General features: G+C 63.2%; 100 protein-coding genes (1 of these 100 cut by a window edge). 47 read left to right on the top strand and 53 right to left on the bottom strand.

Annotation, left to right across the window (positions count from 1 at the left end):
- Positions 1–403, bottom strand: the 5' portion of a protein-coding gene (locus tag ACFE8X_RS07095) for a hypothetical protein (protein WP_375450754.1). 140 nt of this gene lie to the left of the window's left edge; only the first 403 of its 543 coding nucleotides appear in the window; the start codon lies at positions 401–403; its stop codon lies off the left edge, out of view.
- Between the two features lie 324 nt (positions 404–727).
- Between ACFE8X_RS07095 and rsfS the strand changes: the two genes are divergently transcribed.
- The 7 genes from rsfS to ACFE8X_RS07130 all read left to right on the top strand — a co-directional run bounded on the left by rsfS (position 728) and on the right by ACFE8X_RS07130 (position 7037).
- Entirely contained in the window at positions 728–1123 is a 396-nt protein-coding gene (gene rsfS / locus ACFE8X_RS07100; RefSeq protein ID WP_375450755.1) for a ribosome silencing factor, read from the top strand.
- A gap of 33 nt (positions 1124–1156) precedes the next feature.
- A complete protein-coding gene (gene rlmH / locus ACFE8X_RS07105) occupies positions 1157–1639 on the top strand; it encodes a 23S rRNA (pseudouridine(1915)-N(3))-methyltransferase RlmH (protein WP_375450756.1) in 483 nt (160 codons plus the stop codon).
- A gap of 104 nt (positions 1640–1743) precedes the next feature.
- On the top strand, positions 1744–3150 hold the full coding sequence (locus ACFE8X_RS07110; RefSeq protein ID WP_375450757.1) for a murein hydrolase activator EnvC family protein: 1407 nt from the start codon (positions 1744–1746) through the stop codon (positions 3148–3150).
- A 16-nt stretch (positions 3151–3166) separates the two neighbouring features.
- Complete coding sequence (locus ACFE8X_RS07115; protein WP_375450758.1) at positions 3167–4606, top strand: S41 family peptidase; 1440 nt, start codon at positions 3167–3169, stop codon at positions 4604–4606.
- Positions 4607–4695: 89 nt separating this feature from the next.
- Positions 4696–5799 (top strand): divergent polysaccharide deacetylase family protein, encoded by a 1104-nt coding sequence (locus ACFE8X_RS07120; protein WP_375450759.1) that lies wholly within the window; start codon positions 4696–4698, stop codon positions 5797–5799.
- A gap of 11 nt (positions 5800–5810) precedes the next feature.
- Positions 5811–6344: an RNA pyrophosphohydrolase gene (locus tag ACFE8X_RS07125; protein ID WP_375450760.1), complete on the top strand. Its 534-nt coding sequence runs from the start codon at positions 5811–5813 to the stop codon at positions 6342–6344.
- A gap of 6 nt (positions 6345–6350) precedes the next feature.
- Complete coding sequence (locus ACFE8X_RS07130; RefSeq protein WP_375450850.1) at positions 6351–7037, top strand: aspartate/glutamate racemase family protein; 687 nt, start codon at positions 6351–6353, stop codon at positions 7035–7037.
- A 40-nt stretch (positions 7038–7077) separates the two neighbouring features.
- Here ACFE8X_RS07130 and ACFE8X_RS07135 read toward each other — a convergent pair whose 3' ends face one another.
- The 10 genes from ACFE8X_RS07135 to ACFE8X_RS07180 all read right to left on the bottom strand — a co-directional run bounded on the left by ACFE8X_RS07135 (position 7078) and on the right by ACFE8X_RS07180 (position 19392).
- Positions 7078–8985, bottom strand: coding sequence for a methyl-accepting chemotaxis protein (locus tag ACFE8X_RS07135; protein WP_375450761.1), 1908 nt, complete (start codon positions 8983–8985; stop codon positions 7078–7080).
- Between the two features lie 105 nt (positions 8986–9090).
- Positions 9091–11262, bottom strand: a complete 2172-nt coding sequence (locus tag ACFE8X_RS07140) for a methyl-accepting chemotaxis protein (protein ID WP_375450762.1) — start codon at positions 11260–11262, stop codon at positions 9091–9093.
- A gap of 214 nt (positions 11263–11476) precedes the next feature.
- The gene (locus tag ACFE8X_RS07145; RefSeq protein ID WP_375450763.1) at positions 11477–11902 is read right to left on the bottom strand and encodes a F0F1 ATP synthase subunit epsilon; all 426 of its coding nucleotides are present in this window, start codon (positions 11900–11902) and stop codon (positions 11477–11479) included.
- Positions 11903–11974: 72 nt separating this feature from the next.
- On the bottom strand, positions 11975–13414 hold the full coding sequence (gene atpD, locus ACFE8X_RS07150) for a F0F1 ATP synthase subunit beta (protein ID WP_375450764.1): 1440 nt from the start codon (positions 13412–13414) through the stop codon (positions 11975–11977).
- 20 nt (positions 13415–13434) lie between these two features.
- Positions 13435–14322 carry a F0F1 ATP synthase subunit gamma gene (locus tag ACFE8X_RS07155; RefSeq protein ID WP_375450765.1) on the bottom strand — a complete coding sequence of 296 codons (888 nt, stop codon included), beginning with the start codon at positions 14320–14322 and terminating at the stop codon, positions 13435–13437.
- Positions 14323–14343: 21 nt separating this feature from the next.
- A complete protein-coding gene (atpA, locus tag ACFE8X_RS07160) occupies positions 14344–15879 on the bottom strand; it encodes a F0F1 ATP synthase subunit alpha (RefSeq protein WP_375450766.1) in 1536 nt (511 codons plus the stop codon).
- Positions 15879–16421: a F0F1 ATP synthase subunit delta gene (locus tag ACFE8X_RS07165; RefSeq protein ID WP_375450767.1), complete on the bottom strand. Its 543-nt coding sequence runs from the start codon at positions 16419–16421 to the stop codon at positions 15879–15881. The genes atpA and ACFE8X_RS07165 overlap by 1 nt, the downstream gene beginning before the upstream one ends.
- Positions 16422–16643: 222 nt before the next feature.
- Entirely contained in the window at positions 16644–16919 is a 276-nt protein-coding gene (locus ACFE8X_RS07170; RefSeq protein ID WP_375450768.1) for a BrnA antitoxin family protein, read from the bottom strand.
- A complete protein-coding gene (locus ACFE8X_RS07175; RefSeq protein WP_375450769.1) occupies positions 16906–17193 on the bottom strand; it encodes a BrnT family toxin in 288 nt (95 codons plus the stop codon). Before ACFE8X_RS07175 ends, ACFE8X_RS07170 begins: the two co-directional genes overlap by 14 nt.
- A 30-nt stretch (positions 17194–17223) precedes the next feature.
- A complete protein-coding gene (locus tag ACFE8X_RS07180; protein ID WP_375450770.1) occupies positions 17224–19392 on the bottom strand; it encodes a primosomal protein N' in 2169 nt (722 codons plus the stop codon).
- Between the two features lie 116 nt (positions 19393–19508).
- Here ACFE8X_RS07180 and ACFE8X_RS07185 point away from each other — a divergent pair, with 116 nt between their 5' ends.
- The 3 genes from ACFE8X_RS07185 to ACFE8X_RS07195 all read left to right on the top strand — a co-directional run bounded on the left by ACFE8X_RS07185 (position 19509) and on the right by ACFE8X_RS07195 (position 22781).
- Complete coding sequence (locus ACFE8X_RS07185) at positions 19509–20438, top strand: tyrosine recombinase XerC (protein WP_375450771.1); 930 nt, start codon at positions 19509–19511, stop codon at positions 20436–20438.
- Positions 20439–20644: 206 nt separating this feature from the next.
- The gene (locus ACFE8X_RS07190) at positions 20645–21586 is read left to right on the top strand and encodes a DMT family transporter (RefSeq protein ID WP_375450772.1); all 942 of its coding nucleotides are present in this window, start codon (positions 20645–20647) and stop codon (positions 21584–21586) included.
- Between the two features lie 85 nt (positions 21587–21671).
- Positions 21672–22781 (top strand): hypothetical protein, encoded by a 1110-nt coding sequence (locus tag ACFE8X_RS07195; protein ID WP_375450773.1) that lies wholly within the window; start codon positions 21672–21674, stop codon positions 22779–22781.
- A 72-nt stretch (positions 22782–22853) separates the two neighbouring features.
- On the opposite strand, the gene ACFE8X_RS07200 is transcribed toward ACFE8X_RS07195, so the two are convergent.
- From ACFE8X_RS07200 to sdhC, 7 genes are all read right to left on the bottom strand, one after another.
- Positions 22854–23159: a BrnA antitoxin family protein gene (locus ACFE8X_RS07200; protein WP_375450774.1), complete on the bottom strand. Its 306-nt coding sequence runs from the start codon at positions 23157–23159 to the stop codon at positions 22854–22856.
- Positions 23156–23404 (bottom strand): BrnT family toxin, encoded by a 249-nt coding sequence (locus tag ACFE8X_RS07205; RefSeq protein ID WP_375450851.1) that lies wholly within the window; start codon positions 23402–23404, stop codon positions 23156–23158. Before ACFE8X_RS07205 ends, ACFE8X_RS07200 begins: the two co-directional genes overlap by 4 nt.
- A 220-nt stretch (positions 23405–23624) precedes the next feature.
- Positions 23625–24407, bottom strand: a complete 783-nt coding sequence (locus ACFE8X_RS07210) for a succinate dehydrogenase iron-sulfur subunit (RefSeq protein WP_375450775.1) — start codon at positions 24405–24407, stop codon at positions 23625–23627.
- Between the two features lie 23 nt (positions 24408–24430).
- Positions 24431–24784: a hypothetical protein gene (locus ACFE8X_RS07215; RefSeq protein WP_375450776.1), complete on the bottom strand. Its 354-nt coding sequence runs from the start codon at positions 24782–24784 to the stop codon at positions 24431–24433.
- Positions 24784–26598: a succinate dehydrogenase flavoprotein subunit gene (sdhA, locus tag ACFE8X_RS07220; protein WP_375450777.1), complete on the bottom strand. Its 1815-nt coding sequence runs from the start codon at positions 26596–26598 to the stop codon at positions 24784–24786. The genes ACFE8X_RS07215 and sdhA overlap by 1 nt, the downstream gene beginning before the upstream one ends.
- A 4-nt stretch (positions 26599–26602) precedes the next feature.
- Positions 26603–26995, bottom strand: coding sequence for a succinate dehydrogenase, hydrophobic membrane anchor protein (sdhD, locus tag ACFE8X_RS07225; RefSeq protein ID WP_375450778.1), 393 nt, complete (start codon positions 26993–26995; stop codon positions 26603–26605).
- Complete coding sequence (sdhC, locus tag ACFE8X_RS07230; RefSeq protein ID WP_375450779.1) at positions 26995–27381, bottom strand: succinate dehydrogenase, cytochrome b556 subunit; 387 nt, start codon at positions 27379–27381, stop codon at positions 26995–26997. Before sdhC ends, sdhD begins: the two co-directional genes overlap by 1 nt.
- A gap of 204 nt (positions 27382–27585) precedes the next feature.
- Here sdhC and ACFE8X_RS07235 point away from each other — a divergent pair, with 204 nt between their 5' ends.
- Positions 27586–28155: an NUDIX domain-containing protein gene (locus ACFE8X_RS07235; RefSeq protein WP_375450780.1), complete on the top strand. Its 570-nt coding sequence runs from the start codon at positions 27586–27588 to the stop codon at positions 28153–28155.
- Between the two features lie 3 nt (positions 28156–28158).
- Here ACFE8X_RS07235 and ACFE8X_RS07240 read toward each other — a convergent pair whose 3' ends face one another.
- The gene (locus ACFE8X_RS07240; RefSeq protein ID WP_375450781.1) at positions 28159–28365 is read right to left on the bottom strand and encodes a DUF1737 domain-containing protein; all 207 of its coding nucleotides are present in this window, start codon (positions 28363–28365) and stop codon (positions 28159–28161) included.
- A 73-nt stretch (positions 28366–28438) separates the two neighbouring features.
- Between ACFE8X_RS07240 and ACFE8X_RS07245 the strand changes: the two genes are divergently transcribed.
- Positions 28439–29080: a carbonic anhydrase gene (locus ACFE8X_RS07245; RefSeq protein ID WP_375450782.1), complete on the top strand. Its 642-nt coding sequence runs from the start codon at positions 28439–28441 to the stop codon at positions 29078–29080.
- Between the two features lie 247 nt (positions 29081–29327).
- Positions 29328–29660 carry a hypothetical protein gene (locus ACFE8X_RS07250; RefSeq protein ID WP_375450783.1) on the top strand — a complete coding sequence of 111 codons (333 nt, stop codon included), beginning with the start codon at positions 29328–29330 and terminating at the stop codon, positions 29658–29660.
- Between the two features lie 37 nt (positions 29661–29697).
- Here the strand turns inward: ACFE8X_RS07250 and ACFE8X_RS07255 are convergent, their stop codons facing one another.
- Both ACFE8X_RS07255 and ACFE8X_RS07260 read right to left on the bottom strand, forming a co-directional pair.
- The gene (locus ACFE8X_RS07255; RefSeq protein WP_375450784.1) at positions 29698–30582 is read right to left on the bottom strand and encodes an EamA family transporter; all 885 of its coding nucleotides are present in this window, start codon (positions 30580–30582) and stop codon (positions 29698–29700) included.
- 306 nt (positions 30583–30888) lie between these two features.
- Positions 30889–31929 (bottom strand): aspartate-semialdehyde dehydrogenase, encoded by a 1041-nt coding sequence (locus tag ACFE8X_RS07260; RefSeq protein ID WP_375450785.1) that lies wholly within the window; start codon positions 31927–31929, stop codon positions 30889–30891.
- A gap of 468 nt (positions 31930–32397) precedes the next feature.
- Here ACFE8X_RS07260 and ACFE8X_RS07265 point away from each other — a divergent pair, with 468 nt between their 5' ends.
- Positions 32398–33588, top strand: a complete 1191-nt coding sequence (locus ACFE8X_RS07265; RefSeq protein WP_375450786.1) for an NAD(P)/FAD-dependent oxidoreductase — start codon at positions 32398–32400, stop codon at positions 33586–33588.
- A gap of 22 nt (positions 33589–33610) precedes the next feature.
- Here ACFE8X_RS07265 and ACFE8X_RS07270 read toward each other — a convergent pair whose 3' ends face one another.
- Positions 33611–34180 carry an acyloxyacyl hydrolase gene (locus tag ACFE8X_RS07270; protein ID WP_375450787.1) on the bottom strand — a complete coding sequence of 190 codons (570 nt, stop codon included), beginning with the start codon at positions 34178–34180 and terminating at the stop codon, positions 33611–33613.
- Between the two features lie 191 nt (positions 34181–34371).
- Positions 34372–34929, bottom strand: a complete 558-nt coding sequence (locus ACFE8X_RS07275; protein ID WP_375450788.1) for a fasciclin domain-containing protein — start codon at positions 34927–34929, stop codon at positions 34372–34374.
- A gap of 197 nt (positions 34930–35126) precedes the next feature.
- On the opposite strand from ACFE8X_RS07275, the gene ACFE8X_RS07280 reads away from it, so the two are divergent.
- Complete coding sequence (locus ACFE8X_RS07280) at positions 35127–36137, top strand: LLM class flavin-dependent oxidoreductase (RefSeq protein WP_375450789.1); 1011 nt, start codon at positions 35127–35129, stop codon at positions 36135–36137.
- 14 nt (positions 36138–36151) lie between these two features.
- The gene (locus ACFE8X_RS07285) at positions 36152–36442 is read left to right on the top strand and encodes a 4a-hydroxytetrahydrobiopterin dehydratase (protein ID WP_375450790.1); all 291 of its coding nucleotides are present in this window, start codon (positions 36152–36154) and stop codon (positions 36440–36442) included.
- Between the two features lie 2 nt (positions 36443–36444).
- Here the strand turns inward: ACFE8X_RS07285 and ACFE8X_RS07290 are convergent, their stop codons facing one another.
- From ACFE8X_RS07290 to ACFE8X_RS07300, 3 genes are read right to left on the bottom strand one after another with little or no spacing between them, the layout of a single operon-like run.
- Complete coding sequence (locus ACFE8X_RS07290; RefSeq protein WP_375450852.1) at positions 36445–39876, bottom strand: error-prone DNA polymerase; 3432 nt, start codon at positions 39874–39876, stop codon at positions 36445–36447.
- 14 nt (positions 39877–39890) lie between these two features.
- Entirely contained in the window at positions 39891–41564 is a 1674-nt protein-coding gene (locus ACFE8X_RS07295) for a DNA polymerase Y family protein (RefSeq protein ID WP_375450791.1), read from the bottom strand.
- Entirely contained in the window at positions 41455–42258 is an 804-nt protein-coding gene (locus ACFE8X_RS07300) for a hypothetical protein (protein WP_375450792.1), read from the bottom strand. The genes ACFE8X_RS07295 and ACFE8X_RS07300 overlap by 110 nt, the downstream gene beginning before the upstream one ends.
- Before the next feature lie 233 nt (positions 42259–42491).
- Between ACFE8X_RS07300 and ACFE8X_RS07305 the strand changes: the two genes are divergently transcribed.
- Positions 42492–42923 (top strand): TerB family tellurite resistance protein, encoded by a 432-nt coding sequence (locus ACFE8X_RS07305; protein WP_375450793.1) that lies wholly within the window; start codon positions 42492–42494, stop codon positions 42921–42923.
- 9 nt (positions 42924–42932) lie between these two features.
- Here the strand turns inward: ACFE8X_RS07305 and ACFE8X_RS07310 are convergent, their stop codons facing one another.
- Complete coding sequence (locus tag ACFE8X_RS07310) at positions 42933–43502, bottom strand: hypothetical protein (protein WP_375450794.1); 570 nt, start codon at positions 43500–43502, stop codon at positions 42933–42935.
- Positions 43503–43620: 118 nt separating this feature from the next.
- Between ACFE8X_RS07310 and ppa the strand changes: the two genes are divergently transcribed.
- From ppa to ACFE8X_RS07325, 3 genes are read left to right on the top strand one after another with little or no spacing between them, the layout of a single operon-like run.
- A complete protein-coding gene (gene ppa / locus ACFE8X_RS07315; protein WP_375450795.1) occupies positions 43621–44154 on the top strand; it encodes an inorganic diphosphatase in 534 nt (177 codons plus the stop codon).
- 6 nt (positions 44155–44160) lie between these two features.
- Positions 44161–44775, top strand: a complete 615-nt coding sequence (locus ACFE8X_RS07320; protein WP_375450796.1) for a chloramphenicol phosphotransferase CPT family protein — start codon at positions 44161–44163, stop codon at positions 44773–44775.
- A gap of 52 nt (positions 44776–44827) precedes the next feature.
- Entirely contained in the window at positions 44828–45025 is a 198-nt protein-coding gene (locus tag ACFE8X_RS07325; protein ID WP_375450797.1) for a hypothetical protein, read from the top strand.
- 50 nt (positions 45026–45075) lie between these two features.
- Here the strand turns inward: ACFE8X_RS07325 and ACFE8X_RS07330 are convergent, their stop codons facing one another.
- Positions 45076–45552: a VOC family protein gene (locus ACFE8X_RS07330; protein ID WP_375450798.1), complete on the bottom strand. Its 477-nt coding sequence runs from the start codon at positions 45550–45552 to the stop codon at positions 45076–45078.
- A 176-nt stretch (positions 45553–45728) separates the two neighbouring features.
- Here ACFE8X_RS07330 and ACFE8X_RS07335 point away from each other — a divergent pair, with 176 nt between their 5' ends.
- From ACFE8X_RS07335 to ACFE8X_RS07345, 3 genes are all read left to right on the top strand, one after another.
- Entirely contained in the window at positions 45729–46643 is a 915-nt protein-coding gene (locus ACFE8X_RS07335; RefSeq protein ID WP_375450799.1) for an NmrA family NAD(P)-binding protein, read from the top strand.
- Positions 46644–47999: 1356 nt separating this feature from the next.
- Positions 48000–48506, top strand: a complete 507-nt coding sequence (locus ACFE8X_RS07340; RefSeq protein ID WP_375450800.1) for a DUF488 family protein — start codon at positions 48000–48002, stop codon at positions 48504–48506.
- Positions 48507–48591: 85 nt separating this feature from the next.
- Positions 48592–49212, top strand: a complete 621-nt coding sequence (locus ACFE8X_RS07345; protein ID WP_375450801.1) for a hypothetical protein — start codon at positions 48592–48594, stop codon at positions 49210–49212.
- 136 nt (positions 49213–49348) lie between these two features.
- Here the strand turns inward: ACFE8X_RS07345 and ACFE8X_RS07350 are convergent, their stop codons facing one another.
- The 8 genes from ACFE8X_RS07350 to ACFE8X_RS07385 form a co-directional block, all read right to left on the bottom strand.
- On the bottom strand, positions 49349–51484 hold the full coding sequence (locus ACFE8X_RS07350; RefSeq protein WP_375450802.1) for a sodium-translocating pyrophosphatase: 2136 nt from the start codon (positions 51482–51484) through the stop codon (positions 49349–49351).
- A 303-nt stretch (positions 51485–51787) separates the two neighbouring features.
- The gene (locus ACFE8X_RS07355; protein ID WP_375450803.1) at positions 51788–52084 is read right to left on the bottom strand and encodes a YggT family protein; all 297 of its coding nucleotides are present in this window, start codon (positions 52082–52084) and stop codon (positions 51788–51790) included.
- 131 nt (positions 52085–52215) lie between these two features.
- A complete protein-coding gene (locus tag ACFE8X_RS07360; protein WP_375450804.1) occupies positions 52216–52824 on the bottom strand; it encodes a DedA family protein in 609 nt (202 codons plus the stop codon).
- A 184-nt stretch (positions 52825–53008) separates the two neighbouring features.
- On the bottom strand, positions 53009–54823 hold the full coding sequence (gene typA / locus ACFE8X_RS07365) for a translational GTPase TypA (RefSeq protein ID WP_375450805.1): 1815 nt from the start codon (positions 54821–54823) through the stop codon (positions 53009–53011).
- 443 nt (positions 54824–55266) lie between these two features.
- Positions 55267–55926 carry a ferritin-like domain-containing protein gene (locus ACFE8X_RS07370; RefSeq protein WP_375450806.1) on the bottom strand — a complete coding sequence of 220 codons (660 nt, stop codon included), beginning with the start codon at positions 55924–55926 and terminating at the stop codon, positions 55267–55269.
- 12 nt (positions 55927–55938) lie between these two features.
- Positions 55939–56598, bottom strand: coding sequence for a ferritin-like domain-containing protein (locus ACFE8X_RS07375; protein WP_375450807.1), 660 nt, complete (start codon positions 56596–56598; stop codon positions 55939–55941).
- Between the two features lie 206 nt (positions 56599–56804).
- Positions 56805–58934 carry a putative bifunctional diguanylate cyclase/phosphodiesterase gene (locus ACFE8X_RS07380; RefSeq protein ID WP_375450808.1) on the bottom strand — a complete coding sequence of 710 codons (2130 nt, stop codon included), beginning with the start codon at positions 58932–58934 and terminating at the stop codon, positions 56805–56807.
- Positions 58935–59063: 129 nt separating this feature from the next.
- Positions 59064–60287: an argininosuccinate synthase gene (locus ACFE8X_RS07385; RefSeq protein ID WP_375450809.1), complete on the bottom strand. Its 1224-nt coding sequence runs from the start codon at positions 60285–60287 to the stop codon at positions 59064–59066.
- Positions 60288–60399: 112 nt separating this feature from the next.
- Here ACFE8X_RS07385 and ACFE8X_RS07390 point away from each other — a divergent pair, with 112 nt between their 5' ends.
- Positions 60400–61047, top strand: a complete 648-nt coding sequence (locus tag ACFE8X_RS07390; protein WP_375450853.1) for a LysE family translocator — start codon at positions 60400–60402, stop codon at positions 61045–61047.
- A gap of 6 nt (positions 61048–61053) precedes the next feature.
- Here the strand turns inward: ACFE8X_RS07390 and ACFE8X_RS07395 are convergent, their stop codons facing one another.
- Together ACFE8X_RS07395 and ACFE8X_RS07400 are read right to left on the bottom strand one after the other, a co-directional pair.
- Positions 61054–61452 carry a hypothetical protein gene (locus ACFE8X_RS07395; RefSeq protein ID WP_375450810.1) on the bottom strand — a complete coding sequence of 133 codons (399 nt, stop codon included), beginning with the start codon at positions 61450–61452 and terminating at the stop codon, positions 61054–61056.
- Positions 61449–62165 (bottom strand): DUF433 domain-containing protein, encoded by a 717-nt coding sequence (locus ACFE8X_RS07400; RefSeq protein WP_375450811.1) that lies wholly within the window; start codon positions 62163–62165, stop codon positions 61449–61451. The genes ACFE8X_RS07395 and ACFE8X_RS07400 overlap by 4 nt, the downstream gene beginning before the upstream one ends.
- Before the next feature lie 144 nt (positions 62166–62309).
- Between ACFE8X_RS07400 and ACFE8X_RS07405 the strand changes: the two genes are divergently transcribed.
- The gene (locus ACFE8X_RS07405) at positions 62310–62468 is read left to right on the top strand and encodes a YqaE/Pmp3 family membrane protein (RefSeq protein WP_299732027.1); all 159 of its coding nucleotides are present in this window, start codon (positions 62310–62312) and stop codon (positions 62466–62468) included.
- Positions 62469–62477: 9 nt separating this feature from the next.
- Here the strand turns inward: ACFE8X_RS07405 and ACFE8X_RS07410 are convergent, their stop codons facing one another.
- The 6 genes from ACFE8X_RS07410 to thpR all read right to left on the bottom strand — a co-directional run bounded on the left by ACFE8X_RS07410 (position 62478) and on the right by thpR (position 66447).
- On the bottom strand, positions 62478–62864 hold the full coding sequence (locus ACFE8X_RS07410) for a restriction endonuclease (protein WP_375450812.1): 387 nt from the start codon (positions 62862–62864) through the stop codon (positions 62478–62480).
- A gap of 1 nt (position 62865) precedes the next feature.
- Entirely contained in the window at positions 62866–64068 is a 1203-nt protein-coding gene (gene rlmN / locus ACFE8X_RS07415; protein WP_375450813.1) for a 23S rRNA (adenine(2503)-C(2))-methyltransferase RlmN, read from the bottom strand.
- A 200-nt stretch (positions 64069–64268) separates the two neighbouring features.
- Positions 64269–64490, bottom strand: a complete 222-nt coding sequence (locus ACFE8X_RS07420) for an amino acid transporter (protein WP_375450814.1) — start codon at positions 64488–64490, stop codon at positions 64269–64271.
- Between the two features lie 3 nt (positions 64491–64493).
- Positions 64494–64997, bottom strand: a complete 504-nt coding sequence (locus ACFE8X_RS07425) for an invasion associated locus B family protein (protein ID WP_375450815.1) — start codon at positions 64995–64997, stop codon at positions 64494–64496.
- A 154-nt stretch (positions 64998–65151) separates the two neighbouring features.
- Positions 65152–65694 carry an invasion associated locus B family protein gene (locus ACFE8X_RS07430; protein ID WP_375450816.1) on the bottom strand — a complete coding sequence of 181 codons (543 nt, stop codon included), beginning with the start codon at positions 65692–65694 and terminating at the stop codon, positions 65152–65154.
- A gap of 213 nt (positions 65695–65907) precedes the next feature.
- On the bottom strand, positions 65908–66447 hold the full coding sequence (thpR, locus tag ACFE8X_RS07435; RefSeq protein WP_375450817.1) for an RNA 2',3'-cyclic phosphodiesterase: 540 nt from the start codon (positions 66445–66447) through the stop codon (positions 65908–65910).
- A gap of 211 nt (positions 66448–66658) precedes the next feature.
- Between thpR and ACFE8X_RS07440 the strand changes: the two genes are divergently transcribed.
- From ACFE8X_RS07440 to ACFE8X_RS07455, 4 genes are all read left to right on the top strand, one after another.
- Positions 66659–67429 carry a Bax inhibitor-1/YccA family protein gene (locus ACFE8X_RS07440; protein WP_375450818.1) on the top strand — a complete coding sequence of 257 codons (771 nt, stop codon included), beginning with the start codon at positions 66659–66661 and terminating at the stop codon, positions 67427–67429.
- Between the two features lie 90 nt (positions 67430–67519).
- Positions 67520–68017 (top strand): GNAT family N-acetyltransferase, encoded by a 498-nt coding sequence (locus tag ACFE8X_RS07445; protein ID WP_375450819.1) that lies wholly within the window; start codon positions 67520–67522, stop codon positions 68015–68017.
- 46 nt (positions 68018–68063) lie between these two features.
- Positions 68064–68327, top strand: coding sequence for a BrnT family toxin (locus tag ACFE8X_RS07450; protein ID WP_375450820.1), 264 nt, complete (start codon positions 68064–68066; stop codon positions 68325–68327).
- Positions 68317–68598, top strand: a complete 282-nt coding sequence (locus ACFE8X_RS07455; RefSeq protein ID WP_375450821.1) for a BrnA antitoxin family protein — start codon at positions 68317–68319, stop codon at positions 68596–68598. The genes ACFE8X_RS07450 and ACFE8X_RS07455 overlap by 11 nt, the downstream gene beginning before the upstream one ends.
- Here the strand turns inward: ACFE8X_RS07455 and ACFE8X_RS07460 are convergent, their stop codons facing one another.
- On the bottom strand, positions 68599–69006 hold the full coding sequence (locus ACFE8X_RS07460; RefSeq protein WP_375450822.1) for a DUF2794 domain-containing protein: 408 nt from the start codon (positions 69004–69006) through the stop codon (positions 68599–68601).
- A 271-nt stretch (positions 69007–69277) separates the two neighbouring features.
- On the bottom strand, positions 69278–70021 hold the full coding sequence (locus ACFE8X_RS07465) for a DUF1223 domain-containing protein (RefSeq protein WP_375450823.1): 744 nt from the start codon (positions 70019–70021) through the stop codon (positions 69278–69280).
- A gap of 236 nt (positions 70022–70257) precedes the next feature.
- Between ACFE8X_RS07465 and ACFE8X_RS07470 the strand changes: the two genes are divergently transcribed.
- Entirely contained in the window at positions 70258–70989 is a 732-nt protein-coding gene (locus tag ACFE8X_RS07470) for a hypothetical protein (RefSeq protein WP_375450824.1), read from the top strand.
- Between the two features lie 53 nt (positions 70990–71042).
- Here ACFE8X_RS07470 and acnA read toward each other — a convergent pair whose 3' ends face one another.
- Positions 71043–73715, bottom strand: a complete 2673-nt coding sequence (gene acnA / locus ACFE8X_RS07475; protein ID WP_375450825.1) for an aconitate hydratase AcnA — start codon at positions 73713–73715, stop codon at positions 71043–71045.
- 188 nt (positions 73716–73903) lie between these two features.
- Between acnA and ccmA the strand changes: the two genes are divergently transcribed.
- The 7 genes from ccmA to ACFE8X_RS07510 are packed head-to-tail and all read left to right on the top strand — an operon-like array spanning position 73904 to position 77264.
- Positions 73904–74509, top strand: coding sequence for a heme ABC exporter ATP-binding protein CcmA (gene ccmA, locus ACFE8X_RS07480; RefSeq protein WP_375450854.1), 606 nt, complete (start codon positions 73904–73906; stop codon positions 74507–74509).
- Positions 74506–75171 carry a heme exporter protein CcmB gene (ccmB, locus tag ACFE8X_RS07485; protein WP_375450826.1) on the top strand — a complete coding sequence of 222 codons (666 nt, stop codon included), beginning with the start codon at positions 74506–74508 and terminating at the stop codon, positions 75169–75171. The genes ccmA and ccmB overlap by 4 nt, the downstream gene beginning before the upstream one ends.
- Before the next feature lie 12 nt (positions 75172–75183).
- Entirely contained in the window at positions 75184–75948 is a 765-nt protein-coding gene (locus tag ACFE8X_RS07490; protein ID WP_375450827.1) for a heme ABC transporter permease, read from the top strand.
- A complete protein-coding gene (ccmD, locus tag ACFE8X_RS07495) occupies positions 75945–76109 on the top strand; it encodes a heme exporter protein CcmD (protein ID WP_375450828.1) in 165 nt (54 codons plus the stop codon). Before ACFE8X_RS07490 ends, ccmD begins: the two co-directional genes overlap by 4 nt.
- Positions 76109–76642: a DsbE family thiol:disulfide interchange protein gene (locus ACFE8X_RS07500; protein ID WP_375450829.1), complete on the top strand. Its 534-nt coding sequence runs from the start codon at positions 76109–76111 to the stop codon at positions 76640–76642. The genes ccmD and ACFE8X_RS07500 overlap by 1 nt, the downstream gene beginning before the upstream one ends.
- 50 nt (positions 76643–76692) lie before the next feature.
- On the top strand, positions 76693–76965 hold the full coding sequence (locus ACFE8X_RS07505; RefSeq protein ID WP_375450830.1) for a type II toxin-antitoxin system ParD family antitoxin: 273 nt from the start codon (positions 76693–76695) through the stop codon (positions 76963–76965).
- Positions 76962–77264: a type II toxin-antitoxin system RelE/ParE family toxin gene (locus ACFE8X_RS07510; protein ID WP_375450831.1), complete on the top strand. Its 303-nt coding sequence runs from the start codon at positions 76962–76964 to the stop codon at positions 77262–77264. The genes ACFE8X_RS07505 and ACFE8X_RS07510 overlap by 4 nt, the downstream gene beginning before the upstream one ends.
- Here the strand turns inward: ACFE8X_RS07510 and ACFE8X_RS07515 are convergent.
- Entirely contained in the window at positions 77261–77458 is a 198-nt protein-coding gene (locus ACFE8X_RS07515) for a DUF1674 domain-containing protein (protein ID WP_375450832.1), read from the bottom strand. The two genes, ACFE8X_RS07510 and ACFE8X_RS07515, sit on opposite strands and share 4 nt — an antisense overlap.
- Before the next feature lie 95 nt (positions 77459–77553).
- Between ACFE8X_RS07515 and htpX the strand changes: the two genes are divergently transcribed.
- The 9 genes from htpX to ACFE8X_RS07560 all read left to right on the top strand — a co-directional run bounded on the left by htpX (position 77554) and on the right by ACFE8X_RS07560 (position 88988).
- A complete protein-coding gene (gene htpX, locus ACFE8X_RS07520; RefSeq protein WP_375450833.1) occupies positions 77554–78546 on the top strand; it encodes a zinc metalloprotease HtpX in 993 nt (330 codons plus the stop codon).
- Between the two features lie 57 nt (positions 78547–78603).
- Positions 78604–79899 (top strand): RsmB/NOP family class I SAM-dependent RNA methyltransferase, encoded by a 1296-nt coding sequence (locus ACFE8X_RS07525; RefSeq protein WP_375450834.1) that lies wholly within the window; start codon positions 78604–78606, stop codon positions 79897–79899.
- Positions 79900–80046: 147 nt separating this feature from the next.
- A complete protein-coding gene (locus ACFE8X_RS07530) occupies positions 80047–81690 on the top strand; it encodes a heparinase II/III family protein (RefSeq protein ID WP_375450835.1) in 1644 nt (547 codons plus the stop codon).
- A gap of 567 nt (positions 81691–82257) precedes the next feature.
- A complete protein-coding gene (purH, locus tag ACFE8X_RS07535; protein WP_375450836.1) occupies positions 82258–83841 on the top strand; it encodes a bifunctional phosphoribosylaminoimidazolecarboxamide formyltransferase/IMP cyclohydrolase in 1584 nt (527 codons plus the stop codon).
- 114 nt (positions 83842–83955) lie between these two features.
- Positions 83956–85308 (top strand): lipopolysaccharide biosynthesis protein, encoded by a 1353-nt coding sequence (locus ACFE8X_RS07540; RefSeq protein WP_375450837.1) that lies wholly within the window; start codon positions 83956–83958, stop codon positions 85306–85308.
- Positions 85305–86480: a GNAT family N-acetyltransferase gene (locus ACFE8X_RS07545; protein ID WP_375450838.1), complete on the top strand. Its 1176-nt coding sequence runs from the start codon at positions 85305–85307 to the stop codon at positions 86478–86480. Before ACFE8X_RS07540 ends, ACFE8X_RS07545 begins: the two co-directional genes overlap by 4 nt.
- A 105-nt stretch (positions 86481–86585) precedes the next feature.
- Positions 86586–87992, top strand: coding sequence for a 3-isopropylmalate dehydratase large subunit (gene leuC, locus ACFE8X_RS07550; protein ID WP_375450839.1), 1407 nt, complete (start codon positions 86586–86588; stop codon positions 87990–87992).
- Positions 87983–88405 carry a metallopeptidase family protein gene (locus ACFE8X_RS07555; RefSeq protein ID WP_375450840.1) on the top strand — a complete coding sequence of 141 codons (423 nt, stop codon included), beginning with the start codon at positions 87983–87985 and terminating at the stop codon, positions 88403–88405. Before leuC ends, ACFE8X_RS07555 begins: the two co-directional genes overlap by 10 nt.
- A 277-nt stretch (positions 88406–88682) precedes the next feature.
- The gene (locus ACFE8X_RS07560; RefSeq protein WP_375450841.1) at positions 88683–88988 is read left to right on the top strand and encodes a hypothetical protein; all 306 of its coding nucleotides are present in this window, start codon (positions 88683–88685) and stop codon (positions 88986–88988) included.
- A gap of 70 nt (positions 88989–89058) precedes the next feature.
- Here ACFE8X_RS07560 and ACFE8X_RS07565 read toward each other — a convergent pair whose 3' ends face one another.
- From ACFE8X_RS07565 to argC, 5 genes are all read right to left on the bottom strand, one after another.
- Complete coding sequence (locus ACFE8X_RS07565) at positions 89059–89358, bottom strand: hypothetical protein (protein WP_375450842.1); 300 nt, start codon at positions 89356–89358, stop codon at positions 89059–89061.
- 195 nt (positions 89359–89553) lie between these two features.
- Positions 89554–90651, bottom strand: a complete 1098-nt coding sequence (gene leuB, locus ACFE8X_RS07570) for a 3-isopropylmalate dehydrogenase (protein ID WP_375450843.1) — start codon at positions 90649–90651, stop codon at positions 89554–89556.
- Between the two features lie 36 nt (positions 90652–90687).
- On the bottom strand, positions 90688–91080 hold the full coding sequence (locus tag ACFE8X_RS07575) for a RidA family protein (protein WP_375450844.1): 393 nt from the start codon (positions 91078–91080) through the stop codon (positions 90688–90690).
- A gap of 12 nt (positions 91081–91092) precedes the next feature.
- A complete protein-coding gene (gene leuD, locus ACFE8X_RS07580; RefSeq protein ID WP_375450855.1) occupies positions 91093–91698 on the bottom strand; it encodes a 3-isopropylmalate dehydratase small subunit in 606 nt (201 codons plus the stop codon).
- Between the two features lie 260 nt (positions 91699–91958).
- A complete protein-coding gene (gene argC / locus ACFE8X_RS07585) occupies positions 91959–92915 on the bottom strand; it encodes an N-acetyl-gamma-glutamyl-phosphate reductase (protein WP_375450845.1) in 957 nt (318 codons plus the stop codon).
- A gap of 114 nt (positions 92916–93029) precedes the next feature.
- Between argC and deoD the strand changes: the two genes are divergently transcribed.
- Positions 93030–93740: a purine-nucleoside phosphorylase gene (deoD, locus tag ACFE8X_RS07590; RefSeq protein ID WP_375450846.1), complete on the top strand. Its 711-nt coding sequence runs from the start codon at positions 93030–93032 to the stop codon at positions 93738–93740.
- The last annotated feature ends 365 nt before the right edge of the window (positions 93741–94105 follow it).

Below are 94105 nucleotides of genomic sequence, written 5' to 3' on the forward strand. Positions count from 1 at the left end.
CCGTGGCCAGATCGCTCAGGAATTCGTGGTTTTCCAGTTGGGCGGCGATATAGGCCTTGTCGAAAGCGTCGCCATCGGCGGCATTCTGGATCGTGTCGAACGTGGCCTGGCTCTTTGCATCCATCGGTGGCTCCGGGATGTCTTCCTCGCGCAGGACCATGCCCACGCTCATGGCCTCTTCCAGCTCGAACCCGGCGAACTCCTTGGCATTGGCATTGGTGGCGCGCGTGACGGCTTCTTCGCTCGTCACCTTGGACAGCGCCGCGGGACCCGCGACACCTTTGTAGTATTCCGCAGCACTGCTGGCCTTGGCCTCTTGGGCAAACGCCGCATTGATTTGGCCGAGCATGATCGGCGTTGCCGCCGCCATCCCCAGGCCCGCAAGAATTGAACGTCGCTGCATTGTCTAGTCCTTTGATGTCTTGGTGGATCAGTACAAGATGACGCCGGGGGTGAACCGGCAACCGGGATTAAAGTTGCTGCCAGTGCCAGTAACCCTGACGTGATGCTCGTGAGGAGGGGAGATGCCCAAGGCGTACCGGGGCGCTCGCTGCCTTGCACAATTGCGCCGGAAAGCGCATATTGAGCTCTGTGATGATCGTTACCCGGACGGGAACTGACCGCTTGTCGTTTGCAAAGACGTGCAATCACTATTCGAACCACAACCAAGGATGCTATCTCAACGCATGACTCATGCTCTGAAGGCATGGGCAAAGGGCCACTGACGATGCCCGGTTTGCCCAGTAACGCCACCCCGGATGCCGCGCCCACCGCCATGGTAGCTCCGGAACGCCCCTTGATCGACGTGATCCTCGACTGCCTTGACGATGCCAAGGCCGAGCAGACCATCGCCGTCGATATCACCGGCAAGTCCTCGCTGGCCGACCATATGGTCGTGACCTCCGGCCGCTCGCAACGCCATGTCGGCGCCGTTGCCGACCAGATGGTCACCGCCCTGCGCGACGCCGGCTACGGCAAGCCGCGCATCGAGGGTCTGCCCCATTGCGATTGGGTTCTGGTCGATGCGGGCGATGTGATCGTTCACATCTTTCGCCCCGAAGTGCGCGAATTCTACAACATCGAAAAGATGTGGCAGGCAGATTTCGCGGCCGATGCGCACTGAATGTCACGCTCGACGCTAGCGAAACGCTAACCAATGCGTATCGCTATCGCTGCCGTGGGACGCATGAAGGCCGGGCCTGAACGTGACCTGGTCGCGCGCTATCTCGATCGCGCCATCGCCGCCGGCAAACCCTTGGCCCTGACCGGGTTCGAGGTCATCGAATTCACCGAATCCCGCGCCACCTCCTCGGCCTCCCGCAAGGGCGAGGAAGCCAAATCTCTCCGCGCCGCCCTCCCCGAAGGCATCGTCGTGGCCTTGGACGAACGCGGCAAGTCCTTGGGATCAGAAGCTTTTTCCGCCCTCCTCGCCCGCTGGCGCGACGACGGCCGCCCCGCCACTAGCTTCATCATCGGCGGCGCCGACGGCCTCGATCCCACCTTCGTCGCCAGCGCCGACCTGACTCTGAGCTTCTCTCCCCTGACCTGGCCCCACCAGCTCGTGCGCATCATGCTGGCCGAACAGCTCTACCGCACCACCACCATCCTGTCCGGTCACCCCTACCACCGCGGTGATTGATCACCAAAATCCCTCATGGTTAAACATCGTTAACCTGCGGTTTTCCGCACGCTTGCTATGGTGCGCGGATTGATTCGGGGCCCTGCCCCATGGATGGAGTAGGCATGTCGGTGCGTCCCAGCGTCAGGATAGGCATGGTGGCAGGCCTGGCGCTTGCCGCGCTGTCGGCCCTGCCCCTGCTGGCACAGACCCCGGCACCGGCGCCCGCCCAAACCACCCCCGGCCAGCCGGCACCCGCGACCACCGATGCCACCCCGGCCGCAGCCGGGCCAGTTCCTGTAGTACCCGCCACAACATCTGCCCCTGCACCTCCCGATCCTGCCGCCAGCCAGGCCGATCTCGCCACCGTCGAGTCATCGATCAGCCTTAGCCGCGAGCGTGCCGAAGCGCTCAAAAAAGAAATCGCCGACATGGAGGGCGATCGCACCAAGCAGAACGCCGCTCTGATCGCCGCCGCCCAGCGCGTCAAGCTGGCCGAAATCGAGGTCGCCGATGTCGAGGAGCGCCTGTCCGACCTGATCGTCTCCGAACTCGAGGTGCGCGGGCGCCTGGATGGCGCCGACACCCAGATCGCCAATGTCTTGGCCGCCTTGCAGCGCATCTCGCTCAACCCGCCCCCTGCGCTGATCGTTGATCCCGATGACGCCCTGGGTTCGGCGCGCAGCGCCATCCTGATCGCCGCCATCGTGCCCCAGTTGCGCGCCAAGGCCGAGGCTGTCGCCGCCGATCTGACCCGGCTGACCGAAATCAAGCAGGCCGCCCTGGACGAGCAAGCGACCCTGATGGCCAATTACTCGGTGCTGGAAGAAGAACAATTGCGCATTGCCACCCTGATCGTCGCGCGCAAGCAGGGCGTCGCGGTCATGACCACGCAATTGCAGGCCGAGGAGCAGGACGCGATTGCCCTTGCCGCCCGTGCCACCTCGCTCAAGGAGCTGATCGATAGCCTCGACGCACGCATGACCAGCGTTTCCACCGCCGCTTCGGCGTCCAACTCCGAAGCCGACGGGGTCGCCATGACCACCGAGGCGATCCAGCTGGCTCTGGCCAATAGCGCCCGTACCGAGCCTGGTGTGCCGTTCAACGAGGCCAAGGGCTATCTGGCCATGCCCTCCAATGGCGTCAATGTCGTCGAGTTCGGCGCCGGCGACGGCTTTGGCGGCATCAGCCAGGGCCTGTCCGTGGTCACCCGCGCCCAGGCCCAGGTCGTGGCCCCGGCAGACGGTTGGGTGCTTTACAAGGGCCCTTACCTCAATTACGGCCAAATCGTCATTCTCAATACTGGACAGAACTACACGGTCCTTTTAGCGGGTCTCGACGCGGTCAGCGTCGATATCGGTCAGTTCGTGCTGATGGGCGAACCCCTGGGCACCATGGGATCACGCACAATTGGCCGTACCGTCACCACCAGCGCTGGCAACTCCCAGCCGACCCTTTATATAGAACTGCGACACGACAACGCGCCCATCGATCCCACCGGCTGGTGGGCTGCCCCGTCCAAAACGACATGAGAGTGGATAAACCCTGATGCGCTTTCCGACCATCCGCGCCGCCGCCTTGACGCTGGCGCTGCTGTTGCCCGCCTCCATCCTCGTTGCCCAGGAGCAACCGGCGCCGCCCGCTCCCGCCACAGATCCAGCGGCCCCGGCCCCCGATCAGGCACCGGACCAAGCACCCGCCGCGGATCCTGCGCCCGGCGGCGAAGAGCCCGAACCGACGCCCGCCGAGGAAGCCGCCGCGCCCCGCGATCCCCTCGAAGTCTATTCCGATCTCAACCTGTTCGGCGAAATCTTCGACCGCATTCGCGCCGAATATGTCGATCCGCCTGATGAGCAGGAGCTGATCCGCGCCGCTATCCAGGGCATGCTGACCTCGCTCGATCCCCATTCCGGCTATCTGCCACCCGCCGATTACGACGAAATGCGCGAAGATACTTCGGGCGAGTTCGGCGGCCTGGGTATCGAGGTCACCATGGAAGAAGGTGTCATCAAGGTGGTATCGCCCATCGATGACACTCCAGCCGCCAAGGCCGGAATCATGGCCAACGACTTCATCGTCAAACTCGACGACGTCGACGTGCAGGGCCTGACCCTGGACGAGGCCGTAGCCAAGATGCGCGGGCCGCTCGGCTCCTCCATCAAGGTTACCGTCGTGCGTGAAGGCGTCGCTGACCCGATCGATTATGAGATGACCCGCGCCACCATTGCCATGCAGGCCGTCAAATGGTCCATGGAAGGCGATGTCGCCGTGCTGCGCCTGTCGCGCTTCTCCGAGCAGGCCTTTGTCGGCATCGAAAAGGCCATCAAGTCGGTCTATGCCGAGCGCAAGGACGTGGCCCCCAAGGGCATCATCCTTGATCTGCGCAACAATCCGGGCGGCCTGGTCGACCAGTCGGTATTTGTCGCCGACGCCTTTCTCAAGCAGGGCGCTGTCGTTCTGACCCGCGGTCGCCTGCCCGAGGAAAGCGCCCGCTACGACGCCAAGCCCGATGCCCTCGACGCCTTGATCGCCGACGTGCCGCTGGTCGTGCTGATCAATGGCGGCTCCGCTTCCGCTTCCGAGATCGTCGCCGGCGCCCTGCAGGACCATAAACGCGCAACCCTCGTGGGTACGCGCTCCTTCGGCAAGGGCTCGGTGCAGTCGATCATCTCGCTGGGTCCCGATGGGGCCATGCGCCTGACCACCGCCCGCTACTACACGCCCAACAACCGCTCGATCCAGGCTCTGGGCATCCAGCCCGACATTACCGTAGCCCAGGTCGTGCCCGAGGAGTTGCAGGGCAAGGACGAGATCATCGGCGAAGCGGGCCTCGCCGGCCACATCACCATCGAAGGCCAGGAGGAGACCACCGTGGGCTCTTCGGTTTTCGTACCGGTCGAGAAGGCTGACGATGCACAGCTGCAATACGCCATTCGCCTGATCGACGGCGGTGAGACCGATCCGTCCTTCCCGGCCAAGGGCGAATAGACCGGCGCCGTCCATGCTATGGCTATGACACGGGGCGAAGCAGCTGATTCGCTGCTTCCCCCATTTTTTCAACCGCCGCGGAACCGCCGATGGCCAATGATCTCAGCACGCCGCTGACCGGCCGCAAGCGCAAGCCGGGCGAGCGCAAGCCCCGCGGCTTTCCGCTGGCCCGCGTGCTGCTCGGCCTGATCGCGCTGATCCTGGGCGGCTTCGTCGCCCGCTTGGCTCTGGTGGACGATCCCGATGGCGGCCGACCGACCGACGAGGTAGCGATCACCTCCACCCGCAACGCCAATAGCCTGGCCAGCGACGTCGCCAATGGCCCCGTGACCATCACCGCCGATCCCCAGCAATATCCTGCCGGCCAGGTCCCAGCCGCCGCGCCCGCTCCCGGCGCCGACCGCTACGCCGCTCTGCCCGACCTCAGCGAGGAAACCGCCAACGGTCCCATACCGCGCATTTCGGCCACCGGCGAAACCCCGTTCGCCACTTACGCCACGCCGCCCGAAACGCCAATTGTCGCCGGCCAGCATACCATTGCCATCATCGTCACCGGCCTGGGCATCAACGAGCAGGGCTCGCTCGACGCCATCGACCAATTGCCCGCTGCGGTGACCCTGGCCTTCGCCCCCTATGGCAAGACGCTGCAATCGACCGTGTCGTCCGCCCGCGCCGACGGCCACGAAATCCTGCTCGAAGTGCCGCTGGAGCCTTTCGATTATCCGCAGAACGATCCGGGCCCGCAGACGTTGCTCACCGGCGAGCCGCCGCGTGCCAATCTGGACAAGCTGTTCTGGCTGATGGCGCGTTTTGGTGGTTATGTCGGCCTGATCAACAATATGGGTGCCCGCTTTACCGCCTCGGCCGCCGACTTTTCCCCCATGATGGAGGAATTGGGCGCCCGCGGCCTGGGCTATATCGACGATGGGTCCTCCAATCGCTCGCTGGCCCCCCAGCTTGCAGCCGGCAACAAGGTGCCGTACTCGCGCGCCGACCTGGTGATCGACACCAATCCGGCCCGCGAACCCATACTGGCGGCGCTTGGCAGCCTTGAAGCCAAGGCACAGCAGAACGGCTCGGCTATTGGTATTGTCAGCGCACTGCCCATATCCATCCAGAGCGTGGCCGAATGGTCGCGTGCGCTGCAATCCAAGGGCATTACGCTCGTTCCCGTCAGTGCCCTGATGCAATAAAGGCCTTTGCCATGTCCCGTTTCGATCGCCAAGCCATGCCCTACCGCGATTGCGTGGGGATCGCCGTGTTCAACAGCCAGGGCAATGTCCTGATCGGCCGCCGCAAGCCCGAGGACGATCCCGAAGACAGCGCCGAGCACGGCGCACCCTGGCAGATGCCCCAAGGCGGCATCGACAAGGGCGAGGACCCGCTCAAGGCGGCGCTGCGCGAGCTGCATGAGGAAACCAATATCGCATCGGTCAGCCTGCTCGCCGAAGCCCCCGAATGGATTTATTACGACCTGCCCGATGACTCGCTGGGCATAGCGCTCAAGGGCAAATATCGTGGCCAGCGCCAGCGCTGGTTTGCCTTCGCCTTCACCGGCCAGGACAGCGAAATCGATGTGCTGACGCCAGGGGGCGGCAAGCATCCGGCCGAATTCGACGCCTGGCGCTGGGAGCGTCTCACCCACACGCCGGCGCTGATCGTGCCCTTCAAGAAGGATGCCTACGACAAGGTCGTCGCTGCCTTTGCCGACATCCCCCAGCGCTTCACCCACGCCTAGGATATGATGAAAACCATCGGCCTGATCGGCGGCATGAGCTGGGAATCCACCGCTCACTATTACCGCGTGCTCAATCAGGAGACGGCCGCTCGGCTGGGCGGCCTGCATTCAGCCCCGCTGCTGATCCATTCCCTCGATTTCGCCCCGATCGCCGCCATGCAATCGGCCGGTGACTGGGATGGCGCCGGAGCCATCCTCGCTCAAAGCGCCAAGACCTTGGTCGCTGCCGGCGCCGGCATAATCGGGCTGGCCACCAACACCATGCACGTCGTCGCCGATGCCATCGCCGATACCCTTGGCGCACCCTTCCTCCATATTGCCGACCCCACCGGTGATGCCTTGCTGGCCGATGGCTTCAGGACCATTGGTCTGCTGGGTACGCGCTTCACCATGGAAATGGGGTTTTACCGCGAGCGCCTCGAGGCGCGCGGCCTGACGGTCCTCGTGCCAGAAGTGGGCCGCACCAACCTGAACGGTATCATCTACGACGAACTGTGCCGGGGCATCGTGCTGGACGCCTCACGCACGACCTATGTCGATGCCATTGCCAGGCTTCAGGGCCGGGGTGCCGAGGCAGTCATCCTGGGCTGCACCGAGATCGGCATGCTGATCGACGATGCCGTCAGTCCCCTGCCGGTCTATGATACCACGGACCTGCACGCCAAGGCGCTGGTCGACGCCGCGCTGGCCTGAGTGAACGCTTGGACCGGCTTCAGCGCTGTCAAGCGCCGCCTCAAGCGGCCCGGCGAATGAGCTTCGCATCACCCAACTTGAAGATTTCGACCACCCGGTCCAGTTCGTTGGCTTGTCCCTCGGTCTGCTCGATGGCGGCATTGGTCTGTTCCACCAGCGCGGCATTGTGCTGGGTCATCTCGTCCATTTGCCGCACCGCTACCGTCACCTCTTCGATCGAATAGGCCTGTTCGCGGCTGGCCCGCGCGATTGCGTCCAGCGAGCGATGATTGTCCTGCACGGCTTCGAGCATCTGCGCCAGCTTGCCGGCGGCATCCGACACCAGCTTGGAGCCGCCTGCCACTTCCTGCGCGCTCTGCTCGATCAACACCTTCACGTCCGCCGATGCGCTGGCTGCCGATTGCGCCAGCCGCCGCACTTCGACGGCTACCACGGCAAAGCCCTTGCCGGCATCGCCGGCCCGCGCCGCTTCCACCGAAGCATTGAGCGCCAAAAGGTTCGTCTGGAAGGCGATATCGTCGATCAATCCGATAATATTGGAAATCTTGCCCGAGCTCTGCGTGATCCGTTCCATGGCCATTGTCGCCTGGTCCATAACCAGCCCGCCGGCCTCGGCCGTTTGCGCGGCGCTGCCTGCCTGCGCACTGGCGGCCTCGGCCTTGCTGGCATTGTCGGCCACGGTCGCCGACAATTGTTCCACCGCCGCGCTCGTCTCCTCGATCGTCGCCGCTTGGCGCGTCGTGCGCTCGCTCAAATCATTGGCACCGGCCAGGATCTCGCTCGTAGCGGTTTTGAGCGCGTCCGAGGTAGTCTTGAGCTGGCCGACGATATCGGTCAGCCGATCGGCAACCGCATTGGTATCGTCCTTGAGCTTGCCGAACGCGCCGTCGTAATTGCCCATGACCCGGCGGTCCAGTTCCGCCCGCGCGATCGATGCCAAAACCCCACTGGTTTCGCCCAATCCGCCTTCAACCGTTGCCACAAGCCGATTGACCGCGTCGGCAACGGCCTGCAATTCGCCATCGGCAAACCCGGTTTCGATGCGCCGCGACAGATCGCCTTCGGCCGCGGCGCCCACGACCGTCGCCAGGCTGCGCGTCAGATCGGCGGCCTCCGCAGCCCGCGCCATGTCAAGCCTTGCATTGGCCTCCGCGCCGACCGCCAACTCCGCTCGGCTGCGCAGGGCTTCGCCAAACACCTTGAGCGTGCTGGCCATTGCCCCGATTTCCGCGATCGTCTGCTGTTCGCTCACCACGACCGATAGGTCACCCTTGGCCAATTGGCGCATGCTCGCGGTCATGCCGACCAGTGGGCGCGTCACGAACCTGCGGCTCAGCAGCACCAAAGCCAGCACCAGTGCCATGATCAGGCCTGCGCCTGCCCAACTTGCCATGCTTGCAAGCCCCGCAATCGCGCGCGTCTCGAGGCCTGCTTGCACATTCTCTGCTTCGATGGTGTCCGAGACCGCCGACATGCCTGTCTCCAAGGTCCGGAACGCCGCTTCGAACGGGTCCAGCTGCGCGGCCGCACCGGCTATGTCGCCGCCTTCGGCCAGGCCCACCAAGGTTTCGGCACTGGCAATGTAGCTGTCGAGCGGCGCTTTGATTTCAGCCAGGGCGTTGCGGATATTGGCCGGCAGGTCGAGCTCGGCCTGGGCGTCGATGGCCGCGTGAAAGGCCTGCCCGTAGTCGGCCAGATCGGTTTTGCTTGCTGCCTGCATGGCCGCATCGGCGATGTTGGCCGCATAAAGCGCGCGGTACACCACGCCGCGCATCGCATCATGCATCATATCCGCCGTCATCTGCTCGCGCATCGAGGACAATAGCGTGGCCGATTGCGCACTCGCCTTGGCAAACACTTGTCCCACGTAAAAGCTCGAACCGGACATCAGCGCTCCGGTGAGCAGGACCGTTGCGGAAACATAGGTGACCATTGTCGCAAATTTCATGAATTGCCGCCCCCAACGGCAAGCCCGACTCGGGCGCCTTGGATAAGATTACGCTGCAGAACTTAATGAAACAGCAACTACGCTATCGGCTCGATCAGGGGCTCTCTAGGCTGCCAGACGCGCCTTGACCGAGCCTGTCTGGCTTCCGGCCAGCGTGAACACCGCCACGATCTGATCCAGCGCCGTGGCTTCGGCCTCGGTCTGCTCCAGTGCCGCATTTGTCTGTTCCACCAAGGCGGCATTGTGCTGGGTCATTTCATCAAGCGTGTTGACCGCTACGGATACTTCGCCGATCGCCACCACTTGCTCCTGGTTTTCGCGCGCCATGGTGTCCATCGTCGCGGTATTGGCACGCGTCCGCTCCAGCATGGTTTGCAGCCGCGCCGCCGCATCAGCCACCAGCCGGCTGCCTTGCGCCACTTCGCTCGCCGACTGCTCGATCAGCCGCTTGATATCGGCCGAAGCACCGGCCGCCGATTGCGCCAGCCGCCGCACTTCCACGGCCACCACTGCAAACCCTTTACCGGCGTCCCCCGCTCGCGCCGCCTCTACCGATGCGTTCAGCGCCAGAAGGTTGGTCTGGAACGCAATATCGTCGATCAGCCCGATAATGTTGGAAATCTTGCCCGAGGAAGTCTCTATGCCCAGCATGGCCGCATTGGCCTGCTCCATCACGGCGCCGCCTTCTTCGGCAGATTTGGCCACCAGTCCTGCATCGAGACTCGCCTGGTGCGCCAGCTTGGCATTGCGCGCCACCGTGGCCGCCAATTGTTCCATGACCGCAGCGGTCTCTTCGATCGTTGCCGCCTGCCTCGTCGTCCGTTCGCTCAAGTCATTGGCACCCGAAAGGATTTCCCCGGTCGCGATCTTGAGCGACCGCGAGGTTGTCTTGAGCTGCCCCACTACCGCGCCGAACTTGTCCACCGTGTCGTTGAGCGCTGTGCGCAGCCCTTCGAACTCGGTCTGGAACGGCGTCTCGAGGCGCGAACTCAGATCGCCCGCCGCCAGCTTTGCCAGTCCCGCGCCGACAGCCGCCACGGCCTGCTTGCGGGCCGTGACATCGGTGGCAAACTGCACGATCTTGTAGGGCACGCCATCAACGCCCAGGATCGGCGTGAACGTGCTTTGAATCCACACTTCACGCCCGTCCCGTCGGCGCCGCCGATATTCTCCGCTCTTGAACGCCCCGCCCGCCAGCTCCCGCCAGAACGATTTATAGCTCTCGGACTGCGGATCGGCATCAAACAGGAACAGCGCATTGGGCTGGCCCTGAACCGCTTCGGCATCGTAACCAAGCAGGTCGAGCAGGTTCTGGTTGACCGTCCGCACCTCGCCCGCAAGCGTGAACTCCACCACCAGCTGCGACGCCGAAATGGCGCTGAGCTGTCCGGCATGGTCAGCTGCGCGCTCCAAGTGCTTGCCGCTCTGCTCGCCCAATTCCGCCATGCGCAGGCTATTGCTGCGGAAGACCTCCACGGCCCGGGCCATCGCTCCCATTTCATTGCGCCGGTCGGTGTAGGGAACATGGGTCTGCAACGCCCCGGCCGCCATGGCGCCCATGACCGACGATAATCGCCGCACCGGCCGGCTCAGCCGTTGCGACAGCAGCAGCGCCAGGCCGCCAGTGACTGCCAGTGCCACCCCGCCAACCACCAGCAGCATGGTCATGGTGCGTCCCACCACCGCCTCGACCGGCGCTTTGGCGACCGCCACCTGCAACGCCCCGATGAGGGTGCCGTTTTCCATGCGGATCGGCTGGTAGCGGGTGAAATAGCCTATCCCCGCAATGGTTTCTTCCTGCCGCACGGCCTGTCCGCCGGCAAGTGCCTCGAACATGGGCGTTCCCTTGGCGATCGGCGCATCCAGCCGCCGCTCGCCAGTTCCGTCCATAAAGCTTGTAGTGTTGACTTGCAGGTTGTCGGGCGCCGCCGGATCAAGCAGGTAGAGCGAGACCGGCTCGCGTGTTACCCCGGCAATGCCGTCGATCACGTCATGGCTGCGAAACTTGCGCATCATGTTGATGCTCAGATCGGTGACATCGCCGCTTCCGTCGGCCACGATGCCCAGATTGGGCAGGTTATAGGCCAGGATCTGTGCCGCGATCCGGGTCGAGCTGGCGATTGCCGCAGTCGCCGTCTCGCGCGTCGTACCCGCAAGGCTGATCCATAAGCCCAGCAAAACCGCTGCAATCGACAACAGGATCGCGCTAATCACCATTGCCGCAATCGCGGAGGTCAATTTGAGGTTGACCAACACCTTGCCAAGGGCCTTGCCCATCCGTCACTCCTGGCGGCGCAGGGCCGCAACGATCACCTGTGATCCCAAAGTGGAGGCAAAATCTTAAGCATAAGTTTCAAAGCAAAGAATTCGTATGAATTTCAATGACTTGCACATATTTTAGGCAGAACGACCAGTTCAATGGAAAGGCCGCCTCCTTGTGGAGACGGCCTTTACGCAGATGCAGGCTGCAAGCCAAGCCAACCGGGTAAGTCTAGTGAACGTGACCGCCGTTCAGCTGCCCGGCCTCGATCGCCAGGTTCAGCAAGCCGCTGACCACGTCCTGGGCATATGATTTCTCGTCCGGCGAATTGGCCTTTGCCAGTTCTTCCTCGGCCTGCTTGATCTGTGCGGCGAGATCGGCATGGTCGAACTCGGAATAGGGCGAAGCCTCTTCGGCCAGGATTGTCAAGCCGTCGGCAGACACATCGGCAAACCCGCCACGCACGAAATAGATTTCGTCGCGTCCGCTGGCGCCATTGACGGTGATGAAACCCGGCCGCAACGTCGTCATGAACGGCGCGTGCTCGTTCATGACCGTAAAATACCCTTCGGTCCCCGGCACGGTAACCGACTCGACGACTTCGGACAGCACCAGTCGCTCGGGCGACACGATCTCAATTCTGAGGCCTTCAGCCATTCATTGGGTCCTTGAGCAAGAAATCCGGCATGCTGGTTGGCCCGCTGATCCCAGCGAGCCATGCAGCGTCAACTAGGCAGCTTGGGCTGCCAATTTTTGCGCCTTCTTGACCGCATCCTCGATGGTCCCGACCATGTAGAAAGCCGCCTCCGGCAAGTGATCATATTCACCCGCCACCAGGCCCTTGAAGCCCTTGATGGTATCTTCGAGCTGCACGAACACGCCGGGCGAGCCGGTGAACACTTCGGCCACGTCAAAAGGCTGGCTCATGAAGCGCTCGACCTTGCGCGCCCGCGCCACGGTGAGCTTGTCTTCTTCGCTGAGCTCATCCATGCCCAGGATGGCGATGATGTCCTGCAGCGCCTTGTACTTCTGCAACACTTCCTGGACGCGGCGGGCCACGTCGTAGTGATCCTGGCCGACGACATTGGCATCAAGGATACGCGAGTTGGACGCCAGCGGATCGACGGCCGGGTAGATGCCCTTTTCCGAAATCGCGCGGTTCAGCACCGTCACGGCGTCGAAATGGGCAAACGAAGTCGCCGGCGCCGGGTCGGTCAGATCGTCGGCCGGCACGTACACGGCCTGCACCGAGGTGATCGATCCCTTGTTGGTGGTGGTGATGCGCTCCTGCATCTGCCCCATGTCGGTGGCCAGCGTCGGCTGGTACCCCACCGCGGACGGAATACGGCCGAGCAGCGCCGACATTTCGGCGCCGGCCTGGGTAAAGCGGAAAATATTGTCCACGAAGAACAAGACGTCCTGCCCCTGGTCGCGGAAATTTTCAGCCACGGTCAGGCCCGTCAGCGCCACGCGGGCGCGCGCGCCCGGCGGCTCGTTCATCTGGCCAAACACCAGTGCGCACTTGGAGCCGGCAGCAGAGCCGCCATTTTCATGGGGGTCCTTGTTCACGCCCGACTCGATCATTTCGTGATAGAGATCGTTACCCTCGCGCGTGCGTTCACCCACGCCCGCAAACACCGAATAACCGCCATGCGCCTTGGCAACGTTGTTGATCAATTCCTGGATCAAGACGGTCTTGCCCACGCCGGCGCCGCCCATCAGGCCGATCTTGCCGCCGCGCGCATAGGGCGCGATCAAATCGACAACCTTGATGCCGGTGACCAGAACCTGCGACTCCGGGCTCTGCTCGGCAAACGCCGGAGCATCCTGGTGAATTTCGCGGGTGGCTTCGCCCGAGATCGGGCCGGCTTCATCGATCGGCTCGCCGATGACGTTCATGATGCGGCCCAAGGTCGCTTCGCCCACCGGCACCGAAATGGCGCCGCCCAAATCCGTCACTTCGGCGCCGCGCACCAGTCCTTCAGTGGTGTCCATGGCAATGGTGCGCACCGCGTTTTCGCCGAGATGCTGCGCCACTTCCAGCACCAGGCGCTGGCCGTTATTGTAGGTTTCCAATGCATTGAGAATCGCGGGCAGGTGATCGTCGAACGTGACGTCCACGACGGCGCCGATGACCTGCGATACGCGACCGGCCTTTTTGTCTGCCATTTGTTCGTCCTCGCTGATGATTAGAGCGCTTCCGCGCCCGAAATGATTTCGATGAGTTCCTTGGTGATCTGGGCCTGGCGCTGGCGATTATAGCTCAGCTGCAGCTTGCCGATCATTTCTCCGGCGTTCCGGGTGGCATTGTCCATGGCCGACATCTGCGCGCCATAAAACGATGCCGAATTTTCCAGCAGCGCCCGCAACACCTGTACCGCAATATTGCGCGGCAGCAGGTCTTCCACGATCGCCTCTTCGCTGGGCTCATATTCATAAGGCACAGTCGCTGCCTCGGCATTGCCTTCGCCCGTCGGCTTGTCGAGCTTGGCCGGAATAAGCTGCAGCGCCGTCGGCACCTGGCTGATCACCGAGCCGAACTTGGCAAAAAACAGCGTGGCCACGTCGAACTCGCCGACATTGAACATGGCCAGCACCTTTTCGGCGACCTGTTGGGCCTGGACAAACCCGACCTGCTTGATCTCGCGAAAATTGAACGTGTCCACGATCAGCTGCGGATACTGCCGACGCAGGATATCGTTGCCCTTGCGCCCCACGGTCAGGATTTTGACGGTCTTGCCCTGGCTGAGCAGCTTGGCCGCGTGCTCGCGCGCCAGCCGCGCGATGGACGAGTTGAAGCCGCCCGCAAGGCCGCGTTCACCTGTCGCCACGACCAGCAGATGCACCTGGTCCTTGCCCGTGCCGCCCAGCAGCGCCGGAGCGTTTTCCTGCCCGTCATAGACGGCGCCCAGCGCGGCCAGCACCTTGCCCATGCGCTCGGCATAGGGGCGCGCCGCCACGGCCGCATCCTGCGCGCGGCGCAATTTTGCGGCCGCGACCATCTGCATGGCCTTGGTGATCTTCTGGGTCGATTTGACCGAGTCGATCCGGTTCTTGAGGTCCTTTAGCGAAGGCATGGGCCTGTCGTCTCCTGGGCCTTAGGCCGCGTAGGTCTTCTTGACGTCATCGAGCGCCGATTTGAGCTTGGCGCGAGTATCGTCGCTCAACTGCTTTTCGCTGGCGATCGTGCCGAGCAGTTCAGCATGCTTGCCGCGCAGCGCCGACAACACGGTCTTTTCAAAGTCGGCAACCTTGTTGACCGGGATGGAGTCAAGATACCCGTTGGCGCCGGCAAAGATCACAGCCACCTGCTCCTCGGTCTTGAGCGGGGAAAACTGAGGTTGCTTGAGCAATTCGGTCAGCCGGGCGCCACGGTTCAACAGCCGCTGCGTCGAGGCATCCAGGTCCGATCCGAACTGGGCAAAAGCGGCCATTTCACGATATTGGCTGAGCTCGCCCTTGAGCGAGCCCGCAACCTGCTTCATCGCCTTGATCTGGGCCGAACCACCCACGCGGCTCACTGACAGACCCACGTTCACGGCCGGCCGGATACCTTGGAAGAACAGGTTGGTCTCAAGGAAAATCTGCCCGTCGGTGATCGAAATCACATTGGTCGGGATATAGGCCGACACGTCATTCGCCTGCGTTTCGATCACCGGCAGCGCGGTGAGCGATCCCAGGCCATGGTCTTCATTCAGCTTTGCCGCGCGCTCGAGCAGGCGCGAGTGCAGATAGAAGACGTCACCCGGATAGGCCTCGCGCCCCGGCGGGCGGCGCAGCAACAGCGACATCTGGCGGTAGGCCACGGCCTGCTTGGTCAGATCGTCATAGGCTATCACGGCATGCATGCCATTGTCGCGGAAGAACTCGCCGATGGCACAGCCGGTGAACGGCGCGATATATTGCAGCGGCGCCGGATCGGACGCTGTCGCGGCGATCACCACGGAATATTGCAGCGCGCCGGCGTCTTCGAGCTGGCGCACGAATTGCGCCACGGTTGAGCGCTTCTGACCGATCGCGACATAGATGCAATAGAGCTTGTCGGTTTCCGACGCGCCCGCATCATGGGCCGGCTTCTGGTTGAGGAACGTGTCGAGAATGATCGCCGACTTGCCGGTCTGGCGATCGCCGATGATCAGCTCGCGCTGGCCACGACCGATCGGGATCAGCGCATCGATGGCCTTGAGGCCGGTCGACATCGGCTCGTGCACCGACTTGCGCGGCAGGATGCCCGGCGCCTTGACGTCGACGCGGCGGCGTTCGGTGTGCTCGATCGGGCCCTTGCCGTCGATCGGATTGCCAAGTCCATCGACCACGCGGCCCAGCAGGCCCTTGCCGACCGGGGTGTCCACGATCGAGCCGGTGCGCTTGACGACATCGCCTTCCTTGATCGAGCGGTCATTGCCAAAGATCACGACGCCGACATTGTCGGTTTCAAGGTTCAGTGCCATGCCCTTGATACCGCCCGGGAACTCCACGAGCTCACCGGCCTGCACCTTGTCCAGGCCATAGACGCGCGCAATGCCATCGCCGACGCTGAGCACCTGGCCGACTTCGGAGACCTGGGCTTCCTGGCCGAAATTCTTGATCTGGTCCTTGAGGATCGCAGAAATTTCCGCGGCTTTGATGTCCATTATCCGACCTCTTTCATGGCGATCTTCATCGCAGCGAGTTTTGTCTTGAGGGATGAGTCGATCATCTGGCTGCCGACCTTCACCTGAAGGCCGCCAATGAGCGATGCATCGACGAATTGATTGAGCGTGACGGTCTTGCCGATCCTGGTCTTGAGCGTCTCAGCCAGCTCGGCAACCTGTGCGCCTGTCAACGGTGCGGCCGATGTAACCTCGGCCGTGACTTCCCCGCGCGCTTTGGCCGCGAGTTCGCGAAAGCCCACGATGATCTGGTCCATCGCGAACAGGCGTCCGTTCCGGGCCACCAGCTTGAGAAAATTGGCCACGAGCCCATTGGTACTGGCCTTGGCCAGAAGGGCGTCGAGCGCAACGGCCTTGGCATCGCCGGTAATCACCGGAGACCGCAGGAACCGGGAGAAATCTTCGCTTTCCCCGATCAGCCGGGAAATGTCGGACAGCGACGTTTCGACCGACGCCAGCTGGTTCTCGCTTTCAGCGAGGTCGAACAGCGCCGACGCATACGGTCGCGCAATCTGCACAAGCACTGAATTCTGCGCTGCCAATGCCGCATCACCCTCTTGGTTGCCGCCTGCCTCTTCGTCTCAGAACTCGAAGGAACCCAGGCGATCACTGACGCTTGTTGTTTTGGTGAGAATGGGGCCGTCTGGAGACCCCTTCAAGGTTGCGCTGGCTCTAGCACAAGCCCCGCGCGGCTTGCAAGGCTTGGGGGTGAGATTCACGGCTGACGAAAGTGTCGCAGGGGCCTCTTAACGCTTGTTGCGCATCACCGCGGCTTCCAGCGTTTGCCGGATGAACCTTTGATAGGGTACGCCGTCTTGCCGGGCGCAGACCTTGACGGCGTCGAGCAGGTCTTGGGAGACACGCATGCTGATCGTGGTCGCCTTCGGCCTGAATTCATAGTTCACTGGCTTCCCTCCGCTCAGATCAAACTGCGTCAAGTCGCTGTTCCCTACGAATTCCTCGGCGTCCTCGTCGCTCGCGAAGCTTGGCAATGCAGCCTTTTCAACGTTAAGCTTGCTCATAATACTCTACCTCCTTGGCATGCATGTACCGAGCGCTGATCGGGCGAACCAAGTGCAAACCGCCAACTGCGCGTATCGTCCAAACCACAAAGATATGGCGCCCGGCAGACGACTGACCAATGCCGCGCAAGCGGCTTTCACCTGGAAAAGGATCTGGCAACACGATCAAGCTACCGGATACGAATAGCGCCTCGATGTCCTGCAATGGCACGCCATGCTTGCAGCACTTCTCACGATTGCCGTCGTCCCATTGGAAGCCATTGATCTGCACCATATCACCAGATACATGTCGTGACAAACGTCATTACATAAAGCTCATCGGATCGATATCGACCTGGACCCGCAGATTGCCCGTCACTTTCTCCGCCGATCCCAGCCAGAACCGCACATAGCCGCTGAGGTCGAAATCCTTGCCCGATTGCGCCAGAAGCCGCACCCGGTGGCGGCCGCGCACCATGGCCACCGGCGCATCGGCCGGGCCGAACAGTTTGACCCCCTCGGCCATTGGGGCCGCCGAGAGCAGTTTTTTGGCAAATCCCATTGCCGCGTCGTGTTCGTTGGCCGAAACGATCAACGCCGCCAGCCGCCCGAACGGGGGCAGCCCGCCTGCCTCGCGGGCCAGCAATTCATGGCTGTAAAACGCCTCGCGATCCCCGCTCACCATGGCCCGCATCACCGGATGCTCGGGATGATAGGTCTGCAAGAACGCCTTGCCGGTGCGCGACGCCCGCCCGGCCCGGCCCGCCACCTGGGTCAGGATTTGGAACGTTTTCTCCGCCGCCCGCGGATCGCCATGCGCCAGCCCCAGATCGGCATCGAGCACGCCCACCACCGAGAGCTTTTCGAAATGATGACCCTTGGCCACCAACTGCGTGCCGATGATCAGATCGAACTCACCCTTCTCGATTTCGGTGAAGCGATCGCGCAATTGCGCGTTGCTGCCCATGTCCGAGGACAGGATGACCCGGCGCGCATCGGGAAACCGCGCCGCAGCTTCCTCGGCGACCCGTTCGATGCCCGGGCCCACCGCGGTCAGCGTATCGGCCTCGCCGCACTTGCCGCACACCTTTGGCGTGCGCACTTCGTGCCCGCAATGGTGGCACATCAACACGCCGCGAAACCGGTGCTCCACCATCCAGGCCGAACAATCAGGACATTGATATTGATGTCCGCAGGCGCGGCACAGCGTCAGCGGCGCATAGCCGCGCCGGTTGAGGAACAGCAGCGCCTGCTCGCCACGCTCGATTGCCGCAAACACTTCCCGCGCCAGTCGTGGCGCGATCCATTGGCCTTTTTCCGGCCCGTCCACCCGCATGTCGATCGCCGTGATGTCGGGCATCGCCGCCTCGGCAAAGCGCGCAGTCAGCAGCACATGCGCGTACCGGCCCACATTGGCATTGTTGCGTGTCTCGACGGACGGCGTTGCCGACGACAGGATCACCCGTGCATTGGCCAGGTGCGCACGCACCACCGCCATGTCCCGCCCGTGATAGTTGACGCCTTCAGACTGCTTGTAGGCCCCGTCATGCTCCTCATCGAGCACCAGCATGCCCAGTTCGCGAAACGGCAGAAACAGCGCCGATCGTGCGCCCACTACTGCCCGCACCGTGCCGTCCAGCACCCCGCGCCACACCTTGCCGCGCTGCACCGGCGTCATGTCCGAATGCCACTCGGCCGGTTTGGTCCCGAACCGCTTGCTGAATCGCTCCAGAAAGGTATGCGTCAGCGCGATTTCGGGCAGCAGGATCAAGGCCTGCCGGCCCACCCTCAAGGTATCGGCAACGGCCTCGAAGAACACTTCGGTCTTGCCGCCACCGGTCACTCCATCGAGCAGTGCCACGCCGAACGCATGCGCATCGAGCGCGGCGATCTGGGCCAGCGCCGCCTCTTGCGCACTGTTCAGCACCGCGACCGCCCCGTTCGGATCGGGGATCGAAACCACCGGCGGCGGCACCATCTGCAGCCGTTCCAAGGCCCCGGCCCGCTCCAGCCCTTCAATGACCGAGGCCGAAACTCCGGCGGCTCCGATCAGCGCCGCCTTGGGCCAGGCCTCGCCATCATTGAGCACATCGAGTACGCGCAACCGCGCCGGCGTCAGCCGATCCGGCTCTTGTCCCGTCCGCCGAAACGCCACCAACGGCTTGGGCGCTTCCAGCGCCTCGCTCGAGCGCAGCACCGCCCGCAACACCTGTCCGGGAGGGGCCAGCGTATAGCGGGCGATCCAATCCACCAGCCTCAGCAATTCCTCGCTTAACGGCGGCACGTCATAGGCGTAGGCTATGTCCTTGAGCCGGTTATGGGCCACCATGTCCTTGGGCAGCCCCCACACCACGCCCAACGTCAGCCGCGGCCCCAGGGGCACCGAGACGATCGAGCCACGGCTTACCCGCATGCCGGGTGGCACGCGATAAGAATAGGGGCCCTCCACGGCTACCCCCACCATCACCGCCACTATGTCCGGGTGCTGTTCCATTTGTGCTCGTTCTGTTCGCATTTTCAGCAGGGGAAAAGCAAGTGATTTTGCCAAGGCCTGGCGCCAACCCCGTCTTGCGCTACGATTTTCTAACCGCTTCGGATTAGGCTCTGCCCATGGCCGATTCTGCCTTTGCCACCGATGACGTCATGCGCGCCCAGATCAGCCTGTGGCAGCGCGAACTCGGCTCCGTGCGGCGCTTGGCGGACAATACGATCGAGGCCTATGCGCGCGATCTGGACCAGTTCCTGGCGTTTTTGTGCACCCATACCGGTGGACCGGTAAGCCTGGTGACGCTCGCGGATTTGCGCGCCGCCGATATCCGCGCCTTCATGGCCCGGCGCCGCACCGAGAGCCTGGGGTCGCGCTCGCTGGCCCGGGTGCTGTCGGCGCTCAAATCCTTTTTCCGCTTCCTGGAGCGCGAAGGCGTGCTGGCCACCGAGGCACTCAACATCATCCGCACCCCCAGGCTGGCGCGCACCTTGCCCAAGGCGCTGACCGTCGTCGAGGCGCGCGGCACCATCACCACCACCGCCGCGATTGAAGAGCGCCCCTGGATCGCGGCACGCGACATGGCTGTGCTCTCGCTGTGCTATGGCGCCGGCCTGCGCATTGCCGAGGCTTTGGCGGTCACCCGCAGCGATCTCGAAGGCACGGCGTTGCGCGTCACCGGCAAGGGCGGCAAGATCCGCCTGGTGCCGCTGATCGATACCGTTCGCCGTGCCATCGATGTCTATCTTGAGCTGTGTCCATTCAAGCTTTGGCCCGAGGAGCCGCTGTTCCGGGGCCTGCGGGGCGGCGTGCTGTCGCCGCGGCTGGTGCAATTGCGGGTCGCCCAACTGCGCGGGGCACTCGGACTGCCGCCCTCGGCGACACCCCATGCGCTGCGCCATTCCTTTGCCACGCACCTGCTCAGCCGCGGCGGCGATCTGCGGGCGATCCAGGAATTGCTGGGCCATGCCTCGCTGTCCACCACCCAGATCTACACCGCCGTCGATACCGAACGCCTGCTGGACAGTTACCGAAAAGCGCATCCGCGCGGCTGATTCGTTAGCATCCTGCTCACTTTGACAGTGACAAATCTTCGGTGTACGAGCTTGGCCATGCGCTTATCCAACATTCTCCTTCTTACGATCCGGATTTCTGGCTCCCTTTGGGTCCGGAACGCGCGCTGACGCCTTAAGCGACGTCGTGTTCACCGGCCCGCCCTTCGGCGCCGGTGCCGCAGGCGGGTCCTTCAAGGACTGCACCAATGTCATCGCCTGCCGCGACCACCACTGCCGCCGATCCCCTGGGCTATGCCTTCGCCGTTGGCGGGGCGATCCTGTTTTCCTCCAAGTCCATCCTGATCAAGCTCGCCTATGCCCAGGGCGCGCCCACCGAAACGCTGCTGGCACTGCGCATGCTGGTGGCGCTGCCGGTTTATCTGATCATCATGGTGACCATCCTGCGGCGCGACCCCGGCCTGCGCCGCAAGCTGTCACCCGCCACGGTGATCCCCGCCATGGGCACCGGCATCCTGGGCTATTACATTTCCAGCTATCTCGATTTCGCGGCACTCAATTTCATCACCGCCCAATATGGCCGGCTGGTGCTGTTCACCTATCCCTTTTTCGTCGTGCTGTTCGGTGCCCTGTTCTTCCGCGAGCGCTTTGACTGGCGCATCGTGCCCGGCATGCTGGTGGCCTATGGCGGCATCGTGCTGCTGTTCGGCTGGAGCCTGGTGTCCGAGCCTGAAGGGCTGTGGCAAGGCACGCTGCTGGTGCTGACTGCCGCCGTGACTTTCGCCTTTTACCAATTGTTCGCCCGCGACCGCATGCGCCAGCTTGGCACCGGGCTGTTCACCTGTATCGGCATGTCGACCGCCGCCCTCTGCGCCATCGGCCAGAGCGCGGTCATCGGGGGCATCGATGCCTTCACCCGCTTGCCGCCACTGGTATGGGTCTATGGCTTGGGGCTGGGCGTCTTTGCCACGGTCTTGCCGTCGTTTCTGATGAATGCCGCCATTGCCCGGATCGGCCCGCGCGCCAATGCCTCGACCGCCGCCTTTGGCCCTATCGTTACCATTGCCTTCGCGGTGATTTTCCTGTCCGAACCATTTACCGTCTTTCACGCGATCGGCACGGCGCTGGTCATCCTGGGTTCAGTCATGTTCAGCCATGCCGAGCGCCGGGCCAGGCACCGCCAGGCCTGAATCCTCTGGCAAAGACTTTGGCCTGCCGCAAAGCCGCTGTAATGTGCAGCCAGCCTTGTGCAGAAAGAGCTTGGGAGAACAAACGATGAGCAAGACGACGAAACGGCTGAGCTGTGCCTTGGCGGGACTGGTCCTGGCCATGGGATTGGCCGCAGCACCCGCCTTGGCGCAAAAAACCGGCGCCCCCCCGACCACGGCCGCACCGGCCGATATCGACTTCGGGGACGACACCAGCGAATGGCACAATGACGGCGAGTGCGACGACCCGCGCTTCGAAGGCGCCGGATTGGCCGATGAAGTGGTCGATGTCGACCTCAAGAAAGACGCCACCGACTGCCGGACAGCGTTCGAGGCCGGCACGGTGACCCTCAAGGCGACCACGACGTCCCCCGCCGATATCGCCATTGCCAGCCCCATCGATGCCATCGACTTTGGCGATGACAGCAGCGAATGGAACAAGGACGGCGAGTGCGACGATCCGCGTTTCGAGGGCACCGGCTCTGCCGATGAACTGGTCGACGCCGATCTCAAGAAAGACGCCACCGATTGCCGGGCCGCCTATGAGGCCGGCACCATCACCCTCAAGGACACCACGTCGAGCGATACGCCGGTCGCAACCGCCGAAATCGTTTATGGCGACGATACCGGCGAATACAACAATGACGGCGAATGCGACGATCCCCGCTTCGAAGGGGCCGGCGTTGCCAGCGAGCCCAGCCAGGACAACCGCATGCACGACGCCACCGACTGCCGTGCCGCCGTCGATGCAGGCACGGCAACCTTCAAGGTCGGCGAAACCAACGATCCGGCCCCGTTCGACTTCGGCACCGACAATGGCCGCTATGCCAATGACGGGGAATGCGACGATCTGCGCTTCACCGGCGAAGGCATGGACAAAAAACTGCTGCCCGAAGACATCTCCAACGATGCCACCGACTGCCGCACCCTGGTTGAATCCGGTTCGCTGACCATCATTGCGGTCTATGAGCCCGCCTATGCCGCCGGTGCGCCCTATGACAGCAAGGGCATCAATTTTGGCGACAATACCTCCAGCTACGCCAATGATAACCAGTGCGATGATCCGCGTTTCCAGGGCCCCGGCACCGCTACCTCGCTGCTCGATACCGATCTGCGTCATGACCGGGACGACTGCAAGGCAGCCTTCGAAGCCGGCACGATCATCCTGATCGACTGACTGTCAGCTTTAACTGCAAACGGCGGGACCCTGGTCCCGCCGTTTGTTGTCGCAGGGGTGCGCAGCTGCGCGCTACAACCCCAGTTCCTTTTTCAGCACAGCATTGACGCGGGCCTGCCATCCCGGGCCCGAGGCCCGCAACCGCGTCAACACCTCGGCATCGAGCCGTAATGTCACCTGCTGCTTGGGCCTGTTCAGCGCCGGCCGCCCCGGCCCACGCCGTATGCTCTCCGCCAGTTCCGGAAACACCTCGGCAAAGGGCCGCATCTGCGCTAGCTCCTCCTCCGTAAGTTCAGGATTGTCGGACACCTCATCCCAGTCTTCCTGAGTGTACCCTTGACCCGGCACAAACTCCTTGATCACTTCCCGTTTGTTCATGGTAGAACCAACCTTTCTTTTGCACTCGCCGGCCGCATCGAGATTACGGAGAGCCCTTCCGAACCGAGCTTAACGAATATTACTGTTACCGTGCCGTCTGCCAGCGCGCCGATCGCAATAAGGCGACTGCGTTTGGCATTACCGGTTTTGGCCGAGGCAAAAAACTCCGGCGTTAGATCCGCGAAATCCAGCCCCTGCTTGATGCGATTGGCTAGCCGCTTGGGCTCGTCCCAGACGACTTCCATCAATTTATGTAGTGCCGTTTATTTGCTGCGTCAACAATAGTGTAACGACGATAATCTTGCGGCTTTGGGCCAACGCCAATCCACCTCGGTGTCATGCCCGCCAGGGCAGAACCCATCCCCGAGATATGGCCACAGCCGCAAGGTTTCGGTGCTCGTCAAGCATCTCCGAAAGGGCCCCGGCCTGCGCCGGGGTGACATCTAGCATGTGATCGTTGCGAGCTTAAGCCGCCCGGCGCTCGACCATCATTTTCTTGATTTCGGCGATCGCCTTGGCCGGGTTCAGCCCTTTCGGGCACACTTTGGCGCAATTCATGATGGTATGGCAGCGATAGAGCTTGAACGGATCTTCCAGATCGTCGAGCCGCTCGGTCTGGCTTTCGTCACGCGAATCGATCAGCCAGCGATAGGCCTGCAGCAGCGCCGCGGGGCCCAGATACTTTTCCCCGTTCCACCAGTAACTGGGGCAGGACGTCGAGCAGCAGGCGCACAGGATACATTCGTAGAGCCCGTCCAGCTTGGAGCGCTCCGGCACGCTTTGCGTCCACTCCGTGTCCGGCGTCGGCGACGTGGTCTTGAGCCACGGCTCGATGGCCCGGTGCTGGGCATAAAAGTTGGACAGGTCCGGCACCAGGTCCTTGACCACCGGCATATGCGGCAGCGGATAGATTTTGATCGGCCCGTTGGAATCGTCCATGCCCTTGGTGCAGGCCAGGGTATTGAGCCCGTTGATGTTCATCGAGCAGGAGCCGCAGATCCCTTCGCGGCACGAGCGGCGCAGGGCCAGCGTCGCATCGACCTTGTTCTTGATCCAGAGCAGGCCATCCAGGATCATCGGCCCGCAATCGTCCAGATCGACGAAGTAGGTATCGATGCGCGGATTGGCGTCGCCGTCGGGATCATAGCGATAGATGTGATATTCCCGCAGCCGTTTGGCGCCGGCCGGCTTGGGCCAGGACTTGCCCTTTGCAGGCCGCGAATTTTTCGGGAGCAGCAGCTCGACCATCACGAAATCCTTTATTCCAAAGCTCAGTAGTTCGGCTTGCAGACCTGGTTGGACTTGCCGACATAGGTGTTGTACGGCACCGAATATTCAACCGGCAGCGTCTTGCCGCGCATGGAATTGATCACTACCGCCATGAAATCGGCATCGATCAGCGTCAGCGCCGCATCGGCCTTGCACGAACACAGTTTCGCATCCTGCGCGATGCCCATGCAGGTGGCATAAAACTGCGCCTTTTGCTCTGCGCTCGGCGGCGCCGCCATCGCGGCCCCCGCGCCCAATCCCGCCAGCAGCACGCCCAAGGTCCAAGCCGCCGTCATGGCAGTGCCCTTGCCGCGAGCGCACTTGAGGTCCGACCTTGCCGCAACCAGCGCACGCATCAATACACCCGCGCCTTGGGCGCGATCTTCTTGAGATCGATGCCGCCTTGCTCATAGGGCGTCAGCGGATCGACATGGACCGGCCGGTAGCCCAGCCGCACCTGGCCCGTGGCTGCATCGATCCAGCTCAGCGTATGCTTGCGCCAGTTGATGTCGTCGCGGCTGGCGAAATCTTCGCGGGCATGGGCGCCGCGGCTTTCGTGGCGGGCCTCGGCGCTCACCACGGTGACTATGGCATTGGCCATCAGGTTTTCCAGCTCCAGCGTTTCCACCAGGTCCGAATTCCAGATCAGCGAGCGGTCGGAGACCTTGACGTCGCTCAATTGGGCATAGATGTCGCTCATGCGCTTGACGCCCGATTGCAGCGTCTCGCCGGTGCGGAACACCGCTGCATCCTCCTGCATGGTGCGCTGCATGGCTTCTCGCAGGTCTGCCGTCGGCCGGCCGCCATTGGCGGTACGCAGCCGCTCGAACCGCGCCATGATCTGTTCATCCGCCGTCGCATTGATCGCCGGGATGGGCGCCTGCCGGTCGATCACCACACCGGCCCGCAAGGCGGCGGCACGGCCGAACACCACGAGGTCCGTGAGCGAATTGGACCCCAGCCGGTTGGCGCCATGCACTGAGGCGCAGGCCGCTTCCCCGACCGCCATCAGCCCGGGCACGATGCGGTCGGGCTCGGCTTCGGTCGGGTTCAGCACTTCGCCATGATAGTTGGCCGGGATGCCGCCCATATTGTAGTGCACAGTCGGCAGCACCGGAATCGGTTCGCGCGTCAGGTCGACGCCGGCAAAAATCTTGGCACTTTCGGTGATCCCCGGCAGCCGCTCATGCAGCACCTTGGGATCGAGGTGATCCAGATGCAGGTGGATGTGGTCCTTCTTGGGACCGACGCCACGCCCTTCGCGAATTTCCAGCGTCATGCAGCGCGACACCACATCGCGTGAGGCCAGGTCCTTGGCATTGGGGGCATAGCGCTCCATGAAGCGCTCGCCCTCCGAATTGGTCAGGTAGCCGCCTTCGCCGCGCGCGCCTTCGGTGATCAGCACCCCGGCGCCATAGATACCGGTGGGGTGGAACTGCACGAATTCCATGTCCTGCAGCGGCAATCCGGCCCGGGCCACCATGCCATTGCCGTCCCCGGTGCAGGTATGGGCGGAGGTCGCCGAAAAATACGAGCGCCCATATCCCCCCGTTGCCAGAACCGTGGTCTTGGCGCGGAACCGGTGCATGGTGCCGTCATCCAGCTTCCAGGCGATCACCCCCTGGCAGGCGCCATCCTCGCCCATGATCAAATCGAGCGCGAAATACTCGATGAAGAACTGCGCATTGTTGCGCAGCGATTGCCCGTACAGCGTGTGCAGAATCGCGTGGCCCGTCCGGTCGGCCGCGGCGCAGGTGCGCTGCACCGGCGGACCGTCGCCGAATTCGGTCATGTGCCCCCCAAAGGGCCGCTGGTAGATCTTGCCGGCCTCGGTGCGCGAGAACGGCACGCCGTAATGCTCCAGCTCATAGATCGCCGCCGGCGCCTCGCGCGCCAGATATTCCATGGCGTCGTTGTCGCCCAGCCAGTCCGATCCCTTGACGGTATCGTACATGTGCCATTGCCAGCTATCGGGCCCCATATTCTGCAACGAGGCTGCGATGCCGCCCTGCGCCGCCACGGTATGGCTGCGGGTGGGAAACACCTTGGTGATGCAGGCAGTGTTGAACCCCTGTTCGGCCATGCCCAGCGTGGCGCGCAGCCCCGCCCCGCCGGCGCCCACGACCACCACGTCGAATTCATGGTCGATGATTTCGTACCCACCAGCCACAGCGCTAACCCCAGAACACGAGTTTGATGATCGCGGCCACGCCGACCAGGGCGATCAGGATGCAGAACATGGTGTTGACCATCATGTAGAAGCGATAGGTGCGCCCGGCGAAATAATCCTCGAGGATGTCGCGCATGCCGTTGCGCATATGCACGGTGACGATGGCGAGCAGAATTGCCAGCGGTATGCCGACCCAGCCATTGCCGATCATTGCGGCCATTGCCGCCCGGTCCTGTCCCGCCAGGCGCACCACCACGAACACCAGCAGGCCCACAAAGGCGATATTGCTCGCTCCGGTCGCCCGCTGGATGATGAAATGGCGCGTCGAGGCCCTTGCGTCGCCATATTTGCTTTTGGGATCGGCGATGATCTCGCGGGTCAGGATCCGTTCGCGCATCAGTGCACCCACACGAAAATGGTCCATACCAGAAGGGTCAGCACCACCGAGGCGCCCAGATTGACCCAGCTCAGCAGCTCGCGCTGCCCCGCCTCGAGCCCATGAATGCTGTCCCACACGAAATGGCGAACCCCGCCCAGCATGTGATGCAGCAGCGACCAGCTATAGCCGAACAGCACCAATTGCCCCAGCCAGCTGCCGTAAATGGCGTTGACCATGTCCAGCGGACCCGGGCCCCAGGCCGCGGCGCACAGCCAGATCACCAGAAACAGCGTGCCCAGGTAATTGGCGATGCCGGTGGCCCGATGCACGATCGACATCGTCATCGTGATGGTCCAGCGATAGATCTGCAAATGGGGAGACAGGGGGCGGGGTCGAACCGGCATAGGGCCTCGCTGTTACGCGGCGCACGCCGCTACAGTTTGGAATGGTTCGAGACTTCTAGCCCCGGTCAGGCTCCTCGTCAAAGCGCTAAAACAGCGCGGCAAGATAAACTTTGGCCCCATCAAGGCCGCGGCTGCCTCCACCCCTTGCCGGGCGGCGCCGGACCTGCCATTTGGCACCGGCAGGTCGAAGGCCAGGGAGCCGAGATGGACGAACGTATCAAAGTTGTCGCCACCCAAATCCTCTCCAGGGCCTGGGGCACGCTGACCCTTGCGACGCTGGATTACCGGCACGCCAATGGTACCTGGCAGCGCCAGAGCCGCGAGATCTACGACCACGGCAATGCCGTCGCCATCATCCTGTTCGACCCGGCCCGGCGCACCGTGCTGCTGACCCGCCAATACCGCCATCCGGTCAGCCTCAACGGCGATCCGGCCTGGCTGATCGAGGCCTGTGCCGGCCTGCTCGACGAGGACGACAAGCTAAGCGGCGTCATGCGCGAGGCGCTGGAGGAAACCGGCCATCGCCCGCGCGACGTGCAATGGCTGTTCGACGCCTATATGAGCCCCGGCTCGCTGACCGAGCGGCTGTCCCTGTTCGTGGGTCACTACGATGCCGGCACCAGGATCGCCCCCGGCGGGGGCCTCGCGGCGGAAGGCGAGGAGATCGAAGTGCTTGAAATGCGCCTGGACGATGCCCTGGCCGGCATCGGCAGCGGCGCCATCATCGATGCCAAGACGATTATGCTGCTGCACTGGCTGGCGCTGAACCGCTAGCGCTTAGTAATCCACCAGCTTGCGGTCCGGATCATAGGGCTGGTCCGCAACCATTTTGGTCACCGCCTGGCCGCAGCGCATCTTCTGGCCCGAGCCGTCATAGGCATAGCTGGGCGATCCGTGCAGGAGCCAGCCCTCCGACAGCGCCTTGGTCACCTTGTGGCAAAAACTGGAATCGTCCTCGCCCGACAAGAACCGGTATATCTGCATGCATGCCCCCAATGCGGCGCGCGCCGGGGCGCGGCAGTTGATCTTGCCCGCTCTTAGCGCTAATCGAGAAGCCATGCACCGGTTTCCTGACCATCTGCTGACGGGCCACGCCAATTTCATGGCCGGCCGCTATGCCCGTGAACGCGAGCGGATGCGCGAGCTGGCCGATCAGGGGCAGACCCCCACCACCATGATCATCGCCTGCTGCGACAGCCGCGCGGCCCCCGAAACCATTTTCGATGCCGGCCCGGGCGAATTGTTCGTCCTGCGCAATGTCGCCAATCTGGTGCCGCTCTACCAGCCCGATGCCGGCCAGCACGGCACCTCGGCGGCCATCGAATTTGCCGTCAAGGCGTTGAACATCGCCAATATCGTGGTCATGGGCCATGGCCGCTGCGGCGGCATCAAGGCGGCGCTCAACCCCGACTCCACCCCGCTCGATGCCGGCGATTTCATCGGCAAGTGGATGAGCATGCTCGGCGACGTACCTGGCCAGGTCGGCCAGAACGATGCCATGACCCCCGCCGAGCGCCAGACCGCACTCGAGCGCATCTCCATCCGCTCCTCGATCCACAACCTGCGCACCTTTCCTTACGTCGCCGAACTGGAAAGTGCCGGCCAGCTGGCCGTGCATGGCGCCTGGTTCGATATTTCGAGCGGCGAATTGTGGATCATGGACGCCGATAGCGGCGATTTCATCCGCCCCGCGATCTAGGCGCTAAAGCTTCGGTACTGGACGGTTTTCCGTCCGGGGCGCACCGCTGTCGACGGCTCGCGGCCTCGTTTTGAACCATCCGACGCCCGCAAATGACCCACAATTGCCCGGCCGAGCGCCCGCTTTCGGGCCGTCCATCACCACATTGTGCGCCCATGGTCCGGCCATGGCTCGCCGGAGAGCGCGCCGTCGGCGATCGGCTAACCGGTCACCGCTTTTATCTCCACCAACATGGAGCTTAACCGCCATGAACAAGATCATTGTATCCTCGCTCGTCGTGCTGGGCCTTTCCGGCGCGGCCTTTGCCCAGACACCCAGCACGTTCGCCGATGTCGATGCCGACACCAGCGGTGAGCTGTCGTTCGCCGAATTGCAGGCCGTCTGGCCCGATCTGAGCGAGGACGAGTTCAACACGGCCGATGTCGATGTCAGCGCCGGGCTGTCCACGACCGAGCTTGGCGCCCTGCAGCCTGCGGCCGCCCCGGCAGCGCCGGCCGAGGGCATGGCGCCCGATAGCGGCATGGCGCCCGCGACCCCGGACACCACCGAGCCGGCGACCCCCGGATCGCTGTCCGACTAAGCCTTGTGCCCGGCCGTCCCGGTTTGCCGGGGCGGCTTTATCCGGCCGGCGCGGGCCGCAAGCGTGCCAATAAGCGCCGCCCGAATACATTGATCACCAGCCCCAAAAAAATCAGCGCGCTGCCGAAAATTTCGAGCCCGCTGACCGCCTCGCCGAGCAGCACCATGGCTGCAGCAAACCCCACCACCGGCACCAGCAGCGAAAACGGCGCCACCAGGCTCGCCGGATGCCGCCCCAGCAGCACCGCCCAGGCGCCATATCCCAAAAGCGTCGAGCCATAGGCGATAAACAGCACCGAGCCGATTGCCAAAAGGCTCACCGTCCCGAGCGCTGCGAATGCCTGCGGCCCCTCGAACAGCAGTGACAGCGCCAGCATCGGGATCGGCGGGACCAGGCTCCCCCACACCACGAAGCCCAGCATGTCCACCGTCCCGGCGCGCTTGGTGGCAATATTGGAAATGCCCCAGAACAAGGCGGCGCCAAGCGTCATCAGCAGTGGGAGCAGCACCGCGCCACCCAATTGCTCGGCCGCGATCGCCCCGAGCCCGACCAGGGCCACCGCTGCCCCGCCGATCTGGAACGGTCCCGGTCGTTCCCCGAGAAACAGCACCGCAAGCGCCATGGTGAAGAACACCTGCATCTGCATGACCAGGCTCGCCAGCCCGGCCGGCATGCCCAACTGGATCGCCGAAAACAGCAAACTGAACTGCAGCACGCCGACGCTGACGCCGTAAACGATCAACAGGCGCCAGCTTACGGCCGGCTTGCGGATGAAGAACACCGCCGGCAGCGCACAGCCGATATAGCGCAGCGCGGTCAAAAGGAACGGCGAAATTTCCGCCACGCCCCATTTGATCGCCACGAAATTCAGCCCCCAGATGATGACGACGACAAGGGCGAGGAGGAGGTCGCGAAAGGGCATGGAAAAGTCTTGCTCGGAACTTGCACAAAGGCATTCGCACGCAGGGTATCACCCCGACACAGGCCGGGCCTATCCTGAGATCTCAAGATGGTACCGGCCTGCGCCGGTATGACACCGCGTGTGTTGATAGAAACTGCTTGCAACTCGCCGCTGCCAGAAGGTTCGAGGACCGACCGAAATTCAGCTCAGGCTGAGCCGAAAATGGTGGTTTGCGAGAACCGGACCGGAGCGTACGTTGGTACGTGAGGACCGGAAGCACAGCAAACCATCATTTGCAGGCCAGCATCAGCTGAATAGCGGTCGGTCCTAAGCCGCCTGCTTGGCCATCAGGTTGCGCGCGATCAGCGTTTCGGCGATCTGGATGGCGTTGAGCGCGGCGCCTTTGCGCAGATTGTCCGACACGATCCAGATATTGAGCCCGTTTTCGATCGTGCTGTCCTCGCGGATGCGCGACACGAAGGTGTCGTACTCGCCCGCCGCATCGACGGGAGTTGCGTAGCCACCGGGCTCGCGCTTGTCGAGCACCGCAATGCCCGGCGCCTCGCGCAGGATATCGCGCGCTTCATCGGCCGAGATGGGATTTTCGAATTCGATATTGACCGCTTCGGAATGCCCCACGAACACCGGTACGCGCACGGCCGTGCAGCTCACCTTGATCTTGGGATCGAGGATCTTCTTGGTTTCGGCCATCACCTTCCACTCTTCCTTGGTGGAGCCGTCTTCCATGAACACATCGATATGGGGGATAACGTTGAAAGCGATCTGCTTGGGGAACTTGCCCGGCGTTGCCGTGTCGTTGACGAAGATGCCCTTGGTCTGGTTCCAGAGCTCGTCGACCCCTTCCTTGCCGGCGCCCGATACCGACTGGTAGGTTGCGACGACAATGCGCCTGATCCTGGCAAAATCGTGTAATGGCTTGAGCGCCACCACCAGTTGGGCGGTCGAGCAGTTCGGATTGGCGATGATATTGTTGCGCCGGGGATTGGCCATGTAGCCATCCAGCACATGCGCGTTCACTTCCGGCACGATCAGCGGCACATCCGAATGATAACGCCAGAAGCTGGAATTATCGATGACGACGATGCCCATCTGGCCCAGGCGGGGCGCCCACAGCTTGGACACGTCCGAGCCGGCCGACATGATGGCAAAATCAATGCCCTTGAAATCGTAATCGTCAAGGTTCTTGGCCTTCAGCACCTTGTCGCCATAGGAAATTTCGCGCCCCGTCGAGCGCGAGGAGGCCAGCGCCACCACTTCGTCGGCGGGGAACTTGCGTTCGGCCAGGATATTGAGAACTTCCCGGCCTACATTGCCGGTGGCACCGATGACGGCGACGCGATAACCCATGACAGAACTCCAGTCCCTGACCATTTTCCGCTCCCGCGCCTTGCTCAAGCAAAGCGGCCCATCCGGGTCCAGCCTCTCCCCGTCGGGAAGCGACCCGGGGAAAAGCGTCAGGCGGTTTTGGTGGTTTTGCTTACCAACGCTGCAAGACCACGGCGGGCTTTCAGCCCGGTGGTGCTCATCATGGCGATGATCGAAGCGCTGCGCATCGGTTTGACCGCTGTGTTGGAAGCTTGGTTCTCATACGCCCAAATGGCAAAGAGTCAATGAATTTGGCGGGCTGGAATGCCCAACCTCGTGGTTCAAGGCTCGCAAGGGCTCGCACCTCACCATGAGGTTTCAAAGCTCTTCGTAGTCCTCATGGTGAGGTGGGAGCGCAGCGACCCTCGAACCACGAGGGCGTGGCACTCAAGGCTTGCCTCACCACCCCCCATGGCTGTAACTGCCGCCAAACCTGAAAGGCCCAAAACCATGGCCCATTACGACGTCATCATCCTGGGCGCCGGCGCCGCCGGCATGATGGCCGCCATCGAAGCCGGCAAACGCGGCCGCAGGGTCCTGCTGGTCGACCATGTCCAATATGCCGGCGAAAAGATCCGCATTTCCGGCGGCGGCCGCTGCAACTTTACCAATGTCAACGCCACGGTCGAGGCCGGCCGCGACCGCTTCCTGTCGCAAAATCCACGCTTTGCCTTGTCGGCGTTAAGCCGTTACACGCCTGAAAACTTCATCGCCCTGGTGCGCCGTCACGGCATCACGTTCCACGAAAAAGGGCTCGGCCAATTGTTCTGCGATGGCCCCGCCACCCAGATCAACACCATGCTGCTGGGCGAAATGCGCGAGGCGGGTGTCGCCTTTTCCTTTTCCACCACGATCGAAGCCGTCGAAAAAACCGCGACCGGTTTCTCCGTCCGTTTCGCCTCGGGCTACGCCACCTCCGACAGCCTGATCGTCGCCACCGGCGGCAAATCCATCCCCAAAATGGGCGCCACCAGCCTTGGCTACCAGCTTGCGGCCCAGTTCGGCCTGCGCGTCACCGACACCCGCCCCGCTTTGGTGCCGCTGACCTTCGAGACCGGCGCCCTGGACAAGCTCAAGGACCTGGCCGGCATCGCCACCGGCGCGATCGTCAGCCATGGCAAGACCCGCTTCGAGGAAGCCCTGCTGTTCACCCATCGCGGCCTGTCCGGCCCGGCGATCCTGCAGATTTCCTCCTATTGGCGCGAAGGCGATGCCATCGCCGTCGACCTGCTGCCCCATGTCAGCGCCATCGATCTGCTGCGCGCCGCCCGCGCCGCGACCCCCAAGCTGCAAGTGCAAACCATCATCGCCAATACGCTGCCCAAGCGGCTAGCCCAATTGCTGGGGGACGAACTGGACATGCACACCATGATCGGCGATTTCCCCGACAAAAAGCTCGCCCTCGTCGAGGCCAAGCTCAAGGCCTGGAGCCTGAAACCCGTCGGCTCGGAGGGCTACCGCACCGCCGAAGTCACCCTGGGCGGCATTGACACGCGCGACCTCGATGCCAGGACCATGGCGGCCCGCGCCCTTCCCGGCCTCTATTTCGTGGGCGAAGTCGTCGACGTCACCGGCTGGCTCGGTGGCTATAACTTCCAGTGGGCCTGGGCCTCCGGCTGGGCCGCCGGGCAAGTGGCCTAGCACCGATCGGGCGACAGCGCGGCTAGAACTTCCAGCCGACCCGCAGGCCGAAATTGGACAACCCGTCATTGGCGTCGCACAGATTATTGTTGGAGCTGTGCTCATAGGTCAGCGTCGCCGTCGCGTTTTCGCCCAGTTCGGTACCGATGCCGAACCGCTCGTAGAAATTGACCGTGCAGCCAAAATTCTTGAAGCCCGGCGGCGCATTGAGATTATAGCCGCTGTGAGCGGCCGCACCCAATGTGCCTTCCAGATAGACCGGGCTGTCGAACAGCTTGACCTGCCAGGTCAGCCCCAGATGCGCCAGGCTTTCCTGCCCGTCCAGGTTGATCGTCGCGCCCAGTTCGGGCCGCGGAGAACCGATCCAGCGGAACACATCGAGATCGGGGGAGGTGAACAGGACGTCGAAGCTGACATCCTCGATCTGGCTCAAATCCCATTCGCCGACCCGAAACGGCAGCGCCGCATAATCGACGTCATGGGCGTGGATGCCGAAACGAATTTCATCGACCCATCCGGCGACCGGCTCGGGCGACAGCATATCCTGCGCCGATGCAGGCCCGATCGTCCCCAACCCGGCCAGCAGGGCCAAACCGATTAACCGCTTATACGCCATACCAATACGCACTCGATCCCAGGATGGCTCAGTGAGCCGGTATTGCCGAGCGGAGTCAATGGCGTCGCGCTGAAACTTGGCCGGTGTGATGAACCGGCCACGCCTGCCGAAACGAAAAAGGCCCGTGCCATGCGGCACGAGCCCTTCATTGCGCGAGGGCGCGGGCCTTATTTCGGCAGCAGCACCTTGTTGACGACATGGATCACGCCATTGGACTGGTTGACGTCCGAAATGGTGATCTTGGCAGCATCGCCGCTCTCGTCCACGACATAAAGCACCGAGCCCAGCTTGGTGAATTGCAGCGTGTCGCCCGACAGCGTCTTGAGCGTGAAGCCGCCCGGATTGGCTTCGGCCTTGGCCAGCAGATCGGCATCGGAATACTTGCCGGCAACCACATGGGCGGTCAGGATCTTGGTCAGCATGCCCTTGTTTTCAGGCTTGAGCAGGGTATCGACCGTACCTTCGGGCAGGGCGGCAAAGGCCGCATTGACCGGCGCGAACACGGTGAACGGGCCGGCGCCCGACAGCGCATCGACGAGGCCGGCAGCCTTGACGGCGGCAACCAGCGTGGTGTGGTCCTTCGAATTGACGGCATTTTCGATGATGTTCTTGGAGGCGTACATCGGCGCCCCGCCGACGCGGACCGATGCTTCCTGGGCGAAAGCCGATGTCGAGACAAGTACGGCCGAAGCAACGAGAAGAGCTTTGAGGAACTTGGTAGCCATGATGATCTCCCTGAGGTGACGCTGATTGGTCGCACAAAGCTACGCGCCGTCCGCCCCATTAGTTTCACATGTGTGGCTGAACCATGTTTTTCCTGGCACCATCGCGATGACGCGGCCGCCACGTCACCCGTCTCGCTTTCATCGTAATTTGCCGATACAGATCGGGCCGCTCGCCCATTTTGCATGAAGGCCCTGCCATGACCCAGATCATTCCCCTTTCGATGCAGGACCTTGCCCCGATCGCCGATGGCATGTCCACCGCCGACGCTATGGCCGAAACCATCAAGCTGGCCCAATTGGGCGACGCGCTGGGGTTTACCCGCCTGTGGTATGCCGAACATCACGGCATGCCCTCGATCGCCTCCTCGGTGCCCGAAATCCTGATCGGCAGCGCCGCCGCGCACACCAGGGCCATTCGCATCGGCTCCGGCGGCGTCATGCTGCTCAACCACGCGCCGTTGCGCATCGTGGAGGCCTATCGCACGCTCGAAGCCCTGCATCCGGGCCGTATCGACCTGGGCCTGGGTCGCGCGCCGGGCGGCGACGGCTATGCCATGCGCGCCCTGCGCACCGGCGGCGGCGAGGAATTTTCCGCCTATCTCAGCGAGATGCTGGCCTTCGAGGAAGACGGGTTTCCCCCCGATCATCCCTATTCGCGTGTGGCCGTGGCCCCTGGCGGCATCAACCTGCCGCCGCTTTGGCTCCTGGGGTCCTCCGGCTCCAGCGCGCAAGCTGCCGGCCAATTGGGCATCGGCTATGCCTTTGCCGCCCATTTCAGCCACACCCCGGCAGCGCCCGCCTTCGAGGCCTATCGTTACGGCTTTCGCGCCACGCCGGCCTTTCCCAAACCCCAGGCGATGCTCTGCGTCTCGGTGGTCTGCGCCCCCACCGAAGAGGAAGCCCGCTACCTCTCCAGATCCCAGGAATTGAGCTGGGCGCTGTTTCATTCCGGCCAGATCCGTCAATTGGTATCCCCCGAGCAGGCGAGCGCCCATGTCTATACCCCCGAGCAACGCCGCATCATCGAGCATCAATCCACGCTCTGGATCGTTGGGTCGCCCGAGACCGTGCGTGATCAGATCATGGCCAAGATCGGCCAAAGCCAGCCCGACGAGGTGATGATCACCACCACCATCCACGACTACGCCTTGCGCCGGCGCTCCTACCAACTGGTGGCAGAGGCCTTCGGGCTTGAGCCACGGCAATGACGGGAACGCGGAACATGGCGCAAAAACTGACCTCCAGGCAACGTGACACGGCTTTACGCAGCCTCAACGGCTGGGTCCTCGACGAGGCCGCCGATGCCATCAGCCACGTTTTCAAGTTCAAGAGCTTCTCGGAGGCCTTCGGCTTCATGACCCGCGTGGCGCTGGCGGCCGAACGGGCCGGCCACCACCCCGACTGGTCCAATAGCTACGATAGCGTCACCATCATCCTCTCCACCCACGACGCCGGCGGCCTCACCGACAAGGACATCGCCCTGGCCCAGGCCATCGACGCCATCCTGGCCTGACCTCAATGAAAATTCCGCCCGCTCGGCATGGCGGCATAAGCGACGCGCCGTGCTGCCTCCACCTGGAGCAAGGCCTGCCGGTCGCGTCCCGGATGCGGCCCCGAACGGCCCTCGTCACCCCGCGCCAGCACCCGATCGCCAATATCCTGCCCATGCGCCAGATCGAGCAGATGGGGCGTCATGTCGGTCAGCTGCTCGGCGATGATGTGGATCACCAGCCCCTCCCGCTGCAATTGACCGCGCACGGCCAGCATGCGGGCACCCAGGACGATCTTGCGATTTTTCTCGAATACATGCGGCCAGATCACGACATTGGCGATGCCGGTTTCGTCTTCGAGGGTCGCAAAGATCACCCCGCTTGCCGTCCCCGGGCGCTGCCGCACCAGCACCAGCCCTGCCACCGCGATGCGGCTGCCCGGCTTGATATGCATCAGCCTGTCCGACCGCGTTACGCCCCGTTCATCCAGCAGCGGCCGGATGAACTGCAGCGGGTGCCCCTTGAGCGAGAACGACAGGGTCGAATAATCGTGGATCACTTCTTCGCCCGGCAGCATGGGGGGCAGATTGGTTTCGACATCGCGCTCGGTCTTGAGGCGGCCGGCCGCCTCGAACAGGGGCAGCGTATCGGCCCCATGCGTGCCCACCAGCCCCTTGACCGCCCACAGCGCCTCGCGCCGTGACAGGCCGAGCGAGGCAAAGGCATCGGCGCGTGCCAGCTTTTCGAGCGCCGCTATGGACACCTGGCTGCGCAACCACAGATCGCGCACCGAATCATAGCCGCCGCCACGGCGGGCGACGATCAGGTTGATATCGGCATCGGCAAGGCCAATCGCATGGGCAAGACCCAGCCGGATCGCCTTGTTGGAGTGGATATCCTCAACCATCGAGGCATGCTGGGGCCACAAATGCTCGCGCGCCGGACGGCTGCTCTCCTCCAGGACGCATTCCAGATCGGACAGGTTCACATCCACCCCCCGGACCTCCACCCCATGTTCGATGGCATCGCGGATGATCTGGGAGGGCGCATAAAACCCCATCGGCTGACTATTGAGCAACGCCGTGGCGAACACATCGGGGTAGTGGCATTTGAGCCAGCAGGAGGCATAAACCAAAAGTGCGAAGGACGCCGCATGGCTTTCGGGAAAGCCATATTCGGCAAAGCCCTTGATCTGGGCAAAGCAGCGCTCGGCGAATTCAACCGTATAGGGATCATTCTCCCTTTTGGTCATTCCATCAATGAAGCGCTTCTCTAAAATTTCAATCGTACCAGTCCGTTTCCAGGACGCCATGGCGCGCCTGAGCTGATCGGCCTCTCCGTCCGAAAAGCCGGCCCCGACGATGGCCATCTGCATGGCCTGCTCCTGGAACAGGGGAATTCCCAGCGTTTCCTTGAGAACTTCGTCAAGCCGATCGCCGGGCTTGGCCTGCCAGGGATCGGTGCCGTCGCGGCGCTTGAGATAGGGATGCACCATGCCACCCTGGATCGGCCCTGGCCGCACGATGGCAACCTCGATGACAAGATCGTAGAAGCGGGCAGGCTTGAGGCGGGGCAGCATCGACATCTGCGCCCGGCTTTCGATCTGGAACACCCCGATCGTGTCGGCCCGTTGCGCCATGGCATAGACCCGCGCCTTGTCGAAAGGCCCCTCGTCCGTTTCTTCAGCCAGCAACTGGGTGAGTTCGAGCTTTTGGCCGTAATGCACATGCATCAATTCGAACGCCCGCCGCAGGCACGACAGCATGCCCAGCGCCAGCACATCGACCTTGAGGATGGCCAAGGCGTCGATATCGTCCTTGTTCCACTCGATGATCATCCGGCTGTCCATCGCCGTCTTGCCGATGGGCACCAGGCTTTCCAGCGAATCCCGCGTGATGACGAAACCGCCCACATGCTGGGACAGGTGGCGCGGAAAGCCGCGCAGGACTTTGACCACCTCGAACATCTGCGCCAGAACCGGATCGTCGGGATTAAGGCCGATAGCGCTGACCCCGCCCAGATCGAGCCTGGATCCCCAACCCCAATGCAGCTGGTTGAAGGCATTGATGACGTCGTCGGAAATCCCGAACGCCTTGCCCGCTTCGCGAATGGCGCTCTTGGAGCGATAGCAGATGACATTGGCCGTCAGGCCGGTGCGCTTACCGCCATATTTGGAATAGACATAGGCCATCACCTCTTCGCGACGCTCGTGCTCGAAATCGACATCGATGTCGGGCGGCTCGTTCCTTTCAGTGGAAATGAACCGCCCAAAGACCAAGGTCCGCTTGTCGGGATCCACCGAGGTAATGCCCAGGCAGAAGCAAACGCTGGAATTGGCTGCCGAACCACGCCCCTGGCACATGATCTTGCGCTCATGACGAGCATACATGACAATGTCGTGCACGGTCAGGAAATAGGCAGCATACCCTTTGTAGCCGATAAGGCAGAGTTCATACCAAAGGCTGCACTTGATCTTTTCGGGAATGCCCTTGGGATATCGGTTCACCGCCCCCTCCCAGGTCAGCCGCTCCAGCGTCTGCTGCGCCGTTTCGCCATTGCCGATGGTTTCTTCGGGATAATTATATTTGAGCTGATCGAGCGAAAAGCCGATGCGCTCGATCAGGCGTCCGGTTTCGGCGATGGCATCGGGATGCTCGCGAAACAGCCTGGCCATCTCATAGGGCGGCTTGAGATGCCGTTCCGCATTGGCGGCAAGTTGCCAGCCGGCGGTTTCCAGCGTCAGGTGCTCGCGGATGCAGGTGACGACATCCTGCACCATGCGCCGGTCCGGCTCGTGATAGAGCACGTCGTTGGTAGCGATCATGGCGACGCGGTGGCGCTTGGCCAGCTCATCGACCCTGTTGAGGCGCGCCCGGTCGTGGCCATCAAAGCGTGGCGCCCCGGCGACCCAGGCCTGGCCAGGCGCCAGAGTGGCGAGCGTGTGCAGCGTCCGTTCGGTCAGGCCCCAATCCGTTTCGTCGGGCATGAGGATAAAGAGCTGGTCCTGCGCATAATTTTCCGGGGGGCCCTGCTCGGTGGCCGAAGCGGGATCGCCCGAACCGAACAGATCGGTGAAATACAGCACCGGTTTGCCCTTTTCGCCGCGCTGATTGCCCACCGTGAGCAGCTTGCAGAGCCGGCCATAAGCGACCCGATCGGTTGGGTAGGCGACGATATCGGGCGTACCGTCGGCAAAGCAAAGGCGCACGCCCACCAGATAGCGGAACAGGGGATAATCCGCCCGCAGTTCGCGGGCGGTGACATAGCCGCGCACCACGCCGGCAAAGCTGTTGCGGTCGGTGACCCCGAAAGCCTCAAGGCCAAGCTGCATGGCCGCCGACACCAGTTCCTGCGGATGCGAGCCGCTGCGCAGAAAGGAGAAGTTGGTGGTGGAAACCAGCTCGGCATAAGCGATGGCCGGCGGTTCAATCCTGGACCGCGGCCGGCTCGATTCCATGGGAATGACCGAAGTCACGAAAAAATCCCGTGCAGATACCACTTCGCCGGCTCGCCCCGACGATGAAATCCATGCCGATAGATCCAGAACCTGCGGCCCTCTTTGTCCTCGACCACATAATAGTCCCGCGTCTCCGCATCGGGATGAAACAGCAAAAGCTCAGGGACATAGGGCGGCGGTTCCGCCTTCTTGCCCGGCTCGGGCTGCCTGGGAGGTTCGGGAGGCACCAGTTCCAGCCTTTGATTGCTGCGCCACCATTCGGCACCCAACCGTTCGGGTCCCGATGCCTTTTCGATCTTGTAGCTCTGACGCCGCCAGATCATCGATGCCGGCAGCCCCTCGGGCACTTCGGCATTGATCGCGACCATTTCAGGAATTGGCAACAGCCGCAGCGGGCGAACCGGCTGCGGCCACCCTCCCGCTCCGGGTTGATCGGTGTTGGCCACCAAAGCCGGCACCAGCCGTGCCGCTCGCTCGGGAATATGGCTGGCCACCATGTGCGTCTTGAGCACGGCCAGCGAACCCAGCCGGCTGCTCATGCGGTCATTGAGCCGATCAAGGTCCTCGGCCACGCCACCATGGGCAAAGGCGCCGAGCTGGACGGCGTCCAGTGGCGCCACCGAACTCACTGCCAGCCGGATCATGTCGATGCCGAAGCCCGCATCATATTCGCCTGCCAGCCGTTCCGAGCGATTGCTGAAGAGCTTGGTGATGTGCTCGGGGTCGCGCGTCAACCGCGCCGAATTGACCGAGAGCGTCATCACCTTGTGATCGACCCGATAAAGGAACAGGTGGAACGCCTGCCCGCCCAGACCCTCGCTGTCCAGCCGGATGGCGAGCTGGATAGCCAGGTCATGCGTGGTCATCAGCACATCGTCCATAAGTCCGATCGGATCGGCGAAGCGACGTTCGGCATGACGTTCGGCCAGCGGCAGGCGTGGCGTCATGCGCTCTTCCAGCACGCCATAGGCCTGATCGAGCCGTTGTAGCAGTGCTACCCCAAAGCGGGCCTGCAATCCCTTGCGCTCGCGAAGGCGCAATTGACCCGCGCTCTTGAGCCCCATCTGCGTGAGCGCGCTAATCTGCGCCGATGACAGCCGCAGGGCCGCAACCGGCAAGGGATCGAGCATAGGCTCCAGAGCGGCCGGCCCGACCACCTGGCTGCGGGAAAAATGACTGACGGCCCAGGCGGCGCCGATTGTCGGCGCAACCGCGCCGCAAACCGTGTAGCCCAGGTCGCGCAACCGGGTCAGCAGCATGGCCAGCATGGCCCTTTCGCCGGTGAACAAATGCGCGACGCCGGTAATATCGAGCACCAGATCGCCCGAACCGGCAATATCGGTCATCACCGCGACGAGGGGGCTGGCATTGGAATGCCAATCAGCAAAATCGGCGAATGCCGCCTCCAGCATTGGCCGGTCGATTTCCCTGACGGTCAGTTCAGGCACCATGGCGCGGGCATCGGCCAGGTTCTGCCCCACGCTGAGCCCCTTGCCGGCCGCTTCCGCATCGACTGCGACGAGGCGCAGCCCGCCCTTGATCCGCTCGTAAAGCGCCAACGGCGCCTTGAGCTGGCCATCATGCCGTTTCAAAAAATCGGTCGGCCAGGTAGGCAGGAACAGCACGAGGAAGCGCCGGGCCGGAACCGTTGCGGCCTGTATGACGGGGCTGAGGAGCGAATGCTGCAAATCCATTTTCCGTCCAACCCAGCATATATTCGGTTTGTTTGATCAGCGTGCCCTTCTCCAGTTGCGCTCGCCATCGCAGCGGCCCTGGCGCCGCGCCATCGTAGAGCCGCCGGCTACTGGGCACCGGCGACAGGCACCAGCGCAAATGTGCCGCACTCGCCTGCCGTTCGCTGCCATAGCCCAACATGAAAATCGAGCCGCCAGTGTCCGTGGCCCGCAGGCTCAACCGCCGGCTGACGGTGAAATCGAGCAGTCTGGAATGGCGGCTGATATCGGCCACCACGGCCGCCACGGCCCGGCAGGCCAAGGCCTCCTCGGCCGCCCACAGCAATTCGGCCATGCTGGCCGGCCGCACCAGCACCAGGGCATCAGGATGAAACCCGAAGCTCAAGAGGCCCGGTCCATAAGGAACACCCAATTGCTGGGATTCACCAGCCAATTGCAGGTAGATGACGGCAATCCGCTGCTCGGTCAGCAGACCCCTTGCCTGGCCCAGGGCAAAGCCCAGGGGAACGCCGGCATTGCGCAATTCTGGGGTAAACACCTCCTGCAGCAAACCTCCAGCCAGCGCCGGAAAGCCTTCTGCCGTGTCCGATACCCGGACCCGCGCCTCTGCCAAGGCCGGCTTGCGCTCGATATCGGCAATACTATCCCGCAGCGCGGCAAGGCGCTGTTGGCGGTTGGGCGCGTCCATGACCCTGGACCTTCCTCATGAACAAAACAGGAACATCTAGACTCCGATTCTGCATGGAGTCGAGTCCTTTGTTCTGCCTCCGGTGTGGCGGTTGCGCACCAAAGCCGGTCAAGACCGCGTGACAGCTCTCGCAGCCCATTGAGGAAATCGGGCGGGCTGCTAACTCTGAATGGTGCCCACCTCCCCGGTGCGCTTCACCATCGTCCCTTGCCGCTCATCCAGAAGGCCCTGCCATGTTCGAGGCCCTGTCCCGTCTGTTTCAAAAGCCCGAGGCCAGTCTTTCGGTCCACGATCCCAAGCTTGCCGTGGCGGCGCTGCTGGTGCATCTGGCGGCGGTGGACGGGCAGATGAAGGACGAGGAGCGCCAGGCGATCAAGGATGCCTTGCAGAACCATTACGAGCTCGACGAGAGCGCGGTGGAGCGCCTGGTCCGGGAGGCGGCCCTCCGCGATGCCGAATCGGTGGATTTTTATAAATTCACCTCGGCTTTGTCGTCGCTGGAGGCCGATGACCGCATCGAGATCATCGCCATGATGTGGCAGGTGGTGTTTGCCGACAAGGCCAATCACGAGCTCGAGGACAACATGGTCTGGCGCATTGCCGAACTGATCGGCGTTTCGGCGCGCGACCGCACCGTGCTGCGCAACCGCATCGGCAAGGCCTGAAAAACCCCGTCACGGCTCCCAGGCCGTGAACTTGCCGATGGTTTCGATCTCGTCCCTGGCGCAATCGAAGCTGCCCGCCGTGTCGGCGGCCTGGCGCGCCAGATCGTTGGCATCCGTATTGGCCAGGGCATCGATATAGGCGATGTGGCAGCTATTGCCCTCGACCAGCTGGGTCACCACCAGCACCTGCCCCTTGTCCTCTCCGGTTTCGATATCGGCGGTGAAATAGCGGGCAATGGTGGCCACCGGCAGCCAGCGGCCCTTGGCATTGCTGAGCCGCCATTCCAGCTTTGGCCCCAGATGGTTGAACGGCGCCAGCGTCTGGTTGCGGGCCGGCTCCTTGTCGACATTGAAGCCATAGGCCAGGCTGAACCGCAGATCGCCCTCCGTCACCATCAGCGGATAGCCCTTATAGCCCGGGCAGGCCCAGCTGGCGCCGAAATCATCGGCATCCAGCACCAGGCATTGGTCCAGGTCGATATCGCTATAGGCGCTGTTGAACGCCGCAAGGGTCGGCTGCGCCATGCCGGCAAAGCCTGCCAGAACCAGGCTGGACAGCACCGCGATTGTCTGGCTCATGGCCGGTTTTCTCCTCGTTCGATAGCATTGTCGGCCCAATATGGCTTGCATTTGCGGCTCCAGATAGGCAGAACGCGGCCACACGCGCGCCATCCGCATCAACGGGAGCTGACACGCCATGAACATCGACGCCATCCCCACCGGCAAGAACCCGCCCGACGATCTCAACGTCATCATCGAAGTGCCCATGGGCGGCGAGCCGATCAAATACGAGATCGACAAGGCCTCGGGCGCGCTGTTCGTTGATCGTTTCCTTTATACCCCCATGCGCTATCCCGGCAATTACGGCTTCGTGCCCCATACCCTGTGCGGCGATGGCGATCCGCTCGACGTCATCGTCATGAATTCGCGGCCCCTGGTGCCCGGCGCGGTGGTGCGCTGCCGCCCCTTCGGCGTGCTGTTCATGGAAGACGATGGCGGCCAGGACGAAAAGATCCTGGCGGTGCCGGTCAGCAAGCTCACCGTCATGTATGACCACGTCAAGGATGTCGGCGATATGCAGGCCATCCAGGTCGAGCGGGTCAAGCATTTCTTCACCCATTACAAGGACCTGGAGCCCGGCAAATGGGCCAAGATTTCCCATGTCGGCGGCTATGAGGATGCCAAGAAGGTCATTCTCGACTCCATCGCCATGCATGCCAGGGGCCGATAGCGCCCGATGAGCGCGCCGGGCCGCATCGTCATTCTCAATGGCGCGCCGCGCTCGGGCAAATCCTCCATCGCCGCAGCGATCCAGGCCGGCCTGCCCGGCATCTGGATCAATCTGGGCGTCGATATCTACGCCAAGGCGACCCCGCCGCAATTGCGCCCCGGCATCGGCCTGCGCCCCGGCGGCGAGCGGCCCGATCTGGAACCGCTCCTGCCCCGGCTCTATAGCGCCCTTTATGCCAGCATCGCCGCCCATGCGCGGCTTGGCCTCGATGTCGTCGCCGATCTGGGTCATCACGACGCGTATTCCGCCCCGCTCGGCATCCTGCCCCGATGTGCCCGGCAATTGGCAGGCCTGCCGGTGCTGTTTGTCGGCGTACACTGCCCCATCGAAGTCATCATGGCGCGGCGCAACAGCGATCCCCAGGATGGCTTTTACGCCAGCGGCCCCGACGTGCCGGCCCCGGTGCGGCAATGGCAGGAGGCGGTGCACGTCCCCGGCATCTACGATCTGACGCTCGATACCGCGCACATGCGGCCTGAAACGGCGGCCCGGTTGATCGGCCAGGCGCTGGAGGCCGGCCCGTCGCGGCCCAGCGCATTCGAGCGCCTGGCCCGATTGTGACTTGCCGGCATCCCGGCGCAGGCGCATCGTCAGCCCAACACTGGAGCGCGTCATGAAAATACTGGGCAATATCGTCGGGATCGTCTGCCTGCTGCTGGGGGGGACGTGGACGCTGCAAGGCGCCAATGTGCTGGCCGGCAGCGTCATGTCCGGCCAGAGCCAATGGCTCTATATCGGCATGGCACTGTTTATCGTCGGGCTTGTCGTGCTCTATTGGATCAACCTGCGCCATCGCCGGCCCGGCATCTAGGGCCAGGGGCAGGATGCTCGCACGCCTGCCCTTGCCGGGGATAACTTCGGTTACGTGCGCGGATTGACCGGCCGCACCAGGCTGGTCACGCCCTTGCCGGCATTGAACGCCTTGATCGCATCGTACTGCACGCAATCGGGCGCCATTTCCATCAATTCGATGCGGTTGCCATCGGGATCTTCCACCCAGGCGCCGCGATTGTTGTCGAGCCCCTTCTTGTCACTGAGCGGGTTCATCAGCACGATGCCGGCCGCGTCCAGTTCGCGCACCGCCGCCTCGATATCATCGACGGTGATGCACATGTGGTTGAACCCGGTCGGCTCCGGCCCCGGCGAGCGCGCGACACCGCCCCCCGTCAGCTCGAGATAGAGCTTGTCGTCGAACTTGAGATAGACGATCCAGGGCTTGTGGTCCTCGTCGGTCAGTTCGAGAAACAGCTTGAACCCCAGCGTTTCATAAAACGCGATCGAGGCCGCCAGATCCCGCGTCTTGAAATTGATATGTCCCAGCGTTTGAAACGCACCCATGGTCTTCTCCCTTGCGCCATCGTGGCCCTGCGGTGAGTTTTACGGCATATTATCGCTAATACAAGGGTGTCACGGCAGATTATTCCACAATAATGATCTCCTGCTGCCCGGAACCAGCGCCGCAAGGCAACCTGCCCGTCGTCCCGGCGTTGCAGGGCAAACCATGAGGACGCATCATGACATCCACCATTGCACTGGCCGGCGCCACCGGCAATCTCGGCGGGCGCATCGCCGCAGCCCTGCGCCGCAACGATGCCCAGGTCTGGGCGCTGGTGCGGCCCGATACGGGGGAGGACAAGCTGGAGCGCCTGTCCGCGAGCGGCTGCACCATCGTCAAGGTCGACCTGGCCGATCCCCGGCAACTGCAGGCAGCGCTCCGGGGCGCCGACGTGGTCATCTCGGCGCTGCAGGGCCTGCGCGAGGTGATCGTGGACACCCAGACCGATCTGCTCGAGGCGGCCGTGGCCGCCGGCGTCAGGCGCTTCGTTCCCTCCGACTACGCCGCCGATTTCACCCGCACGGCCGACGAACCCAACCGCAATTTCGACATGCGGCGCGAATTCGCCGCCATTGTGGATGCCGCCCCGATCGAGCCTGTATCGGTGCTCAATGGCATGTTCATGGACCTTCTGGCCTATGGCATGCCCCTGTTCGACCTCAAGACCCACAGCGTCACCTATTGGGGCGAGCCCGACCAGATGTTCGATCTGACCACCATGGACGATACCGCCATGGCAACGGCACTGGCCGCGCTCGACCCGCAGGCACAGCGCTATGTGCGGGTGGCGGGCGACCAGATCAGCCCGTCGGGTCTGGCCGCCTTGGGCGAGCAATTGACCGGAACCCCGTTCACGCTGGTGCGCGCCGGCAGCATCGAGGATCTGGGCCAGGCCATCGCCACCACCCGCGCCGCCGATCCGGGCGGGGAAACCGAGCAATTCCCCCGCTGGCAGCAACTGCAATACACCCGCAACATGATGAGCGGCAAAGCCAAGCTCAACCCCATCGACAATGCCCGCTTTCCCACCATCACCTGGACCACGGTGCGCGACCTGGCGACCGGCATGCTGGCGCGGCAGAACGGCGGCTAGGCGCACGCCAGCGCCGCGCGGCAAGCCGGGCGGTTCGGATCGAGCGGCAATGGCGAGACCAAAGTCTCGAAGCGGGTAGAACCGCGATAAGGTGAAACTCGGGTCTCGCCATCGCGCCGGGATTTTGCGCATGCGCCTCGAGCAGCCACCCTTGCGGGCCGGATTTATCAACGGCAACGACGATCCGGCAGGACGCACCTTGCCCCGATCGCCACCCCCGCCATCCCGGCTGGTTGTCGGCGTCCATGCGGGACCCTGGCGACCCAGGCTCCCCGGCTGTTCCCACGCTCATCACTCGTCATGATCGCGCTCTGGCATGGGCAATGGGGGGGAGTGTAGGCGCAGGCGGAGGGGGCGGGGATAAGGGGGACTTGCGAGCGGCCCGCAGGGCAAATCGCTCCAGTGGAGCGATTTGAGCAAGCAAGGCCATGCGAGCCATGCGCGAATGGCGAAAGGGGCACGCCCTCGTGGTTCGAGGCCCGTAAGCACTCGCGCCTCACCATGAGGGCTACTTATAAATCGCGATTTCCCAGTAGTCCTCATGGTGAGGTGGGAGCGCAGCGACCCTCGAACCACGAGGACGTGGCAGGATCGCTCGTTCCTCACCACGACCTCGCGGCAGTGGCAATATCTCGGGATGGGTTCCAGCCTGCGCCGGAATGACACCGTGGGTGGGAGGGCATTGGCGACGGAGCCTCCCGGACTGAGCAACGTTAAGTCCTATCGTACCCACAGGGGGGAAGGTTCCACCAGTGGATGTGTCCAAACCTCAACCGCTGACCCTAGTCGTCGCCCCCCTTCTCCCCTTGAGGGAGAAGGTGCCCGAAGGGCGGATGAGGGGTCGCTTACTGCAAGCATCAAAGCATGGGATGGCGCAGCACCCCTCACCCTGACCTTCCGCTGAACGCGTCAGGTCTGTCCCTCTCCCTCAAGGGGCGAGGGTAGGCTCCGTGGGTGAGGCGCTCAGGGCGCCGGATAAGAACACTTTAGTCGGCACGCTCCCTTGCGGGGAGAGATCAAGGGTGCGGGAAGTTTGGCCCGATCCATCAGGGCTAAACCATCCCCCACCTTGCTCGATCACGGACTTAGCTGAAGCTAGGTCCTATCTCGCTTCCCTCCCCGCAAGGGGGAGGTTGGGGCCAGTGGATATCAAGCCGTCAAGATTAACAATGAGCAACGTACTGCCATGGTGCCATTGATGGTACGCCGTCGAAAAAAATGTAGCTCGACCAATGTCGCCCGTTTCTTTTCTGCAAACCCTTCCGTAGGATTCTCATACGGCGATCAAATTTGTACGAACCAACTCAAGACAGGCTCATTTGGTTGAGGAACTCATTCAGAAACACCAGGAACACCATGAGCGTTATATACACGGTGGGATACGAAGGAACGGACATCGAGCGTTTTGTCGCAACGTTAAAGACGGTGGGTGTTCAATGCCTCGTAGATGTACGAGCTGTTGCACTATCTAGGAAGAAGGGCTTTTCCAAAAAATCTCTGGCGTCTCGGCTAGAGGTGGAAGGTATTGAATACCGTCATTTCATCGACCTTGGCGATCCAAAAGCGGGCAGAGAAGCAGCAAAGGCCGGCTTGCTGGATGAATTTCGCGCGATATATTTAGGTCATCTTGATTCTGAGGCAGCTCGAACAGCCACGAAATCTCTGGCCGTGGCTGCAGGAGAAAAGCCTACATGCTTGCTTTGCTTCGAACGCGACCCAAAGACCTGTCACCGGTCACTTGTGACGGAAACATTGACAGATTTCGAAACCTTCCATCTTTTTGCCGATGATCCCGAGCGATACATCCGGAACGCTGCAAAGTTGCCGAGTTACAATCCTCGTGAAGGCGTTGCCGCAGCGTAGTTCCAAACATGGCGAAACTGTATGCTGTGCTGGTGTAACGCCCGAAGGCCAATTTAAAAGACTATACCCGATTAGATTTAGGCACTTGAAAGAAGCTGCCACTTTCAAACGGTGGGATTATGTCGATTTCAAATACGGCAGGCCACCGCACGATCAACGGCGAGAAAGCTGTCGAGTATTTGAAGATAGCATCGTCGTTGGAAAGGAAATGCCAAAATCTGAGCGAGCTAAAATCCTAAATCCGCTTGTTCTATCTTCGATAACGAGCGCGGCGGAACGAGGCGACTCTCTGGCCTTGATAAGGCCTATAAACCCCCGTTTCGTGTACAAGCGAAAAACTGAGGAACAAATAGGGCAGGAGCGAAACACATACAAGTTAGCGGCTTCCCAGTCTTCTTTCTTTGACGAAGACCTGGCAGCGTTAGAACCTACCCCCTTCGACTTTAGATTCAAGTTCTCAGATGCTGAATCTAATCACGATTTTTCTAACGGAGATTGGGAGGCCCATGCAATGTACTTCTTGGGTCGGCAGCGCGGCCAATCCGAGAAAGAAGTACTTGGCTGGATGGACCAAGTTTTTAATGTTGATTATGTAAAGCGTGGAATGGTCTTCGCAGTAGGCAATCAAGCCAAACGACCCCAAACTTGGCAATTGCTTGGTGTGTTGCGGGTCGACGACAGCAATCAGATAGCCTTACCAATATAGCCTATCAACAGATAGGCATATTGCAAACGAAAGCCCGAACGCCAGCCCGGGCCTTATCATTCCGGTTGATCCAAGCTTCTCATCCGGCAATGCGCGCCGACCTCTCCGCTGGAAAGACGTGGATCATCGCTTACCCCTAATGCGCCAACACCGCCAACAGCAGCAGGGCCACAATGTTGGTAATCTTGATCATCGGGTTCACCGCCGGTCCCGCCGTATCCTTGTACGGATCACCAACAGTATCCCCCGTCACGCTGGCCTTGTGCGCATCGCCGCCCTTGTGGTGCACCACGCCGTGCGAGTCCGTAAAGCCGTCTTCGAAGCTCTTTTTGGCGTTGTCCCAGGCGCCGCCGCCGGCGGTCATGGAGATGGCGACGAACAGGCCGGTGACGATGACGCCCATCAGCATGGCGCCGAGCGCGGCGAAGCCCTCGGCGCGGCCGGCGATCCAGAAGATGACGGCAAAGACCACGATGGGCGAGAGCACCGGCAGGAGCGAGGGCACGATCATTTCGCGAATGGCGGCCTGGGTCAGCATGTCCACGGCCTTGGCGTAATCGGGCTTGGACGTGCCTGCCATGATGCCCGGATCGGCCTTGAACTGGCGGCGAACTTCCACCACCACCGATTGCGCGGCCCGGCCCACCGCCGTCATCGCCATGCCGCCAAAGAGGAAGGGCAACAGGCCTCCGAACAGTAAGCCGACGACGACGTAAGGATTGGCCAGCGAGAAATTGACCGCCGCCATGCCGTAAAAGAAGCTGCCTTCGGCCGCCTCGGCGACGAAATATTGCAGATCCTGCGTATAGGCGGCAAACAGCACCAGCGCGCCCAGGCCCGCCGAGCCGATGGCATAGCCCTTGGTGACCGCCTTGGTGGTATTGCCCACCGCGTCGAGCGCATCGGTATTGCGGCGCACGTCCTTGTCGAGCCCGGCCATTTCGGCGATGCCGCCGGCGTTATCCGTGACCGGCCCGAACGCGTCGAGCGCCACGACGATGCCGGCCAGCGCCAGCATGGTGGCGACGGCAAAGGCGATGCCGAACAGGCCCGCCAGATTATAGGTGATGATGATGCCGGCGATGATGACCAGGGCCGGAAGCGCGGTGGATTCCAGCGAGACCGCCAGGCCCTGGATGACATTGGTGCCGTGCCCGGTGACCGAGGCCTCGGCGATGGAATTGACCGGGCGCCGATTGGTGCCGGTATAATATTCGGTGATGACGATGATCAGCCCGGTAATGGCAAGGCCGGTGACGCCGCACCAGAACAGCGACCAGGGCGTGAACGCCTTTTCCGCCGTGCCCAGCGCCGCATTGAGATCGCCGAACACCAGCGCCAGCACCGGCAGCAGCACGATCAGCGACAGCACGCCGGTGGCGATGATGCCCTTGTAGAGCGCGCCCATGATGTTGTTGGAGGGCCCCAGCTTGACGAAATAGGTGCCGATGATCGAGGTGACGACGCAGGCGCCCCCGATCGCCAGCGGCAAGACCATGCCGGCCAGCTTGTAGGCCTCGGGCAAGACGATCGCCGCCAAGACCATGGTGGCGACGATGGTGACCACATAGGTTTCGAACAGGTCCGCCGCCATGCCGGCGCAATCGCCGACATTGTCGCCCACATTGTCGGCAATGGTGGCGGGATTGCGCGGATCGTCCTCGGGAATGCCGGCCTCGACCTTGCCCACCATGTCCCCGCCCACATCGGCGCCCTTGGTGAAGATGCCCCCGCCCAGCCGGGCAAAGATCGAGATCAGCGAGGCGCCGAACGACAGCGCCACCAGCGAATCGATCACCGTGCGGCTGATGGGCGCAACGCCCATGCCGGTCAGGATCATGAAATAGAGCGTGACGCCCAGAAGGCCCAGCCCCGCCACCAGCATGCCGGTAACCGCGCCGGACTTGAACGCCAGGTCCAGTCCCTTGGCCAGCGAGGTCGTGGCCGCCTGCGCCACCCGCACGTTGGCCCGCACCGAAACGTTCATGCCTATGAACCCGGCGGCGCCCGACAGCACCGCGCCGAGGAGGAAACCGATGGCGGCATAGATGCCCAGGAGAAAGAATGCGGCGATCAGGATCACCACGCCGACAATGGCGATGGTGGTATATTGCCGCTTGAGATAGGCCGAGGCGCCCTCGCGCACCGCCGCCGAAATTTCCTGCATCCGCGCCGAACCCGCATCGGCCGCCAGCAGGGCTTGCGTGGTGATCACGCCATAAACGATAGACAGACCGCCGCACACGACGATCAGCCACAATGCCAAAGTCATAGACTTGTCCTCAAACTAGGGTCCTCCGAAGTCCCCGCCGGGCGCCGATTCTGGGATCGGTCGCTCCGGCCCTTCGCGGGCCTTCTCGTCTGCCGAGCTTAGCGGGATTGTTTTGGCTTAAGCAATGGGAATTGCGATGTTTTGTCGCGGCGGCGTGTGTACCACGCCCTCGTGGTTCGAGGCTCGCAAGAGCTCGCGCCTCACCATGAGGGCTACTGGCGAATAGCCGGTGTGTGAGTAGTCCTCATGGTGAGGCGGGAGGCATAGCCGACCCTCGAACCACGAGGACGTGCCACCGCGCCCCTAGTACAGCCGCAACAGCCGCGGCAGGTCGTTGGCGATGAACGACTGCAGAAAGAAGATGATGATGAAGACGATGATCGGCGACAGGTCGAACCCGTTGACCGGCGGGATCACGCGGCGGATCGGGCGCAGGATCGGCTCGGTGATGGCGTTGACCACCTGCCACAGCCCGGCGACGAACCCGTTGCGGGTATTGATGACGTTGAACGATATCAGCCAGCTCATGATGATCATGATGAGAAACACCCACCAGACCAGGGTCAGCACCATGGAGAGGGTCTGCAGCAAAGCGATCATTAAGGTCCCCTGTGTCGTCGACGCCCGCGGCAGCCGCACTGTGGCCGTATGTAAGGCGGCTTTGCCGAACTCACAAGTGCGGCGATTGAGCGCCTGAAGCCGGCCAGGGCATGCTGTTGCGCAGCGCCGGATCAGCCGATCGTCTTGATGGGTTTCCACGTCACGAAGCGCCAGACATAGATCACCATGGCGACGGCGACGACGGCGGTGGAGACGGGATCGACCCAGCCCGCGACGGCGTCGTAATGCTCGTGCAGCAGGTAGCCGGCAGCGGTGAGGAAGGCGGTCCAGATCGTCGTGCCGATGGCCGAAACGATGAGGAATTTCCACAAGGGCATGGCGGCCAGCCCCGCCGGCACCGAGATCAGCGTGCGGATCGCCGGCACCAGCCGCCCGAGCAGCACGGCCCATTGGCCATAGCGCGCGAACCAATGCACGGCCTTGTCGATGTCATCCTCGGAAATGGTGGCGAAGCGCCCGAAGCGGTTGCACAACCGCCGGAACCGCTCGAGCCCCAGCAGCCGCGCTGCGGCATACCAGGCAAAGGTGCCCAAGAGCGAGCCGAGCACGCCGGCGATCACCACGCCGACGACATTGAGATCACCATTGGCCGCGGCAAAGCCGGCGAACGGCATGATGAGCTCGGACGGAATGGGGGGAAAGATGTTTTCGGCCACCATCATCAGGAAAATCCCGAGATAGCCCCATTGGGTGACGAAGCCGATGATCCATTCACTCATGGGATGCTCCTGGGATTTGGACGCGGATCGGGACTAAACGGCCACCCCCTCCTACCTCCCCCATCAAGGGGGAGGTTTCTCTCCACTCATGGAGCTCGATCCAGTTCAACCCACCGGCAGACACCTCCCCCTTGATGGGGGAGGCTGGGAGGGGGTGTTAGCGCCCGAAAAGCGAAGTTCAGCCTCAGCCGACCTTGGCCCCGCGCATGGCGCGCTTGCGATCGTTGGGGTCGAGCCAGATCTTGCGCAGGCGGATCGACTTGGGGGTCACCTCGACATATTCGTCCTCGGCGATATAGCCCAGCGATTGCTCCAGCGTCAGCTTCTTGGGCGTGGTCAGGCGCACCGCTTCGTCCTTGGAGGTGGTGCGGATATTGGTCAGCTGCTTGCCCTTGAGCGCGTTGACTTCGAGGTCGTTCTCGCGCGAGTGCTCGCCGATGATCATGCCTTCATAGATATCGACGCCCGAGTCGATCATGATCGGGCCGCGATCCTCCAGGTTCCACAAGGCGAAAGCCACGGACTGGCCGGTGCCGTTGGAGATCAGAACGCCGGTGCGACGGCCCGGCAGGTCGCCCTTGAACGGGGCGAATTCATAGAACAGGCGGTTGAAGATGGCGGTGCCGCGGGTATCGGACAGCAATTCGGGCTGGTAGCCGATCAGGCTCCGGGTTGGGACATGCAGGCGAATGCGGGTGCGGCCGATGCCGGAGGCGCGCATTTCGACCAGATCGCCTTTGCGCTCGGTCATCTTTTGCACGACGGTGCCGGTATATTCGTCATCGACGTCGATGATGACTTCCTCGATCGGCTCCATCTTGACGCCATCGACTTCGCGCATCAGCACCTTGGGGCGCCCGATGGTCAATTCGAAGCCTTCGCGGCGCATGTTTTCGATCAGGACGGCCAGCTGCAATTCGCCGCGGCCGGCCACGTCGAAAGAGTCGTTGTCGTCGCCGGGCGTCACCTTGATGGCGACATTGCCTTCGGCTTCGCGCATCAGGCGCTCGCGGATTACGCGCGACTGCACTTTGTCGCCTTCGCGACCGGCCAGCGGGCCGTCATTGATGCGGAAGGTCACCGACAGGGTCGGGGGATCGATCGGCTTGGACGCCAGCGGCGTCATGTTCTGCGGCACCGAAATGGTATCGGCCACGGTCGAGGTTTCCAGGCCCGCAATGGCGACGATATCGCCGGCTTCCCCGATATCGACCGGCGTGCGCTCAAGGCCACGGAAAGCCAGGACCTTGGAGACGCGGCCCTTTTCGACGATCTTGCCCTCACGGTTGAGCGTATGGATGGCATCGCCTGCCTTGACGACGCCCGAAAAGATGCGGCCGGTCAGGATGCGGCCCAGGAACGGGTTGCGCTCGATGGTGGTGACCAGCATGCGGAACGGGCCGTCCTCGACCTTGGGTTCCTTGACGTAGTCGATGACCTTGTCGAGCAGCGGGCCCAGATTGTCCTTGGGGCCTTCGGGCTGCTCGCTCATCCAGCCCTGCTTGGCCGAACCGTAGAGCACCGGGAAATCGAGCTGCTCGGGCGTCGCGTCCAGCGCGATGAACAGATCGAAGATTTCCTCGAGCACTTCGAGATGCCGCTCGTCGGCCTTGTCGATCTTGTTGATGGCAACGATCGGGCGCAGGCCCTGCGCCAAGGCCTTGCCGAGCACGAACTTGGTCTGTGGCATCGGGCCTTCGGCGGCATCCACCAGGATCACCACGCCATCGACCATGGACAGGATGCGCTCGACTTCACCGCCGAAATCGGCATGGCCGGGGGTGTCGACGATATTGATGCGCGTGTCTTTCCAGAGCAGGGACGTGACCTTGGCAAGGATCGTGATGCCGCGCTCGCGCTCGATATCATTGGAGTCCATGGCGCGCTCTTCGACGCGCTCGTTCTCGCGGAACGAGCCGGACTGCTTGAGCAGGACGTCGATCAGCGTGGTCTTGCCGTGGTCAACGTGGGCAATGATGGCGATATTGCGCAAAGACATAGGGAATCGAGCCTCTTTGGCATGATCCCAAAACCTTGCGCCGCGAAAGGGGGCGGCGCAAAACGGCTGAACCATGCAGGAATAACATGGCGCCGCCCCTCGCGAAAACAAGAGAACTGGCGCAGTTGGGGCTGCCTTACAGCAGAACCGCGTTTTCCACAAGCGCCGGGCACGCAGAGGTGGGTTGCGAGGGACTGACCGGTTCTCAAGGCTTGCGGCTCCTTGGTCCCCTCGCCCCTATGGGGAGAGGGCAAGACGAGCCGCTGCAAGCGGGTCGTCGCGGGTGAGGGGCGAGCTTCGACATCGCACCCCTCACCCGGCGCTGCGCGCCGACCTCTCCCCGGAGGGGCGAGGTGAGACAGCGAAATGCCACACGCCCATCCCACATCACGCACAAAAACGCCGCGCCCGGTGCAGGGCGCGGCGAACCGTCCGGCCTGCGCTTAAGCCAGGAACGGCGTGGCCGCAGCCAGCACGGCCGACTTGCTCAGCGGCTTGTCGAAGGCGCCGTCCCAGCCCAGCTTGAGCCCGATGCGGCGCACTTCGGAGGCATGGCGCGCTTCCACCGAGTGGATCTGCAGCGCCACGGTCAGGACCTCGTTGGAGCCGATCAGATTGCCCGCCTGCCCCTTATAGGCGGCGACACCCAGGTCCTCGAAGGTCTGGCTGAGGGTCAGGAAGGTATCGAAGTTGGAAAACACGTCGGCATACTGCCCGCCGGCGGTGAAATCGACGTTGGGCGCCGCTACCGCCGCCGCGCCGAGCACGCTTTGCAGCAGCTTGACATGGGCGGTTTCGTGCTGCCCGATGGTGCGGAACACGGTCCGGTATTTGGACGGGATCAGCCCGCCTGCCGTGTTGCCGGCCTCATAAAACGCCGCTTCGAGATATTCCAGCGTCAGCGCGAAGTTGAGCACGTCCTCGATCTTTTTGGGCAAAGCCTGCCCGAACGCCTGGTTGGAGGCGAGCGCCAGCACCAGGGGAGCGCTGGCCAGAAAACCGGCCCGCTTGGCATAACGGGCGAAGATATCGCGACGGCCCGCGACGATGGTATCGGCGAGTTCGGGTTCGATCTCGCTTAGAACAAAATTATGGTCGTTCATTTTGTGCGATCCTTACGCGAGCGAATTGGCGGTGACGGGAGTCTTGATGAACGGCGCCGCCTGCGGCAGCACCTGGCTCGGCAGCAGGGCCCCATCGAGGCCCTTGGCATCGACATGGCCGCGCCCCACGGAGTCGGCACTATAGGGCTTGAGCAGATCGGCGATGGCGGCGGCATGGCGTGCCTCGATCGAGACGATCGAGCCGGCAGCAGCCAGGTAGTCGACATTCTCGATCAACTGGCCGGCCCCGTTATAGGCGGCGACGCCCAGGTTTTCGAACACGTCCGCCGTGCCCAGGACGCTGCGGCGGCTGCCGAAATCGACGGCCGAAAAGTCCACCTCGAGATCGCCAATAGCATTGCGGCCCAAGGCCTTCTTGAGGAAATCGCGATGGGCGATTTCATGGTCGCGGATCGAGGTCAGGATGACCTGATCGTTTTGCTGCATGCTCGAGAACGGCGTGGCGATCACTTGGGTATAGAAGGCCGCCTCGAGCTGCTCGAGCGCATAGGCGTAATTCAGAACGCCGACGTCGCCCTCGCCAAGATCGGCGGCGAGAGCGGCCGATATGCCGAAATTGGGCAACCAGGCACCCGATACGGCAACAGTCGCGGCAGCGGCACCACCCCATTTAAGGAGGCGGCGTCGGGCGGTATTGAGTGCGATTTCCATCTGAAATCTCCCGTGATGCAGGGGTCAACCTGCGGCTTGGCTTGACTGACGCTTGCGATCAGTTACGGGCTCAAACGGGGTAAGTTTCATCTTGGTTACGGCATTAACACACGCTAGTCCGTCATCGGAAATCCGCGCAATCGCGGAACTTGGCCTACGCAAGCGCGTTGGCGCGCGCCGCTGCAAATTCCTGATATCGCGGCGGCTCAAGACGCTTTTTTATGCCGCGTGTGGCGGCTGGCGGCTTCGCTGTGCAAGAGATTGGCCAGGGCGGCCGGCGGCAGCGGGGGCGAAAACAGGAAGCCCTGCACCTCGTCACACCCCTGGCTGCGCACCATTTCGAGTTGCGCTTCGGTTTCGACGCCCTCGGCGGTGGTCGACATGCCCAGGCTCTGCCCCAACCCGATCACTGCCTTGATGATGGCCAGGCTATCGCCCCGCGAGGTCAGGTCGCGCATGAACGAGCGATCGATCTTGATCTTGTCGAACGGAAAACTGCGCAGATAGCTCAGCGAGGAATAGCCGGTGCCGAAATCGTCCATGCAGATGCGCACGCCCATGGCGCGCAGATCGTGCAGCGCCTTGAGGGTGGTGTCGTTATCGGCCAGCAGCAGGGATTCGGTGATTTCCAGCTCCAGCCGCTTGGCCGGCAGCTTGGCATCGGCCAGCGCCGACTTGACCAGCGCCACCAGGTCGCGGTTCTTGAACTGCACCGGCGACAGGTTGACCGCGATGCGCACATTGCCCGGCCAGCTCGCCGCCACAAGGCAAGCCTGGCGCAGCACCCATTCCCCGATCGGCACGATCAGCCCGGTTTCCTCGGCAATGGGAATGAATTCGGCCGGGGAAATCATGTGCTCGCCATGGTCCCAACGCAGCAGCGCCTCCACGCACGTCACCCGGTTGGTGGCCAGGCCCAGCAGCGGCTGATACACCAGCCGCAATTCGTGCCGCTGCAGCGCCAGGCGCAACCCGCCCTCGATCGAGCGGCGCAATTGCAGCACGGCATCCATGCCGGCTTCGAAAAAGTGATAGGTCGAGCGGCCTTCGCTCTTGGCCTTGTAGAGCGCCAGGTCGGCATTCTTGACCAGCGTATCGGTGGCGGTGCCGTCGCCCGGACCCACGGCGATGCCGACGCTGGCGCCGATTTCGATCTGCTTGCCCCCGATCATGAACGGGGCGGCGATCGACTTGATGATGCGATCGGCGACGCGCGCCGCATCGGCCGCATCCTCGACCGGGCGCATCAGCAGCGCGAACTCGTCGCCCCCCAGCCGCGCCAGGATATCGGTTTCGCGCGTCGTGCCCCAGAGCCGCGCCGAAGCCTGCTTGATCACCTCGTCGCCCACCGCATGGCCCAGCGTGTCGTTGACCGCCTTGAAATGATCAAGGTCGATATAGAGCACCGCCGCCATTTCGCCCCGCGCCAGCCCCGCCTCGGCCTTGGCCATCTGCTCGAGGAACTCGATGCGATTGGGCAGGTCGGTCAGCCCGTCATGGCGCGCCAGATGGCGGATGCGCGCCTCGTTCTGGCGCTGCTCGGTAATATCCTCATGGGTGGAGACCCAGCCGCCGTCCTTCATCGGATGGTGCTGCATCATGATGGTGCGGCCATTGAGCTCGTGGATATTCTTGCCATATTCACCCGCTGCGATTACCTCGCGCCGCCAGGTGATATAATCCTCGCGCGTGCCGCCGGCGCTCATCCCCACATCGAACAGATGGCCCAGGATATCCTCGAGCTGGGTGCCCGGCTTGATCATCTTTTCGGGCAGGTTGTAGATCTTGACATAGGGCTGGTTGCAGATGACCAGTCGCCCGCGCGCATCGAACATGCACAGGCCCTGGCTGATATTGTTGACCGCCGCATCCAGCCGGATGTTCTGCCGTTCCAGCTCCAGCTTGCGCTTTTGCACCAGTTCGGTGCGCGCCATCGCCTCGGTCACATCTTCGTGCGTGACCACCCAGCCGATATTGGACGAGTACACATGGGCCGTTTCGATGACGCGCCCGCCCTGCACCACTTCCTGGCTTTTGGCACGGGCCCCGCTCTGGTTGGCCAACAGGTCACTGGTATAGGTCTCGTAAAACGCGCCGGGACTGAGATCGGGATGGTTGCCCAGCCGCGTCGACAGGTCGACCACCTCTTCCAGCGTCATCCCCCGGCGCAGCGCCGACAAGGGAAACCCATAGATATCGCGGTAGTTCTTGTTCCACATCACCAGGCGGAACTGCGGCGACCAGACGCAAAAGCCATAAGGAATGCTCTCGAGCGCTGCGTCGAGTAGCAGGGCTTCGCCCATGTCGTTCAAGCTGCCAGCGTCTTCTGCCCGCACCCGATCCGTCTCCCGCCTGTGCATTCTGCATGACGCTGGGATGACACGCTATCGACCCCCGCTTAATGCGGGCTTAAAACCATCGGGTGAACTGCGCATGGCAAGGGGTAGCGGCGCCCCTTGCCCGGTTCAGCGTCCCGCCTTGCGATTGCGCGCCGCATAGGTCTTGAGGCGCAGCCCGTTGAGGCGGATGAAGCCCTCGGCATCCTTGTGGTCATAGGCCACCGCGCCTTCCTCGAACGTGACCAGGTCCATCGAATAGAGCGAATAGGGCGAGGTCCGCGCGATCACCGAGGCGCTGCCCTTGTAAAGCTTGACGCTGACCTCCCCGGTCACGAATTGCTGGCTCTTGTCGATCAGCGCCTGCAGCATTTCGCGTTCGGGCGCGAACCAGAAACCGTTATAGATCAGCTCGGCATATTTGGGCATCAGCTCATCCTTGAGATGCGCCTCGCCCCGGTCCAGCGTGATCGATTCGATGCCGCGATGCGCCACCAGCAGGATCGTGCCGCCCGGCGTTTCGTAGAGCCCCCGCGACTTCATGCCGACGAAACGGTTTTCCACCAGGTCCAGCCGCCCCACGCCATGCTTGCCGCCCAATTCGTTCAGCCGGGTGAGAAGGCTGGCCGGCGACAGCGTCACCCCATCGACCGAGACCGGATCGCCCCTCTCGAAGCCGATGGTGATGATTTCGGCCGTATCGGGCGCCTGCTCGGGATCGACGGTGCGCTGCGCCACGTAGTCGGGCGCCGGAACCGCCGGATCTTCCAGCACCAGGCCCTCCGAGGACGTATGCAGCAGGTTGGCATCCACCGAGAACGGCGCCTCGCCGCGCTTGTCCTTGGCAATCGGGATCTGGTTGTTTTCGGCATAGGCCAGCAGCGCGGTGCGGCTGCGCAACTCCCATTCGCGCCAGGGCGCGATCACCTTGAGGTCCGGCATCAGGGCATTGGCGGTCAGCTCGAACCGGACCTGGTCATTGCCCTTGCCGGTGGCGCCATGGGCGATCGCGTCGGCCCCGGTTTCGCGCGCGATCTCGACCAGATGCTTGGCGATGACCGGACGGGCGATCGAGGTGCCAAGCAGGTATTGTCCCTCATAGAGCGTATTGGCGCGGAACATCGGAAACACGAAATCGCGCACGAACTCCTCGCGCACATCCACGATGCGGATGTCCTTGATGCCGAACATCTCGGCCTTCCGGCGCGCCGGCTCGAGTTCCTCGCCCTGGCCCAGATCGGCCGTGAAGGTGATGATCTCGGCCTGGTAATGCTCCTGCAGCCACTTGAGCATGATGGACGTGTCGAGCCCGCCCGAATAGGACAGCACGATTTTCTTGATGTCTTTTGCCATTGCTCTTCTGCGCTTGTCCTCGAACACCCGCCAGCGGGCCGTAAATCGGGCGCACCCTAGTCAGGTGCGCTGGCGCGTGCAATTGTCCGCACGCAATTTCTTTCAGGCCATCATGCCCGCTTTCGTGCCCGACCTGCCCGTCATCCTGGCCTTCGCGCTGGCCGCCTTCGTGCTCGCCATCACCCCCGGGCCCGACATGGCGCTGCAGATGTCGCGCACCATCAATTACGGCCGCGCCCATGGTTTTGCCACCGCCGCCGGCGCCATGACCGGCATCGTCGTGCACACCACCCTGGTCGCCCTGGGCATCTCGGTGCTGATCGTCGCCGCGCCCACCGCCTTCTGGCTGCTCAAGATCGCCGGCGCTGTCTATCTGCTGTGGCTCGCCTGGCAGGCCATCATGCATGGCGGCGGCTTGCGGCTGGCCGCCCGCGCCGCCCGCATGCCAACGCTGGGCGAAAGCTTTGCCACCGGGGTCGGCATCAACCTGCTCAACCCCAAGGTGCTGCTGTTCTTCATGACCTTTCTGCCCCAGTTCGTCGATCGCCATGACGCGGCAGCACCCGCCAAACTGTTTTTCCTGGGCGCCGAGTTCATCCTCGTCTCCATCCCGCTCGCGATCGCCATGGTGCTCGCCGCCGAAAAACTGGCGGGCGTGCTGCAAACCAATGTCTGGGTGAGCCGCGCCCTGAACTGGACCTTCGCGAGTGTGTTCACCGCCTTCGCCGCGACGATCCTTTTGGCCGAAGGGCGGAAATAACCTGCGCTAAAGTTGCCTCATTCGAGACGTGGCTTTGAGTGGCAGCGAGAACAGTGCGGGGCCGCTGATAAGTTTGAGTTGAGCCCCCATCAGCGGAAGCCAGAACAATAAACGAGCGGTTTGTTGCAGTGGGTCGAGAGCTGTCAGTGACGGTTCCATAAAGAAGCCGACCAAATCGGTTTGAAGCCATGCGGCACGTTCGGCTTTGTTCTTGGCAATCCGCCGGTCACCTGACACGACCGCCCAACCCTTCTCCCGGCCGAGTTGGCTTATCCAGTCCGAGTCCGCTGTGTCTGGTGGAAATTTATCGCGCAGGGCGGCGGCTTCGGAAAAATCTGCTCTGATCAACTCGTGAACCGCCCTTGCAACCTTGGGCGACACATTGTGGTCGAACAGCAGTTTCACGCCGCGATTTTGCTTTCGAATGCCATCGCGGCTCGAACCGACTTTTGATCGATTTCGAAATCGGCGCTGACCTGTGTCACACTTCGCCCGCCCAAGACTGCTTCGAAGATGGTGATTGTCGGCACTCCATAGCGCCGCAGAACCGGAGCACCAAACGATCGCGCTGGATCAATGACGACCTCGCCATTGCCAGCTTCGGGTAACCATAAAGAAGCTACTCCATCCGCAAACCAAACATCTTTGAGACCAACGGAGACGATCGAGTGGAAGACGTGCTGCCCACTGAGAACTTCAATAAGCCGGGGCTCGTCAGTCTTGGAAATGACCTCAAAATACAGGCGGCGACCATCTGTTTTGAACGCCGATGTTGAGAATGGGTGCGTATCGCCGATGATATCGCGAGCGGCTTGGACAACTTTACGCAAGTAAGGCAACGATATTTTCTGGCGACGGAAAGCTTCGACCATCCGTAATTCAATGAGGTCTCGAAACCCGAGATACAGACGTCCCTCAAACGATGGCAATTGTGCCGCCCACAGCGGCTCGTCGTGAACGATCTTATCATGATGGTGTCGGGCGCGGCCCCGCAACCAGCGGTTGATACGAGTCGTTGGAACGCCGGACAATTTTCTTGCTTCCGCCACTGTGTAGGTGCCGGTACCAATGATTTGGTGCTGATTTGCATCGTGATGCATTGTGAAAGGATAGCTCATATTGTTAGCAGGGGGAAAGTGGTGTGCTATACCCATTGGTGACAGTTTAACCTCTCCGCCGCGACGATCCTGTTGGCCGAGGGGCGGCGGTAGGAACATATCGCGCCGCTACTCGTTTGCCCCTCCGCAACAAGGGGGCAAATCATGGACGTACTGCGCATCATTCTTTCCGTCATTATCCCGCCTGTAGGGGTGTTCCTCCAGGTCGGCATCGGCTTGCAGTTTTGGCTCAATATCCTGCTGACTTTGTTGGGATATTTCCCCGGGCTGATCCACGCGATCTGGGTCATCACCCGCGATTAGCCGAAGCGCTCAGGAGAACCGCGCGTTGGCCCGCTGTTCACGGCGCTGCTGCGTCATGCGGGTCGGCGCGTGAAAGCTCGGCGGCTTGGTCCGCACCCAGGCGATGAAGGCGGCCAATTCGGGATCCGAACGGAGCGCCACGACATCGCTCAGCGTGCCGGCGAGTTCGGTTTCCGAAAACCGGGCATGGATCGCGCTGTGGCAGATCTGGTGCAGGCGCACCGTGCCCAGATGCGTGCCGCCCTTGAGGCGCGGCACCAGATGGTGGCGGCTCGATTTGGCCTGGTGCGGAATGGGCCGCCGGCACAACGGGCAGATATCGGGCACGAGGCGAGCGGCAGCGGCTTCTGCGGCCGCGATGGCTGCCTCGATCCGGCGCTGCGATGGCCGTCCCATCCTATCCCGCCAACGCTTCGCGGTCCCGCTTGCTCAGCCGTTCGGTCTCGCTCTTGAGCTGGCCGCAGGCGGCAAAGATATCGCGGCCGCGCGGGGTGCGCACCGGGCTGGCATAGCCGGCCTTGTTGACGATATCGGCAAAGCGCTCGATCCGCGCCGAGGGCGAAGTGCCGTAATTGCTGCCCGGCCAGGGATTGAAGGGGATCAGGTTGATCTTGGCGGGGATGTTGGCGAGCAGGCGCACCAGTTCGCGCGCATCGGCATCGCTGTCATTGATCCCGTCCAGCATCACATATTCAAAGGTAATGCGCCGCGCATTGGACAGGCCGGGATAATTGCGGCAGGCCTCGAGCAATGCGGCCAGCGGATACTTCTTGTTGATCGGCACCAAGACGTCGCGCAGATCGTCATTGACGGCATGGAGCGAAATGGCCAGCATCACATCGATTTCGCGCCCGGTCGGCTCGATGAACGGCACCACGCCTGAGGTCGATAGGGTGATGCGGCGCCGCGAAATGCTCATGCCGTCCCCGGCCTGGGCGATCAGCAGCGCCTGCTTGACGTTCTCGTAATTATAAAGCGGCTCGCCCATGCCCATCATCACCACATTGGTGATGGCGCGGCTCTCGCCGCCGGGCACCAGGCCGCCATCGTTAGGACGCACGCCGCCGGGAAAATCGCCCAGCCGCTCGCGCGCCATCAAAACCTGGCCCAGGATTTCCCCCGCGCTCAGATTGCGCACCAGGCGCTGCGTGCCGGTATGGCAGAACGAGCAGGTCAGCGTGCACCCCACCTGGGACGACACGCACAGCGTGCCGCGATCTTCCTCGGGAATATAAACGGTCTCGACTTCGACCGGCGGATAATTGGGATTGGCCGGATCGCGAAACCGGAACAGCCATTTGCGCGTACCGTCGCTCGAGACCTGTTCGGAAACGATCTCGGGCCGGTCCAGCACGAAGCGGTCGGCCAGGAGCTGGCGTACCGGCTTGGCCACATTGCTCATCTGGCCAAAATCGGTGACGCCATTGACATAGAGCCAGTTCCACACCTGGCTGGCTCGCATCTTGGCCTCGCGCTCGGCAATGCCCGCGCCCACCAGCGCTTCGGCCAGCGCCGGCTTGCCCAGCCCGATCAGCGACGGGCGCCCAAGGGCCGCCGGGCGCACGGCGCAGGCATGATCAAGGTTAAGAGCAATGCTCATGACGAACAGGTCCGGGAAATACGGGATTGGCGCGGCCAATAGCACAGTGCGGCTGCCGGCGCAAAACTGACGCCAGCCTGGCCGCTATTCGCCAGGCGATTGGCGCTCGCGCTTGGGACGATCAAGTGTCGTGGTCCAATAGGCAATTGCCGCGACGCCAAGAAAAAAAACGCTTATGGAAACGAGGAAGCTCAAGTTGTTCACTCTTCCAGACTCCGCAAATGGTGTCTTGCCAGCGAATGTAATGACGCGCTGCCCAATATACAACCGGCCACGAACAGAGCAATGGCGAACGAAACCGTTCCCGCCTGCACCAAAGCAGCCAATGGTGCAAAGCCGCCGACGCCGAGCATGGCGATGGCAATTCCGTTCATGTAAGTCGCGGTCAGCTTGCGCTGCTCATTGCGAACCAGCGTGCTCAAGACTCAGCATTCCGCGCCGATGGATTGCGAGGCGGCGGTGGCGCCCGAAAGCGAGAAGGTTTCGGTGATCTTGATGCCGGCCGCCGACGTGCCTTCGACCACCATGGTCGATCCCGCCCTGATGGCGCTGGCCAGCGCATCGCTCTGGCCAGGATCGTCGAGCCAGGCGGCATCGTTCTGGGTGAACAGGTTGAATACCTGCCCGCTCACATTGAGCGTGGCGGTGCTGTCGGGCTGGAAGGCAAACCCCGCCACGAGGTTGAACTCGTTGGCGATGTTTTCGCCGGGACGATTGGTGATGTAGAGCGTGCCCTGGCTATAGCCATCGGGCGTGGGCGTGACGGCGCTGGGCTTGGTCAGGGCAAAGCACAGGGCCCCGGTGCCGTCCGACGCCGCATAGGATGACCAGTCCCGATGATCGCCCAGGAGGCGCACGTTTTGGGCCATTGCCGCACCGGCCATGCCCATGCTGGCCATCAAAGCGAAAAGCGGGACGCGTAGGAACATCGATCGGCCTTGTGGTTTATCGGCGGAACGCCCGAGAGCGCCCCCGCCCAATTATGGCCTTTGCACAGTGCGGGCAATCGCAAACTGCCGGACGCCGTTCGGCAAGAGCAAAGCTGCTATCGCTTGACGTCAGGCCGTGCACGGCTGAAATGGCTCAGGCGCAGGCGGCGTCGATGGCCTTCATCGCGGCCGTGGCGCCGGACAGCGAATAGGTATCGGTGGTATTGGTGCCGCGCTGGCTGGTGCCCTTGACGCTCAGATTGCTGCCGGCCTTGAACGCCGTCACGAACCCGCTTTCGTCCCCCGTCGAGGCTAGCCAGCCGGCCGAACCTTCCACCACCATGGGATAGACCTTGCCGTCCACCGCCGCGCTCGCCTTGGCGTCGCTGGCATTGTAGGGGTAGCCGATAATAGTCTGCACCTCGTTTTTGGTGCCCATCCCCTTGCGGTGGATGATCATGAAGTGAATGGGATCGCGATTGGCGCCCGATGGCTCGCTGGACTGCGGCGTTGCCGAAATATAGCAGATGATCCCGCTGGCATCGCTCGCCTGCCAGGCGGTCCAGCCATTGAAGGTGCCCAATTCGGTCGCTGCGGCCTGCTGCGCCTGGGCGGCGGGAGACAGGCTCATGAGTGCGGCCATCGCCAGCCCAAGGACAAGGCCGCCGGTCTTTTTGGTCCCGGTCTTCGTCGTCATCGCCAATCCATCCTCTGTTGTGTCTTGCCGTTCCGAAAGCCCGCTCCCGCAAACCTGGCTCTCATCGGTCAAACGCCGCCGCATTTGATTTAAACTTCCCAATGCGAGTCAATCATGACGGCATTTTGGCGCGGCGTTCGGCCATGACCAGCGTTTGCGCCGCTATGGTTAACGTTTTGCTAACAGCTACGTGATCGTGACCGATTTTGCCCATCATGCCGCCAGCGGATAGCTCTGTTCGACCACATAGGGCCCCCCGCCCACCGAATCCTTGCTGGAAAACAACACGAAGCGCCCCACGGGAAAGCTCAGCGGCTCGAACCGCCCCGCCTGCGCCAGAAAACCCGCCAGGTCCAGCGAACTTGATCCGCGCAGCCGAGCCAGCGACACATGCGGCACGAATTTGCGCCCCTCGGGCTCCAGCCCCGCCCGCTGCAGCACCCGCTCCTGCGCGGCCTGCAGCCGGGTCAGGGTTTCGTTGAGCTCAACCCCGGCATAAAGCGCGCGCGGGCTATTGCCGCCAAAGCTCGCCAGATGCGTCAGACGCACCTGGAACGACAGCGAATGGCTGAGCCGGTCCAGACTATCGGCTACGTCATTGGCCGTGCCGTTGTCGACATCGCCGATGAAGCGCAGGGTAATGTGGTAATTGTCCGGATCGATCCAGCGGGCGCCGGTCAGGCCACCACGCTTGAACGACAGGGCCAGCGCCACTTCGGGGGGGATTTCGAGGCCGGTAAAGAGCCGGGGCAAGCAACCCTCCTCTTTAAAGAAGAAACCAAACACGCGCGATTCACCGCCAAAGCCTAGCATAAGCAATTTTCCCGAACAGCGCTTATTGTCACGGCCCAAGGAGCGGCCTTGTAAAAATCGGAGCCTGCATCCATATTCCACGCCAAGTGGCAGGAAATGCCTCCGGCGGAAGCAAAATCCGCATTCGATTGTTAGGGAAAGGATATCGACCATGGCTGAATATGACCGCCAGACCCTCAATGCGCGGGCCGGCTCGGCCGCTGCCATTGACGAGGGCCTGCGCAGCTACATGCTGCGTGTCTACAATTACATGGGGATTGGCCTGGTCGTGACCGGCCTTGTCGCCTATTTCACCAATGCCGCCGCGCTGACCACCAATCCCGACGCTGCCGTGGGCCAGCTCGCCAATGGGCAGCTGGTCACCCAGTTCGGTGCCCTGATCTACGGCAGCCCGCTGCAATGGGTCGTGATGCTGGCGCCGCTGGCTTTCGTAATGGTGCTGAGCTTTGGCATCAACAAGATGAGCGTCGGCACCGCCCAGCTCGTGTTCTGGGCCTTTGCCGCAGTCATGGGCCTGTCGCTGTCGTCGATCTTTTTGGTCTATACCGGCGCTTCGATCGCCAAGGTGTTCTTCATCACCGCCGCCACCTTTGGCGCGATGAGCCTTTACGGCTACACCACCAAGCGCGACCTGACCTCGGTCGGCAACTTTGCGATCATGGGCCTGATCGGCCTGATCATTGCTTCGGTGGTAAATATCTTCCTGCAATCGGGCATGATGGATTTCATCATCTCGGCTGTTGGCGTGCTGATCTTCGTGGCCTTGACCGCCTATGACACCCAGAAGATCAAGGAAAGCTACAGCGAGGCGCATGGCATGGACGTGATGGCCAAGAATGCCATCATGGGCGCGCTGTCGCTCTACCTCGATTTCATCAACCTGTTCATGATGCTGCTGCGCCTGTTCGGCAACCGCAACTAGCAGGATCGCCAACCCGCAATTTGGTTGGACGACAAATCGGGCCGCGGTCTACAAGGACCGCGGTCCTTTTGTTTTTGCCGGTAGTCGTCCATGCCTGAACTTACGCTGCGCTCCTTCGCCTGGGGCGATGTCCCCGCCATCACTGCCATCTACAAGCACTATGTCGATCACTCCACCGCCACCTTCGATCTGGACGCGCCGGGGCCCACCGACATTGCCGAAAAGTTCGGCCACATGCTGGAGGACGGCCATCCTGTGGTGATCGCCGAACGGGCGGGCGCCCTGATCGGCTACGCCTATGCCTCGACCTATCGGCCACGCCCGGCCTATCGCTTCACCTGCGAGGATTCCATCTATCTCCACCCCGATGCGATCGGCCAGGGCCTCGGCCGGACCCTGCTTGCCGAACTGATCGCCCGCAGCCAGAGCTTCGGCTTCAAGCAGATGATCGCCGTCATCACCGCCGAGTCCGCCGCTTCCGTCGCCCTGCACGAAAAATTCGGCTTCGTGACCGTAGGCCACCACGCAGCGCTTGGCCTCAAGTTCGATCGGTGGCTGGATGTGGTGCATATGCAACGGGCGCTTTGAACCTTGCACTTACCACTTAATGTACGTACATTAATTCAGGTGACGCATGGACTATGAGTGGGACGAGGGCAAGAATGGCATCAATTATGTCAAGCATGGCGTTGGATTCGAGATTGTTCTGCAATTTGACTGGGACACTTCCGTGATACGCCTGGATCAGCGGTACGAATACGGCGAAGTCCGTTTTCGTGCCTTTGGTCGGATTGATGGTCAATCCATGTGCGTCGCGTTTACCCCGCGCGGCCCAAAGTTGCGGATCGTTAGTGTCAGGTTCGTGCATGAAAAGGAGGCTAAACGCTATGGCATCTGAGCGGAAATTATTCCCACCACCAAAGGATTACGATCCCGTTGCCCCGCTAACTGACGCAGAAATTGCGGGCCTGCGTCCGGCGCTCGAGGTTTTTGCCGAGCTTGGTCTGGTACCGCCCAAACCCCTCGGACGTCCTCCGGCCGAGCGCACCAAAGTGCCGGTAACGATGCGCCTCGATCCTGATATTCTTGCTGCCTACAAGGCGACAGGTCCGGGCTGGCAGACGCGGATGGGTGAGGTTCTGGCTCAAGCGATCAAGAAATCTGCCTGACTACCCCACCACCGCCAGCTTGGGATCAAGCACGCGCAGCACCTGGGCCAGTTCATGGCCGCGCTTGAGGATGCGGCCTTGCTGGTTGGTGACCGAAAACTGCCCCTGCTTGTTGCGCATCTTGGGGGTCTTTTCCACGATGAACAGCGGCCGCTCGGAGACCCGGGCGTAGATCGAGAACACCGCCCGGTCGCGCAGGAAATCCATGGCATAGTCGCGCCATTCACCCTGCCCGACCTTGCGGCCATAGACATTGAGGATCGTAGTCAGTTCACGCCGATCGAACGCCACGATATTGGGCACCTTGCTCGGCGACAGCGGCGCGACAGGCCCGCCTTCATGCACCAGCGACAGGGTAACAGTGTCGCGATCCGGGTTTGGGCCTTGCGCCAAGTCCCTGGCCTCCATGTCATGTGGCCGTCATGATTGCGGCATTTGCCCAGCCTGGCAAGCGCTTTGCGATATACCGGGGCAATCGGGTGAAAATTCCCCATTTCGGTCACAATGCGTCCCCGCCGCCGCCCGAATGGCGGGCCATAGTGCATTGATGGGTAGCCGGGCTGAATGAGCCCCCAAAACCTGAAGCCCGGTTGCCTGTCGCCTCCATTGACCCTAGTCAAGCACGCTCTCGTTCCTCCCCCAGGAGCGGGAGCTTGTTTTTGGTAGGGTGTCAGTCGGCTCAGCGCTCGAAGGCAGCCGCGCCGACGATCGGGCCGGGCAGCCCGTTGGCGTCCTGCTGCACCAGGACGGCGACGCCGCTGCTGTCTTGGTCCAGCACCTCGTCGAGCGGCAGCTTGAGCTGGGCGCCGGTGGCCGCTTCCCACATGCCCAGCAATTGCCGCCTGGTCACCACCTGGGTATAGACCATGGTCTTGCCGGCATTCTCGCCGCCCGCGATAGCGACCTCCGCCCGGTCGCGGTACGTCACCAGCCACACCACCGCGTCCTTGTCCCCGGAGCGTGCCGGCACCGCGATCTTGAGCATCTGGTTGGCGACGGTGATCTGCACCGGCAGGTCCAGCCGCGCCTCTTGAAGGGCGCTCTGCACTTCGCCGCGACGCGAACCCACCACGTCCTTGGTGCCGTTGATCACCATCTGGGGCGTATAGATGCGCGAGGAATTCCAGCCCTTCGCATAGGAGCGCTGCAGGTCCGAATTGTCGGGACTGCCGAACGTATCGGGCCAGCCCACATAATCCCAATAATCCACGTGATAGGCGAGCGCGATGACATCGTCTTCCCCCGCCAGGCTCGACAGCAGCGCATCGGCTGGCGGGCACGACGAGCACCCCTGGCTGGTGAACAATTCCACCACCGCCTTGGGATGAAGCCGCCAGGTCTCCGCCGTCGCCGGGGCGAGCGTGGCAACAAGGGCGGCAAGAGCGGAAAGGGGGCCAAGCAGGCGAGGTGCGATCATGGGCATGGTTGTAAGTCAGCCCGGCGCGATCTCGCCAGTCAAAAGAGGGTGAGATGGTCAATTGCCGGGCTTGGTTTCCGCCACCCTGCCCGCAGAAAACCGCTTCGACAGGGAAGTTAATGGCCCCCTTCGCCCCCGGGACACGGCATCGGCTCGGCGCGTTAAACCTTTGGCACGATGGCATTTGCCTGGTCCTGGCGGTTCTGCTCTGGTGGGCGGACAAGGAATTTGGGGGATTATGGATGCAAAACCGTATCAAACAAGCAGTGCCGGTAACAGCCGTGCTCTGGTTGCTGCTGCTGACCGTGCTGGGCGCAGGCCCGGCCTTGGCCGCGGGCGCGGGGGGCACGACGAACATGTCGCGCAGCCCCGGGCATGGCACGCAGATCGAATATGTGGCGGCGGACGGCACGACTTATCTCTGGTACCCCGGCAATAGCGTGATCCTCAAGGGACGCTGGAAGCGTGAAGACGGCAATATGTGCTTTGCCTATGGCGCGAACACCTACAATCCCGTGACCCGGACGCGCGGCGGCGATTGGGAATGCGAGCCGGACCGCCTCTATCAAGGCGGCATTGTCCAGCAGCTGCCAGGCGATCCATTGGGCCTTGCGGGACGCCGCGCCGTGCCGTTCAGTCTTGATCGGGGAGCGACGACGCTGGAACAGATGGTCGCCCGCGTGACCAATCCGGGCGCCTCGCCCACTGGCGCGGCAGCGCTCAGCTGCGCGGGGATCATCGCCAATGCCGAGCGCAGCAAGCGCGACATGTCGCTGGCCGCCAGCATCTATTTCGGGGGCATCTTCATGGGCAAGCCCTGCGTCGACGTGGACTATGCGCGCGCCTTCGACCTGGCCCAGCGATCGGGCGATGGGGTCGAGCAATTTCTTGCGGTCTTGCGGGAGCGCGCCGCCGCCGGCCATCCCAGCGCCATGAGCGCACTGCGCCGGCTGGGTTACGCGCAGACGCCCTGAAGCAAAATGGCGGCCGCTGGCCGCCATTTTCAATTATCGGGATGCCGATTGCCTCAAGCGGCAACCAGGCTGCGCAGCACGTATTGCAAGATGCCGCCATGCTTGTAGTAGTCCAGCTCGATCGCGGTATCGATCCGGCACAGGGTTTCCACATCGAGGCGGGTGCCGTCGGCGCGGGTGATCTGCACCGTGACCTTCGAGCGCGGCACGATGGCGTTGACACCCGCGATCGACACCGTCTCGGTGCCGTCCAGCCCCAGCGTCTGCCAGCTTTCCCCATCCTTGAACTGCAGCGGAATGACCCCCATGCCCACAAGGTTGGAGCGGTGAATGCGCTCGAAGCTCTGGGCAATCACCGCCCGCACGCCAAGCAGGTTCGTGCCCTTGGCCGCCCAGTCGCGCGACGAGCCGGTGCCGTATTCCTTGCCGGCGAACACCACCAGCGGTGTCCCCTCGGCTTGGAAGGCCATGGCGGCATCGTAGATCGCCATTTGCGAGCCGTCCGGGCCGCGGGTGTACCCGCCCTCGACGCCAGCCAGCATCTGGTTCTTGATGCGGATATTGGCGAAAGTGCCGCGCATCATCACCTGGTGATTGCCGCGACGGGCGCCGTAGGAGTTGAAATCGCGCGGCGCCACCTGGCGCTCCTCGAGGTATTTGCCGGCCGGGGTCGTGGCCTTGAACGAGCCGGCCGGCGAAATATGGTCGGTGGTGATCGAATCCAGAAACAGCGCCAGCACCCGCGCATTCTCGACATCGGTGATCGGCTTGGGCTTTGTGGTCATGCCCTCGAAATAGGGTGGGTTCTGCACATAGGTCGAGCCCGAATTCCAGCCATAGGTTTCGCTGTCGGTCGTGGCGATGCCCTGCCAATGCGTATCGCCCTTGAACACATCCGAATAGCGGCCCTGGAACATCTCCCGGGTCACATGCATGCGCACGATCTCGGCAACTTCCGCATTGGTGGGCCAGATATCCTTGAGATAAACCGGCTGGCCATTGCTGCCGGTGCCGATCGGGTCCTTGGTGATATCGATCTTCATCGAGCCGGCCAGCGCATAGGCCACCACCAGCGGCGGGGAAGCCAGGAAGTTCGCCTTGACGTCGGAGTTCACCCGGCCTTCGAAATTGCGGTTACCCGACAATACCGAAGCGGCAACGATATCCCCCGCCTGCACCGCCTTGGAGATTTCCAGCGGCAGCGGCCCCGAATTGCCGATGCAGGTGGTGCAGCCATAACCCACGAGGTTAAAGCCGATGGCATCGAGATCGGCCGACAGCCCGGCCGAATCCAGATAATCGGTCACCACCTGCGAGCCGGGCGCCAGCGAGGTCTTGACCCAGGGCTTGCGGTCCAGCCCCAGCGCCCGCGCCTTGCGCGCGACGAGACCGGCGGCGACCAGCACCGATGGATTGGAGGTATTGGTGCAGGAGGTGATCGCCGCGATCACCACGTCGCCATGCCCGATCGTGTACTCGGCGCCCTCGACCGGGACGCGCACATCATCGGTCTTGCCGAATTCCTTGGGCAGCGCCGCCGCGAATGCCGCCTTGGCAGTATCCAGCGCGATGCGGTCCTGCGGGCGCTTCGGCCCCGAGATCGAGGGCACGACGGTGGTGAGGTCAAGCTCCAGCGTCGACGAAAATACCGGATCGGGCGAACTGGAGTCGCGGAACATGCCCTGCGCCTTGCTATAGGCCTCGACCAGTTCCACCCGATGCGGATCGCGGCCCGAAGTGCGCAGATATTGCAATGTGTCGGCATCGACGGGGAAATAGCCGCAGGTCGCGCCATATTCGGGCGCCATATTGGCAATGGTCGCCTGGTCTTCGAGCGACAGGTAATCGAGGCCCGGCCCGTAGAATTCCACGAACTTGCCGACCACGCCCTTCTTGCGCAGCATTTCGGTGACCGTCAGCACCAGATCGGTGGCCGTGATGCCTTCGCGGATCTTGCCGGTCATCTTGAAGCCGACGACTTCGGGGATCATCATGGTGATCGGCTGGCCCAGCATGGCCGCCTCCGCCTCGATGCCGCCGACGCCCCAGCCCAAAACGGCCAAGCCATTGACCATGGTGGTATGCGAATCGGTGCCCACCAGCGTGTCGGGATAGGCGATGGTTTCGCCGTCCTCCTCGCGGATCCACACCGTCTGCGCCAGGTATTCCAGGTTCACCTGATGGCAGATGCCGGTGCCGGGTGGCACCACGCGGAAATTGTCGAACGCCTTCTGGCCCCAGCGCAGAAATTCATAGCGCTCGCCATTGCGCTCATATTCAAGCTCGACGTTCTGCCCGAACGCCGCGGCCGTGCCAAAGCTGTCCACCATCACCGAATGGTCGATGACGAGATCGACCGGCACCAGCGGATTGATCTTTTGCGCATCGGCACCCAGCGCCTTGGTGGCGTCGCGCATCGCCGCCAGATCCACCACGGCCGGAACGCCGGTGAAGTCCTGCATCAGCACGCGGGCGGGGCGGTAGGAAATCTCCTGCTCGGAGGTGCGGCTCTTGAGCCATTCGGCGACCGCCAGGATATCGGCCCGCGTCACCGTGCGATCGTCCTCGAAGCGCAGGAGGTTCTCCAGCACCACCTTCATCGATCCGGGCAGCGCCGAAACGCCCGCCAAGCCGTTCTTTTCGGCCTCGGGAATGGAGAAATAAGTATAGGTCTTGCCGCCCACCGCAAGGGTGCGTTTCGACTTGAAGCTGTTCAAAGAGGCCATGTTTCCCGCCCTGTCATTCGCGTTGCTGCCGGGAGGGCGTCGATCGCCCTCGGCGCCATGGTTGGTGGCGCCTTTTCTGGAATGACTCCAATCTATTGGGCTTATAAAGAACAAAGAATGCCCTTGCCAGTCCGACCTTGGCTTCAATACGAGAAGGGGTCATGACACCACGGCAAGTCTTTGGCTCCCTGGCCCTTCATGCGCACGCGCTGGCTGTCGGCCGCGGCGGGCTGGTGCTCGCCGATGCGCTGCAGTTCGAGCTCGCCAATGGCAAATGCCTGCTGCTGCGCGGCCCCAATGGCGTCGGCAAGTCGACGCTGCTGTTGACGCTGGCCGGCATCGTTGCCCCGCTCGGGGGCAGCTTCGCATTGTCGCCGGCCCCGGAGGATCGCCCGCTGCTGCACTATTGCGGCCATCGCAACGCCATCAAGCCCCGCCTGTCGGTGCTGGAAAACCTGGCGTTCTGGGCCGCGCTCAACGGGCCGACCGGCACCTCGCTGGCAGAGGCCTTGCAGACCGTCGGTCTCGACGAGCTGGGCGGGCTTGACGCCGGTTACCTGTCGGCCGGCCAGGGCCGCCGCCTGGCGCTGGCGCGCCTGCTGGTCAGCGCCCGCCCGCTCTGGCTGCTCGACGAGCCCACCGCCGCGCTCGACAGCAATGGCCACGAGCTGGTCGGCGCGCTGATCGATGCGCATCTGGCAGCCGGCGGCCTCGTGGTCGCCGCCACGCACGACCCGATCACGCCCACCGATCCCAACAGCGTCGAAACCCTGGTCATGGCGGGCCTGCGATGACTGCCTTCGGGGTCGTCATCGTCCGCGAACTCAAGCTGGCCCTGCGCGGTGGCGGCGATGTGCTGACCCTGGTGCTGTTCTTTGTCATGATCGGCGTGGTCGTACCCTTCGCCATCGGCCCCGACCGGGCGCAACTGGCGCGCCTGGCGCCCGGCGTAGTCTGGATCGCGGCGTTCCTGGCCATGCTGCTGGGGCTCGACCGCCTGTTCCGTGCCGACCACGAGGATGGCACGCTGGTTTTGTTGCGCCATGCCGAGCTGCCGTTTGTCGCCACCGTTGCCGCAAAAGTGATCGCGCACTGGATCGTTTGCGCCATGCCGCTGATCCTGGCCAGCCCGCTGCTGGCAGTGATGCTGGCGCTGGACGGCGTCGCCTTCTGGCGCGTGGTGCTGTCGCTGCTCGTGGGCACCCCGGCCTTGGCTGCGCTCGGCACCATTGGGGCCGCGGTAACCGTATCCATCCGGGGCGGCGGGCTGATCGCCCCGGTGCTGATCCTGCCGCTGGCCGTGCCCGTGCTGATCTTTGGCGTCGGCGCCATTTCCACCGGCCCGGGACCGGACCTGTCGGGGTCTGCCCTGCTGTTTCTTGCGGCAATCAGCCTCATCACCCTGGCCCTTGCGCCCTTCGCCGCCGCTCTTGCGATAAGCGCGGGCGAGGACTAGATCGATGCGGCCATGACCATCGACACCGCGCCAAAGCCAAACCTGTGGACCCGCCTGGCTCATCCTGGCCAGTTCGTGGCGCTGAGCCGGCCCTGGCTCTGGCCGCTGAGCATCCTGACCGCGGTGCTGTTCGCGCTTGGCCTCTGGTTCGCCTTGTTCAATTCGCCCGCCGACTACCAGATGGGCGATACCGTGCGCATCATGTATGTGCACGTGCCCACCGCCTGGCTCAGCCAGTTCGTTTATGGCGTCATGGCCGTCTCGGCGCTGGGCTCGCTGGTCTGGCGCCACCCCATGGCCGATGTCGCCATGAAGGCCGCCGCCCCCCTGGGCGCGACCTTCACCGCCCTGGCCCTGTTCACCGGCTCGCTCTGGGGCCGACCGACCTGGGGCACGTTCTGGGAATGGGACGGGCGCATGACCTCGACCCTGGTGCTGCTCTTGATTTATCTGGGCATCATCGCCCTCTGGCGCGCGTTCGAGGATCAATTGCGCGCCGCCCGCGTCATCGCCGTCTTTACCCTGGTCGGCGCCATCAATATCCCCATCGTCAAGTTCTCGGTGGATTGGTGGAGCACCCTGCATCAGCCCGCCAGCGTCTTTACCGCCGGCGGCCCGCATATGCCCCCCTCCATTCTGACGCCCTTGCTGGTCATGACCATCGCTTTCACGGTGCTGTTTCTGACCCTGCACCTCAAAGCCATGCACACCGAAATTGCCCATCGCCGCCTGGCCGCGCTGGAGCGCCAGGCCGCCCAGGCGAAAGTCTCGCCATGATTGATCTGGGCCCGCACGCCGTCTTCATCATCTGCGCCTATATCGGCGTCATCCTGGCCGTTGCCGCCCTGATCGGCTGGACCCTGCGCGAAGCGCGGCGCACCGCCCGCCGCATTGCCGCAATCGAAGCGAGCGGTATTCGCCGCCGCTCCGCCCGCTGATGCGCCTTGCGCTCTTTGCCCTGCCGCTATTGGCGTTGGTCGGCCTGATTGCCGTGTTCGCCTTCTCCATCGACCGCGATCCGAGCCTGGTCCGCTCGGTGCTGATCGACAAGCCCGCCCCTCAGTTCGCCCTGGCCGCAGTCGAAGCTTTGGGCGTGCCCGGCTTCGACACGGCCGCACTCAGGGGCGAGGTCACGGTCGTCAACGTCTTTGCCAGCTGGTGCATTCCCTGCCGCGCCGAACATCCCCTGCTGACCGCCGTCAAGGACGTCGCCAAGGTGCGTCTTTTCGGCATCAACCAGAACGACGCCCCCGAAAACGCCAGGGCCTTCCTCCACGAACTGGGCAATCCCTATGACGCCGTCGGCGCCGACCGCGACCGCCGCGTCTCCATCGACTGGGGCGTCTATGGCGTCCCCGAAACCTTCGTCGTCAATGCCGGTGGGGTGATCACCTTCAAGGTCACCGGCCCCCTGACGCCGCAAACCGTCGACAACGAACTGGTGCCCGCCATCGCCCGGGCACGCGGATAGCAATCGGCCGTGGCCTTTGTTACGATAGGGCCCGACATCGGAGATGCGGAATGGCCGAAGTGACAATTTCAATGCCGGATGCCGTGGCAGCCTGGATCGAGGATCTGGTGCGCAAGGGCGAGTTCGCATCGGCCAGCGACTATATCCGTCATGCTGTCCGCCTCGATCGCGAGCTCAAGGATCCCGATCACCCCCTGACGCTCGAGGACCTGCGCGACATGATCGCCGAGGCGCGGGCGGGGGGCACCAGCGACAAGACACTCGAAACAGTATTCGAGGAAGCGCACCAGCTCTGGACGACGCGCCACGCGCGCGTGGCTTGAGCTACAAGCTCAGTTCCCAAGCGGTCGGCGACATCGTCGAGATCGTGCTTTATGGCAATGACCAGTTCGGCGTGCCGGGCGCGCGGCGCTATCAGGCCGGATTGCTGGCCACTGTCGCCTTGCTGGCAGCCAACCCGATGATCGGACGCTCGGCTGGCCAAATCGGGACCAGTTTGCGGCGCCACGGCTATGGCAGCCACGTGATCTTTTATACGCCGTCCGACCAGGCCATCGTCGTGGAACGGATCATCCACATGGCAAAACTCAAGGGATGGTCGCTAAACGACGATCTCGCCTAAAAATCGCTCGTCAGCCCCTTGATCTCCCAGTCGCCATAGCGCGCCGGCTCGAGCCCGCCGCGGCCGCCGGTTTCCCTGGGCACTTCGACAGCCTTCGCATCGATCGCGCGCCGCCGCGCTTCGGCCTCCGCCAGCGCCCGCGCTGCTGCCGGGGTCAACTTGCGACGCGGTATCTCTTCAGATCGATCGGCCATTTGGGCCCCATTCATTACACTTGTGTCATCTCACTTGCGCGCACCCGCAGGCTGCACGACATATTTGCCTGTCCCACCCGTTTGTCGAGGCCCCCATGTTCAATGCCTTTCGCACCACCGTCCTGCTCGCGGCCCTGACCGCGATCTTCATGGCGGTGGGCTATTTCATTGGCGGCACCGGCGGCATGCTGATCGCCTTCGGTATCGCCCTGCTCACCAATCTGATTGGCTACTGGAATTCCGACCAGCTCGTCCTGCGCCTGCAAAATGCCCAGCCGGTCGAGCGTTCGCGCGTGCCCGAGCTCTACGCCATGGTCGACACCCTCGCCAAACGCGCCGGCATTCCCACTCCGAAGGTCTATGTCATCGACACCGACCAGCCCAACGCCTTTGCCACCGGCCGCGACCCCGACCATGCCGCCGTCGCCGTCTCGAGCGGCCTCCTCCGCCATCTGGAAACCCGCGAAGTCGCCGGCGTCATCGCCCACGAGCTGGCCCACATCCGCTCGCGCGATACCCTGACCATGACCATCACCGCGACGTTTGCCGGCGCCATCGGCATGCTGGCGCAGTTCGGCTTCTTTTTTGGCGGCGGCAACAATCGCAACAGCCCGCTGGGCCCGTTCGGCGGCATCTTGATGCTGATCCTGGCCCCGCTCGCCGCCATGCTGGTGCAGATGGCGGTCAGCCGCACCCGCGAATACGAGGCCGACCGGGATGGCGCCGAGATTTCCGGCGATCCGCTGGCGCTCGCCTCCGCCTTGCAGAAAATTGCCAATGCCGCCGGGCGCAATGTCAACGTGGCGGCCGAGCGCAGCCCCGCCATGGCCCATCTGTATATCATCAATCCCCTGTCCGGCCGGGCCATGGACAGCCTCTTTTCCACCCATCCCGATACTGCCAATCGCATTAATGCCCTGCGCCAGCTTGCGGGCGAGATGAGTGTGGACGATAAGGGCCGCAGGCCTCAGCCCCGCCCCGCGCCGCGCGACAGCGCGCCGGTCAGCGGCGGCGGCTGGCGCGTGCCGACTGTCGGGCGAACCGACGAGGATGGCGGACAACGGGGTCCATGGGGTCAGTCAGCATGATCCCCAGCGGCGGACGCCGGCTCTAACATATGATCATGCTGCGAAAACGAGTGCCTTTTGGCTAAACCTGTACCGGCGGGACTATCCCTGCGCCTCCTCGCCGCCCAGCGCCTGCGCGCCGTGCTCAATGGCGACAATTTCGTGCCCCTGTCTGCAAGCGATCTGGCCGATGGCCGCGACCGCGCACTGGCCAACCGGCTGATCACCACCGCGCTGCGCCGCCAGGGCCAGCTCAATTTCATGCTCCATGGGCTGCTCGACAAGGGCCTGCCGGCCAAGTCCGGCACCTTTGAAGCCGTGCTGCGCTTGAGCCTGGCCCAACTGGTCTTCCTGCCCGATCTGGGTGCCCACAGCGCCCTGTTCCTGGCCGTCGAGGCAATAAAGCGCGACCCCAAGGCGCGCCATCTCTCGGGCCTGATGAATGCCGTCCTGCGCACCGCACAAGCCAATTCGGCCAAGTTCGGCCTGCTCGACGAGTATCTGCTGATCCCCGACACCTTCGGCGATACCTGGCTCAAGGCCTATGGCGAAGACAATATCGTTCCCTTCACCCAGGCCCTGCTCGAGGGCGCGCCGCTCGATTTGACGCTCAAGTCCGCCGATCCCGACCTGGTCGCTGCCCTGGCCGCCACCCCGGTCATTGCCGACACGGTTCGTCTCGACACCCGCGATCGCGCGGTCGAAGCCCTGCCCGGCTATGGAGAGGGCCAGTGGTGGGTGCAGGATGCGGCCTCCGCCATTCCCGCCCGCCTGCTTGGCCTGCCCCCCGGCGCCCGCGTGCTCGACCTCTGCGCTGCCCCTGGCGGCAAGACTGCGCAACTGATCAAGGCCGGCTACGCCGTCACTGCGCTCGACAACGACGCCAGGCGCATCGAGCGCCTGCGCGAAAACCTGGCGCGGCTGCGCTACACCGCCGACATCGTCACCGCCGATGCCGGCACCTATGCTCCCCCAACGCTCTACGATGGCGTCCTGCTCGATGCGCCCTGTTCGGCCACCGGCACCTTTCGCCGGCATCCCGAAGTGATCTGGCATCGCTCGGCCGCCGATGTGGATGGCCGCGTCCGCCTGCAGCGCGCCTTGCTGATCAATGCCCTGCGCTGCCTCAAACCCGAGGGGGTGCTGATCTATTGCGTCTGCTCGCTCGAGCCCGCCGAAGGCGAAAAGCAGGTCCAATGGGCGCTCGATACCCTGCCGGGCCTTGACCTGCTACCCGTCGGCAAGGCTGAACTGCCCGGGCTCGAGCAGGCCGTGCAGCCGACCGGCCTGGTGCGCACGCATCCGGGCATGCGGCCCAATAATCTGGACGGCAGCATGGACGGGTTTTTCGTTGCGCGCTTCCGGCGGCGTTGAACGCAACGGGGGATAGCGTCCGCGAGTGCGGACAGCGCCCATGCGCGATGCTATCCTGAACGCCGCCAATGGGAACGAGAACGGGCCGTTGTACGCCATGACGACACACATTCCCACGTCCGCGGCGCAGCAGGCGGGACGCTCCTGATGCTGGATAAAGCCCGTTTTGGCGCGCGCCGCCTGGCGTTGGGTCTTGCCGATTTTGTCGTAACCCTGCCGGCCCTGCGCTGGACCTGGCGCGGGCTGGCCGACGATGCCTTTGCCGGCGACCTGCCCGAATTTCGCCCCAGCGATCGCGAGGCGGTGCGCGAAATGATGGCGGGCCGCTATCTTTTGGCCTCCAAGCTGGTCGAAAGCGGCGGCGCCTCTCCCTTTGCCTTGGAAATCGATCATGCCGACTGGTCCTGGAACCTGCACGGCTTTTCCTGGCTGCGCCATTTCCGCGACCTGCACGATGCCGGCGAGCGCCAGTTCGCCCGCACCCTGGTGCTCGACTGGATCGGGCGCAATGGCCGCTTCGAGCGCCGCAGCTGGGCGCCCGCGCTCTGCGCCCAGCGCATCCTCAATTGGCTGCGCCACCTAACCTTGCTGCTCGATGGCGCCAATGCCGAACAGGCCCGCACCATCCAGCGCGCGCTCCGCACCCAGATCCAGAGCCTCAAGGTGCGCCGTCGCCTGCTGGGCGATCCGGTCGAGGCGCTGTTCGCTGCCATTGCCCTGGTCGGCGCGGAGCTCTGCGAGCAAGGCGACAAGCGCGACATCGACCGCTACGTGGAGCGGCTCGACCTGCTGCTCGATGCCCAACTGGATACCAGCGGCCTGCATCTTTCGCGCAATCCGCGCCTGCAGTTGCAATTGCTGGTCGAGCTGGCCAGCATCCGCCGGGCCCTGGCCCAGCACAAGTCCGAGGCCAGCGTCGAGCTGTCCGCCCAGGTCGAGCGCATGCATGAGAGCCTCGATGCCCTGACCCTGGGCTCTGGGGAGCCGGTCTATTTCAACGGCTGCGGGCAATTGCCCCACGACGTGCTGATCGCCGTGCAGGCCAATGGCTCGACCCGCAAGCGCAAGAGCGCCCTGCTGGGCGGTTACGGCATCCTGCGCACCGGGGAGGCCGTGCTGGTCGCCGATAGCGGCCTCGTGCCGCCGCTCGATCTGGCCGGCGATGCGCATTCCAGCGCCCTGGCCTTCGAATTCAGCCACGGCACCGAATTGATCCTGGGCAGTTGCGGCCCCGCCCCGGCCGATCTGGCCGCCAGCAAATCCCTGTTCCGCCAGGGCATTGCCCATTCCACGGCCACCATCGACGCCCATGATGCCCAGCCCGTCGCCACGGCGGGCGCCACCGCCAACCGGTTGACCCAAGCCGGCCCACGACCCCGGATGACCCTGGACGGGGCCGATCATCTCCTGACCATCACCCATTCGGGTTATGCCCAGCGCTTCGGCGTCGATCTGGAACGCCGCCTGACCCTGCTGTCGGGCGGGACCACCCTGGTGGGACAGGACCGCATGCTGGCCAATGGCACGCTGCGCCAGGGCCTTCTGGCCGTCCGCTTCCACCTGGCGCCCGGCGTCATCATCCGCCGCAATCGCGGCGAAAGCATCGTGCGCCTGGTGCTGCCCAACGGCGCCGTCTGGAGCTTTCTGTGGGAAGGCGCCGAGTTCCACGAGGAAGACAGCGTACGCCAATCCTCCTATGTCGGCTTCGCCAAGACCCGCCAGCTGGTGCTGGAAACCGAGGTCAGTCCGGGGGTTGAAGTGGCCTGGATTTTCACGCTGGAGCAAAGCTAGACGTCGAGTGCGTGGCATACCCGACTCACCCGCTGAGGGAGGCCGGCCAGTGCGGTTGAACGGCATCGCGTCCCAAGAGTGGAGCTGTCCCCTCCCCCTAACAGGGGGAGGAGGGCGGGGGTTACTCTTCACTAGGGTGGAACCTTCTCCGTTCACTCCGTCCCACGAGCCTTCCCCCCACCCTCTCATTACGGGAAAGTGTTCAACTTCGACTGGTGTCTGAAGCTTCACCCACCATCGTCCTCGCCCCCTCTCACGCTCCGTGCTATTCCTTATAAGAAAGTGTAAATTAACTTTCTTATAAGGAGACAGTGGGGAAAGATGGGGATGGGGACATGAGAGCTGTTAGATGAGGGAGATAGGCGTGCTCATCATCTTTCTCCTCTTGTGGAGGGAGGGATCAAGGGTGGAGACAGGCGAAGCCCCCGGCCCAGCAATGTCCCTTTTGAAAGGTCCCTTTCCAGTGGGAGGAGCGTGGGGGTGCCAAGGGTCTCATGCCCTTTCCCCGTTCCCCTGCCTCCCGCTTCGTGCTAGCCAGCGCCCATCAGTCCGGCCCGAGGCAAAGCCATGCAAACCGTCAAGATCACCCGTGCCCTGCTCTCGGTGTTCGACAAGACCGGCATGGCCGATTTCGCCCGCGGCCTTGCCGATGCGGGCATCGAGCTGGTCTCGACCGGCGGCACGCACAAGCTGATCAGCGAGGCCTGCCTGCCGGTCCGCGAGATTGCCGACCTCACCGGCTTTCCCGAAATGATGGATGGCCGGGTCAAGACGCTGCATCCCAAGGTGCATGGCGGCCTGCTGGCGGTGCGCGACAATCCCGAGCACCAGGCCGCGCTGCAGGCCCACGAGATCGGCCCGATCGACCTGCTGGCGTCCAATCTTTATCCGTTCGAACAAACCATTGCCTCGGGCGCGTCCTACCACGACATCATCGAGAACATCGATATCGGTGGCCCGGCCATGACCCGCTCGGCCGCCAAGAACCATGCTTTCGTCACCGTCGCCGTCGATCCCGCCGATTATCCGGCGATCCTCGACGCCATCGCGCAAACCGGCGGCGTGCCTTACGAGATGCGCCAGAAGCTTGCCGCCAAGGCCTATGCCCGCACCGCCGCCTATGACAGCGCCATTTCGACCTGGTTCGCGCGCGAACTCGACTATCCCGAAATCCCCTACCGCGCCTTCGCGGGCTCGCTGCGCGAAGTCATGCGCTATGGCGAAAACCCCCACCAATGGGCCGGCTTTTACAGCAATGGCGATCCCCGCCCCGGCGTCGCCACCGCCCGCAAGATCCAGGGCAAGACCCTGAGCTACAACAATATCAACGATACCGACGCCGCCTTCGAGCTGGTCTGCGAGTTCGATCCCGCCCAGACCGCCGCCGTCGCCATCATCAAGCATGCCAATCCCTGTGGCGTGGCGCTCGCCGGTGACCTGCTCACCGCCTACAGGAAGGCGCTGCGCACTGATCCGGTTTCGGCCTTTGGCGGCATCGTCGCGCTCAATCGCGAGCTCGACGCCGCCACCGCCACCGAGATCGTCAAGGTCTTTACCGAGGTCATCGTCGCCCCGTCGGCGGCGCCCGAGGCCGAGGCCGTTATCGCCGCCAAGAAGAACCTGCGCCTGCTGCTGACCGGAGGCCTGGCAGATCCCAAGGCCGATGGGCTAACCGTCCGCTCCGTCGCGGGCGGCCTTTTGGTCCAGACCCGCGACAACCGCAATGTCGACGACAATGATCTCAAGGTCGTCACCACCAAGCAGCCGACTGACGCCCAGATGGCCGATCTGCGCCTCGCGGCCAAGGTCGCCAAGCACGTCAAGTCCAACGCCATCATCTACGTCAAGGACGGGGCCACCGTCGGCATCGGCGCCGGGCAGATGTCGCGGGTTGATTCCGCCCGCGTCGCCCATCGCAAGTCCATCGACGCCGCCGAGGCCGCCGGCATCACCGGGGCGCTGACCCAGGGCTCGGTCGTCGCGTCCGACGCCTTCTTCCCGTTCCCCGACGCTCTTGAGGCCCTGGTGGCCGCCGGGGCCACCGCGGTGATCCAGCCGGGCGGCTCGGTCAACGACGACAAGGTCATCGCCGCCGCCGACGCCGCCGGCATCGCCATGGTGGTGACCGGCATGCGCCACTTCCGCCATTGATCGGACGCCCCCGCAGGTTACCGATTTGTAATGCCGGCAGTAAGACATTCTTGATCTGCATCTGGCAGTGTTGCCTCGGTCTGGCCGCAGGGTACAGCCGCGCCCGAGGCTCGCATGCTCATCATTCCCGCCGATCTGTCATCGCTGCTGCGGACGGGAATGACCCGCTCGCTGTCGTCCCTCCTGATCAAGGTGGCCACGGCCGGTCTGACCTACATTGCCTATGTCGTGCTCTCGCGCACCATGAGCGGGCTTGAATATGGCACCTTCGCCATCGGCCTGTCGCTTGCCACGGTCCTTGCCGTCCTTGCCGGGCTGGGCCAGCAGACCGCCATTCTGCGCTTATGGCCCGAGGAGATTGCGGCAGGCCATCCTGATCGGGCCGCCGCCGCGATCCGCTCCGGCGCCAGCCTCACCATCCTTGCCTCGCTCGCCACGGCCATCCTGCTGATCGTTACTGCGGCCATCGGTGCAGCCGTGACGCCGATCACCGATGGCGTGCTGCATCTTTACGCCTGTGCCGTGCTGATCCTGCCGCTGGCGCTGGCCGAATATCAATCCTCGGCATTGCGGGCGCAGGGTTCGCTGTGGACCGCGCTGGTGCCGCGCGATCTGCTGTGGCGCACCGCTCTGCCGCTGGCGGTCCTGCTGCTGGCCGGGTACGGCATTGCCCTGACCGGACCCCAGGCGCTGCTGCTCGCCGCCGGCGTCCTGCTGGTTGCGCTGGCCGGGCAAAGCCTGCTTGCCCGCCGACAAGGCCGTCAGCTGGTCCCGGCTCTGCGCGGCGTGCAGGCTTTCTGGCGCCAACGTGGCCAGCTCAGCCGCTGGTTCCTTTATGGCGCGGTGATCGATGCCGTCGCGCTCAACGCCGATACGCTGCTCGTTGGCCTGCAACTGCCACCCGACGCGGCGGCGACCTATTTCAATGCCTCGCGCACCGCCGGTCTGATGACCCTGTTCACCTATGCGGCCACGCTGGTCATAGCGCCGCTGCTGTCGGGCTATTTTCGCGCCGGGGACCGGCGCAAGGCCCAGGCTATCACCACCGTATCGGCGTGGTCGGGCTTTGCCTTCTCGCTTGGCGCCTTTGCCGTCTTCGCCCTGTTCGGGGATCGCGTGCTGGCCATCTTCGGCCCTGGCTATGCCGATGGCTGGGGCGTCCTGCTGCTGCTCAGTTTCGGCCTGCTGTTTGATGCCGGCACGGGCTCGTCGCGCACCACCATGATGATGACTGGCCATGAGCGCGCCTATGTTGCCATCGCCGGCGTCGCCACCGGACTCGGGCTGCTCGCCCAGGTCGCGATCATTCCGGCCTACGGCCTGCTCGGTGCCGCCGCCGCCAACATGATGGTCCGTATCGCCACGCAATTGGCCATCGGCCTTTATTGCGTGGCGCGCATCGGCATCGATCCGACGATCTTTGGCGTCTTGCGCCTGGCGCGCCAGCCCTCGGCGGTGCGTCCGTGACCGGCGCCAGCCTGGCGGCCCTGGCCCCTGCGCCGGCCACCCGTGGCGCTGCCGGGCCATTGCGCGCGCTTGTGCTTGCCGACATGGCGGCGCTGGACGCCGCTGGCCCGGCCTGGCGCGCCCTGGAAAGCCGCGCCGCCGCGCAATGCCTGTTCCAGAGCCATGCCCACACCATGATCTGGGCGCGCAACTACCTGGTTGGATCCGGCACGGCCTTGCACGTCGTCATGCTCTATGACGGCGACGACCTCGGGCTCGTCCTGCCGCTCTGCATCACGACCACGATGGGTGTCCGCATCGCGCGGGTCACCGGCTATCCCATTGCCCAATACGCCGATGCCCTTGCGGACCGGCCGGCCGACGCAAGCTGTTTCGCCGCCATTGTGCAATCCCTGCGCGACGCCCGGGTCGATGCCGTCGCGCTCGACGGCATCCGTGCCGACTCCACCCTGCATCGCCTGGTTGCGGCCCGAGGGCTGAAGCCCGGCAATGCCCGCGTCGCCCCCTTCGTTGATCTTGCGCGCTTCCCCGATCACGACAGCTTCGTGCGCGAGCGCTCACGCGGCCTGGGCAAGAAGCTGCGCGCCCGCCGCCGCCAACTCGAGGGCAATGGCGAACTCCGCTTTGACATCCTCAGCGGTGGGCTGCCGGCCCGACAGGCCTTGGCCGGCGGGCTCCACCTCAAGCGCGAATGGCTGATCCAGCGCGGCGCCATGTCGACGACCTTTCTGGACCCTGCCGCCAATGCCTGCCTGCTCGATCTGGCCGAACATGTTCCAGGCGCACTGGTCTTCCAACTTCGGCTCAACGGCGCCACCGCGGCGATCCGGCTTGGCTTTGAGCATCGCGGCACGTTTTTTTCCTATCTCAGCGCCTACGAGGAAAGCCTGGCACAATACTCCCCCGGCAAGCTGCTGATGAATTTGACGCTTGCCAGCGTGCGAACCCGGGGTGGGGCCATGGTGGACCTGTTCCCTCCCGCCAGCGAAAACAAAGCCATCTGGTGTGATCGCGATATCGCCGTTGCCGACTATGTCTTGGCTTTGACCCTCAAGGGGCGCGTGCACGCCGTCCTGTTCCAGCAAAAGCTGCGCCCGCTGCTGCGCTGGGGCTACTACCGACTGCCCGACGCCGTGCGCCAGACCTTTGCCCGTCGGCTGCTGCGCCGTTAAGGGCGAACGGCAAGCGTACCCATGAGTACGGTTCGTGCTTGACCCTCATGGCGCCCCGGCTTAGAACGGCTCCATCTTAGACCCTCCGCCCCTGTGGAACTCGCTATGACCAAGGCCCGTACGCTCTACGACAAGATCTGGGACGACCATCTGGTCCAGAACAACGAAGACGGCACCAGCCTGCTCTACATCGATCGCCACCTGGTCCATGAAGTGACCAGCCCCCAGGCTTTCGAGGGCCTGCGCCTGAGCGGGCGCAAGGTGCGCCACCCCGAGCGCACCCTGGCCGTGGTCGATCACAACGTGCCCACCACCGATCGCACCCTGCCCAATCCCGATCCGCAAAGCGTGACCCAGATCGCGGCCCTCGCCGAGAACACGCGCGATTTCGGCATCGAATATTACGACGCGTTCGATCCGCGCCAGGGCATCGTGCATATCGTGGGCCCCGAACAGGGCTTTACCCTTCCCGGCATGACCATCGTGTGCGGGGATTCCCATACCTCGACGCACGGCGCTTTTGGCGCCCTGGCCCATGGCATCGGCACCTCCGAGGTCGAGCATGTGCTGGCCACCCAGACGCTGATCCAGCAAAAAGCCAAGAACATGCTGGTGCGCGTCGATGGCACGCTGCCGCCCCACGTCACCGCCAAGGACATCATCCTCGCCATCATCGGGGAGATCGGCACCGCCGGCGGCAATGGCCACGTCATCGAATTTGCCGGCGAGGCGATCGAGGCGCTGTCCATGGAAGGCCGCATGACGGTTTGCAACATGACCATCGAGGGCGGGGCCCGCGCCGGCCTGATCGCCCCCGACCAGACCACCTTCGACTATGTCAAGGGCCGCAACCGCGCGCCTACCGGCACGGCCTGGGACATGGCGCTGGACTATTGGAAAACCCTCTACACCGACGAGGGCGCGGTCTATGACAAGGTGGTCATCCTCGATGCCGCCAAGCTGCCGCCCATCGTGTCTTGGGGCTCCAGTCCCGAGGACGTCATCTCGGTAACCGGCAGCGTGCCCAATCCCGACGATATCGCCGACGAAAACAAGCGCGCCTCCAAATGGCGGGCGCTGGACTATATGGGCCTGGTCCCCGGCACCCGGATCACCGACATCACGATCGAGCGCGTGTTCCTGGGCAGCTGCACCAATGGCCGCATCGAGGATCTGCGCGCCGCCGCGGGCCTGCTCAAGGGCAAGAAGGTCCATCCCGGCGTCAACGCCATGGTCGTGCCCGGCTCTGGCCTCGTCAAGCAGCAGGCAGAAGCCGAGGGGCTCGACGTCATCTTCAAGGATGCCGGCTTTGACTGGCGCGAGCCCGGCTGCTCCATGTGCCTGGCCATGAACGCCGACAAGCTCAAGCCGCAGGAGCGCTGCGCTTCCACCTCCAACCGCAATTTCGAGGGCCGCCAGGGCTTCAAGGGCCGCACCCACCTGGTATCGCCGACCATGGCCGTTGCCGCCGCCGTCACCGGCCACTTCGTCGATATTCGCGATTGGCAATAGCCCCCAATCCCTGGGGAGAGCGCCTGGCGCCCTCCCTCGACGACTTCGAGGCCCTGGCCATCGAAGCGCTGGCCGGCCTGCCCGAGCCGTTCAAGTCGCTGGCCGCCGATGTCACCTGCTCGGTCGCCGAATGGGCCGAGGACGATGTACTGGACGGTTTCGGCATGGACAGCCCCTTCGAGCTGATGGGCCTGTTCCAGGGCATTGGCCTGACCGAGGACGGCGCCGTCCCCCAGACCGGCCAATTGCCCAATACTGTCTTGCTCTACCGCCGCGCCATTCTCGACTACTGGGCCGAGAACGATGACAATACCCTGGGTGAAATCGTCACCCATGTGCTGGTCCACGAAATCGGCCACCACTTCGGCTTTTCCGACGATGACATGGATGCCATCGAAGCCTCTGACGATTAAAGCAGAATCATCGATGCACTTGGCGCGGTCCCGGCGAAGACTCTGCGCTGTGGCGCGAACCCCGCGTTAGACTCTGGTTAACGCGTGCCATAACTGTTAACGCCTGCGGAACTCTAATCCCCGCACTGCCGTTTACCTTTCGCGTTAAGATAAACAACCGGTAAAGCTTGGGCTTTCCGCGTATTTGGAATCTTATCCACATCAATGTTCAAATCTTCGCCGAGGGCGCGCAGGACAAGAACAAATAATATCAATAACGCCGTGCGAGTAACTCAACATGACAATGCGATCCAAGACGTCTCTGAAAATTGTTCAGCCTGAAATCGAGCAGATGGAACATGTGATCCTCGAAGCGTCCAAGCAGGGCGCCCCGATGGTGCAGCGTTTCGCCACGCATCGCGATCGGATCGATCTGGCGATCAAGGAACTGGAAAGCGAGCGCTTCGAACTGCTGTCGCGCCGCGATCTGTTGCGGCGCCAGGCCGAAGCCGTCGATACCGGCTTTTCCATGCATATCAACGATATCGAACAAACGATGAAGTTGTATGAAGGTGGCCTGAACGCGCTCGAAGCCAAGCAATAGGCTCCGGGTTCCGCGCCCGAGCGGCGGACTGACGCGGGAAGCCGGTCGCAGCGACCGGCTTCCGCCAACCCTATTCGCGATCCACGAATTCGAACTCGGCTTCGTTGCCGCCCGAGGGATCGTCCGACACGCGCACCGATAGTCCGCTATGGTCCAGCGCGTCGAACCAGTCGTCCCAGCTCACCAATTGGTAGCCGTTCAGCCGATCGGGCCCCTCGTTGCCGTCCGAATTGAGCGCATGCTGGCCAAAGGTCAGGTTCAGCAACGTCCGGCTGCCCGTGCCGTCCGGCGTATCCATCAGCATGGGATTGCCGCCCCGCGCCGCTGCCCACGCCCTGATATCCTCGCGCGACGTTAAGATCTTGGCCATCGATGACGCTCCTGATTGTCGATCCTGCACAATCGCGAGCCACCCCGATGGTTCCCGCCGCTGCCAGGAGCGACGGCCATGCCGTTGGGTTGCCGCTGTTTGAGGAGGCCAATGCACACACAACTCATGGTACCATCTTGCCAGCACCACCGCGCGGCTCCTCCCCCTGAAGGGGGAGGCGTCGACCGAAGCATTTTACGCCCGCAACTTCGCCAGCACTGCCGCGCCCATTTCCTCGGTGCCGACGGTCTTGCGGTTGTCCTGCGCGATGTCCCCGGTCCGCAGGCCATCGTCCAGCACCGCCGCGATCGCGGCCTCGATCCGGTCGGCCAAGGCGATCATGTTGAACGAATAGCGCAACGCCATGGCAAAGCTGGCGATCATGGCGATCGGATTGGCAATCCCCTTGCCCGCGATATCGGGCGCCGAGCCATGCACCGGCTCGTAGAATGCCTTGCGTTTGCCGGTCAGCGGATCGGGCGCGCCCAGCGAGGCCGACGGCAGCATGCCCAGCGACCCCGTCAGCATCGCCGCCACATCGCTCAGGATATCGCCGAACAGGTTGTCGGTGACCATGACGTCGAACTGCTTGGGATTGCGCACCAGTTGCATGGCTGCATTGTCGGCCAGGATGTGCTCCAGCGCCACGTCGGGATAATCCTTGCCCACGCCCCGGACCACCTCGTCCCACAACACGCCCGATTTCATCACGTTCTTCTTGTCGGCCGAATGCACCTTGTTGTTGCGCGTCCGCGCCAGATCGAACGCCACCCGCGCGATGCGGTCGATCTCGTAGCTCTGGTACACCTGCGTATCGATCGCCTGTTTTTGCCCATCGCCCAGCTCGGTAATGGTCTTGGGTTCGCCGAAATACACCCCGCCCGTCAATTCGCGCACGATCAGGATATCGAGCCCCTCGACCAGCTCGCGCTTGAGCGAGGACGCATCGGCCAAAGCCGGATAGCAGATTGCCGGCCGCAGGTTGGCGAACACCGCCATGTCCTGGCGTAGCCGCAGCAATGCCGCTTCGGGCCGGTGCTCATAGGGCACGCCATCCCATTTCGGCCCGCCCACGGCCCCGAAGATCACCGCATCCGCCGCCAGCGCCTTGGCGGTATCCGCATCGGTAATGGCCACCCCGTGCTGGTCATAGGCCGCGCCCCCGGCCAGCCCGCGATCGGTGGCAAAATCGGTCAGCCCCTGGTCATTGGTCCAGCCGATGAGCTTTTCCACCTCTGCCATGATTTCGGTGCCGATGCCGTCGCCGGGCAGCAGAAACAGGTTGTGCGTCATGTTGGGGCCTTGGGTTGGGGCGCGATGCCCGGGACATCAAACGCTTGTGGCCGCGCCGATGCGCGCCGTCACTTCGATTTCGATTTTCATGCCCGCTTCGATCATCTGCACGATCAGCATGGAAGCCGCCGGACGGATGTCCTTGAACACCGGCCCCACCGCCTTGACCACCGCATCGATGTCCCCGCGATCACCAACGTAATACACCACGCGCACGGTATCCTCGATCGAGCATCCCGCTTCGCGCAGCGCCTTGTCGATGGTGGCAAGGGCATTGGCCGCCTGCGCGCCGACATCGTCGGGCATGGTCATGCTGGCATAATCATAGCCCGTCGTGCCCGACACATAGACGGTGTCCCCGTGCCGCACGGCGCGGGAATAGCCGAACGTCGCCTCGAACGGCGAGCCGGTGGAAACGCGCTGCACCATGCGCCGACCCCCTTACAGCCAGGGCCGGTCGGCGGCCATCCTTGTTTCGAACCCGCTGATCGCCGGATCGGACTTCAGCGTGCCGGCAATATCGTCGAGCCCTTCCAGCAGGATTTGCTTGCGGCTGGGATCGATATCGAAATGCAGCTCGCCGCCATCGGGGCCGCGAATGGTCTGGGCTTCCAGATCCACCGTCAGCGTTGCATTGGCGCCCCGCTCGGCATCGTCCAGCAGCAGCTTGAGCTGCTCCGGGCTGACCACCAGCGGCAGGATGCCGTTCTTGAAGCAATTGTTGTAAAAGATATCGGCGAAACTGGTCGAGATCACGCAGCGAATGCCGAAATCCAGCAGCGCCCAGGGCGCATGCTCGCGGCTCGAGCCACAGCCGAAATTATCCCCCGCCACGATGATCCTGGCGCCACGATAAGCGGCTTTGTTGAGCACGAAATCGGGATTTTCCGACCCGTCCTCATTATAGCGCATCTCCGAAAACAGCGCCGTCCCCAGCCCCGTCCGCTTGATGGTTTTCAGGTACTGCTTGGGGATGATCATGTCGGTATCGATATTGATGATCGGCAGCGGCGCCGCGACCCCGGTCAATGTGGTGAACTTGTCCATTGGAAAGCCTTCCTCGGTTGGCCGTGTCATGGCGCAAAGCCAGGGTTTCGGTCAAGCCGCGATCGGCTAAATCCGTTCGGTTGAGGCTACCGCACTCTCAGTCGTCACCCCTCTCCCCTTGCGGGAGAGGGACCGAGTTTCCGCGTTCAGCGGAAAATCAGGGTGAGGGGTTGCTTCGCAAACTGTGTCACCAGAGAGATTAGACCCCTCATCCGCCCTTCGGGCACCTTCTCCCGCAAGGGGAGAAGGAAGGATAGAAGTTAGGCAGCAAGACCTAGCCCCAGCGCCGCATCCATCCCCAGCATCAGGTTCATGTTCTGCACCGCCGCGCCCGAGGCGCCCTTGCCCAGATTGTCATAGACCGCCACCAGCACGGCCTGGGCCCTGGCGTCATTGGCAAAGACATGCAGCTTCATCTGGTTGGTATTGTTGTAGCTTTCGGGATCGAGCTCGGGCGTCCTGGCCAGCGCCTCATAGGGCGCCACGGTCACGAAGCTGTCCTTGATGGCGGCGAAATGATCGGCAATGGCGGCATGGATTTCCGCCCCGGTCGGCACCCTGGCCAGCGCGCCCAATTGCAATGGCACGAAGGTGACCATGCCCTGCGCATAATCCCCAACCGCGGGCACGAACAGGGGCGCATGGGCCAGCCTAGTATAGGTTGTCATTTCAGGCACATGCTTGTGATTGAAGGTCAGCCCATAGGGCATGAAGGCGCTGGCATCCGCGCCTGCCGCCTCATAGTCGGCGATCATCGCCTTGCCGCCCCCGCTATAGCCGGAAATGGCATTGACGCTGATCGCAAAGTCAGCCGGCAAGAGCCCTGCCGCGATCAGCGGCCGCAGCGTCGCGATCGGCCCCTGCGGATAACACCCCGGATTGGAAACGCGCATCGCCCCGGCAATCAGTCCGGCCTGCGCCTTGTCCATTTCGGCAAAACCATAGGCCCAATCTGGATCGACCCGATAGGCACTCGAGGCATCGATCACCCGCGTGGTCGAATTGGTGATCAGCGATACGCTTTCGCGCGCCGCCTCGTCGGGCAGGCACAGGATCGCCACGTCCGCCACGTTCAGCAGTTCGGCCCGCGCCCCGATATCCTTGCGCCGCTCGGCCGGTATTGACAGAATGTCCAGGTCGCGCCGCCCCGCCAGCCGCTCGCGGATCTGCAGCCCCGTCGTTCCGGCTTCGCCATCGATGAAGATTTTCGCGACCATGATCGGGCTCCTCGGTGCCGTTTTGCTAAATGGACTTCTCCCGTGACAAGGTCAAGACCGCCTTGCCGTTCCGCCGGCTCCGCGACTATGGTTCGGCCACACCCAAGGACCGCCATGACCCCCCATAACCATGCCAAGCCCGGCGACTACGCCCCCGCCGTCCTCCTGCCGGGCGATCCGCTGCGCGCCAGCTGGATCGCCGAAACCTTCTTTGAGACGCCGCGCCAGGTCAATGGGGTGCGCAACTGCCTGGGATTTACCGGCACCTGGAAAGGCAAGCCCGTCTCGGTGCAGGCCAGCGGCATGGGACAGCCGTCGCTGGCCATCTATGTGCACGAACTGATCAATGTTTACGGCGTGCAATCCCTGATCCGCGTCGGCACCTGCGGCGGGCTCAACGCCAAGGTCAAGGTGCGCGACCTGATCCTGGCCCAGGGCGCCGCCACCGACTCCGCGATCGTCAAGGGCCGGTTCGGCCCCTACAATTTTGCCCCCATTGCCGATTTCGGCCTGCTCCGCGCCGCCGCCGGCCTGGCCGAGGCCAGAAGATTGCGCTGGCACGCCGGCAACATGCTGTCCTCCGACATTTTCTACCACGCCAACGGCTTTGCCGGCTACGACACCCTGCCCGGGCACGGCGTCCTCGGCGTCGAAATGGAAGCTGCCGTCCTCTACACCCTCGCCGCCCGCTTCGGCGTGCGCGCGCTGGCCATCTGCACCATGACCGATTGCCTGATCACCCACGACGAAATCAGCGCCGAGGACCGCCAGAGCTCGCTGACCGACATGGTCGAACTGGCGCTCGATGTGGCGGTGGAGGCGTAGGGGCGAGCTCCGACATCGTGCCTCCCTTACCCCCACCCAACCTCCCCCTGGCAGGGGGAGGAGTCTGCCGGTGGGTTAAACCGGATCGAGCTCCACGACCGGATAAATTGATTTCAATCTCGCCCCACGAGTGGCGACCTCCTCCCCTGCCAGGGGGACTGCAGAGCGTCGCGCAGGGCAAATCGCTCCTGTGGAGCGATTTGAGCGATGAAGGCCATGAGAGCTATGCTCGAATGGCAAGGGTGGGGGTCTCGTTTGGCCCCGATCTATCGGCTCTCCCGCTTTGCTTGGCACAATCCCACCCCATACTCGGTGTCACCCCGGCCTCCGGGTCGCTTCGCGCCCGAAGACAGGCTCCGGCCGGG

It is taken from the genome of uncultured Devosia sp. (assembly GCF_964244875.1).
In the GTDB taxonomy this organism is placed as follows: domain Bacteria; phylum Pseudomonadota; class Alphaproteobacteria; order Rhizobiales; family Devosiaceae; genus Devosia.

Bases quoted from the DNA above. Each gene is read 5' to 3' on its own strand.
- rlmN (WP_375450813.1), bottom strand. From the start codon at position 64,068: ATGAGCATTGCTCTTAACCTTGATCATGCCTGCGCCGTGCGCCCGGCG.
- ACFE8X_RS07305 (WP_375450793.1), top strand. From the start codon at position 42,492: ATGTTCGAGGCCCTGTCCCGTCTGTTTCAAAAGCCCGAGGCCAGTCTT.
- ACFE8X_RS07330 (WP_375450798.1), bottom strand. From the start codon at position 45,552: ATGGGTGCGTTTCAAACGCTGGGACATATCAATTTCAAGACGCGGGAT.
- ACFE8X_RS07455 (WP_375450821.1), top strand. From the start codon at position 68,317: ATGGCATCTGAGCGGAAATTATTCCCACCACCAAAGGATTACGATCCC.
- ACFE8X_RS07490 (WP_375450827.1), top strand. From the start codon at position 75,184: ATGACCATCGACACCGCGCCAAAGCCAAACCTGTGGACCCGCCTGGCT.
- ACFE8X_RS07250 (WP_375450783.1), top strand. From the start codon at position 29,328: ATGAACAAGATCATTGTATCCTCGCTCGTCGTGCTGGGCCTTTCCGGC.
- ACFE8X_RS07280 (WP_375450789.1), top strand. From the start codon at position 35,127: ATGACCCAGATCATTCCCCTTTCGATGCAGGACCTTGCCCCGATCGCC.
- htpX (WP_375450833.1), top strand. From the start codon at position 77,554: ATGTTCAATGCCTTTCGCACCACCGTCCTGCTCGCGGCCCTGACCGCG.
- ACFE8X_RS07430 (WP_375450816.1), bottom strand. From the start codon at position 65,694: ATGACGACGAAGACCGGGACCAAAAAGACCGGCGGCCTTGTCCTTGGG.
- ACFE8X_RS07565 (WP_375450842.1), bottom strand. From the start codon at position 89,358: ATGGCCAAGATCTTAACGTCGCGCGAGGATATCAGGGCGTGGGCAGCG.
- ACFE8X_RS07255 (WP_375450784.1), bottom strand. From the start codon at position 30,582: ATGCCCTTTCGCGACCTCCTCCTCGCCCTTGTCGTCGTCATCATCTGG.
- rsfS (WP_375450755.1), top strand. From the start codon at position 728: ATGCCCGGTTTGCCCAGTAACGCCACCCCGGATGCCGCGCCCACCGCC.
- ccmD (WP_375450828.1), top strand. From the start codon at position 75,945: ATGATTGATCTGGGCCCGCACGCCGTCTTCATCATCTGCGCCTATATC.
- ppa (WP_375450795.1), top strand. From the start codon at position 43,621: ATGAACATCGACGCCATCCCCACCGGCAAGAACCCGCCCGACGATCTC.
- ACFE8X_RS07190 (WP_375450772.1), top strand. From the start codon at position 20,645: ATGTCATCGCCTGCCGCGACCACCACTGCCGCCGATCCCCTGGGCTAT.
- ACFE8X_RS07265 (WP_375450786.1), top strand. From the start codon at position 32,398: ATGGCCCATTACGACGTCATCATCCTGGGCGCCGGCGCCGCCGGCATG.
- ACFE8X_RS07470 (WP_375450824.1), top strand. From the start codon at position 70,258: ATGCAAAACCGTATCAAACAAGCAGTGCCGGTAACAGCCGTGCTCTGG.
- ACFE8X_RS07460 (WP_375450822.1), bottom strand. From the start codon at position 69,006: ATGGAGGCCAGGGACTTGGCGCAAGGCCCAAACCCGGATCGCGACACT.
- ACFE8X_RS07300 (WP_375450792.1), bottom strand. From the start codon at position 42,258: ATGGACGCGCCCAACCGCCAACAGCGCCTTGCCGCGCTGCGGGATAGT.
- ACFE8X_RS07335 (WP_375450799.1), top strand. From the start codon at position 45,729: ATGACATCCACCATTGCACTGGCCGGCGCCACCGGCAATCTCGGCGGG.
- ACFE8X_RS07210 (WP_375450775.1), bottom strand. From the start codon at position 24,407: ATGGTCGAGCTGCTGCTCCCGAAAAATTCGCGGCCTGCAAAGGGCAAG.
- ACFE8X_RS07130 (WP_375450850.1), top strand. From the start codon at position 6,351: ATGAAAACCATCGGCCTGATCGGCGGCATGAGCTGGGAATCCACCGCT.
- acnA (WP_375450825.1), bottom strand. From the start codon at position 73,715: ATGGCCTCTTTGAACAGCTTCAAGTCGAAACGCACCCTTGCGGTGGGC.
- ACFE8X_RS07360 (WP_375450804.1), bottom strand. From the start codon at position 52,824: ATGAGTGAATGGATCATCGGCTTCGTCACCCAATGGGGCTATCTCGGG.
- ACFE8X_RS07445 (WP_375450819.1), top strand. From the start codon at position 67,520: ATGCCTGAACTTACGCTGCGCTCCTTCGCCTGGGGCGATGTCCCCGCC.
- argC (WP_375450845.1), bottom strand. From the start codon at position 92,915: ATGGTCGCGAAAATCTTCATCGATGGCGAAGCCGGAACGACGGGGCTG.
- ACFE8X_RS07175 (WP_375450769.1), bottom strand. From the start codon at position 17,193: ATGGTGCAGATCAATGGCTTCCAATGGGACGACGGCAATCGTGAGAAG.
- ACFE8X_RS07205 (WP_375450851.1), bottom strand. From the start codon at position 23,404: ATGGAAGTCGTCTGGGACGAGCCCAAGCGGCTAGCCAATCGCATCAAG.
- ACFE8X_RS07170 (WP_375450768.1), bottom strand. From the start codon at position 16,919: ATGAGCAAGCTTAACGTTGAAAAGGCTGCATTGCCAAGCTTCGCGAGC.
- ACFE8X_RS07155 (WP_375450765.1), bottom strand. From the start codon at position 14,322: ATGCCTTCGCTAAAGGACCTCAAGAACCGGATCGACTCGGTCAAATCG.
- ACFE8X_RS07200 (WP_375450774.1), bottom strand. From the start codon at position 23,159: ATGAACAAACGGGAAGTGATCAAGGAGTTTGTGCCGGGTCAAGGGTAC.
- ACFE8X_RS07400 (WP_375450811.1), bottom strand. From the start codon at position 62,165: ATGAGCTATCCTTTCACAATGCATCACGATGCAAATCAGCACCAAATC.
- ACFE8X_RS07440 (WP_375450818.1), top strand. From the start codon at position 66,659: ATGGCTGAATATGACCGCCAGACCCTCAATGCGCGGGCCGGCTCGGCC.
- sdhC (WP_375450779.1), bottom strand. From the start codon at position 27,381: ATGCCGGTTCGACCCCGCCCCCTGTCTCCCCATTTGCAGATCTATCGC.
- ACFE8X_RS07240 (WP_375450781.1), bottom strand. From the start codon at position 28,365: ATGCAGATATACCGGTTCTTGTCGGGCGAGGACGATTCCAGTTTTTGC.
- ACFE8X_RS07145 (WP_375450763.1), bottom strand. From the start codon at position 11,902: ATGGCTGAAGGCCTCAGAATTGAGATCGTGTCGCCCGAGCGACTGGTG.
- ACFE8X_RS07405 (WP_299732027.1), top strand. From the start codon at position 62,310: ATGGACGTACTGCGCATCATTCTTTCCGTCATTATCCCGCCTGTAGGG.
- ACFE8X_RS07530 (WP_375450835.1), top strand. From the start codon at position 80,047: ATGCTGGATAAAGCCCGTTTTGGCGCGCGCCGCCTGGCGTTGGGTCTT.
- ACFE8X_RS07370 (WP_375450806.1), bottom strand. From the start codon at position 55,926: ATGAACGACCATAATTTTGTTCTAAGCGAGATCGAACCCGAACTCGCC.
- ACFE8X_RS07125 (WP_375450760.1), top strand. From the start codon at position 5,811: ATGTCCCGTTTCGATCGCCAAGCCATGCCCTACCGCGATTGCGTGGGG.
- leuB (WP_375450843.1), bottom strand. From the start codon at position 90,651: ATGACGCACAACCTGTTTCTGCTGCCCGGCGACGGCATCGGCACCGAA.
- ACFE8X_RS07500 (WP_375450829.1), top strand. From the start codon at position 76,109: ATGCGCCTTGCGCTCTTTGCCCTGCCGCTATTGGCGTTGGTCGGCCTG.
- ACFE8X_RS07355 (WP_375450803.1), bottom strand. From the start codon at position 52,084: ATGATCGCTTTGCTGCAGACCCTCTCCATGGTGCTGACCCTGGTCTGG.
- ACFE8X_RS07180 (WP_375450770.1), bottom strand. From the start codon at position 19,392: ATGGAACAGCACCCGGACATAGTGGCGGTGATGGTGGGGGTAGCCGTG.
- ACFE8X_RS07135 (WP_375450761.1), bottom strand. From the start codon at position 8,985: ATGAAATTTGCGACAATGGTCACCTATGTTTCCGCAACGGTCCTGCTC.
- ACFE8X_RS07215 (WP_375450776.1), bottom strand. From the start codon at position 24,784: ATGCGTGCGCTGGTTGCGGCAAGGTCGGACCTCAAGTGCGCTCGCGGC.
- typA (WP_375450805.1), bottom strand. From the start codon at position 54,823: ATGTCTTTGCGCAATATCGCCATCATTGCCCACGTTGACCACGGCAAG.
- ACFE8X_RS07245 (WP_375450782.1), top strand. From the start codon at position 28,439: ATGCACCGGTTTCCTGACCATCTGCTGACGGGCCACGCCAATTTCATG.
- ACFE8X_RS07260 (WP_375450785.1), bottom strand. From the start codon at position 31,929: ATGGGTTATCGCGTCGCCGTCATCGGTGCCACCGGCAATGTAGGCCGG.
- purH (WP_375450836.1), top strand. From the start codon at position 82,258: ATGCAAACCGTCAAGATCACCCGTGCCCTGCTCTCGGTGTTCGACAAG.
- ACFE8X_RS07560 (WP_375450841.1), top strand. From the start codon at position 88,683: ATGACAATGCGATCCAAGACGTCTCTGAAAATTGTTCAGCCTGAAATC.
- ACFE8X_RS07390 (WP_375450853.1), top strand. From the start codon at position 60,400: ATGCCCGCTTTCGTGCCCGACCTGCCCGTCATCCTGGCCTTCGCGCTG.
- ACFE8X_RS07540 (WP_375450837.1), top strand. From the start codon at position 83,956: ATGCTCATCATTCCCGCCGATCTGTCATCGCTGCTGCGGACGGGAATG.
- ACFE8X_RS07115 (WP_375450758.1), top strand. From the start codon at position 3,167: ATGCGCTTTCCGACCATCCGCGCCGCCGCCTTGACGCTGGCGCTGCTG.
- ACFE8X_RS07285 (WP_375450790.1), top strand. From the start codon at position 36,152: ATGGCGCAAAAACTGACCTCCAGGCAACGTGACACGGCTTTACGCAGC.
- deoD (WP_375450846.1), top strand. From the start codon at position 93,030: ATGACCCCCCATAACCATGCCAAGCCCGGCGACTACGCCCCCGCCGTC.
- atpD (WP_375450764.1), bottom strand. From the start codon at position 13,414: ATGGCAGACAAAAAGGCCGGTCGCGTATCGCAGGTCATCGGCGCCGTC.
- ACFE8X_RS07185 (WP_375450771.1), top strand. From the start codon at position 19,509: ATGGCCGATTCTGCCTTTGCCACCGATGACGTCATGCGCGCCCAGATC.
- ACFE8X_RS07110 (WP_375450757.1), top strand. From the start codon at position 1,744: ATGTCGGTGCGTCCCAGCGTCAGGATAGGCATGGTGGCAGGCCTGGCG.
- ACFE8X_RS07505 (WP_375450830.1), top strand. From the start codon at position 76,693: ATGGCCGAAGTGACAATTTCAATGCCGGATGCCGTGGCAGCCTGGATC.
- ACFE8X_RS07575 (WP_375450844.1), bottom strand. From the start codon at position 91,080: ATGGTGCAGCGCGTTTCCACCGGCTCGCCGTTCGAGGCGACGTTCGGC.
- ccmB (WP_375450826.1), top strand. From the start codon at position 74,506: ATGACTGCCTTCGGGGTCGTCATCGTCCGCGAACTCAAGCTGGCCCTG.
- atpA (WP_375450766.1), bottom strand. From the start codon at position 15,879: ATGGACATCAAAGCCGCGGAAATTTCTGCGATCCTCAAGGACCAGATC.
- ACFE8X_RS07290 (WP_375450852.1), bottom strand. From the start codon at position 39,876: ATGGAATCGAGCCGGCCGCGGTCCAGGATTGAACCGCCGGCCATCGCT.
- ACFE8X_RS07325 (WP_375450797.1), top strand. From the start codon at position 44,828: ATGAAAATACTGGGCAATATCGTCGGGATCGTCTGCCTGCTGCTGGGG.
- ACFE8X_RS07235 (WP_375450780.1), top strand. From the start codon at position 27,586: ATGGACGAACGTATCAAAGTTGTCGCCACCCAAATCCTCTCCAGGGCC.
- leuD (WP_375450855.1), bottom strand. From the start codon at position 91,698: ATGGACAAGTTCACCACATTGACCGGGGTCGCGGCGCCGCTGCCGATC.
- ACFE8X_RS07340 (WP_375450800.1), top strand. From the start codon at position 48,000: ATGAGCGTTATATACACGGTGGGATACGAAGGAACGGACATCGAGCGT.
- ACFE8X_RS07385 (WP_375450809.1), bottom strand. From the start codon at position 60,287: ATGGCAAAAGACATCAAGAAAATCGTGCTGTCCTATTCGGGCGGGCTC.
- ACFE8X_RS07410 (WP_375450812.1), bottom strand. From the start codon at position 62,864: ATGGGACGGCCATCGCAGCGCCGGATCGAGGCAGCCATCGCGGCCGCA.
- sdhD (WP_375450778.1), bottom strand. From the start codon at position 26,995: ATGCGCGAACGGATCCTGACCCGCGAGATCATCGCCGATCCCAAAAGC.
- ACFE8X_RS07320 (WP_375450796.1), top strand. From the start codon at position 44,161: ATGAGCGCGCCGGGCCGCATCGTCATTCTCAATGGCGCGCCGCGCTCG.
- leuC (WP_375450839.1), top strand. From the start codon at position 86,586: ATGACCAAGGCCCGTACGCTCTACGACAAGATCTGGGACGACCATCTG.
- ACFE8X_RS07450 (WP_375450820.1), top strand. From the start codon at position 68,064: ATGGACTATGAGTGGGACGAGGGCAAGAATGGCATCAATTATGTCAAG.
- ACFE8X_RS07310 (WP_375450794.1), bottom strand. From the start codon at position 43,502: ATGAGCCAGACAATCGCGGTGCTGTCCAGCCTGGTTCTGGCAGGCTTT.
- ACFE8X_RS07195 (WP_375450773.1), top strand. From the start codon at position 21,672: ATGAGCAAGACGACGAAACGGCTGAGCTGTGCCTTGGCGGGACTGGTC.
- ACFE8X_RS07425 (WP_375450815.1), bottom strand. From the start codon at position 64,997: ATGTTCCTACGCGTCCCGCTTTTCGCTTTGATGGCCAGCATGGGCATG.
- ACFE8X_RS07375 (WP_375450807.1), bottom strand. From the start codon at position 56,598: ATGGAAATCGCACTCAATACCGCCCGACGCCGCCTCCTTAAATGGGGT.
- ACFE8X_RS07515 (WP_375450832.1), bottom strand. From the start codon at position 77,458: ATGGCCGATCGATCTGAAGAGATACCGCGTCGCAAGTTGACCCCGGCA.
- ACFE8X_RS07465 (WP_375450823.1), bottom strand. From the start codon at position 70,021: ATGCCCATGATCGCACCTCGCCTGCTTGGCCCCCTTTCCGCTCTTGCC.
- ACFE8X_RS07140 (WP_375450762.1), bottom strand. From the start codon at position 11,262: ATGGGCAAGGCCCTTGGCAAGGTGTTGGTCAACCTCAAATTGACCTCC.
- ACFE8X_RS07120 (WP_375450759.1), top strand. From the start codon at position 4,696: ATGGCCAATGATCTCAGCACGCCGCTGACCGGCCGCAAGCGCAAGCCG.
- rlmH (WP_375450756.1), top strand. From the start codon at position 1,157: ATGCGTATCGCTATCGCTGCCGTGGGACGCATGAAGGCCGGGCCTGAA.
- ACFE8X_RS07275 (WP_375450788.1), bottom strand. From the start codon at position 34,929: ATGGCTACCAAGTTCCTCAAAGCTCTTCTCGTTGCTTCGGCCGTACTT.
- ACFE8X_RS07350 (WP_375450802.1), bottom strand. From the start codon at position 51,484: ATGACTTTGGCATTGTGGCTGATCGTCGTGTGCGGCGGTCTGTCTATC.